Genomic DNA, 115,343 nt, shown 5'->3' on the forward strand with positions numbered 1-115,343 from the left:
GCTGTTTATGTTGCTGCATTGTTCTTTATGCTAATTTCTTTAGGAGCTCTTGCTTTCTATGCTATCCAAAATGCTGCTCAGGCTGGATGGTCTCCTGTATTGTTCAGGGTTATGGAAGGTGTTTCTAGCTACCTTATTCCTGGTGCTATCATTGTATTCCTTATTCTTGTTGCGGGTACAATGGATCTTCACAAAATCTTCATCTGGATGGATAAAGATGTTGTTGCTGAAGATCATCTAATCCAGGCAAAATCGGGTTACCTGAATAAAGTATTCTTCCTTATCAGAGCTGCTATCTTTATGGGTGGCTGGATACTTTACCGTCAATATGCAAGAAAGAACTCTCTTGCTCAGGATGATGCTACAGATAACTCTTTCTACAAGAAAAACTTTAAGGCTTCTGCCGGATTCCTAGTATTCTTTATCGTAACTGAATCTATCATGTCTTGGGACTGGATCATGTCGGTTGACCCACACTGGTACAGTACACTATTCGGATGGTATGTGTTTGCAAGTTTCTTTGTAAGCGGTATCACTGTAATTGCTATGATTACTTTATATCTTAAATCTCTTGGTCACCTTGAATACGTTAACACAAGCCATATCCACGACTTAGCTAAGTTCATGTTTGGTATCAGCGTATTCTGGACATACCTTTGGTTCTCTCAGTTCATGCTAATATGGTATGCTGATATACCTGAAGAGATCGTTTACTTCAAAATGCGTATAGAAAATTATAACCTTCCTTTCTTTGGAATGGTTGCAATGAACTTCGTATTCCCTGTTCTTATCCTAATCAACACTGACTTTAAACGTCTTTCTTGGATTGTTGTAATGGCTGGTATCGTTATCCTTTGTGGTCACTATATCGACTTCTTCAACATGATCATGCCGGCTACAGTAGGTGATCAGTGGTTTATCGGAGCAGGTGAAATAGGTGCGATATTATTCTTCCTTGGTCTATTTATATTCGTTGTATTTACTGCCCTTACTAAAGCGCCGTTATTAGCGAAACGTAATCCGCTTATCGAAGAAAGTAAGCATTTCCATTATTAATATTTAAAGAAATAAACAAATGACAAGTTTATTGATAATTATAGTTTTAGTTTTATTAGGCATTGCAATATGGCAATTAACTAAAATATTTCACCTAACACAGGTTGGAACTGCTGGTGCTAATGATGCTAACAGTGAAATTGCTAACGATAGGGATAATAATGTTAATGGTTATGTGATGTTTGCCTTCCTTGGTTTCATCTATGTCTTTACAATTTATTCTCTTTACAAATGGGGTCACCTTGTTTTAGGTACACCTGCTTCTGAGCACGGTCCTCAGTACGATAATCTTATGGCTATCTCTATGTGGCTTATCTTTATTGTACAGACTATTACTCAGTTTTTATTACATTACTTTGCATTCAAATACAGAGGTAAAGAAGGTAAAACAGCTTTCTATTACGCTGATAATGATAAATTGGAATTTATCTGGACTATTATCCCGGTAATCGTTCTTGCAGGTCTTATACTTTACGGATTGTATGCATGGACTAACATCATGTTCATTGATGAGCAGAAAAAAGATACTGTTTTTGTAGAAGTTTATGCAAAACAGTTTAGCTGGGAAGTTCGTTATGCAGGTGAGGATGGTGTACTTGGTAAAGCTAACGTAAGATATATCGAGGGTGTAAACACACTTGGTGTTGATATGTCAGATCCGAATGCTCAGGATGATATCCAGTCTACTGAACTTCACTTACCAAAAGGAAAACAAGTTGTGTTTAAATTCCGTTCTCAGGATGTATTACACTCAGCTTATTTCCCTCACTTCAGAGCGCAAATGAACGTAGTTCCTGGTATGGTTACTGAATTTGCTTTCACACCTACAATTACTACAGACGAAATGCGTCAGGATCCTAAAATCGTTAACAAAGTAGCTCATATCAATGAGATAAGATCGAAAAAGAGTGCCGAGCTTGTAGCAGAAGGAAAAACTCCTCTTGATCCTTATACTTTTGATTACTTACTTCTTTGTAATAAAATTTGTGGTGCTTCTCACTACAACATGCAAATGAAAGTTGTTGTTGAAGACGATGCAGATTTCAAAAAATGGTTAAGCGGAAAAGAAAAACTTTCTGCAGCTGTTAAGAAAGCAAAAGAAGAAGCTGCGGCTGCAGCTGCGGCACCGGAAGCAGAAGCTGCTCCTGCAAAACCAGCAGATTCAGCTACAGCGGCTAAACCGGATTCTACGGTAGTAGTAGCACAGGTTGTAAAAAAATAATTCTTTTTAAATATATTCAAATTAAAGAAATATGTCAGCAGTAGGACACGAAGAACACGGTCATCACGATGCTCACGATCACCACGATCATCATCATAAAGAGACCTTCATAACGAAGTACATCTTTAGTATCGATCACAAAATGATCGCTAAGCAGTACCTTATTACGGGTATTATTATGGGAGTAGTAGGAATTGTAATGTCTCTATTATTCCGTATGCAGATTGCATGGCCAGAAGAGTCTTTTACAATTTTTAAAGTTCTTTTAGGTGAAAAATTTGCTCCGGGAGGAGTAATGAAAAATGATATTTATCTGGCACTTGTAACAATACACGGTACTATCATGGTATTCTTCGTATTGACTGCCGGTTTGAGTGGAACTTTCAGTAACCTTCTTATTCCGTTACAGATTGGTGCACGTGATATGGCTTCCGGGTTTATGAACATGATTTCATACTGGTTGTTCTTCTTATCATCAGTTATAATGATCATCTCTCTTTTTGTTGAAGCAGGTCCTGCATCGGCTGGTTGGACAATCTATCCGCCATTGAGTGCGTTACCTCAGGCAATTGGAGGTTCTGGAGCAGGTATGACGCTTTGGTTAGTTTCTATGGCTATTTTCATCGCTTCATCACTAATGGGATCACTTAACTATGTTGTTACTGTAATCAACCTTAGAACAAAAGGTATGTCTATGACAAGACTACCTCTTACTATATGGGCGTTCTTTATTACGGCTGTTATCGGTATCGTATCATTCCCTGTGCTTTTATCTGCTGCTTTACTGCTTATATTTGACAGAAGCTTTGGTACTTCATTCTACCTTTCTGATATCTTCATCTCTGGTGAAGTTCTTCACTACCAGGGTGGTTCTCCGGTATTGTTCGAGCACCTTTTCTGGTTCCTTGGACACCCTGAGGTTTACATCGTAATCCTTCCTGCGATGGGTCTTGTGTCTGAAATTATGGCTTCAAATGCACGTAAACCAATCTTTGGTTACCGTGCGATGATCGCTTCGATACTTGCAATCGCATTCCTTTCGACTATCGTTTGGGGTCACCACATGTTCATCTCTGGTATGAACCCATTCCTTGGTTCGGTATTTACATTTACAACACTACTTATTGCGATTCCATCAGCGGTAAAAGCCTTCAACTGGATTACAACGCTTTGGAGAGGTAACCTGCAGCTTAACCCTGCGATGCTTTTCTCAATAGGTTTCGTTTCTACATTCATCACTGGTGGTCTTACAGGTATCATCCTTGGTGACAGTACACTTGATATTAACGTTCACGATACATACTTCGTTATTGCTCACTTCCACCTTGTAATGGGTATCTCTGCTCTTTACGGTATGTTTGCAGGTATCTACCACTGGTACCCTAAGATGTTCGGAACTATGTTGAACAAAAACCTTGGTTACATCCACTTCTGGGTAACTGCAGTATGTGCTTACGGAGTATTCTTCCCAATGCACTTCATCGGTATGGCTGGTCTTCCAAGACGTTACTATACTAACACTGCATTCCCATTATTTGATGACCTTGCTGACGTTAACGTTCTTATTACAATGTTTGCTATCGTTGGAGCTGCATTCCAGTTGGTGTTCCTTTGGAACTTCTTCTACAGCATCTTCAAAGGTAAGAAAGCACCTCAAAACCCATGGAGATCTACTACGCTTGAATGGACTACTCCGGTTGAGCACATTCACGGTAACTGGCCTGGTGAGATCCCTGAAGTATTCAGATGGCCTTACGACTACAGCAAACCCGGACATGATGAGGATTTCGTTCCGCAGACTGTTCCAATGAAAGAAGGAGAAGAGCAACTACACCACTAGGAGCTCTGTACTATAAAACAAAAAAGAGGATACCAATCGGTATCCTCTTTTTTGTTTTTACATTTTAATAATGATGATTTTGATTTATCTGGATTGTCAGAAATAGAACCATACACTAGTTTTTCTTTCTTTTGCTTGTTTAAATAAGTTCATTATCTCAGTAACTATCGATTTATTCTCGGTGCCAAATTTATTAATGTTTTTACTTAAGACATTGTGCACATTTTCGATATCCTTCATTTCATTTATTCTCCAATCTTCGTAATCATCAATATTTGCATTTCCAACATCATTAATAAATTCAAAAAAAGTAGAATGGTATGAAGAATTGAATTGTTCGTTATCTAATATAACTTGTATTAATTGTTCATCAGTTGCTTCATTATAGTCTAATGCTTTCTCGGCTGATGTATCTTTTGTACAACTATATATCTTTGTTTCATATTATTTTGGTTATTCCTTCGGCTTCGTCAAATAATATACAGGTATACCGGCAAGCATAATCAAAACGCCCCAACCACAGGTACTGGTTCTGTCCTTTAACAAGAAGAAACAAAATGCTGCTGCCAGTATGATATAAATAGCAGGTAGTACCGGATAACCAAAAGCTTTGTATGGCCTGTCTGCATTTGGCATTTTCTTTCTAAGGATAAAGATGCCGTAAATGGTCAGGATATAGAATATCACAACAATGATCATTACAAAATCGAGCAGGTCGCCATATTTTCCGGTAAGGCATAATGCCGATGCCCAAAAACATTGGAACCATAATCCCCAACCAGGTACGCTGGCACTGTTCAGATTGGCTGCTTTCTTAAAGAACAGCCCGTCTTTAGCCATGGTGTAATAAACCCTTGCTCCGGCCATTATCAGTCCGTTGTTGCATCCAAATGTTGATATCATGATCATCACCGCTATGATGTAAGTGCCAATATTTCCAAATATAGGATGTGATGCCGCTACAGCCACACGGTCGGAGGCTGCGAAAGCGATGCTATCGTTTGGTAATACTGCCAGGTACATAATATTGGCAGAGATGTAGATTACAGTTACAATTAGTGTACCCAAAAACAGGCTCATCCCTACATTACGTTGTGGATTTTTTATCTCACCTGAAATAAAGGTAACACCGTTCCATGCATCACTTGAGAAAAGCGAACCCACCATTGATGCAGCGATAGCCGACATGAGTACTGTTCCACCTATAGGTAGCCATGAGTTGGAGTCTTTATCAAAAGATTGTGCATTCCAGGCGTCTGTCCAGTTGGCATCCCAGATATTAGCATCAAAAGCTATAACTAATCCGAAGATCACCAGTCCGAAAAGTGAAGCAATTTTGGTAATGGTTAATATGGTCTGTATCCATTTACCATTTTTCACACCTCGGCTGTTGATATAGGTAAGTATGATTATAGTAGCAATGGATACCAATTGTGCGGCATTGAGTTTAAAGCTTCCTATCTCATATAGAATATTGTGGTCACTAACGGGAGGGTAGAGATACGCTGTAAACTTGGCAAATGCCACTCCTACAGCGGCTATGGTTCCCGTTTGGATTACTGCAAAGAAACTCCATCCGTATAAAAAGGCAATCAGTTTGTTGTATGCTTCTTTGAGATAAACATACTGTCCGCCTGCTTTTGGAAACATGGCACTTAGTTCTCCATAACTAATAGCAGCTATCATTGTCATCAGTCCGGATAATACCCAGATGAACGTTAGCCATCCGGCACTACCCACATTGCGCATCATGTCGGCGCTTACAATAAAGATTCCTGAGCCTATCATTGAACCTACGACAAGCATAGTGCCGTCAAGCAATCCAAGTTCACGCTTTAAATGTGTGTTTTCGTATTGGTTTTCCATAATTTGTGTTTGGTTTGGTTAAAGATATTTAAAATATCTTACGGTTGCCGTTTAAGCCGAATTATTGGTTAACTTGCTTCTAAGAATTGAAAGCTATGAAAAATAATAACGACAATAATTTTAAAGTCAACGAAGAAGTAAAACAATTTGAACTCCACGTACCGGGAGGAATGGCTTTTGTTGAATATTACCGCGAAGGAGAAAAGATATTCCTTACGCATACCGAAACTCCTGAAGCGTTACGTGGCAGAGGTATAGCGGCTCAACTTATTGAGCGTACCCTGCAATGTGCCAAAGACAATGGACTTACCGTGGTTCCGTTATGCTCTTATGTTGCCCATTATGTAAATGAGCACCCGGAATGGATAGATGTTTTATCTGAGGGTTACCAGATGTAATTCGTGCCAAATTCGATTATCTTTGCGATATGAATGAGAATTTAGACCCTACCAATAGTAATTACAATGCAGAAGAACTGGATCTCGAAAAAAAATTGAGACCCCTTTCATTTGACGATTTTACCGGACAGGCACAGGTGCTTGAAAATCTTCAGGTATTTGTTCAGGCGGCCAATATGCGTGGTGATGCGCTTGATCATACCTTATTTCACGGACCTCCCGGACTTGGTAAAACTACTTTGGCAAACATTCTTGCCAATGAGCTTGGTGTGGGAATAAAAATTACTTCGGGTCCGGTTTTGGATAAACCCGGTGACCTTGCAGGTCTTTTAACCAATCTGGATGACAGGGATATCCTTTTTATTGACGAGATTCACCGTCTTAGCCCGGTAGTAGAAGAATACCTTTATTCGGCTATGGAGGATTTCAAGATTGATATTATGATAGAGTCAGGGCCCAATGCCCGTTCGGTGCAGATAGGTCTTAATCCTTTCACATTGGTTGGTGCTACAACGCGTTCAGGTTTGCTTACAGCACCTATGCGTGCGCGTTTCGGAATCCAGAGCCGACTTCAATATTATACTACTGAACTGCTTACTACCATTGTTGAACGTAGTTCAGCTATCTTAAAAATGCCAATTACCATGGAAGCGGCGATTGAGATTGCAGGGCGTAGCCGTGGTACACCGCGTATTGCGAATGCACTTTTGCGTCGTGTGCGTGACTTTGCCCAAATTAAAGGCAATGGAAAGATTGATATTGAAATTGCCCGTTACTCATTGAAGGCACTTCATGTTGATGCACATGGACTTGACGAGATGGACAATAAGATACTGACCACTATTATTGATAAATTCAAAGGTGGGCCGGTAGGACTTTCAACCTTGGCAACTGCTGTATCAGAAAGTGGCGAAACGATTGAAGAAGTGTATGAACCATTCCTGATACAGGAAGGTTTTATTATCAGGACACCAAGAGGAAGGGAAGTTACTGAGAAAGCCTATAAACACCTTGGCAGGACAAATCCCGGAATTCAGGGAGGATTGTTCACATAGGTTTAGAGGTTATAATTATACGTTAAAGCTGTAAGTGTTTCACTTGCAGCTTTTTTAATTTTAATGGGAATTAAATTTAACACCGCTTAGTAGCAACCATTCGGTTTCGTTTTATATATTTGCAACCGAATGATTTCGTGTTTAAATTTAATCAAACAAAAAAACAAATAATTATGAGTAACGAAACCAAAATTGAAAAAGATAAATCCGGGAAAAAACTGATTATGACCCGCAGTTTTGATGCGCCGGTAGAAAAAGTATGGAAAGCGTGGACCGAGGCCGAACTATTGGATAAATGGTGGGCACCGAAACCCTATAGGGCCGAAACTAAATCTTTAGATTTTAAAATAGGCGGAATGTGGTTGTATGCTATGTTAAGTCCAGAAGGAGAAAAACAATGGTGCAGGGGAGATTATACTGCTATCGAAACTGGGAAAAGTTTTGCTTCAACAAGCGGTTTTTGTGATGAGAATGGTAATATGAACGAAGATTTTCCTTTAATGTACTGGAATAACAGATTTGAAGGGGATGGGAACAAAACAAATGCTTACATGGAATTAGCATTTGACAACGAGGAAGATCTTGAAAAGATTGTATCCATGGGCTTCAAAGAAGGCTTCTCTATGGCGCTTTCAAATCTCGACGAGTTGCTGGCTCAGGGATAATCCTAAATTATATGTGCCGCTCCGTTATGGAGCGGTTTTGTTTTATGACTTCTCCTTCTTTGAAGGGGTGCCCGATAGGGCGGGTTAGTTATACAGGAAGTCTTATCTTTGCATTATTCTCTCCCCCTCTCCTTTGGAGAGGGGCTGGGGGTGAGGCCCAATGATAAACAACAAAGAAAAATATACCACATTTATTAAAGCCGAGGCAAAACGCCTCGGTTTCATTTCCTGTGGCATATCGAAAGCCGGGTTTCTTGAAGAGGAAGCACCCCGATTAGAGGCTTGGTTAAAAGCCAACAGGAACGGAAAGATGCAGTATATGGAGAATCATTTTGACAAGCGTCTTGATCCTACATTGCTTGTTGATGATGCTAAAAGTGTTATTTCGTTATTACTGAATTATTATCCAGAACAAACCCAAACGGATAATACCTTTAAAATTTCCAAATATGCTTATGGGCAGGATTATCATTTTGTCATAAAAGAAAAACTGAAAGAGCTGCTACATTCTATACAGGCTGAAATAGGCGAAGTAGGAGGCAGGGCTTTTGTAGATTCGGCACCGGTACTTGATAAGGCATGGGCTGCCAAAAGCGGTCTTGGCTGGATTGGTAAAAATAGCAATCTGTTAAGCAAACAGGTGGGGTCTTTCTTTTTTATTGCTGAACTTATTGTTGATCTGGATTTGGAATATGACCATGCCGTAACGGATCATTGTGGGAAATGTACAGCCTGTATCGATGCCTGTCCTACCCAGGCAATCATTCAACCGTATGTGGTAGATGGCAGCAAATGTATTTCTTACTTTACCATTGAGCTTAAAGATAACCTGCCTATGGAAATGAAAGGTAAGTTTGATGAGTGGGCTTTTGGCTGTGACGTGTGCCAGGATGTTTGTCCGTGGAATCGTTTTTCTAAACCGCACAATGAACCATTGTTCAATCCACATCCAGATTTATTATCACTGACTAAAAAAGACTGGGAAGAGATTACCGAAGATACTTTTAGGGCGGTATTTAAAAATTCGGCAGTAAAGCGAACAAAATTTGAGGGGCTTAAAAGAAATATAGATTTCCTGAAATTATAAATAATCACGAAATGCCATTTAAACATTTATTTAGAGCAAAAGCAATCTGGACTTTAAAAAAGAAAGATGAAAATATAAAGAGCTATAGCCGTAATCATAGCATCACAATTGAAGGTAAATCTAATTTAGAGGTCTCGGCAGCTAAAGCTTTCAAGGGGGATGCGGCATTGTACAATCCTGAAGATATGCTGTTAAGTAGTCTTGTTTCCTGCCATATGATGTCATATTTATATGTGTGTGCTCAGTTTGGCATCGAGGTTTTGTCGTATTCAGATGATGCTGTGGCAACGTTGGAAGTGAATGATGATGGGTCAGGACGATTTACGGAAGTAACGCTGAACCCGAAAGTACTAATTACAAATGCCAACAGGATAGAGGAAGCCTTGCTGCTTCACAAAAAAGCAAACGAACTTTGTTTTATTGCCAACTCCTGTAATTTTCCAGTTTATCATAATCCTGTTTGTGAGGTAAAATAAAAAGTCCGGTTTCTCACCGGACTTTTTACTATATAAGAGATTATTTTTTACTCTCTATCCATTTATTGATTTTTCCTTCAAGCACTTTTAGCGGAAGGCATCCGGCATCCAACACCTGATTGTGGAATTCCTTAATGCTGAATTTAGTGCCAAGTTCTTTTTCGGCTTTAGTGCGTAGCTCACGGATCTTCAGCTGACCTATTTTGTATGATAGAGCCTGTCCCGGTATTGCCATATAACGTTCTACTTCGGCAATGATGCTTTCTTCCGGTTCGGCTTCATTCTCCATAGAGTATTTGATAGCCTGTTCCCTTGTCCAGTCTTTCGTATGAAGGCCTGTATCTATAACAAGACGGAGCGCACGGTGCATCTCAGCGCTAAGCATCCCGAAATATTGATAAGGATCGCTATAAAGACCAAGTTCCTTACCTAGTGATTCAGTGTATAAAGCCCATCCTTCGCCATAAGCGTTGAACCAAATTGTTTTTCTGAAGTCAGGCAGGGTCGTGTTTTCCTGCTGAATGGATATTTGATAGTGATGCCCCGGGATGGCTTCGTGAAGGAAAAGGTCTTCATCGGCATACACATTGTATTTTTTAACGTCAGGTATTGGGACATAGAAAATACCCGGGCGTGTACCATCAAGCGAACCCTGGTTGTATTCGGCACTTGCCGATGCTTCACGGAATGCTTCTGTTCTTCTAACCTCAAAAGGAGTTTTTGGCTTAAGATCAAAAAGTTTTTCAAGATTCGGTTTCATTCTCTCATGAATAGCATTGAAGTTGTCTATTACCTGTTGTGGTTCGGTAAAAGGCATCAGTTCTTTTTTATTACGTACATAGTTGAAGAAATCTTTTAGCGGACCTGTAAAACCAACCTGTGTTTTAACTTTTTCCATTTCTGCCGTAAGGCGGGCTACTTCTTTAAGACCAAGCTGATGGATCTCTTCAGCAGTCATATCGGTAGTTGTATAACGTTTTATCAGGTGATCGTAATATTTCTTCCCATTAGGAATGGCCGATATACCACTTGTTGAACGACTGGCTTTTAGGTAGTCATTACTCACATAATTGTATAATTTATTGAAAGAGGGTATTAGCTTCTGTTTAAGTATGGCTGTGTATTTGTCTGTAAGCTCTTTTTTCTTGGCGTCGGTAAATGATGTAGGGAAAGCTTTTACAGGCGAATAGAAAAGGTGGTTTTGTGTGTCTTCGTTTGCCAGGTCTTTCAATTGAGGGATCATTTTAACCGTAAGTGATCTTGGTAATACGTAGCCCTTGGATACGCCTTCCTTCATTCGTAGCTGCGCGGTAGCAAGCCATTTGTTAAATTTTTCGAGTCTTTCGAGCCAGTTGGTATAATCTTTATAGGTTTTAAAAGGCTGAGCACTTGAACCGCTGGCAAACTGTCCTATGGTAAGAGGTAGTGACGTAAACTGGTTCATCGGTATCAGGTATTCTTTAAAACCCAGTTGTTCGATGTTCATGTCGCATTCCCAAAGCAGTAACTCTTTACTTAGCCTGTCATTTTCTGAAAGGTCGTTATCCGCGTACTTTTTTGCCTCCATAACGTACTTCTCAAAGAAAGCTTTTACCTCATTGTTGTATTCATCCGTAAGGTTATTTGGTAACAGATTATTGTAAATACTGTCGCCTGAAGTGGTTGATTCTATGGGAAAGAGCTTCATTCGTTCTTTATAGTAATTGTCAAGAACTTTTTTAAACTCATTATTATCTTCGGCTGTGGTTTCTTTTTTTGCACACGATTGCAATATTGCCGCCACCGCAAATAGTATTAAGGATATTTTTTTCATAGTTGTGATGCTAAATTTTGTTTAAAGATACATTTTTCACATAAAAAACGATTGCAAAAAGAATCGGCTTAAAAATTTCGCAGTTTCGCCGATAGGGTTACCTTTGTGGATTCCAGAAAAAAGTATTCATAATGAACCAATACAGTAAGAGAAGAGAAGCACTATTATACCACGCTAAACCACATCCTGGTAAAATACAGGTAGTGCCAACAAAACCTTATGCTACACAAAGAGATCTGTCACTGGCCTATTCGCCAGGCGTTGCAGAACCTTGTCTTGAGATTGCTAAAGATGTAAATAACGTTTATAAATATACTGCCAAGGGTAACCTTGTAGCTGTAATTTCTAATGGTACTGCGGTACTTGGCCTTGGAGATATAGGCCCGGAAGCTTCTAAGCCGGTAATGGAAGGTAAAGGACTTCTATTTAAGATTTTTGCCGATATCGACGTGTTTGATATCGAAGTTGATGCTAAGAACATTGACGCTTTTATCGAAACCGTTAAAAATATTGCTCCAACTTTTGGAGGTATCAACCTTGAAGACATCAAAGCTCCGGAGTCTTTTGAAATTGAAAGAAGACTTGTTGAAGAGCTGGATATTCCTGTAATGCACGACGACCAGCACGGTACTGCGATCATTTCATCAGCAGCACTTATTAATGCGGCGGAACTTGCAGGTAAGAATATCAGCGATATTAAACTGGTAGTTTCGGGTGCAGGATCGGCGGCTTTGGCTTGTGCGGATTTATATATACTTCTTGGTGTAAAAGCTGAAAACATCAAAATGTTTGATGTTGACGGCATGTTGGTTACGAGTCGTGAAAACCTGCTTCCTAAGCAGATGAAATATGCTCAGCCGGGTAGCGCTCAAACATTAGCTGAGGCAATTGTAGGAGCTGATATGTTCCTTGGGCTTTCGGTAGGTAATATACTTACTCCTGAAATGCTACTTAGCATGAACAACGATCCAATTGTATTTGCTATGGCAAATCCAATTCCGGAGGTTGATTATAATGTGGCAATAGGTACACGCCCTGATATTATTATGGCAACGGGACGTAGCGACCATCCTAATCAGGTGAATAACGTTTTAGGTTTCCCTTATATATTCAGGGGAGCACTTGATGTTCGTGCTACAAAAATAAATGAAGCTATGAAAATGGCTGCCGTTCATGCACTAGCGGAGCTTGCAAAAGCACCGGTGCCGGAGCAGGTAAACATTGCTTATGGCGAGACAAAACTTAACTTTGGCCGTGATTATATTATTCCAAAACCATTTGACCCAAGGCTTATAGCTGTAGTAGCACCTGCTGTTGCTAAAGCTGCGATGGATAGTGGAGTGGCTAAAAATCCTATTCAGGATTGGGATAAATACACAGAAGAGCTTTTAGAGCGTCTGGGTAATGATAACAAAATGGTAAGATTGCTTACCAACAGGGCAAAAACAGATCCTAAACGAATAGTGTTTGCGGAGGCAGATCACCTGGATGTGCTTAAAGCAGCACAGATAGTTATGGAGGAGGGTATTGGTAAACCAATACTTTTAGGGAACCGCGAAACGATAAACGAGCTGAAGGAAGAAATTGGCTTTGATGCTGAAGTAGCGATTATAGACCCTAAAACAGATGAAGAAGACGAAAGAAGATTGCGTTATGCACAGTCTTACTGGGAAACAAGACAACGCCGTGGCGTGAATCTTCTTGATGCTCAGAAATGGATGAGGGAACGTAACTATTTTGCTGCAATGATGGTTAATGAAGGTGAGGCGGATGCAATGGTTACAGGATATTCAAGAAGTTATCCTTCTACTGTTAAGCCTGTTATGCAGCTTATTGATAGAGCTCCGGGTGTTAGCAGGATCGCAACAACCAATATGATGCTTACCAAACGCGGTCCGATGTTCCTTTCTGATACTGCAATTAACCCTGATCCAACAGCAGAAGATCTTGCAAGAATTGCTATAATGACGGCAAAAACCGTACGTATGTTTGGAATTGAGCCGGTTGTAGCTATGGTATCATTCTCAAACTTTGGTTCATCAACGCATTCAAATGCTGTTAAGGTGAGAAAAGCGGTTGAGATTTTACATAATGAACATCCTGATCTTATTGTTGATGGAGAGATTCAGGCAGATTTTGCACTAAATCCGGATATGCTTAAAGATAAATTCCCGTTCTCTAAACTTGCGGGTAAAAAAGTAAATACACTTGTATTCCCTAATCTTGATGCTGCAAATATTACTTATAAGCTTTTAAAAGAGCTTGATCATGTGGTGTCGATTGGTCCTATTATGATGGGACTTGATAAACCTGCTCACATTTTCCAGCTTGGTGCAAGTGTTGAAGAGATGGTAAATATGGCTGCAGTGGCGGTGGTTGATGCTCAGGAAAAAGAATATCGTCTTAAAATGGCAAACAAATAGTTTTTGGTGCAGGGTTAAAGAATTTTATTATTTTTGGGAACGGCTTAAAAAATATTTATGATAGCACACCTTCAGGGGAGATTAGTAGAAAAAACACCTACCGATGTGGTAATAGACTGTAATGGAGTAGGGTATCAGGTTAATATATCGCTGCATACATTTTCGTTGCTGCCTGATTCAGAAAATATAAAGCTCTATACTTATCTGCAGGTAAAAGAAGATGCCCACACGCTTTTTGGTTTTGCTGAAAAGGCAGAAAGAGAACTTTTTAAGCTGCTTATATCAGTTTCCGGTGTTGGAGCCGGCACTGCCCGTACTATGCTGTCGTCGCTGGATCCCAAACATATTATTCATTCCATAGGCTCGGGCGATGTAGGTACCATTCAGTCGATTAAGGGGATTGGTGCTAAAACAGCCCAAAGGATAATACTCGATTTAAAGGATAAAGTGTTAAAACTATACGATTTAGAGGAAGTTTCCGGTCCGGGTTACAATACAAACAAAGAAGAAGCGTTATCTGCCTTGGAGGTATTGGGCTTTAACAAGAAATTGGCAGAGAAAGTTATTGAGAAGATTGTTAAAGAGAATCCGTCGGCGAGTGTGGAGACAATTATAAAACAAGCATTAAAAAATTTATAATCCTTGAAAACAGATTACTCTAAAGATTTTTGCAGGAACTTAAAATACGCCATTTCCGTAGTATTTTTATTTTTTGGCGTTGCGGTGCAGGCACAGGTAACGGAAGAGGAGGAAGAATCACGCGATACTATAAAGGGATATAATACCGGAAAAGTTGAAATTCCGAATCCTACCAGTATAGTAGAGGCATATACCTATGACCCTGTTACAAACAAGTATATCTTTACTAAGAAGTTTGACGGATTTAATATAAATTATCCCATAATACTAACTCCCGAACAGTATCAGGAATTGGTGTTAAGGGAATCGATGCGTACCTATTTTCAGGAAAAATCCAATGCGATGGATGGAAAAGGTACTGAAGAACAGCAAAAGAATCTTTTGCCGCGTTATTATGTGAATTCAAGCTTTTTCGAAACTATATTTGGTAGTAATACTATTGATATTAAACCTCAGGGATCGGTTGAGCTAGACTTGGGAGTTCGTTATACCAAACAGGATAACCCTGCAATATCACCGCGAAACCGAAAAACCCTTACCTTCGACTTTGATCAGCGAATTTCCATGAGCCTTCAGGGAAAAGTAGGTACAAGGCTTAATGTAACCGCAAACTATGATACGGAATCTACCTTTGCTTTCCAGAACCTTATAAAGCTTGAATATACTCCTACAGAGGATGATATCATTCAGAAGATCGAGGTGGGTAACGTGAGTTTCCCACTTTCCAACTCACTGGTTAGAGGGGCGCAAAGCCTTTTTGGTGTTAAGATGGCCCTTCAGTTTGGTAAAACAACTGTAACGGGTATCTTCTCGGAACAAAAATCGCAAACCAAAACAGTTACCGCACAGGGAGGTGGAACCATTCAGGATTTCCAGATGTTTGCGCTCGACTATGATGCTGATAAACACTTTTTCCTTTCACAATACTTCAGGAACAATTACGACTATGCGTTAAGACAGTATCCGCAAATTTACAGCAGGGTGCAAATTACCCGTATTGAGGTTTGGGTAACCAACAGGCAAAACAGGATAAACGCCACAGAAAATAACTCAAGGAATATCATTGCGCTTCAGGATTTGGGTGAAAGCCGAATGAACAGACCTAATACCAATACTGAAGTTACTGCAGAAACCGTTGGGGTTTTTACGAGTACTACGGATGAATTCTTTAACGCGGTTAATGGTAGCAAGTTTGATTTGTTTCCGGATAACGAAAATAATAAGCTGGATCCCGAAAAGATTGGGACCGCTGAAGGCTGGCTTAGGTCTTCGATAAGAGAAATTGTAACAGTGGATGGTAATAGTTTTGATCCTCAGTTAGGGCCGATTTCTGAAGGAAGGGATTATTCTAAACTTGAGAATGCAAGAAAGCTTACCACAAGTGAATATAAATACCACCCACAATTAGGTTATATTTCCTTAAATCAAAAACTGAATAACGACGAGGTGCTTGCTGTTGCTTACCAGTATACGGTAGGCGATAAGGTGTATCAGGTGGGTGAATTTGGTACTGATGGTGTTGCGGCTACCGATGTAACTCCGGGCGCAACTCCGGAAGCATCACCTGTACCAAGCACGAAGAGTTTGATGCTTAAGATGCTTAAAAGTAATCTGGTAAATACTTCTGAGCCGGTATGGGATTTGATGATGAAAAACATCTATATGATCCCGGGCGCTTTCCAGCTGGCACAGGAAGATTTCAGGATGAATATCTTGTATACCGATCCATCTCCGTTAAACTATATAACACCGGCTGATGATCAGTCGCCATTACCCGAGCAAAACATATCTACTCCTGAAGATGAAGCCGTTGCTAATACCCCACTTTTACGTGTATTTAACGTAGACAGGCTGAACTATACCAATGACCCTCAGGTTGATGGTGATGGTTTCTTTGACTTTGTACCCGGTCTTACGGTTGATACCGATAACGGGCGCATTATCTTTACGACCGTTGAGCCTTTTGGTGAGCATTTATACTATAAGTTAGACCCAACGGCACCGGATTATAATATCACACCGGAAACCAGTTATGTAAATAACAACCAGAAAAAATACGTATTCCGAAAACTATATAAGAGTACTCAGGCGGATGCATTACAGGATAGTCAAAAGAATAAGTTTCAGTTGAGAGGGCGATTCAAATCGACCGGAGGAGACGGTATTCCTATTGGTGCATTTAACGTACCTCAGGGTTCGGTTGTGGTTACAGCCGGAGGAAGGGTACTTGTAGAAGGTGTTGATTATACGGTGAACTACCAGTTGGGTAGGGTACAGATATTAGATCCTTCACTTCAGGCATCAAATACGCCTATTGAGGTGTCTGTTGAGAATAACTCTGTATTTGGTCAACAAACAAGGCGTTTTGCCGGATTTAATATCGAGCATAAATTCAACGATAAGTTCTTGATTGGCGGTACTTTACTGAATATGTCAGAAAGGCCGTTTACCAATAAAACAAACTACGGTCAGGAGTCTGTAAATAATACCATCTTTGGGTTTAATGTAAATTATGCTACAGAGGTGCCATTCTTTACCCGTTTGGTAAATAAACTTCCAAATCTTGATACCGATGTACCTTCTAACTTCTCGTTCAGAGGTGAGGTGGCTTATCTTAAGCCCGGAGCCTCTAAAGCTGACCGATTTAATGGTGAAGCAACTACTTATGTTGAGGATTTTGAGGGTTCACAAACCAATATAGATATGCGTTCTGCGCTTGGATGGACGCTTTCGAGTTCTCCGGCGGCTTTTGGAGACGGGCCTGAACAGCCTATTCCGGCTAATGATCTTTCTTACGGTTATAAAAGAGCAAAGCTCGCATGGTATAGTATCGATCCTGTATTCTATGCTCAGGGAGCGGGAGGAGCAGATGTTCCGCCGGAAGATATTTCGTCAAACCGTACGCGAAGAATTTATTATCAGGAGCTTTATCCGGTTACCGATGTGGCTCCGGGGCAAAGCCTTGTAGTAAATACACTAGACCTTAGCTATTATCCGCAGGAAAGGGGGCCTTATAACTTTAATCCAACGCTTCCTGCTAATGGATTCCGATTTACTGAAACGGAAGCAACAGATAACTGGGCAGGTATTATGCGTGCCATTAACTCAACAAACTTTGAGCAGACCAATGTGGAGTACATCCAGTTTTGGGTAATGGATCCATATTCAGTTGATGGTGGAGACGGAATCGATCCGAACAATACGGGTGTTCTTGAAATAAACCTTGGTGAAATTTCGGAGGATATACTGAAAGATAACAGAAAACAATATGAAAATGGACTACCTGAGGCAGGGGGTAACCAGCCGGTATTCTCATCTGTATGGGGAGATGTCCCGGTATCGCAATCGCTTATCTATGCCTTTGATACCAATACGGCTAATCGTGATGTTCAGGATGTAGGATTTGATGGGCTTACAGATAGTGAAGAAGCAGCTAAATATCCGGAATTTGCACAACTGGAAGACCCTTCCGGTGATAATTATCGTTTTTATCTTGCCGCTTCAGGGAATGTATTAGAAAAATATAAAGATTATAACGGTACTCAGGGTAACTCTCCTGTAGATATAAGCAGTAATAACAGAGGTTCTACGACACTGCCGGATACTGAAGATATCAACAGGGATAATACCATGAATACTATTGATTCGTACTATCGTTACCGAATTCCAATTACTCCCGGACAAATGCCGGGTGAAGGCTATCTGGTGGATACAAGAAATTTTGATCGCGATACACCTGGAGGTGATAAAGCTAAAGGGCGATGGTTATTGTATAAAATACCTGTTGACGCCGGAGATCCTATTGGTGGTATTGAGAGTGTGCGTTCTATTCGTTTCATGAGGATGTTAATGACCGGCTTTAGAGACGAGGTTACCCTTCGTTTTGCGGCTCTTGACCTTGTTAGAGGTGAATGGAGGAGATATACAAGTACATTGCAGGCGGGTGATGCAGATCCTACTGATGACCGTACAGGTTTTGATGTTGTGGCGCTTAACGTTCAGGAAAATGGTTCACGTTCGCCAATACCTTATGTTTCGCCTCCGGGAGTGAGAAGAGAGCAATTGTATACCAATAATGCTGTAATCAATCAAAATGAACAGGCTCTGTCGTTAAGAGTGTATCCTGATCCTACAGGAGGTTCAGACGATGGCCTTCAGTCGGGTGATTCACGTGCTGTATTCAAAAACGTGAATATTGATATGCGTCAGTTTAAAAAGCTAAGAATGTTCCTTCATGCTGAGGCTTTGCCGGCTGATGATGGTACTTCAAGGGCATTGCAGCCATATCAGATGAAAGGTTTTATGCGTTTTGGTAATGACTTTACAGATAACTTCTACGAAGTACAAATGGAGTTGGAGGTTACACCACAAACTGCAAGAATTCCGGAAGATATTTGGCCTGAGAATAACGAAATGCTGGTTACTCTGGATGCGTTGACCAAGCTTAAGGTTCGAAAACTAAATGGGGATGTTCCTCAGCCAGACGCAAATGGCGTAGTATATGTACCAGCTCAGGAACTTGACCCTTCATTGAGTCCGCATATGTGGATTGGTATTCGGGGTAATCCTAATTTTGGTAACATTAGAACTTTAATGTTAGGGGTTCGAAACGATACATCTCAAAATTTAAGAGGAGAGGTATGGTTTAATGAGCTTCGCCTTTCGGATATGGATAACAAGGGTGGTATGGCTGCTGTGGCAAGTATGGATACCAACTTTGCAGATTTTGCAACAGTATCTGCAACAGGTCGAATGAGTACTATCGGTTTTGGTACTATTGAGCAAAGTCCTAATGAGCGTAGCAGGGAAGATACTAAGCAATATGATATCGTAACCAATGTTAACCTTGGTAAGATGCTTCCTAAGAAATGGGGAATTAACCTGCCGTTTAACTATGGAGTAGGCGAAGAGATCATTACGCCTGAATACGATCCGTTTCAGCAGGATGTTAAGCTTGAACAGATGATTGATAATACGAATGATCAGGCAGAGAAAGATAACCTGCGTGAGAGGGCTATTGATTATACCAAGCGTAAAAGCATCAACTTTATAGGAGTTAAAAAGGATAGGGCCCCTGAACAGAAACAACATGTTTATGATCCGGAAAACTTAACCTTTAATTATTCGTTTAACCAAACGAATCACCATGATTATGAGATTGAGAACTTGCTCGATCAGCAGCTGAAAACCGGGGTAGATTACAATTTTGCATTTAAGCCTAAAGCTATAGAACCGCTTAAGAACAATGCTTATATGAAGAAAAGCCAGTACTGGAAAATACTGCAGGATTTTAATTTTAATTACCTTCCTAACAATATTACCTTCAGTACTAATATCATGAGGCAGTTTAACAGGCAGGAGTTCAGGAATGTTGATGTTGACGGTATTCCGATTAGTCCATTGTACAGAAGGAATTATTTCTTTGAGTACAGATACGGCTTTAATTATAATATAACAAGATCGCTTAAGCTTAATTATACAGTAGCTACGAGTAACATTGTAAGGAATTATCTCGATCAGCGAGGGGCTCCAATGGAAGGATATAATATCTGGAGTGACTTCTGGGATATGGGTGAAACAAATCAGCACGATCAGAGTTATTTACTGAACTACGATTTACCGATTAATAAAATACCTGCATTAAGTTTTGTTAAGGCTACTTATTCGTATGGTGGATCGTATGGGTGGTTGCGTTCTAATGACGCGTTGGCAACAGCTTATGTTGGTAATTTACAGTATGATTTGGGTAATACTGTCCAGAATAAAAACATGCAAAAGCTGAATACGACACTGAATTTAGATCAGTTATATAAGTATGTTGGTCTTACCGGTAAAAAGAAACCAGTAAACGGAGCAGCTCCTAAAGTAGCACCAAAACCTGGTGAAAAAATTACTGCTGCACCTAAACCGGCAACAGATGGAAATCCATTTGTTAATGGATTGATCGGGGTACTTACCAGTGTGAAGAATATTCAGGTGAATTATACAGAAACGAATGGAACTGTGCTTCCGGGGTATCTTCCGGGTATAGGTTTCTTTGGAACAAGTAAACCTACACTTGATTTTATTTTTGGTAGTCAGGATGATGATGTGCGTATGATTGCTGCCCGAAACGGCTATCTGACAATGTATCCGGAATACAATCAGAATTTTACGCAGGTTAATACTAAAGAGCTTGATCTTACTGCAAGGGTAGATTTATTTCCTGATTTTACTATTGATCTTACTGCAAACAGGGATTATGCTAATAATTACTCGGAGCAATATGATGTTAGTATTAATAATGATGGGGTGTTAGATTATAACTCAAGGTCTCCATATACATTTGGTAATTTCCAGATGTCGACCATACTTATAGGTACAGCATTCAGTAAGAGTGATGTAAATGGTTCGGACGCCTTTAACCAGATGAGGGAGAACAGGCTTGTAATTGCTAACAGGCTTGCTACACAACATTATGGTACTACAAGCTTCCCTGTTTATACAGATAACCCAACTGATAGTGATTTCTCTAAGGCGAATGCAGGTTATCCTGTAGGTTTTGGACGAAACAGCCAGGCGGTGTTGCTTCCTGCATTTATGGCGGCTTACTCTGGTCAGGATGCTTCTAAAGTTTCAACGGGTTTCCTTAGGGATGTTCCTCTTCCTAACTGGATTGTTAAATATACCGGCCTGATGCGTTATAAGTTTTTCAAAGATAAGTTTAAGCGTTTTTCATTACAGCATGGTTACAAAGCAACATACAGTGTTAATGCTTACCGCTCGAATTTTGATTATGGTGTGGACGAAGCTACTGGAGATATTGCTCGTGATAATAACGGAGAGGGTAACTTCTACAACAAGAATATTATTTCGAATATTAACCTTATGGAGCAGTTTAATCCGCTTATCCGTGTTGATTTTGAAATGAAGAATTCAGTTAAGATCCTTGCTGAAATACGCAAAGACAGATCGCTTAACATGAGCTTTGATAACAACCTTCTTACAGAGGTGAAAGGAAATGAATATATTATAGGTTTAGGTTATCGTATTAAAGATGTTATAATTAATTCCAGTCTTGCGGATAACCCTACCAATACTATTAAGAGTGATATTAATATCAAGACCGATTTCTCTTTAAGAAAGAACGAAACTATTGTTCGTTACCTGGATTATGACAACAACCAACTGGGTGGTGGACAAAATATCTGGTCTATTAAGCTTACAGCGGATTATGCATTCAGTAAAAACCTGACTGCCATATTCTATTACGATCATTCGTTCTCTAAAGCTGTTATATCAACATCATATCCGTTAACGAATATCCGTACCGGATTTACGCTGAGATATAATTTCGGAAATTAATAGAAAAACATTTTACATTTATTTTTATAAAACATACATTTGCCAAAAACAAACTAAGATGAATATTCCAGCAAACTTAAAGTACACTAAAGACCACGAGTGGGTAAAAATTGAAGGTGATATCGCTACTGTAGGAATTACAGATTTCGCTCAGAAAGAGCTTGGTGATATTGTATATGTTGAAGTTGATACTCTTGATCAGACTCTTGATAAAGACGAGGTTTTTGGTACAGTAGAGGCTGTTAAAACAGTATCTGACCTTTTCCTTCCACTTTCTGGTGAGATTATTGAATTCAATGATTCTCTTGAAACTACTCCTGAGAAAGTAAATACTGATCCTTACGGTGACGGATGGATGGTTAAAGTGAAAATCGCTAACCCGTCTGAGGAGAGCGAACTATTGAGCAGCGAACAATACAAAGAGCTGATAGGTGCCTAATAGGTTTGTACTGGCCACTATTGTATGGGTTCTGTTTATAACCTATATGTGTCTGGTCAGTGCTTCTAAAATTCCTACTGCTGCCTGGTTTGTTATACCTCATAAAGATAAGGTTGTACATTTTGTTTTTTATTTTGTATTAACCTTGTTGCTTTACAAAGACTTTAAATTAAAGTGGGGTGTATTGAAGAAGTCGTTTGCGTTTGCTTTTATCACAGCGGTAAGTTATGGTGTTTTGATCGAGATATGCCAATGGCTGTTTACATCAGGACGTAATGCTGAGATTTTAGATGTAATTGCCAATACTTCAGGGAGTGCTTTTGGAATTTTAATATTATGGCTTCGTCAGAAGTTGAAAAAATAGATTATGATCCCTTTCCGTTTTTTGGAAAGGGATTTTTATTTTATTACAAATGGATATAAGACAATATTTAGATTCGACCTATTTAAAGACTGCTAATCAGGCAGGATTGACCGAAGTAGAAAATAATGAAGTGGTTAAAAATACCGTGCAGGAAGCTATAACCGAAAAGTACAAGTTGGTTATGATTCGACCGGAGGTGGTTGCTATAGCGCGTAAAATGATAGATGCTGCCGGAAGTAAAGTGACGGTTGGAACCGTTATTGACTTTCCTTCAGGACAAGGTTCGCTGGCAGATAAGTTGGCTGAAGCTGAAAAGGCTATTGAAGATGGTGCTGATGATCTTGATTTTGTGCTGGATTATGAAGGTTTTAAGGCGGGCAATGTTGCTGCTGTGAAAAATCAGGTGCTTGAATGTACACGTTTGGGATTAGAACATAATAAGATTGTAAAGTGGATTATTGAAATAGCTGCGTTGAATGACCATGAGATTGTCCAGTTGAGTGTCTTGGTCAAAAACGTCGTGCTTACAAATTTTGAAGAAAGCAGCTATTCGCGGGTATTTGTAAAGTCATCTACCGGATTCTATAAGACCAGAGATGGAATTCCTAATGGTGCCACGTTGTCGGGAATTAAGCTAATGCTTGAAAATGCTTATCCGCTTCCGGTTAAAGCTGCGGGAGGTGTACGTACTCTGGAAGAGGCAAGACAGATGATTGCTATGGGTGTTAAGCGTATTGGCACATCGTCGGCGAAGGCTATCATTGGTGGTGAAGCTACATCTCAAGGGTATTAAAAAAATAAACCTTCCCGTTTGGGAAGGTTTTCCTTTTTCATAGCAAATTTCGTAAGCGGATTTTATTTCTTTTTCATAGCAATGTTTCCCGACGAAATTTATCTTTTCCTGTAGCAACTTAACTTAGTGAAACCATTTATGAGATGGTTACATAGTATAGATGATAAAACCTTGAAAAGGTTGCGTTATAAATAATGTTTTTTTTAAAATTATTTATAATGTATCTTTTTTGCAGTCCTTTTGAGGGATTACTGATTTTTGGACTATCTTTGCCGGAGTTTTTGAAATACAATGAAAATCATTTTGAACGCTCAGGAAAATCAGATATCTTTTAAATCTCTATTTGCAGATTTTGTTGCAATAACGAAAGCCAGGCTGGCTATTAGTGTTGTTTTTTCATCTGTAGCCGGATACCTTTTAGGGTTTTCCGAATTCTATCCTTTCAGCTGGGCTACTCTTGTACTTCTTACTATTGGTGGCTATTGTATGGTTGGGGCTTCAAACGTTTTTAACCAGATCATAGAAAAAGATCTTGATGCTTTAATGGACAGGACTAAGAATCGTCCGGTGCCTTCAGGTAAAATGTCTGTAAAAACTGCATTTATATTAGGTGCAGTCCTTACGATTATAGGTATTGCAATTTTATATAGCATCAACCCTAAAACAGCTATGTTTGGGGCTATTTCAATCTTCTTATATACTAGTATTTATACACCGCTTAAAACTAAGACACCTCTTGCGGTTTTTGTTGGTGCATTTCCGGGGGCTATACCTTTCATGTTAGGATGGGTTGCTGCTACCGGCGAGTTTGGTGTCGAAGCCGGAACATTGTTTTTAGTTCAGTTCTTTTGGCAATTTCCGCACTTTTGGGCAATAGGCTGGTTCTTGTATGATGATTATAAGAAGGCGGGATTCTTTATGTTGCCTACTGGCAGGAAAGATAAAAAAACGGCATTACAGACGATATTATATACTGTTTGGCTTATAATTGCCTCATTGCTCCCTGTGACCGGTTTTACGGGAGAGCTTAAGCTTAGTGTAGTGTCGGCTGTAGTTGTTTTTCTTCTTGGTTTGTGGATGTTGGTTTATGCAGTTAAATTGTATAAGAAGATGGACGCGTCGGCGGCAAAAAAACTGATGTTGGTGAGTGTTTCATACATTTCATTGCTTCAGGTTATATATGTGATTGATAAATTTATTCGATAATTATGGAAATGTCTCTTAAAGAGCATAACGAAAGGAATGCCAGATCTAAAAAAATGATATTATGGTTTGCCATGATAAGCATGTTTATGATGTTTGCGGGGTTAACCAGTGCCTATGTTGTAAGTTCGTCAAGACCTGACTGGGTGAAGGATTTTGTCTTACCGTCTGCTTTTATAATAAGCACGGTTGTGATTGTGGCCAGCAGTATAACATTTCACATGGCGAAGCTTTCGATTAAGAAAAACGATACGAAGGCAACAGGGATGTGGCTTATAGCGACACTTGTGTTAGGTGTTGCTTTTGTTTTGGCTCAGTTTAATGGGTTTTCACAGGTAATTAAAGAAGGGTACTATTTTACCGGACCGGAGAGTACAGTTACTACTTCTTTTCTTTATATAGTTACAGTTGTGCATATGTTGCACCTGTTTGCAGGGCTTATTGTATTGCTTGTTGTAATTTATAATCATTTTAAACAAAAATACAATGCTTCTCAAACCCTTGGATTAGAGTTAGGTGCAATGTTTTGGCACTTTCTCGATATTTTATGGGTATATTTGTTTTTATTTTTCTATTTCTATTAATAGAAAAAATAGTGTAAATTTGGAAACTTTTTAACCAATAACTTTATATGGCAGCGACAGTTACTACAACAGCTACTACTACAGGTAAAACATGGGGCGGAGGAAATGAGCCTATGGGAGCAAGTTATGGCAAGATGATGATGTGGTTTTTCATCGTATCGGATGCGCTAACTTTCTCGGGATTCCTTGCAGCTTACGGTTTTTCTCGATTTAAATTCATTGAAACTTGGCCTATAGCCGATGAGGTGTTTAATCACTTTCCATTTATGCATGGTGTTGATGCACCGATGTATTATGTGGCATTCATGACATTTATACTAATTTTCTCTTCAGTAACAATGGTGCTTGCAGTAGATGCAGGTCATCATCTGAAAAAAACCAAAGTTGCAATCTATATGTTGCTAACTATCGTTGGTGGTTTTATTTTTCTTGGTTCTCAGGCTTGGGAATGGAAAAACTTCATCAAAGGTGAGTTTGGAGCAGTAGAAACTAAGGGTGGTTCTATTCTTCAGTTTGTGAAGATGGGAGAGAATGGTAAATACGAAAGGGTTGCTCTTGCAGATTTTGCTGCAACACTGCCTACTGATCGTGTTAACAAAGTAAGAAGTAACGGTATTTGGTTTGAAGAAACTGCTGCTTTACCAACTTATTCTGTTGAAGAAGTGAAAGAAGGGCTTAAAGCTCATCCTGAAGTTCTTGTGAGAACAGAAAAGATTGTTAAGAAACATAAAGAAGTATTAAGCAGAGAAGAGTCTCTTAAGAGAATTGAAGATGCTACTATCGTAGTTGAAGGTGCTAACCTTATAAGAAATGAGTATGGACACAAATTGTTCGCTAACTTCTTCTTCTTTATTACAGGTTTCCACGGATTCCACGTATTCTCAGGTGTAATGATTAATGTGCTTATTTTCTTTAACGTATTGCTTGGTACATACGAAAAAAGAAGAAGCTACGAGATGGTTGAGAAAGTTGGTCTTTACTGGCACTTTGTAGATTTAGTGTGGGTATTTGTGTTCACATTCTTCTACCTTGTTTAATTTTATTTAAAAGTATTTATCATGGCACATTCGCACGAATCTAATACAAAAAGAATCTGGACAGTTTTCGGATTGTTATCAATAATAACAATTGTAGAGGTGATACTTGGTATTGCTAAACCGGCATCTTTACATGATACTCATCTTGCCCAGATGAATTTGCTTAACTGGATATTCATTATTCTTACTATAGTAAAAGCTTACTACATTATGTGGGCGTTTATGCACCTTGAGGGTGAGAAGAGCAGTCTAAGGTGGTCTATTGTGGCACCGTTAGTATTCCTAATTATCTATTTAGTGTTCATCTTGCTGATAGAAGGTAATTATGTTTTTGAAGTGTTTGGAACAGCTCACAATTATAAGTGGATTTTCTAATAACACATTAATTATAAAAGGCGGTTTTTAAACCGCCTTTTTTTTAATTTTGCATACAGATGCTTTCCTTATTACCATGAAAAAGAAAATTGTTCTGATCATACTTCTTGTTTTGCCTCTTTCGTGTTATATTTATTTTGCACTGGCTAAACATAATGCTCTTAATTTACCTGTCATTACTGAAAATGTGAGTGAACTTCCTAAGGGGGCTACACTTGATAATAAACCTGTTTCCCTTCAGGGAAGCATAAGTATCGTTGGTTTTTTGGGTAATGATATTACTAAAAAAAAGGAAACGGTTTTTAATATCAATGAAAAAATAAACAATAAGTATAAAGGCTTTACTGATTTTCAGATTGTGATGCTTATGCCTAAAGGTGAAGAGCAGGAAGTTGAGAAAGTTATGGCTGAACTTAAAGTTATGGCTGATATTTCTAACTGGAGATTTTTGTTTGTAGAGCCTAATCAGATTGCTGAATTCCATAGTTCTCTTAAAGTTAAAGAACCTATGGATGCCGATAATGGTACTTATTATCTTTTCATTGTTGATAAGGACCGTAAACTTAGGGGTAGAGACGGGAAGATGAAAGATAAAAAGACCGGCAAATATGAATTTAAAGATGGATATAATTCTTTTATTGTCGCTGAGCTTCATAATGAAATGACGGATGATATTAAGATATTGCTTAGGGAATATCGTTTGGCACTGAAAAAGAATAATAATCTGAAGGGGGTTAAGAGAGAAATATAATTATGAAGAATAAATATTCATATGTTGGGATTTCATTCATAATCCTGATATTCGGTATATGGGCTGTGCCAAAAATTGTTGAAAAATTCCAAAAATCTGATTTAGTTACCATAGGTCGTGTTCCTGAATTTAAGTTAACAGACCAGAATAATAAAGTGATAACTGATAAAGATTACCTGGGTAAGGTTTATGTAGTTGAATTTTTCTTTAGCACATGTCCTTCCATTTGTCCAAAAATGAACCAGAATATGCTACTGCTTCAGCAGGAGTTTTATGGTAACCCTAAATTTGGAATTGCATCGATTACGATCAATCCGGAATATGATACTCCAAAAGTTTTAAAAGAACATGCTGAACTTTTAGGGGTTAAACATTATAACTGGCATTTTTTAACGGGTGACAGGGAATATATTTATAATCTGGCGAAGAAAGGGTTTAACCTGTATGCTGGTGCTGATAAGACTGCACCGGGTGGTTTTGAGCATTCGGGGCTTTTTGCTTTAGTTGATAAAGAGGGAAACGTTCGCAGCAGAAGGGACAAATACGGTAACCCGATTGCTTTTTATGACGGACTTGATGATAATGGTGTAAAAGATATTAAAGAGGATATTAAAAAATTATTAGAAGAATAATGGATAATACTAACGCTATTGAAAAAAAATACAATATCTGGATAATAATACTATCACTGGCAATCCCGTTGGTAGTAGCCTTACTGATGGTTGTAAAACTTAAGGATTTTGGTTTTGATGTAAAACCTTTGACTTTTCTTCCTCCCATTTATGCAGCAATAAACGGTATTACTGCGGTAGTGCTTATTGTAGCCGTACGTGCCATTAAAAACGGTAAACAGGATTTGCATGAAAAGCTTATGAAATTTGCTATTTGCCTTTCGGTTGCCTTTTTAGGAATGTATGTTGCTTATCACATGACATCGGAATCAACAGCTTTTGGTGATTTGAATCACGATGGTGTTGCCGATGCAATGGAGAAAGCTAAAGTAGGAGGTATACGTTATCTGTATTATTTTATATTACTGACGCACATTTTACTTTCAGTAATAATCATACCTTTTGTGTTGCTGACGTATGTGCGTGCGCTTTCTAAGAGTTTCCTTAGGCATAAGAAGCTTGCAAGGATTACATATCCTATGTGGTTATATGTTGCTGTTACAGGAGTGATAGTTTACCTTATGATTTCTCCATATTATAATTAATTCGAATTGTTATGTTGAGGATGAAATACCTTTTTGCATTATCGCTAATAATGCTTTTTTCAGTAACAACAAATGCGCAATGTGCGATGTGTCGTGCGGCATTAGAAAGCAGCGATGGTAATGTAAAAGCAGAGGCGGTTAATGATGGTATAGTTTACCTGATGATATTTCCTTATTTACTTGTAGGTCTTGTTGGGTATGCTGTGTACAGATTAAGGAACAAGAAAAAAGATGATCTTGCAGAATAGTAAAAAAGCCGTGCTTAGCACGGCTTTTTTACTTATGAACTGGTTGGTTACTTCATCCCGTCAATTTTCAGATCCATTTTTCCGGAACCTTTTATGAATGCAATAATGGCTTTGTCTGTAAGTTCTACCTTGTCGAATTCGAAATCATTCAATGTCCCGTTTACAAATATACCTGCCATAGGAGAGTAGTTATTGAGATAAGGAAGCAAGCTCTTTTTTCCCTGGTCCAGATTGTCCTTTATTGAGTAGCGGCAGTTTTCCTGTATTTTACGAAGTATCATGCCTTCTGCAAGCCAGTTTGCGGTTTTCATCAATACGCTCTTTGTGCTAAGTACATAATCCATTTGGTCAAAGTATATTTCTTTGGTTATGGCATTGTAGTTTGGATATCCGGTAAGATAGATAGTACCATTTATGCTGCCGGTCATGTCCAGGGCAACAACCATTTTTCCATCTTTATTCCAAAGGTCAACTTTCTGGACTGTTACTTTTCTTTTTCCCGATCCAAATTCTTGTCCCTGGAAATTTTTGGTTATAATTTTCGAAGCACTTTCGTAGGTTGAAACGGCAGCTACTACAGCACTGATATTATCAGGCATTTTAGTTACCGCTTTAAGTACAATGTCTTCTTTTTTAAAGGTGTTTTTTGGCTTTTGACCTACCATGGTAAGCATAGAGCATTTTAGGCCCATTTCCAGAGTTACTTGTTTTTTGCTAAGAATGGCATCGGTAGCATAAAGTTCAATAGGATTTAGCTTAAACCATGTTTCGTATTGTTCACTGGTCAGGAAAGGTGTGCTTATTTTTTCGAGTGCATCCAAAACCTGTGGTTTAAAATCCATTGTTTTAGCCATAGCTTCATCGAGCTTGTTTTCAATTTTTGACTTAAAAAGCTTGATCGAAGGATTGATAGCATAGGTAATCGGGACTTTTTTACCTGCTATGGTAACTGTAGGGCTTTCATTCCAGTCAATAGATTCGATTGTAGTATCGGTTTTCATTTTCCAGTTGGATAAACCTACTTTACTTTTTAAGGTTACGATACCGTCAAGGTTTACTTCGCGAGTGTCATACAGGTTCATACCAAGCGCTGAAGTACCATAGCGCACATTTGCAGTAACTTTTATGGGAACAATTACCTGTAATTTTCCGGTTTGTTCAGAAAATTTTATAGGAGCCGTTTTCCATACCTGCATAGCGATATTGTCGTCTTCAATGTTCTTGTCTTCATAAACCATTCCGGTAAGCATTTTATTTACCTGTGTTTCTATATCGGAAATGGTAATAGACACCGGGAGATTAATGAAAGAATTGGTGCTTTGGTAAACCAAAGGTGTATTATTGCTCGGCTCCGGTTTAAGAGCTTCTATTTTTTTTGTTGATGAGCATCCGCTTAGGAGGACTGAAGCGGTCAACAAACTTGAAAATAATAATGTTTTCATTTGGGATAGTAAGAATATTAGGCAAAATTAGTTTTTTATTTGTAACATTTTCAGCACAGATTCGTCGAATAAAAATATATTTGGTATAGTAACGTTAGATAATTTGGGTAAATTTGTAAACTCATCAATCAATCTATGAAAAATAAATTCTGTGTGATATTCTTTCTTGCGATGTCACTTTTTGCATTCCGGCTAAAGGCTCAGGATAAAAGGTGGACATTACAGGAATGCGTAGAATATGCTCTAAAAAACAATATTTCAGTAAGGCAGTCAGAACTCGATCTTAATCTTACTGAAGTAGACAAAAGCGATGCAATTGGTCGTTTTCTTCCTGCAATCAATATGACGGCAAATCATTCGTGGAATGTTGGTCTTAACCAGAACCCAATTACGGGTATCAACCAGGTTCTTACTACTGCCAACAGTACTTTTAATGCTTCTGCACAGACTGATGTATATAAGGGATTGCAGAACCAGTTGCGTTTTCAAAGGTCAAAAATGGCTATAGTTGCCTCTCAGTATCAATTGCAGAAGATGAAGGATGACATTAGTTTAAATGTGGCTAACGCATATCTTCAGATATTATTTAACAGAGAGAATCTTAAAGTGCAACAGCAACAGCTGGAGACAGATATAAAACAGTCTGAACGTTCTTCGGAACTTCTTGAGGGAGGTCTGATACCAAGAGGGGACCTGTTAGATATTAACGCTACTGTTGAGCTTGACAGGCAAAAAGTAATTCAGGCTGAGAACCAGTTGTTGATTTCTAAGTTAAGTCTTGCCCAATTGCTGCAGCTGGATGATTTTAAAACTTTTGATATTGCAGACGAAGATTATAAGAAAGAGAATAGTGTAGTATTGTCAGAATCTCCTCAGGCAATTTTTGAAAAGGCAAAAACAACGCGATCTGAAATAAAATTGGCACAGGCCAATTTGGATTTGGCTGAAGCTGATGTAAAAATTGCAAGAAGAGCTTATCAGCCATCATTATCGGCTTTCTATAACTTTAATACAAGGGCTTCTTCAGCTTTACCGGATCCTTTCTGGAGTCAGGTTGATGATTACAAAGGTCATACCTACGGATTCCAGCTTAGTATTCCTGTTTTCAATGGGTTTAGCACACGAAATACTGTTGAGCGTAATAAGATTGCTCTTGAAAGGTCTAAACTCACTTTTGATCAGCAAAATGTAGACCTTGAGCGTGGTGTATATACAGCCTTTACAGATGCTCAGGGTGCACTTAAAGCGTATGATGCTGCAGTCTCAGCAGAAGAAGCGAGAGCTCAGGCGCTAGAATATGCAAAAGAGCGATATGAAGTAGGTCTTATCAATGTTTTTGACCTTAATCAGGCACAAACGCTTGCAGTAAATGCTCAGTCAGAGGTGCTGAGAACCAAATATGATTTTATCTTTAAAGTAAAAATACTGGAGTTCTACTTCGGAATACCAATCTACCAAAAACAATAGTCATGTCAAAAAAAACAATTTATCTTTTATTAGGCGGGTTAGTAGCTATTATCGTTCTGCTGATAGTGCTAAAACAATCGGGTGTTGTGGGTAAGAATGAAGAGGGAAAAGAAGTAGAAACAGCAGTTGTAAAAGAAATCAATCTTATAGAAACTGTTTCTGCAACAGGTAAGGTACAGCCTGAAGTAGAAGTGAAAATATCATCTGAGGTTTCAGGGGAAATTATAGAATTACCTATTAAAGAAGGTCAGGCGATAAAAAAAGGCGATCTCTTAGTGCGTATTAACCCGGATCTATATGAGTCGGGGGTAAGCAGGACTGCAGCGTCATTGTCTACTGCGAAAGCTGGTCTAAGTCAGTCAGAAGCACAGCTTAAAGAGGCTAAAGCTAATTATGACCGAAACAAACGTCTTTTTGAGAAAGGCGTGATCTCTAAATCAGAATGGGATAAGATCGTTTCGGCTTATGAAGTTGCAATTGCTTCTAAACAGTCGGCTTATTATAATGTGGCCAGTGCTAATGCAACGGTTACTGAGGCAAAAGATAACCTGAACAGGACTACGATATATGCTCCTGTCGATGGTACCATTTCAAAACTGGATGCAGAACTTGGAGAAAGAGTAGTGGGAACACAACAAATGACAGGTACTGAAATATTAAGGGTGGCTAACCTGAATAATATGGAGGTAGAAGTTGATGTTAATGAAAATGATATCGTTAAAATAGATATTGGTGATGCTGCTAATATTGAAGTAGATGCTTACCTGAAAAAACAATTTAAAGGTGTTGTTACCAGTATTTCAAATTCGGCGAGCAGTGACCTTACAGCGGACCAGGTGACTAACTTTAAAGTGAAAGTAAGGATACTTAAAGAATCATATGAAGATATGACTAAAGGGAAACCGGCTAATTACTCTCCCTTCAGACCCGGAATGACCGCTACAGTGGATATCATTACAGAAAACAAAACAAATGTTCTTGCAGTTCCAATTAGTGCGGTAGTGGTGAAATCCGACACTACTGCTGTGAAGAAAGATGTTCTTGCAGAAATGGAAGAGAAGGAAAAGGAGCTAAAAGAAGGTACTACAACTAAAAAGCACGAATGTGTATTTGTAAAATCGGGTGATAAGGCTGTTCTTAGGCCAATCTCTACGGGTATTCAGGATGATACTAATATAGAGGTGATAAAAGGACTTAAAAAAGGAGATGAAGTAATTATAGGGCCTTATAATATCGTTTCAAAAGAATTAGCACCTAACGATAAGGTTAGGGTAAAACCAAAAGATAAAGAAGCAAAATAAGCTATGGCTTTTATATTAAATATTGAAACGGCTACTAAAAACTGTTCTGTATGTCTTGCTAAAGATGGTGTAGCAGTTGCATTAGCCGAATATGCAGGAGAGGGCTATGCCCATGCTGAAAAATTACATGTGTTTATTGAAGAAGTACTTCAAAAAGGAGGTATTTCTTTTAAAGATCTTACCGCTGTAGCTGTAAGCATGGGGCCTGGGTCATATACAGGCTTACGTATTGGTGTTTCAGCGGCAAAAGGGCTTTGTTATGCATTAAACATACCTTTGTTTGCTGTAGAAACTCTTGAATTACTTGCGAGAAAAGTTGCTATTGAAGAGGGCGTTGTAATTCCCATGATTGATGCCCGTCGTATGGAAGTTTATACGGCTGTTTTTGATGCAAAATGTAATAAGGTAAGGGATACTGAAGCTGAAATAATAACTTCAGATTCTTTTACTCAATTTGAGGGAGTAATACATCTTTTGGGTGATGGGGCTTCTAAATGTCGTGAAGTGCTTTCATCGGAACGCTTTGTATATCATGAGGAGATACTTTATCCTTCCGCTAACGAAATGGCAGCTCTTTCATTTGATAGCTATAAAAAAGGCAACACCGTAGATGTTGCCTATTTTGAACCTTTTTATCTTAAAGATTTTATCGCAGGGAAATAATTATAAATTATTGTTGATATAAGCTCCTACCTGCTCTAAATCTGCTGGTTTTTCAACATCCAGTTTGTTCTTTTTTATGAAATCAAGGATTTCTTTACTTTTTGAAGGAACAAGTTTGGCAAGATCTTTTTTACCCGAGAAAAACTGTAAATTCTGATCTTTTATTTTAATATAAAACTCATCATCAAGTTTTTTGTAAGCAGCTGCTTTATAAGTTTGGTAGCTGCTTGCAGGGAAAACTTCCGGCTGAAGGAATATTCTCTCTCGTTTGTAGATTTTTACATTTGGGTTGTCGCTCACCAGGCTTAAATATCCGGTAACTACCTCTCCTTTTTCAGTTTTATATTCCTGAACGGTATAAACATCTGCAGTTCCTGTAAAGGTAATTGTTACACCTGCTTCCTGAGGTAATACTCTTTCTGAACCTGCAATAGGGTCTTTTAACTGAAAGTTATCAGCGTAAGCATTATAGCGTACTAACACAGTGTTATCCATGTTAGATATTTTTGCAGGCATGTATTTTTCAGTAACGAACATCGAGCCTGTAGCAGGCTGGCTTTCTTCTTTCATTACTGTAATTTGTCTTCCTCCTGCAGTTACAGGTGTTTGGTTAACCTGTGCATTAGCAACAACTGATGTTATCGCAAATGTCGCAACGTAAAATAGTCTTGAATTTTTCATTTTTGGAATTATAGTTTGTGCAATTTTTTTAATAGGAAGCAAATATAGTTTTTAATATAAAAAGTTACTATGTTTTTTTTGCTTAATTGGGGTTCGTATAAAAACCGAAAAACTACTAACGTGTTATGTTTTAAATTATTGCGAATGCTTTGATGTTTTTTTGCCCTTGTTATTTTTCTTTATGAGGCAATTGCATTTCTATTCCTGAATTTTCGAAAGCAGTTTTTATATTCTCATAAAAGTCAGATACCATTGACGAATGATTGCTCCTTTCAGACCATAGCAATACTTTCATTATTATCCCATTTTCTGTTAGATTATTAACCTCTATACCCGGTTTTGGGGTTAATAATATTTTATTGTCACTATTAATTACCGACTGAATTGCCTCTTTAACTATCCTGAGATCGCTGTTATAGCTTACCGATAGTAATATTTCGGCGCGGCGTAAGGGTTCCTGAGAGAAGTTTTTAATGGTATTGTTTGATAACGTACCATTGGGCAGGTAAACTACCTGATTGTTAGAAGTTAGAAGCTGAGTGCTGAAAATTTGTATACTTTGTACAGTTCCACCCTGTCCCTGTGCTTCGATATAATCACCAACACGGAAAGGCTTAAATAATACAATAAGTAAACCACCTGCAAAATTAGATAATGAGCCTTGTAATGACAATCCTACTGCGATACCAATAGTTCCTAAGAGTGCCATCAGTGATGTTGTTTGCACTCCAAGTTGATCAATGATTGAAATTATTAGAGTAACTCTAAATATCCAGGTGCATACGTCTAATACAAATTTCAAAAAAGTTGGATCCATTTCCCTTGACATCATCAATCGGGTTATGATTTTCCTGAAAATTTTGATAAGCATAATTCCTATTACAAGAAAAGCTACAGCTCTTAATAAGTTTGGAATAAAGTTTATTACAGTTGTGGTAGCCCACTCTATAAAATAACCGGCTTTGTCGGTGTCTATAAATAACGGAATCATTATGGGTTTAATTCTTTTAAGGTTTCTTCAATAGTGTTTTTTGGAAGCCCGCAGGTTTTATTCTGGCAAATATAAAACAGCTCTTCGTTCTGAACAAAACGATTCGCAAGGAAAGGGATTGTGCTTTCGGATGTGCTTCCTGCAACAATAACGTGCGGAATATACTGATTGTTTATCTGCTTAATATTTTCGGAAGCATTAGTTCCGCAAACAGCAAGTTCTTTGTTTTTATCCGAAAGGTGAAGCCATAAATTCAGCCAGTTTGAAAAAGCTGAAGGATAATCAAGGTTTGGAATGATTATGTACAGCATTTGCAGTGCTGTTTTTTCATAATAGCTGTTGTCAAACAGAATGCTAAGCTTATACAATACATTTGCTATAACTGAATTTGAAGCTGGGATTACATTATCTTCCGTTTCAAAATGGGCAGCGATAAGCTGTTCATCCTGTCTTGAGTTATAGGCAAAAAATTGTTGCTGCTCATTGTAAAAATTCTCAAGGCAGTAATCAATAATCTGTTTTGCATAAAGCAGCCATTTTTCTTCTAATGTAGCTTCATACAGCGATACGAAAGCCTCTGCAGTGAGAGCATAATCCTCATGGAAACCATTTATTTTAGCCATTCCGTTTTTGTAGGTTCTCCACAAGAATCCGTCAGGATGCCACAGCTTGTCACATATAAACGATGCGGTTCTTCTTGCGGCTGCTAAATACTCTTCATTACCTAATGATTTATAGGCATCGGCATAGCCTTTCAGTATAAGAGCATTCCATGACGTGAGTATCTTATCGTCAAGGCGCGGTTTAGAACGTTTTTCGCGTTCGTTATAGAGTGTTTTTTCCCACGCCTGTTTTTTTGACTCTAATGTCGCTAAAGAAATACCATTTAATTCTGCTATGTTCTCAAGTGAGTCATTTTGTATTAAAACAAAATTTCCTTCTTCCCAATATCCAAATTCATTTATATTGAAAACCTTAGAGAATAGCTCAAAATCATCTTTCAGCAGATATTTTAATTCCTGCTTTTGCCATACGTAAAAGGCACCTTCTTCGAGATGGCCTTTGTCGTTCAAACTGTCTGCATCAAGGGCACTGTAAAAACCGCCACTGCTATCAAGAAGTTCACGGGTAAGGAAACCATGCGTTTTTTCAATTACTTCTTTGTAAAGCGGATTATGTGTTCGTTTATAAGCTTCGGCATAAAGGCTCATCAATTGACCGTTATCGTATAGCATTTTTTCGAAATGAGGCACGTGCCATTTCATGTCTACAGAATAGCGCGAGAAGCCTCCATCTACTGTGTCAAAAAGCCCACCCCAAGCCATGCGGGTAAGAGTAATATCTACAAATTCCAGTATGTCGGCTCTTTTTTCCTGAAAGCCATAGCGCTGCAGGAAAAGATAGTTATTTGGCATCATGAATTTTGGAGCACGTGCGTTCCCACCAAATTCCCAGTCAAAACTTTTTGCCCATTTTTCAATCAGTAGGGCTATATTGTCAGGATGTGTAATCTGTCCGGTAGTGTTCTCTGCTACTAAAACTAATGACTGTATACCACCCAGTAATTTTTCGGCGTAGTCAGTCATTTTTTTTGGTTCTGTAACAAATAATAGTTGAAGTTGCTTTAGAGAATCAATCCATTCTGCTTTGCGAAAATAAGTGCCTCCCCAAACAGGCCTGCCATCAGGTAGTAGTACTACATTCATTGGCCAGCCTCCACGTCCGGTCATTATTTGTACGGCCTTCATGTAAGTAGCGTCAACATCTGGACGCTCTTCACGGTCAACTTTTATGGATACAAAGTTCTGGTTCATTATTGCTGCTACCTCTTCATCTTCAAAGCTCTCATGTTCCATAACGTGGCACCAGTGACAGGCCGAATAACCAACACTGAGAATGATGAGTTTGTTTTCAGTTCGGGCTTTTTCCAGGGCAGCTTCGTTCCAGGCCATCCAGTGGATAGGGTTATTGGCGTGCTGAAGCAGATAAGGACTGGTTTCTAAATGCAGTTCGTTCATAATTGACATTAAAAGAGACCAAATTTACTAAAACCAAAGAGGGCTTCAAAGGGATTTTAGAAAACAAAAACAAGCTGTCTTCAGAGGTGTTAAAGGAGTATTAAAAATCTTAATTTTCAGACGCTTTTAGTTAAATTTGATTGTAACTATAATAGCCAATACACATCATGGAAAAATTAAAAAGACCGGTGTACCTTAAGCCGGGGGCTGATGATTTTTTTAAGAAGATGCATAAGGAGGTGGAGGAGACGGTTTTAAAAAACAAGTCATTACATCAATACAATATTATTAAATCCCTGGGGGTTCTCTCACTCTATTTTTTGTTTTACGCAGGGATACTGTTTTTTGGGAACAATACAGCTTTACTGTATCTTTTTTATATTTTGTGCGGAATTACCATGATAGTGCTTTTTATCAATGCATTTCATGACGCTGCTCATGGAGCTCTGTTTAAAAAGCCGAAGCACAATGATATGTTTACTTATGTGCTGGAACTTTTTGGGAGCAACCGCTGGTTATGGATCAGGCGTCATATAAGCCTGCATCACGCTTATCCTAATGTGCAGGATTGGGATGTTGATATGAAGCAAAGTGATATAGTCAGGATATTTCCTAACAGTCCCTTGTTTAATTATCATAAATATCAGCATATTTATATGTGGCTCATATATCCGTTGTATAGCTTAAACTGGCTCTACATAAGAGATTTTAAAGATTTTTTTGGCACAAAGAATAATTACGTCAAAAGAATTACAACCATTCCCAAAGTTGAAGTGTACAGGCTTTTTATAACAAAGGCTTTAAATCTCTTTTATTTGTTATTTGTACCAATGGCGGTACTCAATCAACCGTGGTATGTGGTGCTTGGAGGTTGGTTTGCTATGCATGTTTGCGCAAGTGTTGTAGGGGTTGTTGCGCTTGTATCAACGCATGTAGACGAGCATGCTCATTTTCCGCAAGCAGATGAGGAAGGAAAGCTTTCTTCTACCTGGGCTATGCATCAGATGATTGTTACTAAGGATTTTAGTGCCAATAGTGGACTTGCTAACTTTTTATACGGTGGATTTACGCATCATGTTGCCCACCATCTTTTCCCAGCGGTTGGTCATACCTATTATCCATATATTACCCCAATCATTAAGCGTTATGCTGAAGAGTATGGTTTGCCCTATACTAATTATCCTTTTTATGCGGCTGTGCGCTCACACTTCAGGATGCTCAAGAATAAAGGAGTGCAGGAGAATATTATGATGACAGGAGAAATATAGGTTAAAATGAAATGTCGAGCTGCAGGCGGGCTCTCCATCCGCTTTCCTGTTGCAATGTTTTGTCCTGATAGTCAAAATAGCTTCCTTCGGCGGTAAGTTTGCATTTATGTCCTTTAAAAAACCAGTTTAGGTCTATTGAAGTTTCACTTTGTGAATTCTCACTTATTTTTACATTGGGCTTGTAGGTGGCATGCCTTGCTGCAATTTCAAGGTTTTTAGGAAACCATTTAAAGGCGCCATTAAAAAAATAGCCGGCCTGTACATAGTAACCTCTCATTCTGGTGGTGTTATCGCTGTTGAGCTTATCGATAATCTCTTTATGATGCCATTCGCTTTGCCATGAAAAACCATGATACTTAAATGCCGTTTCAATGTTCGACTGATTAACGCGGTATTGTCCCGGTAACCCGTCTTCAAAGCCTTCCAGATAACCGCCTCCTGCTTGGGAAAACCGTGTATATGGGCTGCGATTTGTTACGGCTGCAGCGGCTATTCTTGCTACAGGTTTCTGGGTGTGTTCAAGATCGCTGCCTTCAAATTCCATTTCTCTTCCAAAGGGATTCCATTGCAGTCGCCCGAAATACATCAGATTCCCATCATCATTGGCAGTATTGCCGCGGCCTGTTCCGGTTAGCAAGGCTGTCCAGTAATTGAAATCTGCAATTCCTTTGCCTTTAAGTCGCCCGTATATGGTGGCTCCCTGCTGCCTGTCGATGGTGAAAGGCCTGTTGATTATAGAGCGTTCAACGGTTTGCTGTTCACCGCTGCTGGTAAATCGTTCCTGGGTGAATTCTACTTTCCATTGTCCTGCTTTAAAGTTGAAATACTCCCATTTTTCAATCATGAACCTAAAGTCAAGAAGGTTGCTTTGCGATAGCTCGAATTCCCAGTAATACTTTAACCATGTTTCGTAGGCGTGTCCGCCAACTTTTAATCGGGCCCTGTTTATTTTAAAGGCGGTTTTATTTTTTGTTTCATAATCGTTATAGGTGAGCGGATCCTGGTCGGTAGGTGTGGAAAGCCTGAATTGTAATCGGCTTTGTATCTGCAAAAGAAATTTGTCGTCAGCGGTTTTAAACTCAAACCCTTTCTTGCCATATTTTACGGAGACAAATTTGGTTGTGTCTTTCATAGTTTGAGCAGATTCCTGACACAAGAGCGCTGTGCTAAAAAAAAGCATTGCTAATAGAAAGGGCAAAGAAAACGCATAGTGGTAATTTTTTGTCATAATCTATTCAGGAATTTACTACTAAAATACAACACTTATGGTGATTGTAATTGTTTGTGAATAAAATATTTAACTAAGATCATTAAATAAAACAAAATAATTACGAAACTATTCGGTTGCATTTGTATATTTGCAACTAATTGTTTTCTTAAAAGTGGTTTGATAAATGAGAAGAGATGTTTTTCAGGCGATTGCCGATCCAACACGACGAGCTATAATTGCTTTAATAGCTTTACAGGCAATGACACCAAATGCCCTTGCTGAACATTTTGACATGAGCAGGCAGGCTGTGTCTAAACATTTGAAGATACTGACTGAATGTGAGCTTATTAAACAGGATCATAAGGGAAGGGAGATTTATTATCAGTTGGAAATTGAAAAAATGAAAGAGGTTGATAAATGGCTGGAACAGTTCAGGAAAATTTGGGAAGACCGCTTTAGTCAGCTGGATGATTTATTGAATAACCTAAAACAACAATAAAAATGAAAAACAACCTGCTGTTTGATTTCATTGTCGATAAGAATAAAAACACGCTTACCATAAAAAGGGAATTTGCAGCGCCAAGACAATTGGTGTGGGATGCTTATACTAAAAGCGATCTGCTAAATCAGTGGTTTGCGCCAAAACCTATGACAACTAAAACGAAATCTATGGATTTTAGCAAAGGTGGTCACTGGATATATGCAATGATTGATCCGGATGGGACGGAGTATTGGGGTCGTATGGATTATGTGAAAATCAATCCGATCGAATATTATTCAGGACTTGATGGTTTTTGTGATGAAAATGGTAATCTTAATCCTGAGTTACCCCGTGCTGTATGGGATGTTAGTTTTATAGATAAGGGTGAGCACTCTATAGTAGAGAATGTTGTAACTTACAACTCGCTTAATGATATAGAGACGGTTATAAATATGGGAATGGAAGAAGGCATGAAGTCTACCCTTGAAAGACTTGATGATTTATTGAACAAACTAAGCAATTAATTATATTATGAAAAACAAGATCGTTTTTGTAGTCAGCCTTCTTTTTGGGCTTCTGTTTATTGTGTTCGGGATGAACAAATTTCTAAATTTTATGCCGCCACCTCCTGAGATGCCTGAGCACTTGATGAAGGTTATGGGAGCTTTTATGACGATAGGCTGGCTTATGCCTTTGGTGGGTATCGCAGAAGTTGTTGGCGGGGTATTATTTATTATTCCTAAAACGCGGGCATTTGCAGCTGTTATGGTATTTCCGGTTATGGTAGGGATCATGCTTACCAATACAGTAACCGATACATCTGGTTTGCCAATAGCATTGGTTTTCTTTGTTATTAATTTATGGGTGCTGTATGAAAACAGGCATAAGTATGCTCCTATGTTCACAGAATAATCATCAATCTTAAATATTTAACAATGAGTGCAACAAAAATTACTGTTGGAGCAACTATTGCTGCGGGTAAAGATAAAGTGTGGGATTATTATACGAATCCAAAACATATTGTAAACTGGAATTTCGCTTCAGACGACTGGCATTGCCCGAGTGCTGAGAATGACATGAGGGTAGGAGGTAAGCATTCTTCGAGAATGGAAGCTAAAGATGGAAGTTTTGGTTTTGATTTTGAAGCCATCTATGATGAAGTGGTTGATAATAATCGTATCATTTACACTATTGCGGATGGACGAAAAGTGATGGTTGGTTTTCAGGAAAAAGATGGTAAAACCGATGTTGAAGTAGTATTTGAAGCAGAAAGCCAAAATCCTGTTGAAATGCAGAAAGGTGGCTGGCAGGCTATATTAGATAACTTTAAGAAGTACGCTGAAAATAATTAACAAAGCGGAATAAAAAAAGCCTTTGAAACTTCAAAGGCTTTTTTGTGGTACCTCCAGGAATCGAACCAGGGACACATGGATTTTCAGTCCATTGCTCTACCAACTGAGCTAAGGTACCGTTACAATAACTTTTAATTTTAAACCGAAAACGGATTTTCGAATAAAAAAGCCCCTGAGTTTTCAAGGGCTCTTTTTTGTGGTACCTCCAGGAATCGAACCAGGGACACATGGATTTTCAGTCCATTGCTCTACCAACTGAGCTAAGGTACCATTGCTTACATTCACTTATTTCTTGTTTTTTCAAGCTGTTCGGTGAACTTGTTTGCGGGTGCAAATATAGAACCATTTTTAAATTATCCAAAGCAAATGATAAAAAAAATCAATCACTATCTTTACGGAATAAATAAATGAGAAATGCTTTTAGCAGTTGATATAGGTAATACAAAAATTAAAGCGGCTGTCTTTGAGGATGATGTGCTTTTAGAACGCTTTGTTTTTGACAAGAATGATACAGAAGTTACGATTGAAAATATTTTTAAGAGTTACACTGAAATTACTGTGAGTGTGATTTCCTCAGTAGGGAAAGATGCTCCGGAGTTATTGTTAGAACTGGGAAAAAGAGGCAGATTGGTAATGATTGACCGCGATTTAAAATATCCTTTTACCAATAAATATGCGACGCCAGCAACTTTAGGGGTTGACAGGATGGTACTTTCGGCGGGGGCTGTGTTACTTTATCCAGGCAAAAACAGGCTTGTTATAGATGCCGGAACCTGTGTTACATATGACTTTATTGACAGTAATGACAACTACCTTGGCGGGGCAATATCTCCAGGATTACAATTAAGGTATAATGCTATGCATAATTTTACAGCAAAACTTCCGTTGTTATATCCGGAAATGCCAAAGGAATACATCGGCGATACTACCGCAGGGTCTATGCATTCGGGTGTTGTAAATGGTATGTTGTATGAGTTAGAGGGCTTTGTAGAGCAGTATAATGAACAGTATCAGGGGCTAACGATAATATTGACCGGTGGCGATGCTGATTTTTTGGCTAAAAGATTAAAAAACACCATATTTGCCAATTCAAATTTCTTGTTAGAAAGTTTGAATCTTTTATATCTATATACGATCAAAAATGATTAAAAAAATTATTGCAGGCGTGTGCCTGATTTTTTCAGCGGCTGGTTTTGCACAGGAAAATAATGCGTCTCCATATTCATACTATGGTATTGGAGATGTTAAGTTTAAAGGTACCACTGAAAACAGGTCTATGGGTGGTTTGGGTATATTGCCGGATAGTATACACTTAAACCTTCAAAATCCTGCTACATATAGTGCATTGAAATTTACAACCTATACTATCGGTGCCAGCGATAAAGCCCGAACATTAAAAGCGGATGATGGGAAAGAAACGGCTAATCGTGCCACTTTAGATTATCTGGCAGTTGCACTTCCTTTTAATAAAGTTGGTTTTGCTTTCGGACTTATGCCATTTACTTCGGTAGGATATAAAATTCAGGATAATAAGGTTGATAGCGAATCGCAAATAGAATATGTAAGACGTTTTAATGGTAGCGGAGGTATTAACAGGGTATTTTTTGGAGGGGCTTATAAGGTTACTCCTAAATTAAGTGTTGGTGCTGATTTTCAGTATAATTTCGGACAGATAGAGACAAAGTCTATTGTTACTTTGCCAAGTAATGCGGTACAGTATCCTACACGTGAGATAAATAAATCTTTCTATAATGGCGTTTCCTTTAATTTAGGTGCTACATACCAAACAAAACTAAAAAAACTTAACTGGACAAGCAGTGTTACGTATTCGCCAAAGAGTACGCTGAAAAGTACTACTGACAGGGATTTGGCGACAATTACCCTTACAGCACGTGATGCTGAAATTGTTCAGGATCAGCTGGCAACAGTTACGGTTAAAGATAACGTTGATATGCCATCGGTATTTACAATTGGTACTGGTTTCGGACAGTCAAACAAGTGGTTTGCCGGAGTTGAATATACTTCGCAAAGCAGTAATACATTAGGGGCCCGTTTTGATAACATTACTAATGTTGATTTTAAGTCGGTTTCAAGAATTGCTTTTGGAGGATATTACATTCCTAAGTATAATTCTTACAACAGCTACCTGAGCAGAATTACATACAGAGCAGGTTTACGATTTGAAAATACGGGACTTGTAATAAATAATGAAGATATTAATGATACAGCATTTACATTTGGAGCGGGCCTTCCTTTAGGGACGGGTTTTTCAAATCTGAATGTTGGATTTGAGATTGGCAAGAAGGGTACGACCAAGGCTAATCTTATTCAGGAGAATTATGTAAACATCATGTTGAGCCTTTCTATAAATGATAGATGGTTCGCTAAAAGAAGATACGATTAATCTAAAAAGTTCGGATTATGAAATTACTTAGGGTCTTTTTAATAAGTATGCTTGGTTTTTCTGCCCTGGCACAGACTGCTCCAAAATGTGAGGACAGTTTTAAGGTGTTTGAAGGGAAGTATTTAACCAAAGAGTATAATGATGCATATGATTTGCTTGCAGACTTAAGAAAAAGATGTCCTAAAGTAAGTGAGAATCTATACAATTATGCTGAGGTAATACTTAAGTATAAGATTGAGGTGGCAACTTTGCCGGAAGAGAAAAAACCTTTTGTTGCAGAGCTTGTTTCTGTCTATAATGAGCAGTCACTGAATTATCCTGCGAGCAAGGGTGCGGTTAATAAGATTCAACTGCAGTATGATTATAAATTAATTAATGACGCTGAAGCATATAAAGCGCTCGATGCTGCCTTTGCTAAAAACAGGAAATCGTTTATTGATTATAATGTTCTGCTAACATATTATAACCTGTTTTTTGAAGAGTATAAAGCGGGAAAGGGTATTACGGATGATCAGTACTTCGATAAGTATGGCGAGATAACTGCTCAGGTGCTTAGTGCTCAGGCTGAAATTGCCAGGGAAAAAGAAGCACTTTTAAAAAAGGCGGAAAATCAGTCAGTGACAGATATAGAAAGGCAATTTATTGCTGATGCTGATATCAATATTGATGGCCTTGAAAATGTGAATGAAGTTATTTTTTCACAAAGTAGAGATTATGTAAGTTGTGATAAGCTGAATGCTTATTATGCTAAGAATTATGATGCTCATAAAGCGGATTATATTTGGGTGGAGGCAATGGTAAATGCACTTTATGCTAAAAAGTGTTTTAAATCAGAAGTGTTGCAAAAAGGTGCTTTGGCGCTGGATTCAATGAAACATTCAAAGGAGTCTGTCTATAAGTTGGGTATGCTTGCCTTGAAAAAGGGAGATGTGGATGCCGGCATTAAATATCTGGACCAGTCTGCAAATCTTGAAAAAGATTTTAGTCAAAAAGCTAAAATTTATTACGAGATAGTTAATGCATCTAAAAATAAAGATAAGGCGCTTGCAAAAAAATATATTTTTAAAACGATAGAGGTAGATCCAAACAAAGTTGAGGTATATCTTGTCTTGTCGGAAATGTATGCTAACATGTCTTCGAAAAGTGAGTGTAAACTTACTGACTTTGAAAGAAAAGTGCTTAATTATCTGGCAATCGATACTGCGAAAAAGGCTGCTTCTGTAGCGAAGTATAAAGTTGCTTCTGATGAGGCTGTTAAACGATATAGTAAAAATCTGCCAACTAAAGCAGAGGCTAAAGTTTTAGGTAAGAAAAAAGGGGATGTTATTACTTTTGGCTGTTGGGTCAACGAAAGTGTAACTCTTCCAAATTTATAATTCATGAAATTGTATAAAGGTATAGCTGTTGTAACTGTGGCTTTTATTGCTTTGCTGTATTCCTGCGAAAGTAATTTTAAAGATGTTCAGCGTATAAACAGTGTTGCGTTTAGTCCTTCCGGAGAAACGGAAAATATTAATCTTAAATATACCGATTCAGGTAAGGTTAAGGCGGTGCTTGTAAGTCCGTTAATGTATGATTATTCTAATCTTGAATACGGATTTAATGAGTTTCCTAAAGGTGTGCATGTAACTCTTTTTGATGATAGCGGTAAGAAAAGCTATATTGAGTCTGATTATGCTATTACATATGAAAAAACATATATCATCGATTTGCAGGGTAACGTAAAGATTACCACTGATGATGGTAACAGGCTTGAAACCGAACAGCTTTTCTATGACAGGAAAAATGAATGGTTTTATACCGAGAAAAAGTTTAAATTTACAAATAAGGAGGGTAGTCTCCTTGAGGGTCCCGGGGTAGATTTCAGCAAAGACTTTAAAGTGGTTAATGCGCAACAAAACCGTGGGCATATAAATAATATCAGCGACAAATAATGAAGACTTATTTTAAAATTTTTCCATACGTATTCCTGATTCTTGGAGTACTTTTTCTTTATGATGCTGTAACGAGGCTGAGAAGTGGGGAGGATGCTGTTGTTAGTTTTCTTTTTGTTGGTGCGTTGATTTTTATGTTTTTCTTTCAGAGATGGAAATACAGGAAATTTACAGATTCGCATAAAAACGAATAATTATGGAGCTAACGATGATTATTATATGTTTGCTTCTTTCAGCATTCTTTTCGGGGATGGAAATAGCATATATCTCATCGAATAAGGTTTATCTTGAAGTTGAAAAGAAACAATCTACGATTATTTCAAAAGTACTTGCGCGACTTATAGAAAAACCGGCTCAGTTTATTACTTCGATGCTTGTTGGGAATACCATTGTTTTAGTGTTGTATTCTTATTTTATGGGGAGTGTGGTTTTAAGGTGGTTTTCTGCCGGGTACGTACTGCATCCTCTGTATAGCCTTTTTCTTCAGATATTTATATCTGCATTTTTACTGCTCATTGCGGCAGAATTTATTCCTAAGATTTTTTTTCAGGTTTATGCAAATCAGTTGATTAAGATTTTTGCATTACCGGCCTATGCTTTTTATTGCCTGTTTTATTGGGTGTCTCGTTTTGTTATTCAGATGACGGATTTTATCCTGGTAAAAGTTTTTAGGACTCAGGGTGATCGTAAAAGGTCTTTTTTTAGCAGGGGTGAATTAGGTAATTATATTACCGAGCAGCTTATTGGTGCTGATGAGCAGGAAGAGGTGGATTCTGAAATACAGATTTTTCAGAATGCACTTGAGTTTTCAGGATTAAAGGCACGCGATATCATGACGCCCCGTACTGAGATTGCTGCTGTTGAGTTGAACGATTCGGTTTCTGAGCTGAAAGAACTTTTTATAGAAACGGATTATTCTAAGATGGTCGTTTATCAGGATACGCTTGATAATATTGTTGGTTATATACATTCTTTTGAACTGTTCAAAAAGCCTAAAACTGTTAAGGAGGTCACTATATCAATTGAATACGTGCCGGGAACAATTTATATCAAAGAGCTTTTGAATCTGCTTACAAGAAGGCGCAAAAGTATGGCTGTCATATTGGATGAATATGGCGGAACCGCAGGAATTGTTACTGTCGAGGATATAATCGAGGAGCTTTTTGGGGAAATTGAAGACGAACACGATGATGAGGAAGAGCTTACTGAAGAGGTGATTTCGGAAGGAGTATATCTTTTGTCGGCAAGGCTTGATGTAGAGTATGTTAATGAGGAATATGGGCTTGAAATTCCTGAAAGCGACTCATATCTTACCCTTGGAGGCTTTATTGTGCATAATGTAAAGGAAATACCACGAACAGGTGAAAAACTGGAGTTTCAAAGCTTCGAAATTTCGATAGAACAGGCATCTTCTAAAAAGATAGAGCTTATAAAAATCCAGCGATTACAGGGGAAATAAAAAAAAATGCAACTTCATGCGAAAATATATCGTCACTACTTTTATTATTAAACAGATAATTGTATTTTCGCCCACTGATATAAAATTTTAACAAACAAAAAAATGGCGGTTTTATCAAAAATTAGGCAGCGTTCATTAATTCTGATACTGGTTATAGGCTTTTGCTTACTGGCTTTTATAATAGGTGATATTATAAATAGCGGTGGTTTTGGCGTTACCAGAAATGTAGGAAGTGTTAATGGTAAAGATATTCCTGTTCAGGATTTTCTGCAAAAAGTAAATGATGTTCAGGCAAGACAGCAGGGTATAAGCCCTACTCAGGCAGCAAACGCTGTTTGGAGCCAGGAAGTTGATAACATTCTTTTTGAAGAAAGATTTGAAAAAGCCGGTCTTAGAGTAGGTAAAGATCATATCTTTAATGTATATGCTCAGGATCCTCAGGTTGCTCAAAATCCGCAATTCCAAAATGCATTAGGGAAATTTGATAAGGCTAAATTCAACGAATTCCTTGTTAATATGAAAACTACAAACCCTGCTCAATGGCAAATGATTGAGAAGAATAAAGGTCTTGTAGAAAATGCAGCAAAAAAACAACTTTACCTTACTATGGTAAAAGCAGCTTTCTTTGCTACAGATGTTGATGGTAAAGCTAAATATGCAGCGGAAACTGATAAAGCTTCATTTGATTATGTGTTTGTTCCTTATAGCAGCATCAATGATGATCAGGTTAAAGTTTCTGATGAGGAGCTTGTAGCTTATATGAAGAAAAACGAAAAGAAATACAAATCAGAGGCTTCTCGTGACCTTGAGTTTGTATTGATTGAAAATAAGCCTTCTCAGGAAGATGAAGCTGAGATGAAAAAGGAGATCAACTCTTTACTTCTGCCTAAAGTAGAGTATAACGAAACTACTAAAGCTAATGATACTGTGCCTGGATTTGCAAGTGTTGCAAACAATGAAGAGTTTGTAAACAAATATTCAGACATAAAGTATGATACTACTTATGTAACTAAAAAACAACTTCCGGTTGAGTTTGCTGAGCAAATTTATAACTTAGGAAAAGGTCATGTGTTTGGTCCTTACATCGACAACGGTTACTACAAGCTGACTAAGATGATCAACAAAAAAGGAAATGCTTCTGCTAAAGCTAGCCACATTCTTGTAGCTTTCAAAGGTGGTGCTGCTCCGGATCCGTCAATAACAAGAACTAAAGAAGAAGCTAAAGCTAAAGCTGATGACCTTTTAAAACAGGTTAACGCTAACCCTGGAAACTTTGCTATGCTTGCTATGACTAATACTGATGATCCTGGTTCTAAACAAACAGGTGGTGAGTATGATAATATTATGCCAAACCAAATGGTTAAGCCATTCAATGATTTCGTATTCAATAATCCTGTTGGAACTACTGGTGTTGTTGAGACAGATTTTGGTTACCACGTAATCAAAGTAACCGGTAAAAACGAAGCAGTTCAGCTTGCTACTGTTGCTCAGAAAATTGAGCCTTCTGAAGCTACAACTGATGCTATCTTTACTAAAGCTTCAAAAATGGAAATGGAAGCTGAAGAGAAACCATTTGCTGATCTTGCAAAAAGCTTAAGCCTTACAGTAACTCCGGCTAATAAAGTTATGGCTAACGACGAGAACATTCAGGGAATCGGGAGCCAGAGAGGTATTGTTAAATGGGCTTATTCTAATGATACTAAAGTGGGTGATGTTAAGAAGTTTGATATCCCTCAGGGACACGTAATCGTTAGACTAAAAACTATCAATGAAAAAGGTGTGCTTCCTATCGAAGAAGCTAAAATATCAGTTCTTCCAATCGTTCGTAATGAGAAGAAAGCTGAATTGATCAGAAAGAAAATGGAAGGTACAAGTGTTGAAGCTGTAGCTCAAAAAACAGGTTCTACAGTTGCGAGTGCTGTTGATGTAACTCTTGCTAATCCTACAATTGCTAATGTAGGTTCAGAACCAAAAGTTGTTGGTAAAGCATTTGGTCTTTCAGCAGGTAAAACATCGGGACTTATTAATGGTCAGCTTGGAGTGTTCATGGTAAGAACAAAAACAATTGCAAAAGCTCCGGCCCTTCCTAATTATACTGCTTTCACTTCAAGGCTTAATGGTGAAGCAAGACAACAAGTTCAGGGAAGACTATCTAATGCACTTAAAGATAACGCTGATATCGAAGATAACAGATCGGAATTTAACTAGTCCATCGTTATTTGTCATATAAAAAAAACCGGCTCTAAGCCGGTTTTTTTTATATGTTATAATTTTAAGTGTTATATAATATTTTGCGAGGTTAATTTTTTGTTATTTTTCTTTTTAAGAGTTTTTTTTTAGATCAGTGGGGTTAACTTTGCTTAATATGATAATCTCATAATTTAATTATTAAAAGCACCGGACATGCTAAAACGTATTAATAAGGTAAGGAAAATTATTATGATAGGGCTTACTAAAAATGTTGGTAAATCCAGTATTAATACGAAATCAGGTGAGAAGATAAAACGAATACTTATAAGCAGGCCTAATCACAGATTAGGGAATTTGTTGCTTATAACTCCACTTTTACAGGAAATTCATAATGCCGTCCCGGGATGTAAAGTCGATCTTTTTGTGAAGGGGGGGCTTGCTCCAATTCTTTTTGAAAATTATGAAAATGTATGCAGGATAATCAAGCTGCCTAAAAAGCCTTTTAAAGAGCTTTTTAAATATATGAATGTATGGGTGAAATTGAGGAAGCATCGTTATGATATGGTGATAAACCTTGATAAGGATTCATCTTCAGGGAGATTGTCTACACAGTTTGCAAGCGCGTCTAATAAAGTGTTTGGTGAGAACATAGAAGAGCTTCAGATGCAATTCAGGGATTATGTTCATATGGGTAAAAGGCCTGTGTATTTATTTCGTTATTACATGCAGATGTTGGGTTGTGACAGAATGCAGCAACCCATTCCTAATCTTGATATAAAACTAACGGCTGAAGAACTTTTTGAGGGTAAAAAAACACTTGAAAAGATTGTATCACCCGAGAAAAAAACTATTTCAATCTTTACTTACGCAACCGGTAGTAAATGTTACGACGAGACCTGGTGGGATACATACTACAATAAGTTACTTAAAGCATTTCCTGAGTACAATATTGTCGAAGTGTTGCCGGTGGAAAATATTTCTAAAATAGGATTTAAAGCGCCTTCTTTCTACAGCAAAGATGTAAGGGAGATTGCAGCTGTAATAGCCAACACTGCTATATTTATTGGTGCTGATAGTGGTATTATGCATCTTGCAGCTTCTTCGCAGGCGCCTGTAGTAGGATTGTTTTCAGTAACCAAACCTGAAAAATATGAACCTTATGGAAACGGTAGTATAGCTATTGATACCAATAAGGTGGATTTCGATGAGAATATTGCTAAGGTTAAAAAGATACTTAGTGGTCAGCAATCTGAATCATTGCAATACGCTTAATCTTTGTTTATAATCATGTCTTTATAAGGGATTACAGTTTCAAATCCCTTTGATTTAAAATAGGTTTCCGGATTTTCATTGGCTGCGGCCAATATAAAATCACCACCCCATGCGCCAAGACTTTTTAACGTTCCATTAAAATCAGGGAACCGATCCTCTTTTACGGTTTTAAGTTCTAAAACGTTACTAAGTAACTTAGAGTGCATGTCAAGCAATTCGCAAAAGCGATTAAAATCTTCTGTTTTGTACGCTTCTTCGATAATGGTGTTCACCTCATTGATTAGTGCCGGGATTTCAACTGTCTTTTCTTTATAACGTATAACTGAAGAGCGAGTGTTTTCCTTTTTATTAAGGTACACAAAATATAATTTGTCTAAAAAAGCAGGATTGAAACTGATGGTCCTAACCATTGGATTTCCTTCTGTTATCTGATAGATGATAGGAGTGTTATGCTGTGCGCAGGCGATGTCGTAACCGCTCCCTCCAAAACTATGCTTTAAAAGTTCGAATGCATCAATCTCAAACCATTGGGCTATATTATTGATGAGTGTCGAAGAACTGCCAAGTCCCCAGTTTCTTGGAAATGTCAGACGCGATGTTGTTTTGTAGCCCGACCCTAAAGTTAAAACTGCGGGGTTTGCTTTATGGGCATGGTGCAGTATGTCAATGAGTGTGTCGGTTAAGGTACTACCGGTTCTTCTGTTTTCGTGAATGGTCTGATAGCTTAATGATACTTTAAACCATGACTTTCCATTGGCGTCGAAACTTTCCCATTTCAATATATTGGCATCATAGTCTTCAATGTCCAGATACTGTCCGTAAACTGTTGGTACGGCAAAAGCTTCAGAGCCATCAATGACAGTGTATTCCCCTATAAGGAACAGTTTTCCGTTACTGTAAAAAGTCTTCTTCAATTCGATCAGGATTTGTTGCGCGTAATTCGGTTATGTAATCGGCTACAGCAGAATGGCTTACTGTGTTTTTTTCAAAATGTTTTACAGCCTTCTTTTTTTCATGGTCATTGGCGCCAAGCTGATTCAGTATGTTCATCAGGTGCATTTTCATGTGTCCCTGCTGTATTCCGGTGGTGGTGAGTGAACGTAATGCTGCAAAGTTTTGTGCCAAACCGGCAACAGCAACGATTTGCATAAGTTCGGCTGCCGAAGGCTTGCCGAGAAGTTCGTGGCAGAATTTTACAAGCGGATGTAAAGTGGTAAGTCCACCAACGGTACCTAATGCCAATGGGATCTCAAGCCAGAACGTAAATATTCCGTTTTCAATTTTTGCATGAGAAAGGCTGCTGTATTGTCCGTTTTTAGAGGCATAGGCGTGTACTCCCGCTTCTACGGCTCTGAAGTCGTTTCCTGTCGCTACAATTACGGCATCAATGCCGTTCATAATGCCTTTATTATGGGTAACCGCACGGAAAGGTTCAATTTCTGCAATCTTAACGGCCGTAAGGAACTTTTCTGCAAATTCTTTTGAGCTAACGCTGGCGTCTTCATGCAGTTCTTCTATAGGGCATGAAACTTCAGCTCTGACAATACAATCAGGAACATAATTGGAGAGTATGCTCATAATTACCTGTATGTGTTTTTCCTCTTCGGAAAATGCTTCATAATTAAATGCTTCTTCTTTTACTATTTTAGAGAAACGTTCCAGGCATGAATTGATGAAGTTAGCTCCCATGCTGTCTTTGGTTTCAAAAGTCGCATGAAGCTGATAATAATTGGCAAGTTCACTGGTTTTATCTCTTAATTCGATATCGAGAATACCGCCGCCACGAGCCTGCATATTTTTAGTAAGGTCTTGTGAGCCTTCAAAGAATTTAGGTTTTATGTCATTGAAAAAAGCTGAAAGCTTTTCAAAACTTCCGTTGAAAAGAAAGTGTACCTGACCGATTTTTTCGGTGTTGAGTACAGTAGCTTTAAATCCGCCGCGTTTTGCCCAGAATTTAGCAGCTTTAGAAGCGGCAGCAACAACCGAACTTTCTTCAACTGCCATCGGGATTGTGTAATTTTTGCCGTTAATGACAAAATTTGGTGCAATTCCGAGAGGCAGGTAAAAATTGGTTATGGTGTTTTCAATAAACTCATCGTGTAATTTCTGGAGTGATTCGTTTGAGTTCCAGTAATTTTTTAGCAGTGAAATGGCTTCTTCCGGTTTAGAAAAATATTCTTCAGCGATCCATTCAATTTTTTTTTCTTTGGTCATTTTTGAGAAACCTGCAATTGCTTTGCTCATTTTCAGTTGCTTATAATAATAGTGTAGTGCAAAGATACACTTTACTAAACGGATTTGCTAAAATTATTCTTTTAACAAAAATGCAATAAAAATGCATTTAACAAAAAAAAGGACTCATTATTCATAAAAAATTACTAAAATTGGAAGTTTTTTACCGTACGCGAAATGAAATATATTAAAAGGTCACTTTTCTTATTTATACTGGCAGTTATGCCGGTTGCTGCACAGCAAAAATTAACTCTCGAACAAATATGGGGAGGCGCTTTCAGGGCGCAGTATATGGATGATCTTCAGGCTATGAAGAAAGCCAATCAGTATACTGTGCTGAATTTGAACAGGGCTACGCAAAGCAACGCTGTTGATCTGTATGATTTTGCTACACTGGATAAGGTTAATACCCTTATTGACTCTAAAAATTTCACTCAGTTAGAAAACGGAATTGACAGTTATACTTTTAGTGCCGATGAGAAGAAATTGCTCATTGCTACAAATTCGGAACAGATATTCAGACATTCATTTGTGGCCGACTTCTATATTTTTGATATTGTTTCGAAAACGTTATCTAAAGTAGCTGAAGGTAAAATCCAGGAGCCAACATTCTCAGCTGATAATTCTAAAGTAGCTTATGCTTTCCAGAATAATCTTTATGTTTATGATGTTGCTTCAAAAAAGGCTTCTCAGGTCACTACTGATGGAAAAAAGAACGCGATCATTAATGGTATAACCGACTGGGTATATGAAGAGGAGTTTGCTTTTGTTAGGGCTTATGACTGGAATGCGTCAGGGGATAAGATCGCTTATATCCGTTTTGATGAGACTGATGTTCCGGAATTTTCAATGGATGTTTATGGAGCAAGCCTTTATCCTACACAGGATGTTTTCAAATATCCAAAAGCAGGCGAGAAGAATGCAATAGTGTCATTACATATATATGATGTTAACGCAGGTACAACTAAAAAGATAAACCTTGGTAATTATAATGATTTCTATATTCCGCGTATAAAGTGGACAAACGATGCCCAAACTCTAAGTGTTCAGGTAATCAACAGACATCAGAATAATCTTGACCTGATTTTTGTTGATGCTAACAGCGGAACTCCTAAAGTTGTACTTAACGAAAAAGACAAAGCTTATGTAGATATTACAGATAACCTGACTTTCCTTAACGATAACAGCTTTATCTGGACAAGCGAAAAGGATGGTTACAACCATATTTATCATTATGCAAAAACAGGTAAGCTTATCACCCAAATCACCAAGGGAGCATGGGAAATGACAGCCTACTATGGTTTTGATGATAAAACAGGAAACATTTTCTACCAGTCTACTGAAAATGGATCAATTAACCGTGATGTGTACAGGATAAATCTGAACGGTAAAAATAAAGTAAGGCTTACACCTAATACAGGTACTAATTCGGCAACCTTCAGTCCGAATTTCGAATACTTCATAAATACTTTTTCAAGTTCATCAGTTCCAACAACATTTACGCTTCACAGCGCAAAAGATGGTAAAAAGGTAAAAGATATCCTTAATAATGATGCGCTTAAAAGCAAACTTGCCGATTTCAACCTTCCGGTAAAAGAATTCATGGTGCTTAAAACTGAAAAAGGGCAGGAGCTGAATGCATGGATGATAAAACCGAAAGATTTTGATCCGAACAAAAAATACCCTGTGTTTATGTATCAGTACAGCGGCCCGGGTTCTCAGCAGGTGAACAACGACTGGAACGGTTATGACGATTACTGGTTTATGATGCTGGCACAGCAAGGCTACATTGTTGCGTGTGTTGATGGCCGAGGCACAGGATTTAAAGGTGCTGAATTCAAAAAAGTAACCTATAAAGAACTTGGTAAATATGAAGTGGAAGACCAGATTGATGCTGCAAGAACTATAGGTAAATATAGTTATGTTGATGCATCACGTATCGGTATCTTTGGATGGAGCTATGGAGGTTTTATGTCTTCTAACTGTATCTTAAAAGGAAACGATGTATTTAAAATGGCTATCGCTGTAGCTCCGGTAACCAACTGGAGATTCTACGATTCGGTTTATACCGAAAGATATATGCAAACGCCACAGGAGAATGCGTCGGGTTATGACGATAATTCACCAATTAACCATGTAAGCAAGCTAAAAGGTTCTTATTTATTGATACATGGTTCGGCTGATGACAATGTCCATGTGCAAAATACCATGAGAATGGTTGAGGCACTTGTTCAGGCTAACAAGCAGTTTGACTGGGCTATTTACCCAGATAAAAACCACGGTATTTATGGTGGTAAGACGAGGCTTCAGCTGTATACTAAAATGACCAATTTTATCAAAGAAAAACTATAAAACAAGCATATTATGAGTGAAACTACTACACAAAAAGGGCATCCTAAAGGACTCTGGTTTTTATTCGGCACAGAAATGTGGGAACGTTTTGGCTATTACCTTATGTTGGGGATTTTTGCCCTGTATATGCTTGATGGCTGGAACAATGGAGGTATGGGCTTTGATGCACACACCAAATCCGATATTTACGGAACATATTTAGGACTTGTATATCTTACCCCTTTTATTGGTGGTTTGCTTGCTGACAGGGTACTGGGCTACAGAAGATCGATCATTATGGGAGGTCTTATGATGGCTGCAGGATATTTCCTTTTGTCAATTCATGATATCACGACTTTCTTTGCCGGTTTAGGCCTTATCATTTTAGGTAATGGTTTCTTTAAACCAAACATCTCTACATTGGTAGGTAACCTTTATAGCAGCGATGAACTTAAGCATAAAAAAGATTCAGGTTATAACATCTTTTATATGGGTATTAACGTAGGTGCATTCGTGTGTAACTTCGTTGCTGCTTATATGAGAATTAACTTCGGTTGGAACTTTGCTTTCATTGCAGCAGGTGTAGGTATGTTAATTGGGGTTGTTATTTTCCTTAGCGGAACAAAACATATCAAACATGTTGATGTTATTAAGCCACTTCAGGAAGGTGATATGCCTACGGGAAAAATATTAGGTTCTACGATTTTACCAATGTTTGTATTTGGTATTCTTGGGTATCTGATTCCTGATAATTTATTAGGTTCAGATACTAATGATGCTTTCATACTTGGTTGTGTACCTGTAATTGCTTTCTTCATTTACCTTTGGTTTAAATCTTCAGGATTAGAAAAAAGAGCTATTGCTGCACTTCTTGCAGTGTTCTCTTGTGTAATATTATTCTTTGCGATTTTCCATCAGAATGGTGACGCACTTACCGTTTGGGCTGAAGATTATACAGACAGGGAAATGCCTGAAAGTGTAGCTACAGTATTTAATAAAGTAGATATGGCGCAAACTGTTGAGAATAATGATATTGTTGCTCTTGATGAGCCTGCGTTTAAAGCTAAGATTGAAGAGTTAAGAGCTGCAAACAACGCTATGCCTGAAGCTACTGAAACTGAAATGGCTGCTAAAAAAGCCAGTGCTAAAGAAATTGCTAAACTGGAATCATCGAGAAAATATTTTAGCAATCTTGCGGCAGAAAAAGTGCCTGCTAAAGGAAAAGACCTGAAATTATATTCGACTGAGCTTTATCAGTCAATCAATCCTTTTTGGGTAATTGTGCTTACACCTGTACTTGTGGGTATTTGGACTGCGCTTAGAAAAAAAGGAAAAGAGCCAAGCACGCCTACAAAAATTGCATTAGGTCTTTTAATCACTGCATTATCGGCTTTGGTAATGGTAGGCGCGGTATATGCTACTAACGACCTTACTATGAAAGCGGGAAGCTGGTGGTTATTGGCTTCTTACGGTGTTATCACTTTAGGAGAACTTTGCCTTTCGCCAATGGGGCTTTCATTGGTTTCTAAACTAAGCCCGCCAAGGATTACTGCGCTTATGATGGGCGGTTTCTTCCTTGCTATATCAGTAGGTAATAAACTGGCAGGTATGCTTTCTAGCCTTTGGGAAGATATGGAACAGAAAGAAAACTTCTTCTTCCTTAACTTTGCGCTGGTGCTTGTTGCCGCATTATTATTATTCCTGATGCTGAAGTGGCTTAACAGGGTAATGAAAGAAAACAATGTATTTTAATTAAATTCTACATAACTATATTTTTAAAATGGCAGAAAACACTGTAAATAACGGACACCCAAAAGGATTATACGTTTTGTTTGTCACTGAAATGTGGGAACGCTTCAGTTATTACGGGATGAGAGCATTATTCATCCTTTTCATGACCAAAGCATTATTATTTGACAAGGCATTAGGCTCACAGATATACGGTAGCTATACAGGTCTTGTTTATCTTACTCCGCTTATTGGAGGATACGTTGCTGACAGGTATTGGGGTAACAGAAAGTCCATTATTGTTGGGGGTATCATTATGGCTATTGGTCAGTTCTTTATGTTCCTTTCGGGCAGCTTTTATGAAGAAGTTGGTTTTGCCAGCATTATGATGTATACAGGTTTAGGATTCCTTATTTTTGGTAACGGATTCTTTAAGCCGAATATTTCTACGATGGTAGGTCAGTTATATCCGGTAGGAGACAAGAGAGTGGATTCTGCTTTCACGATTTTCTATATGGGTATTAACCTTGGGGCATTCATAGCACCACTTTTATGTGGTTTCTTTGGAGATACAGGAAATCCTGCTGATTTTAAATGGGGATTCCTTTTAGCTTGTATGGGTATGATACTGAGTGTTATACTTTTCGTGCTTCTAAAAAATAAATATATTGTTACTCCTGACGGACAGCAGATTGGTGCAGCGCCAAATAAATCGAGAGAAGAGAAAACAGATGAGCCTGCAGCTCCTGTATCTATGAAAACTCTTGTAATATGGGCAGCTATTTGGGTAGTACTTTTAGGAGCATTTTATTTTGCTCTTGATAAAGACGTTATTGGAGCCTTCATTTTCTCGCTTACTATTGCCGCTCCGGGGTATATTATTTCTGATCCAGGACTAACAAAAGTTGAGAAACAAAGAATTTGGGTTATCTATATCGTGGCATTCTTTGTTATTTTCTTCTGGTCTGCATTTGAACAGGCTGGTGCATCACTTACTTATTTTGCAGAAGAGCAAACAAACAGAGAAGCTTTTGGAACTACTATTCCTGCATCATACTTCCAGTCGGTTAATGCCATCGCAATTGTAGTTTTTGCTCCAATTTTCGTTTGGTTGTGGGGTGTTCTTGGTAAAAAGAACATGGAGCCTGCTTCACCATACAAACAGGCGATTGGATTATTTCTTCTTGCTTTAGGATACCTTGTAATTGCTTTTGGAGTAAAAGGTCTTGAGCCTGGAGTCAAAGTGAGCATGATGTGGTTATTAAGCTTATATACAATCCATACACTTGGGGAACTTTGTCTTTCGCCTATTGGACTTTCAATGGTTAATAAGCTTGCTCCGGTTAAGTTTGCTTCACTTCTAATGGGAGTTTGGTTTTTAAGTACTGCGGCAGCAAATAAATTTGCAGGTACTTTAAGTGGTCTTTATCCTGAGGCAGTAGTTGCGGTTTCTGATGTTGAGACTATAGAAAAAGATAAAACACTTCAGCTTTTCCCTGAAGGATTTAACAAAGCGGGTGCTCCTGAAGTAAGCGGACAAAAAGTTATTCCGTTTGAAAGAGTTAATCTTGCATCAATTACTGATCAGACTGTAAAAGAAGATGTTATCAAACAACTTTATTCTAAACAGGTTGAGAATGTTAAGAAGTTTATGGGCTTCTCTATAGCTAACCTATACGACTTTTTCATGTTGTTTGTGGTTATGGCGGGAGTTGCTTCTGTTATCCTGTTTGTGCTAAGTAAAAAACTCATGGATATGATGCACGGTGTTCGATAATTTCGGCACTGTTTTTGAAATCTGACGTTTAAACCTTATACAATATGAAAAGAATACTTTTAGCGCTGTTTATTACGCTTGGAACTTTTGCGGTACAGGCACAGGAAATAAAATGGATGAGCATTGACGAGGCGCTTGCGGCCCAGAAGAAAAAGGCAAAGCCTATTTTTATGGACGTGTATACCGACTGGTGCGGACCTTGTAAAATGCTTGATAAGAATACTTTCCATGATCCGGAAGTAGTAAAATTTATCAGTGAGAATTATTATGCTGTAAAGTTTAATGCTGAAAGTAATACTGAGGTTAACTTTAAAGGAAAAAAATACACTAACCCACAGTATAACCCTGATCGTAAAGGCAGGAATGCCCAGCATCAATTTGCAGCTACGCTAAATCTTGAAGGCTACCCTTCCATGGTGGTTTTTGACAAGAAAGGCGAAATTAATAATACGATTGTAGGTTATCATACGCCGGCGCAGTTGCTTGAAGCACTTAAAGCGAACTAAGTTTTTTTAATACTATAAAAATCCTTTCCGTTTTCGGGAAGGATTTTTTATTTCCGTATTGTTTCTTTTGTTATTTTAGTTCCTCTATTATTACGACTTAATTATGAAAAAAATATTCCTTACCCTTCTGGTAACTTTTAGCATGATGGCTGTTCAGGCTCAGGAAGCAGAATGGCATACCGATCTTAATAAAGCAATGGCTGTTTCGCAAAAATCAAAGAAACCCCTGTTTTTGTTTTTTACAGGCAGTGACTGGTGTGGCTGGTGCATGAAGCTGCAGAAAGAAGTTTTTAAAACACCTGAGTTTACTAAATGGGCGAAAGAAAATGTGGTTCTGGTAGAACTGGACTTCCCGAAAAGAACCCCTCAGGATGATGCTATCAAACAGCAAAATGCACAGCTTGGAAGTTTCTTTCAGGTAAGGGGATATCCAACTGTATGGATTACGGATATATCGAAAACCAAAGAGGGCAAGATACAATTTGCTCCACGTGGCAGCAGCGGTTATGTGGCCGGCGGTCCATCGGCATGGATAGAAGGAGCCAATAAAATTATGGCTAACAAAACCTAAGATTATTTTAAACTATAGTATCCCTTTTCGGCAGTTGCATGAAAAGGGATTTTTTGTTTTATGCAGGTTTGTTTCCAACGTTTAATGTAGCTTTTGTAATTAGTAGCATCTGCAATAATTTCTTTTGGTTGCAAATCATTTATGGCTCTTTCCAGATTGATTTTTGGTGAGCCCGAAAGGATTATAATCTCAGGCTTCAGGTTCGGAAGATACGTGTTGAAACTATCGATAATTAGTATTTTCTTTTGGTTGAACCATACTACATTTTGCAATGGCTTTTGCTCAATTTTAGTAGTGAAGCCTGCTCGTGAATACGCTTTTATAGCAGCATTGCTCAAAGCTGTACTGTCATTGCTCAGTACTGTTAGTTGTTTACTGCTTTTAAGGGTTATGGTTGTGCTTTTACGATTGTTGAATACGATGAATTCTTCATCTTGTTTATGTTTCCATAGCGTAATACTGTAAGTGCCCTGGAATATTAAAATTGTAAACAGCAAAGCAATAGTGTTTCGGTAATTTTTTTTGTAAAGCCAGAAGCAAAAAAAAGCGATTACTATATATAAGAGTAATGTCAGCAACAGAGTAAAGGAGATTTCTTTTATGACAAAGCTTTCGAAAGAAGCAATCCAATTTATAAAGCTATTCATTGCTATTACAAGAAGTTCTAAGGCTTTTCCCGCTATAAGAGCAGCATCTGTCCATATAAAGTTCAATAGTACTACAAAAAGCCCTAAAATCAGGATTATGTTAGAGAGGGGAATGACGATTATGTTAGCAACAAGAAATAACAAAGGGAATTGGTTGAAGTAATACAGGCTGAGTGGAAATACTCCAATTTGGGCTGCTAAAGAGACCGAGATAATATCGGTAATATAACTAATGGGTTTATGTTTTGATAGACTAAACTTTCTATAATAGGGCTCGAGCCATATAATAGCAAACACTGCAAGGTAGCTTAACTGAAAACCGGCATCGAAAATAAAGTAAGGATTTGCTACCAGTAAAATGAGCATCGAAATGAATACTGAATTGTAAATGTTTGTATCCCTGTTAAGGTATTGCCCAAGGCTTATTATGGTAAACATTACAACCGAACGCATAACTGAGGCCGATAAACCTGTAATAAAGGCAAAGCCCCAGATGATTATTATAATAGATAAGAATCGCAAGATTCTACCATGTTTTTTAAACCGGTTAAAAGGTTTAAAAAATATAGTGAGCAAATAAAACAGGACTGAAAAATGCAATCCCGATATGGCAAGTATATGGAGTACACCTGCATTTTTATAGGCATTGTTGGTTGTGCTATCCATGTCCTGCCTTTGACCGAGTAATAAGGCATTCAGTGTGTTTTGTACTTGAGGGCTGTAATGATGGATTTTAAAGCTGTTGATGAGCCTTTCCCTGAAATTACCCAGGTGGTAGTTAAAGTTTTTAATGGTTCCCGTACTGATAAAGTTGTCCTTAAGTTTTAACTGATGAAAGACACCCTGCTTTTCCATGTAGGATGCATAGTTAAACTGATCTGGATTCAGAGGCTTCGAAAGGGGAGGGGGGTTATCGGCAATTATAAAACTGTCCCCGGGATGTGGGTAATTGTTTTGAGTGCTGTCTCTCACAACTGTAAGGAGTATTTTTCCGTTTACGGGATTTTGATTGACCGAGGTGATTTCAAAATAATAACGCTCCTGATAATCATTAGGTTTTAGGCGTTCAGAAACATATCCTCTTATTATCGGATTGTCTGAATGTATAAAATGCGTGTAATGTAGTTTATGATTTGGTGGAAAGTGAACAGACTGTATTGAAACGCCAAAACAAAAGGAAAAAAATAGAACAGCAACGCTGAAATGAATTGTAGGTATAAATGTTCTTTTTGAAAGCAAAAAAGACACAATCAATAACGTTAGGGCTGCAATGACAATTAAAAAAGCAATATTTTGAGCTAAGCCAAAGTAATGTCCGGCAATAATGCCTAGCGCTAAAAAAATGGTGATGATGCCAATGGGGTATTTCAATACAGCGGGCAATTTCTGCCTATTGAAACCGGAATACATTATAAATGCTATTCTTCGATATACCTTCCGGCCTTAACAAAAGTTCTTGAATGGTAATTCTCATTCATTGATGAGATGATAACTCCTGAACTTGTAGAAGAGTGGATAAACAATACTTCGCCTTCAGGCGTAACTTCTGTTACGATACCTACATGATTGATTGTTTTTCTGTTATGGTTGTTTCTGAAGAAAAGCAGGTCGCCTTTCTTAACTTCTGAAAGTTTTACTTCATTTGTAGCCTTTACCATTTCATTAGAGCTTCTTGGTAAGGTGATATCAAATATCTTAAATGTAGCATATACCATACCTGAACAATCCATACCTGCTTTAGTGGTTCCTCCGCCTCTGTAGCGAACACCTTTAAATTCTGCAATGGCATTTGTAGCTATTTGTTGGCCAAGGTAGCTGTCAACATCAGGTTCTATATAGTCAGTATCTTCGTCTGTATCGTTTATAACGATTGTTTTCTTTGAGGCAGGATTTTTTTTGATAGCCGGTGCTTCCATTTTGCCCGGATTCATAACCATATCCTTTTTTGCTACAGGCTCATAAGCAATTACATCACTGTTTTTTAGTGTCGCAACTTCTTTCACAACAGCCTGTTTGTCTATTGCAGGCTTAGAAGCTTCAGCTGCTTTTTGTTTTTCGGTATACGAATAAACGCCTTTCTTTTGAGCTTCTTTTTTTGTGGTGATTATTTGCGCTGTTGATGTAGTAGTTATCAACAGGAACAAAAACAGGGATATGGATAGGATGTTTTTCAAATCTTTTATTTTATCAAATTTCAGTCGGTTTTGACAAATATAGAAAAATAATTTTAAACCAATTTTTAGAGTTTATGTTAAAGATTTTATAATAAGCGCCGCTGTTTTATTGCTGGCTCCTTCGCCTCCTAATTTTTCTTCCAGTAAATCGTACTGTTTCAGAAGGTTTTCGCGATGTTCGGGTGTTAAAATCTTTTGTAGTTCGGTTCTGATGTTTTTAGTGTTAAAATCTCCTTGAATTAATTCCTTAACAATTTCTTTATCTAAGATCAGGTTGACAAGCGAGATGTATTTAAGGGTAATGATGCGTTTCGCAATTTGGTACGATATCCAGTTTCCTTTATAGCATACAACTTCAGGAACTTTAAATAGGGCCGTTTCCAGAGTAGCTGTTCCCGACGTTACCAAAGCTGCATGAGCTATGCTAAGTAGGTCGTATGTTCTGTTTGAAATAAATTTAATATTGCTTTTTCCTAAGAACTGCTGATAAAATGAATATTCCTGAGATGGTGCGCCAGCAATTACAAATTGGTAATCCGGGAAGTCATTTACTACCGACAGCATTCCTTCGAGCATTTTTGAAATTTCCTGCTTACGACTACCGGGTAACAGGGCGATTACAGGTCTGTCATCAAGGTCGAATTCTTTTCTAAAGGCTAAGGCATCAGTTTGTGGGCGGTTATGAATCGCATCAATAAGCGGATGGCCAACAAAATCTACAGCGAAATTGTGTTTCTTTTCGTAGAAATCCTTCTCAAAAGGCAGTATGATATACATATGGTCTACATCACGCTTAATAGCTTTGATACGGCTTTCTTTCCACGCCCATATTTGCGGAGAAATATAATAGTGGGTTTTGAAACCTTCTTTTTTAGCCCAGTCGGCAATACGCATATTAAATCCGGGATAATCAATAAATATGATAGCATCGGGACTAAAATCTTTAATGTCCTGTTTGCAGAATTTTATATTGTTAAGGATGGTTTTCAGGTTCTGAACCACTTCGGCAAATCCCATAAAAGCAAGATCGCGATAGTGTTTAACTAATGTGCCGCCAACTTTCTGCATCAGGTCACCGCCCCAAAAATGTATTTCTGCATTAGGATCCTGCTTAAAAAGTTCTTTCATCAGGTTAGATCCATGTAGGTCGCCCGATGCTTCTCCTGCTATTATGTAGTATTTCATGCCTGTTATTTGTTTGGCAACAAAGGTAAATTATTTTGATACATTTAAAGTCTCCCACTTTTCTTTAGGGATCTCGTATATGAAATTCAAGCGATCCGGTTCACCAAAATAGGCAACTTCCTGTTCTCTAATTTTCTCAGCACCTATACGGCTAATCGCTATCTGCGAACGCACATTGTTTGCACCAATATGAAAATAAACTTTTGATACAAATTGGAAGATATAATCCAGCATCAGTGCTTTTACTGCTTTGTTGATTCCGGTGCCCCAGCTTGAGGTTGCGTAAAATGTATATCCGATAAGTATGGAATCATTTTCTTTATCGTAATCATAAAAGCGGGTGCTACCTATAGTTTTGCCTGAGGCTTTGTTTGTAATTTTAAAAGCTCCTTTACTTTGCATCGCGCCTTCAAAAAATGTTTGAAACACTTCTTTTTGCCAACGGTCTTTATTAGGATGCTGTTCCCATATTTGAGGGTCGGATGCTACCGCATACAAATCTTCAAAATCATTTTCCTTCAGAGGGTATAAAATAACCTGTTCGTTTTCTAATACAGGCTGAAGTTTTATGCTCATTATTAATCGTTCAGGTTCCAGCTGTTAAGCGATTGCATTGCATGGTGAGCGGTAAGGTCAAACTGTACCGGAACTATAGAGATGTAGCCGTGTGCCAGTGCCCATTCATCGGTATCTTCGCCATGGTCAAGGTTAACAAATTTTCCGGTAAGCCAGTAATAATCTTTGCCCATTGGAGTCTGGCGTTTATCAAAACGTTCCTGCCACATGGCTTTGGCCTGGCGGCATATTTTTATGCCTTTTATCTCGTCTTCTTTTAATTTAGGAAAGTTAACATTAAGGATAACGCCTTCAGGAAGTCCGTTTTCCAGTACTTCTTCAGTGATTTTTTTAATAGATGCTTTTATGGGTTCAAAATCGGCATCCCAATTGTAATCCAGTAGAGAGAATCCAATAGCAGGAATGCCTTCGATACCTGCTTCAACCGCCGCACTCATGGTTCCGGAATAAATTACGTTTATAGAAGAGTTGGAGCCGTGATTTACACCTGATACGCACAGGTCGGGTTTGCGTTTAAGTATTTCGCTAACGGCAAATTTAACGCAGTCTACCGGAGTGCCACTGCAACTGTATTCGAGTTCTACATCCGGATCAATATCGATTTTATTAATGGACAAGGTGTTGTTAATTGTTATTGCATGTCCTGTTGCCGACTGAGGACTGTCAGGTGCGACAACTACCACATCGCCAAGCTCTTTCATTACACTGATTAATGCCCTTATTCCCGGGGCGGTAATGCCATCGTCATTGGTAACGAGTATTAGTGGTTTTTTCTTCATGGGTGTAGAAAAATCAAAATAAGTATTGTACTTTTACGTTTAGCTAAAGTACATAATTTTTTAGGAGCTGTTGTTAACTGCGCAGATTGATAAGAAAAAATTAGGTAAGATGTATTTTGGCACACTTTTTAATGTGTTTGATAATACTATGAAATTTAAATGAATGCCATTTTAAGCTATATGAAGAGAAATTATAAGATTTTAGCGTTTGTTGCTATACTTGCAGTTGCGCTATGGAGTTTTATGCCGAAGCAAAAGGCAGTAAGTGATCCTGAAAAAGACAAACTGCTTCTGGAACTTATAACTTTTGTGATTGAAAAAGGACATTATGACCCCGCAAAAATTGACGACACGTTTTCGAAAGGAGTTTATAAAAGTTACTTAGAATCGCTGGATCCTTCTAAGCGTTTCTTTATACAGTCCGATATTGACGAGTTCTCTAAATATGAAGATAAGATTGACGATATGATATTAAGTAAAGATCTTTCGTTCTTTGATCTTACTTATAACAGACTTCAACAGAGAATAAAAGAGTCTGAAGGTTTTTATAAAGATATTTTAGCTAAGCCATTTGATTTTACCACTAACGAAGAGTTTAGCGTGGATTATGAAAAAATGCCTTATCCTAAAAATGATGCTGACCTGAAAAAGCGTTGGGAAAAGCAACTTAAGTTATCGGTGCTTTCTACTATAACTGATAAACAAAAGATTCAGGAAACACCTGCTGATAAAGATGCCAAGATGGCTAACGATCCTGCTGCAAATAAAGCATTTGAAGATAAAAAGGGTGACGATACTAAGCCTAAATCTTTCGAAGAACTGGAAAAAGAGGCACGTGAATCTTCTCTTAAATCATTAAATGATTATTTTGATGTAATTGACGATCTTGAGCGTGATGAGTGGTTTAGTGTTTACCTAAATGCTATTGCTGAGCGTTTCGATCCGCATACGTTCTATTTTGCTCCGGATGATAAAGAGAAATTCGACACCAGTATGAGAGGATCTCTTGAAGGTATTGGTGCAAGACTTCAAAAGAAAGGCGATTATGTTGAAATATCGGAGCTTATTCCGGGCGGGCCTGCATGGAGAGGTAAAGAACTTGAGCAGGGTGACCTGATCATGAAAGTTGCTCAGGGTAAAGATGCTCCGGTTGATATTGCAGGTATGCGTCTTGATGATACTGTGAAGAAAATTAAAGGGCCTAAGGGAACTGAGGTTAGGCTTACAGTTAAAAAAGTAGACGGTTCTATAAAAGTTATCGCTATAGTTAGGGAAGTGGTTGAGCTTGAGGAAACCTATGCTAAGTCGAGCGTTGTTAAAAAAGATGGTAAGACGTATGGTGTGATATACCTGCCTAAATTCTATATTGACTTTGAAGATAAAAATAGTCGTGATGCCGCTAAGGACGTTGCGCTTGAAGTAAAAAGACTTAAAGAGCAAAAAGTAGATGGTATCATCATGGATCTTAGAGATAATGGTGGAGGATCACTTAAAACGGTTGTGGATATTACTGGATTATTCGTTCCGCAAGGGCCTGTTGTTCAGGTAAAATCTGCGGGTAAGCAAAAAGAGGTGCTTAACGATACTGATTCATCAGTACTTTATGATGGTCCGCTTGTAGTGCTTGTAAATAACTTCTCGGCTTCGGCTTCTGAAATATTTGCTGCAGCCATCCAAGATTACCACAGAGGTATCATTATGGGTAGCAAGCATACTTACGGAAAAGGTACGGTTCAGAATCTTATCGATCTTAACCAGTTCGTACGCAACAACTCAATGGGTGACCTTGGTGCATTAAAAACAACAACTCAGAAATTCTATAGAATTAATGGTGGTTCTACTCAAAGAGAAGGAGTTATGAGCGACATCGTTATGCCGGACAGATATTCTTACATTGACATGGGCGAGCGTGATGTTGATAATGCCATGCCGTGGGATAAAATTGACCCTGCTAATTATAAACCACTTGCAGCTAACTTCTCAGGGGTTATTGCAAGCAGCAAGCAAAGGATGGCTAACAATGCCCAGTTCAAACTTATGGACGAGAATGCTAAATGGGTATTTGAGAAAAAAGATGAAAATACTTTTAGCCTGAATATTGATAAATTCAAAGCAGATGTAGCGAAGAGTGAAGCTACAGCTAAAAAATTCAAGGTGTTAAACGATTACAAAAACAACCTTACTTTTGAAGCGCTGCCTTATGAAAAAGCTTTGTTTGCAAAAGAGCCTTTGCTGGCAGAAAAGAAACAAAGATGGTATGAAAGCCTTTCTAAAGATATTTATGTGGAAGAAGCGCTTAACGTACTTGGCGATATGCAGCCTGCTGCCAAAAGCAATGCTGTAGCCGTAAAGAAGGATAAAATGGTTAAAACGAGATAAAAGCCCTGATGGATAAAACCAATCATTCGCTTACAGGCTTAGCGCTCCAAAAATTCAAAAAGAATTTTTGGAGCGTTTTAAGTTTTGTATTTATTGTAATTCTATTATTCATTTCCATTTTTGCCTATGTGCTGGCACCCGATAAAACCGTTAATGCAAACTGGGGTGATCTGTCAATACACTCTAAATCCCCCGGGTTCACAGTAACGATGCTTACTATTCCTTCAAAGGAGGATGAGGGTAGTATTTCAGATTATTTTATCGGTAAACATACGGCTTCTGAAAAAATACCAATCCTTAAATATTCGGTCACTAAAGACAGTCTTACCTATTATGAATATACTGATGAGTCTTCTTTTGCAGTTGCCAAAACAATTCCGTTGTCTGTTTTTGGTAAAGATGTAAAGGCAGAAAAAGTAGGTGATGAATTCGTAAAAGAACAAAAATTCATACTGGGTACCGATAGTCAGGGGCGTGACCTTCTTAGTCGCTTGATTGTTGGCTCAAGGGTGTCCATTGCTATTGGTTTTGTCGCAGTATTTATTTCGTTAGTGGTCGGGATATTCTTTGGTGCTATAGCCGGTTACTATGGCGGTAAAGTTGACGCCTTTGTAATGTGGCTGGTAAATATCATTTGGAGTATTCCTACGCTGCTTTTGGTAATCGCTATAACACTTGCTTTAGGTAAAGGTTTCTGGCAGGTTTTTGTTGCTGTAGGTCTTACGATGTGGGTTGAGGTTGCAAGAGTTGTGAGAGGGCAGGTAATGAGCCTTAAACAAACACAGTTTGTAACGGCAGCGAGGGCTTTAGGTTACAAAAACAGCAGAATAATCTTTAATCATATATTGCCTAACAGTATGGCACCGGTTATCGTAATCTCAGCGGCTAATTTTGCTTCTGCGATATTAGTGGAGAGCGGTTTGAGCTTTCTTGGCCTTGGTGCGCAGCCACCTGTACCAAGCTGGGGAGGAATGATAAAAGACCACTATAACTATATCATTCTGGGTAAGCCTTATCTTGCCATGGCACCGGGTATAGCTATGCTTTTATTGGTTCTTGCTTTTATGATGGTTGGTAATGCCCTTAGGGATGCGCTGGATGTAAAGAGTGAGTAAATATACTAAAAGAGACTGTGCCTGTTAAATGGTATTAAGTCCCAGAGGGACGATATATTTATAGAAAATATAATTTAAAAGATTATAGGAACTCCGGAGGAGCGGCATTTAAAGATATGTCGCTCCTCCGGAGCTTTTAGACACTATAAATACCGCTTCTCCGAAGCTCTTTATAGGTTGAATTTAAACACTATTGGGAGTGACTGCAAACTGCCACTGCCTACTTGTAATTTACCACTCATTAACCTTATTGGCATCCATTTTTACGAAAATGAACAGCAATATGGTAAATGCCCATAAACTCGAACCACCATATGAAAAGAATGGTAGCGGCACTCCAATAGTTGGGAACAGCTTAATAAGCATTGTGATATTTACGAAGAAGTGCATGAATAATATTGATGCGACACAATAGCCGTATGTCCGGCTGAATTTAGATTTTTGACGCTCTGCGAGATATATGATGCGCAATAATAGGGTTACGAATAGTCCTATTACAACTAATGCTCCAACGAATCCCCATTCTTCACCTACGGTGGTAAAAATATAGTCTGTGTGTTGTTCCGGAACGAAACCACCTTTAGTTTGTGTGCCTTCAAGATATCCTTTTCCAAACCAGCCTCCCGAACCGATAGCAATCATCGATTGATTAAGGTTGTAGCCTTCTGCTTGCTGGTTTACATCTTTGTCAAATAATACATTTATACGGTCTTTCTGGTGATCTTCCAGTACGTTTTCGTATACAAAGTCAACAGAATAGACAAATCCGGCTATAGCTACAAATACGATTGCCGAGAGTATTGGATTTCTATGTGCTCTCCTCGTCAAGAAGAATTGCAGAATAATAATTATTAACGCAAGGGATACCACAAATAACGGTTTCACTAATAAAGCCAAAAGGAAAAGGATGATGGCAATGGCACCTGTTGCAAGATACCAGCCGGGCAGTCCTTCGCGATACAGTACAAGGGTAAGTGAAGCAAATATCATGGCGCTACCGGCATCGGGTTGCATCATGATCAGTGCTACAGGAAAGCCAATTATGGCAAAAGCGATTAGTTGATGATTAATGTTTTTAAGATTGATCTGTACGTCGCTCAGGTATTTAGAAAGCACGAGTGCGGTAGCAATCTTGGCAAACTCCGATGGCTGTAAACTGAAGCCCCCAAAAGAGTACCAGTTGGTTTGTCCTTTAATTGTTTTTCCGGCCACAAAAAGCCCTGCAAGCAATACAATACCCAGGCCGTAGAAGATAAAGGCGTACTTGTCATAAATCTTGGCATCAACTGTAAGGATAACCATGATAAGCGGGATACTAAATATGATAAAAAGTATCTGCTTTCCATATATCTGCCCAATATCAAATATAGAAGTCTCTTCATTAGGCAGGGAGGCCGAATAAATAGTCATCCATCCTGCAATAACCATAAGACAGTAAAGTAATATGGTTATCCAGTCGATATTGTTGGTTACACTTTGGTTTTTCATTCCTTTTGCCTGTTAAGGCTTATAGCTTTGATTAATCTTAAATGGTTGTCCGCTCGTTACTTTGTCGTATTCTGATCTAAGACCATGAGTAGTGATCCATTCCTCACGGGCTTTTTGAGTTACTTCGCCTTTAAGATACTTTTCTATCATAAGGCTTGTTATCGGTCCGGCCCAACGTGATCCCCAATAACCATTTTCTACAAATACCGCAATAGCAATTTTAGGATCGTGTCTTGGTGCAAAGGCTACGAAAATAGAGTGGTCGGTAAGCTGTGTTCTTACGCCGCCTATCTTGGTAAAGTTCTCGGCAGTACCTGTTTTACCGCAAATTTCAATACCCTCTACTTTTAGATGGCTTGCAGTACCATAGTTATACACGTCAAACAATCCGTCTATAACGGGTTGGAAATGCTGTTTGTCTATGGTAGTGTAATGTTTAGTTCTGAATTTTTTGTCTATGTTTTTACCACTCTTCCCAATTTTTTTAATTACGTGAGGGGTATAATACCAACCCTGATTGGCTACAGTTGCCATCATGTTGGCGAGTTGTATAGGGGTCATCGATACTTCACCCTGTCCAATTGAGTTTGAAATTATAGTGGAGCTTCTCCATCCGCCGTTTGGATACCAACGGTTGTAATATTTTGCAGTTGGGATATGTCCCTTTCGTCCCGGAGGAAGATCGTAACCAAGAAAATCGCCAAGTCCAAAGCTTTTAAGGTGATTGCTCCATGCATCTACACCATATTGAGGTTTGGGATATTTATCTATGGTAAGCTTGAATACGTTTCCAAAATAGGCATTACAAGAATTATAAATACCATTATTTAATTGATGAGGCCCAAAACCATGGCATTTCATAAACGCACCACGTCCGTAGGAGAAACCATGGTGACACATGAAAGTTGTGTTTACATCAATAACTTCTTCCTGAAGCCCGACAAGCCCGGTAAGTATCTTAAAGGGTGATCCGGGAGGATACTCGGCTAAAAGACCTCTGTCAAACAGTGGCATTTCAATAGTATCTTTGTACATTCTGGTGTAGTTCTTAGAACGTTCACGTCCAACTAGTATGGATGGGTCATAAGAAGGAGCAGTAACCAAAGCCAGAATTTCACCTGTTTTGGGTTCGATTGCAACAATACCACCACGTTTTTCAAACATCAGTCGTTCACCATATTCCTGTAATTCTTTGTCGATGCTTAATGTTATATCAGTGCCTTGTACAGCTATAGTGTCATAGATTCCTTCTTTAAAAGAGCCTATTTCTCTGTTGAAACGGTCTTTCTGAATGTATTTTACACCTTTTACACCTCGAAGGATCTCTTCATACATTTCTTCCACACCTTGTTTTCCGATGAGGTCACCACTTTTGTAATAAGGGTTTTTTTTGATGATAGGGTCATTAACCTGGGCGATATAACCAAATACGTTAGCTCCCGAAGGGGTTTGATAGTCACGAAGTGAACGCTTAACAATATCAAAGCCTTTAAAACGGCGTATCTTTTCCTGAAATGCGGCAAATTCCCGTTTGTTAAGCTGAGGTAAGAATACTGAAGGAAGCCTTGGGCTGTATACCCTGGCTTTTTCTACCCTTTGGATAAAATATTCTTTAGTTATGTTCAGTAATGAGCAAATTTCAAGTGTGTCAAGGTCTTTCGCCATTTCATTTGGCGTAACCATGATGTCATAAGATGGTTGATTTGCTACCAATAATTTACCGTTACGGTCGTATATATATCCTCTTTCAGGATAGTCATACTGTATCTTGATAGCGTTGTTGTCAGATTTCTTGATGTAAGAGTCATCAAGTATCTGCAAATAAAAAAGCCTTGCCACAATAATAACTGTTGCGGCAACTATAATTATTGGCAATAAACTCTTTCTCATTGTTTGCCCGGCTTAATTAGGTAAATTATGATTATACTAAGTATCAGCGTAAATATTGTTGTAAATAATGTTCTTGTCAAAACCAAAAGAATACCACTAAACTTAAATACCTCTAAAAGGTATAAAATTAAATGATGCGTTACAATAGAAATAAGGATAAATGAAAAACGCTCGGGCGATAATCGTTCATTTATTTTTACAGTTTGATATTCGTAACTAAGTCCAAATGAAAACTTGAAGAATGTTGGCCTCAGATACGCAAGCGTAACGCAGGCCGTGGCGTGCACACCACCAGAATCAGTAAACATATCTACCATCAATCCTAAAAGGAAAGAGGATAGCAGGAGTCCGGCTTTATTTCCGTTAACCGGATATAAAAGTATGAATAGTATGTAAGGGTAAGGGTTAAGGAATCCAAACAAATTCAGCCTGCTGAAAATAATTACCTGAAGGGCAAGCAGGAGTATAAACCTGAATATGTTCATTATGGTACTACTGCTCATTGTTCGAATTTGTGGTTTCTTCTTCCAGTTTTATAATCTCGTCGCGGTCTTTGTTTTCTATGATGTAAACATGACCCAGGCTTGTCATATCGTTAAACAGTCTTACCTCAAGTGTGTAATAGTTTGTCTTTTTGTCCATATATACCTTGTCGATAGTGCCGATAGGTATATTTTCCGGGAATATTCTCGATTCCGCCCCAGTTACTATGGTGTCGCCTTTACGTACGGTGGCAAGCCTTGGTACATCAATAAGCTGAGCAAAGCCTGTATTTTTTCCATTCCAGGTAAGGGTTCCAAAATGATTATTCTTCTTGATTTTAGCGTTAAGCTCAAACTTAGGGTTAAGTACACTGAGTACTGTAGCATATCCGTTAGATACATTTTCAACGATACCCACAACGCCCAGACTGCTTACGACTCCCATGTCGGGTTTAATGCCTTCTTTTATACCGCTGTTTATCGTGAAATAATTTTCAGGGGCACTGTAGGAGTTACGAATTACTTTAGATTGTATTACTGCAAACTGACCCATTGCCAGAGGTATTTTTACCTCCGGGGCATTAACAGTATCCTGAGTATTGAAAAGCATTTTTTTAAGGCGTGCGTTTTCACCTGCCAGCGCTTCGTTTTGCTCTTTAAGGCTAAGGTATTCTTCCACTGTGTTTACCTGCTCATATACATAGCCAGATATAGCATTAGCCGAAGTAACGGCACGGCTTCTATGGTATGAGTGCGATTGTATAGTGAGCGTTAACGAAACGCCCAAAAGCAGCAAAAACAGTAATAAAATACTGTTTTTAAATAAAAAATTAAATATTTGCTGCATCGTTTAGCCTGCTTTATTTGATAAGTATGCTTCTGAATTTTTGTATGTTTTTAAGTGCCATTCCTGTACCTCTGACAACAGCTCTAAGCGGGTCTTCGGCAATATAGACAGGAAGGTCTGTTTTTTGAGAGATACGTTTGTCAAGACCTCTTAACATCGATCCTCCTCCTGCAAGATAGATACCTGTGTTGTAGATATCGGCAGCAAGTTCCGGTGGTGTTTGCGATAATGTTTCCATTACGGCATCTTCAATACGCTGAATCGATTTGTCAAGTGCTTTAGCTATTTCCCTGTAAGAAACGTCTACCTGTTTTGGTTTACCTGTTAAAAGGTCACGTCCCTGTACCGACATATCTTCAGGAGCATTTTCAAGATCTTCTATAGCAGCTCCAATAGTGATTTTTATTTTTTCAGCAGTACTTTCCCCAACAAAAAGGTTGTGCTGCGTTCTCATGTAGTAAACAATATCGTTTGTGAATACGTCACCGGCAATTTTAACCGATTTGTCACATACGATTCCTCCAAGTGCAATAACCGCAATTTCGGTAGTACCACCACCTATATCTACAATCATGTTACCTTTAGGTTGCATGATGTCTACACCAATACCAATTGCTGCTGCCATCGGTTCATGGATAAGGTATACCTCTTTACCATTAACTCTTTCAGCTGATTCTTTTACCGCTCGCATCTCAACCTCTGTAATTCCTGAAGGGATACAGATAACAAGACGCAGGGCAGGTGTGAATAGTTTTTTCTTAAGTGCAGGAATGCTTTTGATGAACATTGTAAGCATTTTTTCCGATGCGTCAAAGTCAGCAATAACCCCGTCTTTAAGCGGTCGTATGGTTTTAATGTTTTCATGGGTTTTACCCTGCATCATATTGGCCTCTTTTCCTACGGCTATTATTTTGCCCGAGATGCGGTCACGAGCAACAATAGAAGGGCTGTCTATAACAACTTTATCGTTATGTATGATTAGGGTATTTGCGGTACCAAGGTCTATTGCGATATCCTCGGTCATGAAATCAAAAAATCCCATACTGGTTTAGTGTATTAAGGTTTTGGTATAAAAAATGTTTAAGCCTACAAAAGTAGTAAAATTAATGTTTGAAATGACGTGTACCAGTAAATACCATGGCAACATTGTTTTCGTTGCAGTAGTTAATGCTAAGTTCGTCTTTTATTGAGCCTCCGGGTTGTATAACCGCAGTGATTCCGGCATTTTTAGCAAGCTCAACACAATCCGGGAATGGGAAAAATGCATCGCTGGCCATAACAGCGCCGTTTAGGTCGAAATTGAAAGATTGTGCTTTTTCTACAGCCTGTCTTAAAGCGTCAACGCGAGAGGTTTGTCCTGTACCTGATGCGTAAAGCTGCTTGTTCTTTGCAAATACTATCGTGTTAGATTTTGTATGCTTACAAATTTTTGAGGCAAAAAGTAAATCTTCAACTTCCTGAGTAGTAGGTGATGTTACAGTAACGGTAGTTAAGTGTTCTTTATTGTCTGTAATATTATCTTTATCCTGAACTAATAATCCGTTAAGGCATGTACGAACCTGTTTAGCAGGTAGTTCTACTTCGTTTTGGATGAGAATAATTCTGTTTTTCTTTTCCTGAAGGACCGCAAGAGCGTCATCTTCATAACCCGGAGCAATTACAACTTCGCAGAAAAGATTGTTGATTTCGTCTGCAGCAGCTTTGTCAATCTTAGCATTAGAGATAAGTACACCTCCAAATGCTGAAGTAGGGTCTCCTGCAAGTGCGTCAAGGTAAGCTTCTTTTACTGTAGATCTTGTAGCAAGGCCACAAGCATTATTGTGTTTAAGAATGGCGAAAGTTGGATTGTCATTTTTAAATTCACCAATAAGGTTAACGGCAGCGTCTACGTCAAGAAGGTTGTTGTAAGATAGTTCTTTACCGTGTAGTTTAGTGAACATCTTATCGAAATCACCAAAGAAGTAACCTTTTTGGTGAGGGTTTTCACCATAACGAAGCACTTGTCCGTTGCTAACACTCTCTTTGTAGAAAGTTTCATCTTCATTGAAATAATTGAAGATGGCTGTGTCGTAATGTGAAGAAGTGTGGAAAGCTTTGGTTGCAAAGGATTTACGTTCTGCAAGTGTAGTGCCTCCGTTGTTGTTAGTGATTACCTCAAGGAATTCTGCATATTCGTTTACAGAAGCAACAATTACAGTGTCCTTAAAGTTTTTGGCAGCTGCACGGATAAGTGAAATACCACCAATGTCAATTTTTTCTATGATGTCAGCCTCAGAAGCACCTGAAGCTACAGTTTTTTCAAATGGGTATAAATCTACAATAACAAGATCTATTTGCGGGATGTCAAATTCCTGCATTTGTTGTACGTCAGACGGATTGTCCTGACGGTTAAGTATACCTCCAAAAACTTTTGGATGCAACGTTTTTACCCTTCCGCCAAGGATAGATGGATAAGAGGTTACATCTTCAACAGGAACTACAGGTATTCCCAGATCTTTAATGAAAGCTTCTGTACCGCCTGTAGAATAGAACGTTACGCCCTGCTCGTGCAGTTTTTTTACAATAGGTTCCAGACCGTCTTTGTCAAATACCGAAATTAGTGCTGATGAAATTTTTTTGATGCTCATTTTTGTAAGTATAAATAAAGTGCAAAAGTAGTTATTGTAGCGTTAACATTCAAAAGCTGTGAACACTAAATTTTAAAGAAATTGAAAATTTATTTCGTTTGGGTTCGCTTCATTTAAAAAAAATGCGGACTTTTACAGAAGTCAATCAAAACAATCATGCTGCTATACCTGCGTTTACTTAAAGAAAGTCTTTCTTTTGCCCTAAATGCCCTTAGGAACAATAAACTGCGCACCTTTCTGTCTCTTCTTGGTGTTACTGTAGGGATATTCTCAATTATTGCCATTTTGGCCGCCGTCGATTCGCTCGACAGGAAAATAAAAGAGGATATGAGCAGTATCGATAAGAATACTATGTATCTTAAACGATTCTCTTTTGGGCCAAGTGAAATACCACGCTGGAAAAGAGAACAGTTTCCGGATGTGAGTTATGATGAATATCAATACATAAAGGATAATGTAAGTTCTATACAGGAAGCCGCATTTCAGATATTTACCAAAAGTGAAACAGCTCGATATGAAGATAAGGCTGCGAGTAGTGTAAATGTGGTTCCGGTTTCCTATGAATTTTCCGAGATCCAAAGCCTGAAGATAGAACACGGGCGATTTTATAATGAATCGGAATCTAATTCAGGAACACCGGTTGCTGTAATTGGTTATGAGATAGCCAAAACTCTTTTTGGGGACGCTAATCCGCTCGAGAAAAAATTCAGGATGTATGGGCAGCGATTTACAGTTATTGGAGTGCTCGAAAAACAGGGGCAGGGTATGTTTGGCGAAAACAACGATACTGCAATTATAATTCCGGTAAACTTTTTACGAAATATGTATGGCGACCATAATGATTTTATGACGCCAATAATTATCATAAAGCCCAAAGCAGGAGAGGATGGAGAAGAGGTTAAGGCTGAAGTGGCTCAGAAGCTGCGTAACTACCGTGGGATAAAGGCAGGTGAGACTGATAATTTTATTATTGATATACTTTCCGGATTTACCGATATGATCGATCAGATAATTGGTACCATGAACATGATTGGTATTGGTATCAGCGCCTTTTCACTTTTAGTGGGCGGGTTTGGTATAGCTAATATTATGTTTGTTTCGGTTAAGGAAAGAACTAACCTTATAGGTATCCAAAAAGCGCTTGGGGCGAAAAACAGGTTTATACTTTTCCAGTTTTTATTCGAGGCGGTTATTCTTTCTCTTTTTGGAGGGCTTATAGGTATTCTTATGGTTTGGGGTATTGCCGCTTTACTCTCGAGCATGATTGAGTTCAAATTCGTACTAAGTTTTGGCATAGTATGTTTTGGTACCGCGGTTGCAATTTTTATAGGATTGGTGTCAGGGATTCTTCCTGCAATAGCGGCGTCGAAACTAGATCCTGTTGAAGCGATCAGAAGTGGTATGTAAAAAAAAACGGCACGTCTTAAGCCCCCACTTGTAACGTGCCGCATTTGTATTGCGATCCATTCACATACTGATATGTTTCATGAACAACAATGAAAATAATAATATCGATGTTATTATTTTTCGCAAGCAAATCTAACATCTTTTTTGAAAAACCGACTAAAAAAGGTATAGACAAAACACGGACATTCCTTGTTTTTAAAAGGTTTTTTAGTGATTTAGCCTTGTTGGGCGTGTATTTGATTGCTCCTATAAAGGTGTGTTCAGTAATATGTTTTCAAGGTCTGATTCGGTTTCGATACCCATCTTTTTTTTAACCCTGTATTTTTTTTTCACAATTGTTTCGGGAGTTACCTGCATCAAAGTGGCCATGTCCTTATATGGTAAATTGAGTTTTAGCAAAGCGCAAAAGAAAAGGTCATTTTTGGTTAATGCAGGAAATTGTTCTCCCAGGTTTTTTTGAAATCCTGCATATGTTTCGCTGAATCTTTTCTTGAATACAGACCAATAATTTTTTTCGCTGGTTAAAGCCTGTAATTGTTCTTTAATGTTTTCAATGCATAAATCCTGTGGCTTTTCTTTGCAAAGTACAATGAGGTTGCTGATGCTTACTTCTAAAGAGGATAGCCAAATAATACCAGAGCTAAGTTCTTCTGTTTTATACTCCAGGTTTTGCTTGTTCAGTTCATTAAACTTTTTTGCATTTTCATATTCCTGAAGCATTTTTTCTTTTTTAAGCTTTTCGGCAGAGATTTTATGAAGTCGTTTTCTGGTTTTGTAGATGTAAATAAAGGATATCGCTGTTAATAGGAGAAGAGCTGTTATAATTGGCAACAGTATTTTTTTGTTGTAATTAAGCCTTTCTTTTAAAGTGAGATTTGTGTTTTCGAGATTTTCGCCTTTTTTTGATTGGTATTTATTTTGGAATTGTTCCTGAAGTTTTAAAGTGGTAATGTCATTTCCTGTTTTTTCAAGTGTGTCCTGAAATTTAAGGCTGTTCTGTATCGATAAAAGCGCTTGGTCATCATTATCCATTTTTTCATGCGCTTTTGCTTTGGTGGCTTCAAAAAGCATACGGTCTTTAATAGTTGCCTTTTGAAGAAATTCCGGTTTCTCAACCAAGTCAATAACTTCTAGTGCTGTCTTGTATTTCTGTTGTTTCAAAAGTACCTCAATGTATTCAGATGCAATAGGGATTGTTTTAAGAGAACGATAAGTAATGGCTTTCTCTAAAGCAATTTTATAATACCCCTCGGCAGTTAACAGATTATTGAGTTTTTCCTGTATGGTTCCCATCTTTGAGTATACAATCCCAATGATTTCCTGGTCGTTGAACTTTTTGAGGCCGGGTAGTGCGTCATTTAAAGCTTTCTGAGCTTCTTCGTATCTTTCCAGGTGTGTAAGGCAATCACCGTAGTTTAAAAGTGCGATGCAATAGTTTTTTGTAGAATTTTGTTCTTTGAACCCTTTGATTACTTCTTTGTAAAGATCTGCAGCAAAGAAAAAGTTTCCTGCATTAAGATATGTATTGGCAAGGCTATGCTTAACATTTAAGCTGTGTTGGTTGTCATTGTTCTTTTCGAAAAGGGATAAAGCTTTTAAAAGGTAGTTGATTCCTTCGTCATTACGGAGTAATAAATTGTAATTTGACGCTATCTCGCCGTAAACTATGCCGAGCCCGGTTTCGTCTCCCAGCTGTCGGTATATGTCTTCTGTTTCGGCAAGGATTTTAAGCGAAACTTCATTTTCTCCTCTTTTTTTATACGTTCCGGCTTTATTTCGGAGTATACGTGCATATACTTTTGGATACTTTACCTTATTTGCATATGGTAAAGCGCGTTCATAATAATATAAGGAAGAGTCGGTATTGTTTTTTAAGTGGTAATAATAGGCATATGAAAGATATGCATTTGAATATAATGTGTCGTGAAGTTTTCCTTTATAGGCCAGTATTTCTTTGATAAGAACTTTTGCACTATCAGGTTCAGAGGTCATAATACGTCTTATCTGGCGTTCTTTTTCCAGAATATTTGTATCTTGGTTTTGGGCATAAGTAAACTGTAGCAGCAAAACCATAATGCCGAATAAAAGTTGCTTCATAGTCCAAACAAGCATTTTTTATATCCGGGGGTAGATGAAATGCGGTGCAAATTAAATCATAAAATTCCAATAAAACATTGAGTGATTTGAAATTTTAAATTCATTTTTAAGATAGGGAGATATACCTGTTTTGTTGTAAAAAAATCCCCCTTAAAAAGGGGGATGATTTTTATCTTACCGGCTGGTTTTGTATAAGATCCAGAAATAAGTTTATTTTATCTTTAAGCTCTTTACGTGGAGTGATAAAATCAAGGAAGCCGTGCTCAAGTACAAATTCTGCAGTCTGGAAACCTTCAGGAAGGTCTTTACCGGTAGTATCTTTTACAACACGAGGCCCTGCAAATCCGATAAGTGCGCCCGGTTCAGAGATGTTTACATCACCAAGCATAGCATATGATGCTGTTGTACCTCCCGTAGTAGGGTCAGTACATAGTGATATGTATGGTATTTTAGCATCTGCCAACTGAGCAAGTTTAGCCGATGTTTTGGCTAACTGCATCAGAGAATATGCTGCTTCCATCATCCTTGCACCTCCTGATTTAGATATCATCACAAAAGGAATCTTGTTTTTGATAGAGTGATCAATTGCGCGCGCAATCTTTTCACCTACTACAGCTCCCATAGAGCCTCCGATAAATGCGAAGTCCATACAGGCAACTACAAGGTCTTTTCCTTTAGATTTTCCAACAGCAGTTCTTACAGCATCTTTAAGTTTGGTTTTTTCAGTAGCTTCTTTTATACGATCCCCGTATTTTTTTGTGTCAACAAACTTTAGGGTATCTTTAGAAGTCATGTTTTTGTCAAACTCCGTAAACTCATTGTCATCAAAAAGGATGTTGAAGTATTCTTTACTTCCTATTCTTACGTGGTAACCATCTTCAGGGCTTACGTAAAAATTCTTAGCAAGCTCGTCTGCATCAACAATTTTACCGGTTGGCGACTTGTACCATAGTCCTTTTGGTACATCTTTTTTGTCTTCGGTTGGTGTTGTGATCCCTTTTTCTGTTCTTTTAAACCAAGCCATCTTTTTCTGTTAAGTTTAGTACTGCAAGCAGTTTGTTGTAATTATAGTGTATTTACGTTGTTTAGGTCTTTAAATGCCTGCTCAAGTCTTGCATTAAAAGTAAGTTCACCTTCACGTATCCATTTTCTTGGATCATAGTGTTTTTTGTTTGGTGACTCAGGTCCGTCAGGACTACCTATCTGTGTTTTTAAATAATCGATGTTTTTAACAACATAATCACGAACACCTTCTGTAAAAGCAAACTGAAGGTCAGTGTCAATGTTCATTTTGATAACACCGTAACCAATAGCTTCTCTGATTTCTTCAAGAGTTGACCCTGATCCTCCGTGGAATACGAAATCTACCGGGTTATTTCCAGTGTTGAATTTTTGCTGAACATACTCCTGAGAGTTTTTAAGGATTTTTGGAGTAAGTTTTACGTTACCCGGTTTGTATACACCGTGTACGTTACCAAAAGCAGCAGCTACGGTAAAGCGAGGAGATATTTTGCTTAGTTCTTCATAAGCATAAGCAACTTCTTCCGGCTGAGTATAAAGTTTAGAGCTGTCAACATCAGAGTTGTCAACACCATCTTCTTCACCACCTGTAATACCAAGCTCGATCTCAAGGGTCATGCCCATTTTACTCATACGCTCAAGGTATTTTTTAGAGATCTCCATGTTTTCTTCAAGAGATTCTTCTGAAAGGTCAATCATGTGCGAACTGAAAAGTGGTTTTCCTGTTTCAGCAAAATGTTTTTCACTGGCGTCAAGAAGACCGTCAATCCAAGGCAAAAGTTTTTTTGCACAGTGGTCAGTATGTAAAATTACAGTAGCACCGTAAGCCTCAGCAAGTGTATGGATATGTTTTGCACCTGCAACTGCACCAAGGATAGCTGCTTTTTCGTCAGCATTTGATAATCCTTTACCAGCGTTGAAAATTGAGCCACCGTTAGAGAACTGGATGATAACAGGAGCTTTAAGTCTTGCTGCAGTTTCCATTACACCATTAACTGTGCTTGAACCTGTAACGTTTACTGCAGGAAGTGCAAATCCTTTTTCTTTTGCATATCTGAATATTTCCTGAACCTGATCTCCGGTAGCAACACCGGGCTTAATATTGTGGGCCATTGTTTTTGTTTTTTAGAATTAGAATTGACAAAAATAATATTTTATACTTAGAACGGATAATTAATTCCGACATTTAGAACTGATTTTGAAAGATTATATTCTTTAAACCAGCGATCGCCCTCTTCACGACCCGGATTATAGGTTTTAAAACCTACGTCAAATCGTATCACGAAAAAGTTAAAATCGTACCTGAATCCAAGGCCTGAGCCAAAGGCAAGGTCTCTAAAAGATGAGAACCCGTTAAAAGTTTTTTTCGGGTCATCAACTTCATCAAAAACATTCCAGATGTTTCCGATGTCGCCAAAAATTGCTCCGTTTAGTTTGTCGAAGATATTAAAACGAAGTTCAGCACTATAAGCCATCTTAAGATTGGCTTCGTTAAAGTCGTCAACTCCACCGCTACTTCCGGGGCCTAAACTATAAGGTTGCCAGCCACGGTTGTCGTTCGAACCTCCTGCAAAATAACTTCGGGAAAAAGGAATAGAGGTAGAGTTGCCATAAGGAACTGCCAGTCCGAAGAAAGCGCGCATGGCAAGTACTTTACCGCGCCTTAGGTCCCAGTGTTTTATAAAGTCGAGTTCACCTTTTAAATATTGTGAGTATGCCACATTAAAAAGCGTTCTCTGGCTATTGGTGTTATTAGGGTCTACCAATGTGCCGCCAAGCAGGGATAAAAGCGCACCTGCCGACTCTACTTTTGTTTTGAATATAAAGAAAGTGTTGTCGTTTAGGTTTTCACGACTGGTCCTGGTATAGGTGTAATTGCTCGCGAATATAAGGTTGTTTTCTGTTAGCCTGTCCCTGCGCTGTTCTATACTGTTTACATTGTCTTTGTCTGTTGTTGAAACAGCTATGGAGCCGTTCTCAACGTCTTTAATAAAGTTGTCTGCACCTCCGTTCTCAATGTCCAGATCTCCATTTTCATTAAAGTAAGAAGATGGCACGCTTGGATAATCCTGCGCAATATTATTTAATCTATTATAGGATGATTGGTATACCTTAAAGTAGTTTTCAGGATTAAGGTTCCTTACATATTGAAGATTCAAAAGGTCAAGTCTGGAAGAATAGTGCTTTCTTATCGGAGCCCAGTTGTAACTTAATACTCCGGTAAAGTTTTCCTTGTCAAGTCCAATATTCTTTTGACTGCTTATACCCAAACTGAAAATAGTTGAAGGAATCAGGTTTTTAGGAATTATCTTTTCAGTATTGAAAGGGAAGAATATCCTTGGGAATGTAAGTTTAAGATCGGCACCATACTCCAGGATGTTAAAAAAAGCTTTGTCCTTTATGGCGTTATCGTTTGACGAACCTATGTTTCCGCGTGTGGAAAGATCAAGAATTTCCGCACCTCTGAAAACATTACGCATAGAAACCCCAAGGCTTCCTGCAATACCTATATCCTGAATGTTTGAGTGCATAAAGTCGGCACTTACATTAAATCGGAATTTTTTCTTCGGAATCAGCTTAATGCTTGCAATCAGTGACTTGCCTGAAGGGTCGTTTTTATCCTCGGTGTACTCTATTGAAGGGTTGTTGAAAACCCTAAGATTGCTTAGATAACGTGATGTAAGTGTTCTTCTGATATCGGAATAATCAGTTTCCGGAGCAACGAAAATAGCATCAGTTAGTGCTTTTGGCCTGTAATTAAGTTTTCCTGTACTGTAAATATTAAAGCCTTTATAGCTTGTACTGTCTATAGACTGATCTTCGCTGTTTGGGTTTTGGGTATAAATATTTACCTGGCTTACTTTATAGAGCTTAAATGGCCTTATAAAAGTTGAGTCCCCCTGTCTTACCGACTCATTGTCTATAATAAGGTCTACATTCGCTTTTCTTCCTCCATTGTTTACAGTGTCTATAACATAAGTAATGTAGTTCTGCTGAAAATTATAAGCACCATGATTTCTAAAATGATTGGTAATCCTTTCCCTTTCGGCTGTAAAATTAGTTTCCTCGTACTGCTGACCCTGTTTAATGAGTGATTTGTCTTTTATAGTAGTATAAAGGCTGTCAAGTGCGGGTGTTTCTATATAGCGATTAATTGTGTCCAACATATATGGAGCGCCGGTAATTACATCATAAGTAACCTTTGCTCTCTTATCAGGGAGTGTGTCTATCTTGTAACCAACACTTGCCCTGAAGAACCCTTTTTTGTAGTAATAGGTAAACAAACGATTTCTCGATTTTTTTATCCTGTTAATATCTACAAGTACAGGAGCTTCTCCTGTTTTCTTCAGGAAATTACTAATTCCCGATACAACAAATGAATTTCCAAGACGCTGTACCTGCTTTTCGGAGAGTAATTTTCTGTAGCGTTCGTGTCTTCCGGGTTTTCTGTCCAGCCAGTCCAGGTACATAGAGTCGGCATTGGGTTTCGCCATATTATACATGTGCAGCCTGAGGTGGAAGCCCAATATGTCGCTGTTTGGCTGTTGGTAGAGTTGGTCGTGAACTATTTCGTCATTCTTAACCTTGTCGTTTACAAGGATTTCATTTTTTTCGAGCAGGTGTTTACCTTCCGGAACCCTTCTTACAAGAGAACAGGAATATAAAATCCAGCCCGATAAGATAAATAGTATTATTTTTGTTGCTTTATTTCTCAAGACGGTATAGCCAAATAGTAATTCAAAAATACATTTTTTATGCTTAGTAAAAACCAAATTAAAATAATAACGGGCTTACAGCAAAAAAAATACAGGAAGCAGCATAAATTGTTTATTGCCGAAGGGATAAAGGTAGTACAGGAATTACTGAATTCCAATTTTGAATTACACCAATTATTTACCACTCAGGATATTTTTAAGGGAATAGCAAAGGATAAGATTGAGCTTATTACAGAAGCAGAGCTTAAAAGAATAAGTGTCCTTACTACGCCTAATGGTTGTCTCGGACTTTTTGTAATGCCCGATGAAAAACCAGTACCAAATAACGGACTGATTGTTGCGCTTGATGATATTCGCGATCCGGGTAATCTGGGAACAATCGTTCGTCTTTGCGACTGGTTTGGTATAGAGCATCTTATATGCTCTGAAGAGTGCGTAGACGTCTATAATCCTAAAGTTGTACAGGCAACTATGGGATCGCTCACGCGTGTTAATGTAGTATATACCAATCTCGAAAATTATCTGGCAAACACAAAACTACCTGTTTTTGGTACTTTTATGGATGGCGATAATATTTACGAAGAGGCATTGCCAGCTAACGGAATCATTGTTATGGGTAATGAGGCTAACGGTATATCTCAAGCTATAGAGGCTAGGTCAACACGAAGGATATCCATACCGCGCTTTGGTGACCTTCAGCAGACGGAAAGCCTTAATGTAGCCACGGCAGCAGCTATAATCCTAAGCGAATTCAGGAGAAATTTTAGTGGAAGGTAAAATTGATGAAGATGCCTCTGGTTTTCATCGATTCAATGTTTCCGGTATAAGGGCTGTTAGGGTCGTTGTCCCTGATAATCTCATCATTTAAACTGAATACTCCACGAATAGACGGTGAGAACTTAAAGAATTCAAAATAAAGATCGACTCCGGCTCCAATCTCATAATAGTTGGTCCATTTTTTCATTCTGAAACGTGCCCCTGTCATGTTATCGTCCTTTACATTAAAGTTACTCGAAAGGTTTAAGGAGCGTGAAACACCACCTACAAGGTAAGGCCTTACGTTTCCTGTTCTTTTTGACGAGAATTTTAGTAATAGCGGAAAATGAAGATAGGTCGATTTTACCTCTCTTTGCTTGTCAGCAGTTGTGCCCTCTACATTATGAAAGGTAAGGTCACGCTGCGTATAATATAGTCCCGGTTCAAAACGAAGATCCAGGTATTCAAAAAGGCGTAGGTTACCCACAAGGCCTACGTTAAAACCAGTAGATTTTTTAAGTTCTATGTCAACTTTTGGATCGTTGATGTAGTCAAATTTAAAATCATAGCTGTTAAAGCCAAGGAAATACCCCCAGTGAACTCTTTGTTTGTCAAAGTTTTCAAGGTTAACAATTGGGTCTTTGCTGAAAACCTGCGTACCAAACTGAGCATGAGCGCACAGGCTGGTAACAAGCAGTATATATAAAAACAGTTTCTTCATTTTATTGTTTTGAAGCAGTGTAAATTGTTGCCACTCCAAAAGTTTGCGGCATATTCTTAACCTCTATAAACCCAATTTTACGTAAAATATTGTTCAAAGCTTCACCATGTGGAAAAACTGATGCCGATTCGCTCAGGTATGCATAAGCCGAACGGTCTTTAGAGAACAGTCTGCCTATAAGAGGCAGCAGGTTTTTGCTGTAAAAATTGTAACCTTGTTTAAAAGGGAATTTTGTTGGTACAGAAGTTTCCAATATCACAAAAACACCTCCGGGTTTTAGTACGCGCAAAATTTCGGCAAGGCCTTTATCAAGCGTTTCAAAGTTACGAACGCCAAAAGCTACAGTAATAGCATCAAAGTAATTGTCTTCGAAAGGCAGGTTCTCGCTATCGCCATACACCAGTTTGATTTTTGAATCAAGACCTTTTTCAGTCACTTTCTTGCGGCCTACTTCCATCATGCCTTCAGAAATGTCGGCTCCAATAATTTCGGTGGCCGATGTCTGTGCCATAAGAATGGCAAGATCTCCGGTGCCGGTAGCGATATCAAGAATAGTTTTAGGATTCTTGTCAGCAACAAGCTTAAGTACTTTTTTGCGCCATTTAACGTCTATCCCAAACGAAATTACGCGGTTAAGGCCGTCATAATTACCGGAAATAGTGTCAAACATCTGGGCGACCTGTTCTTTTTTACCCAGGCCGGAATCTTTATAAGGGGTTACGTTTTGCGACATTGCTATTATTTACGAAGCAAAGATAGAAATAGTTTTGTTAATAGGGAGTTAGAAATGAAATTACAGGAAGGGAAGTTGTATAAATTGAGGAATGATATTCTAACTCAAATTTTTAATTTTATGTATAAGAGCTACTTCTCTGCCTGCAAAATTTGTTTCGGCTTCTAAAAAGGCAATATCAGATTTCTGTATGTCAAAAATTGTCTTAGCGACAGCGCCAAATTTGAGCCTCGCTAAGTTTTCAATAGTGTCAGCTGTTAAAGTTATAAAGCTTTCAAATGATGATAAGGTATATTTCATCTTATGAAGTAGAAATTGTTGAGTGTATTCTTCAAGCAAATATTCTAACTTTTGTTCTATTTCTTTAGTGCTGAGATTTTCTTTGCTAACTTCATTAATCCAATTTCTAAGGCGGTAAGACTTTAATTTGAAATCAGGATCACTTTTAAGTTCTGATAATTGTAAATAATTAAAATCGGTGGGAGTGGGTATTTTATTTGTCAGAATTGAATAAACGGCTGAGTTTTTTACAGTGTGCTCATCTAGGAACTGATTATGGGGTTCTTTCAAGATGGGTATATAAATGTTTTTATTGACAGTGTTTAATTTCATTGAATAACATCTTGAATTTAAATCCTGAACTTTCTCTTGTGATTCGATTAAATCAAAAAAATATTTAATACCACTTTCTTTATTGTTATATGCTACCTCATAACTTATTTCGTAAGCCTTATTTAACATTCGTTGGATTAAATCATTATTGACTTTAGGTGTTTTTTTCTCGTCTAAAATCTCTATAAATCCATACTTTTCTAAATTTTCTATTTCCTTTAATTTTGCATAATATTCTTTTTCGTAACCTAATTTTTGAATTATGGGTAGTAGTAAGTCTATCTTTAAGTTTTCTTTTATAAATAATTTATCATAAAGATACAATAAGGGGTCTAGTTTGTTTCCAAGTAAATAATCGGCAGGGCTTAAACTGTAAATTCCAATATTTTTCATGATAATTTTTTTGTTATTTTAAAGTGGGGTGTCGAAACTAAACTAAATCATTGTATAGCATCTCCATCCTGTACATATCAATTCCCTTTGCCCAGTAATCTTTAATGACTTCTTTTAGTGCAAAGCCAAATTTCTCATAGAATTTATACACCAACTGCGAGGTGCGTACAGATATATTCTCAATGCCTGCGATGGATTTGATGACATCCAGCCTGTGCTGTGTGAGCTGTCGGCCTACACCTTTGCCTTGATGCTCAGGATGGATAATATCCCATGATAAGGCTGCGTTCTTGCCTCTATTGGTAATGTTGATGCCACCACTGCCAATAATGTTACTATTATCTTCTACTGCAAAATAACGATCTATGTGGTTAGCGAAATAATCCCTTAAGTCCTGTTCTTCTTCCGGGGCAAAATACTGAGGTGTGTTCAGCCTGAGTAGTGTTATAATGCTCTCGCCATCGGCAGGAGTGTAGGGACGGATTATCATACTTATTTTTTAGTATACACCTGAAACGTCATATCATACTTATGCTTCTCATCTTTCGGATGAAAATTTTCTCCTGAAACTTCCCATTTTTCAGGGTCGATGGCAGGGAAGTAAGCATCTGCATCTTCAAAAGTAGCATGCACACGGGTCAGGTCAAGTTTATCGGCACGGTCAATGCTTTGGTTGTAAATCTCGCCACCGCCAATGATGTAAACCTCTTCATCCTGAGGGCTCACTTTTATAGCCTCGTCAAGGCTGCCTACAACAATGCATCCTTCCGGTGCTTTATAATCGCCCTGACGGGTAATAATCACAGAGGTACGATTGGGCAGGGCAGAAGGGAAGCTTTCAAAGGTTTTGCGTCCCATGATGATATAATGTCCCGACGTACGTGTTTTAAAGTGTTTAAAATCATCCGGCAGGTGCCACATCATTTTGTTGTCTTTGCCTAAGGCATTATTCTCTGCTATGGCAGCAATAAGGGTAAGTGTCATTATAGTGTTGAGGTTGTATTGTTGTCGTTTTCCAGTTTTTTTTCAAGCTGTTCAATGCGGCGTTCCTGGCGGGCAACAAGTTTGGTTATCTGGTCTTGTTCCCATTTTTTATTGATAAAGCTTTCTGTAACGAATACTTTAATGAAATGCATGATGAATAGGAAAGCCCATGCAGTTATAGCCCATAGATACCAGTCGTCCTGCGGATCTACATCGAGCCATTTGTTGATGATGTAAAAGAAGAAGCTGCAAACGAAAAACAGTATAAAGTGAAAATAAACGCGTTTTTTTTGCTTTACTCTTTTTCGGGCATATTCATAAAGCTCCTGTTGATTAGGTTCCATTTCTTAGGTTTTGGTAAGCTAAAGATAGGGAAAATGTTGAAGAGAACAATCTGCGTTAGTCTGGTTACGGTTAAATTAATTACCATAATAGTTTTTTATGGTCATACTTGTTTTTACAGGCAAATTAAAATCCTGGATTGTAGGGATTCCTCTTATTAGTGCCGGTTGTGCCGGAGGTATTTTTGTAAAAGCTCTTTTAATGTCTTCCTTAAGTTTTTTTGTTTCTTTATGGAGTTCCTGGGTTCCTCCTATAACATCTACAAGTATAAAGCTCCCATCTGTATTTACGAGGTAGAAAACATTGATTTGATCTGTGTAGCTAACTAAAGTCTCAGGCAGGGTTACATTTTTTCTGATGACTTCAAAGACCTTTTTATGGAAACAGATTTGAGACTCATGTAAGTCACCTTCGCAGTTTTTGTATGTTGCTAATCTTTCGTAGCCAATGCGTTTATTTGTCAGAAGAGGTGGTGCAAGCATGTAGCTTTCATATCCGGGTGTCGGAATGAATGTCAGGTTGTAAACGTGCACACTTTGACGTGTTAAATGTTTATCACTCTTGGGTTCAAAAGCAGGTAGCTTTGATATAAGGTATCGTGCTGATGCCTGTAGGTTTTTGTTTTCGCAGTATACTTCTATATCTTCACGGATTACTTTTCCCTGCTCGTCTGATATAAAGAGTATTGATATGTCCAGCCCGTCTTTATACGTGGAGTTTTTAATTTCCTGCGTAAGAGTAGGGGTTATTAATTTAGATATTAAGTTTTTAAATGATTCGTTGGTACAGAAATATGGGTCTTCCTGATTTAAGCATTCTTTAAATAAGGCCTGGTCGCCTTGTTTTATACCAGAGTTTTGCGCTAAACTGAAAAAGCACACTGCAAGTGCAAGTGTCAACAATACTGATTTCATGATTGGTTTTAGTGGTTATTAAGTGACCATGTTGTGAATATAGTCGTTTAATTATTCGGATAGCTTCCCGAATGTTATCTGTAAGTGTTGATATTAATTTTCACTGGCAGATTATAAGATGCTCTGACCTTGACACCTTCATAATTTCCGGGGATAAATTTAGGAAGACCATTAAAGGCTCTTCGGTACTGGTTTATCAGTGCTCCGCAATCGCTAAGGTTGCATACAATATCAGTAATAGTTATCGAACCATCTTTTTCAATGATAAAAGATGCGAGCATATTAATTTGTCCGATAAAATTCTTGTCAATGCTGTTTGTTTTAATGCGCTTCGAAATGTGTTCGTATAACTTTTCAATGGTACATTTCTTGGCTTTTTCGGCGTCTTCACAGGCACATTTAGGTAAAACGGGCTCGTTCCCCAAGCTAATGTAGTTAGGTTTAATGCCTTTTTCTTTAAGGGTTTCCTCTGAAGCGGCCTCGTATGTTTTACTTTCGGAATTGTATATAAAAGTATATCTCTCTAAATGAGCGCTTCTTCTGTCTTCTTCATTTTCTCCTTTAGGGCTAAAAGGAGAGAGGTGTAGTATATATTCTTTTACAGCACTTTCTAAACCTTTATTATCACATGCAATCTTGATGGTTTCAGGGATTACGTTACCATTTTGGTCGGACAAGAATGCTAATCCAACTGAAAAATAATTCTTCCCCATTTTCCATCGGATGTCGGTAGTTATTTCAGGTGTGATTAATGCTGATATATCGCTCCAAAGCTTTTCAGATGTACATTTTGTGGGAGATTCTGCGTTTAGGCACTCCTTGAATACGGCATGTTCAAGACGTTGCTCCTGCGCATTTACAATGAATGATAAAAAGACAAGAACAATTGCTATAGTAGTTTTAGTCATTGGATGGTATGAAGATAGTTAAACTGCCACTACACCTTTAATATGAGGGTGCGGATCATAGTTCTCTAAAGTGAAGTCTTCAAATTTAAAATCAAAGATGTTGGTCACTTCAGGATTTATTTTCATGGTTGGAAGTGGTCTTGGCTCTCTGCTAAGCTGTAATTCCAATTGCTCAATGTGGTTGTTGTATATATGGGCATCTCCAAAAGTATGGATGAAATCTCCCGGCTGTAATCCTGCTACCTGAGCAATCATCATTGTTAATAATGCGTACGAAGCAATGTTAAACGGAACTCCAAGGAAAATATCGGCGCTGCGTTGGTATAGCTGACATGATAGTTTGCCTTCAGCTACATAAAACTGAAAAAAGGCGTGACACGGCGGTAATGCAACTTTGCCATTGGCAACATTTTCAGCAAATGATTTTGAAGTGTCCGGCAATACGCTTGGATTCCATGCAGAGATAAGCATCCTTCGGCTGTTAGGGTTGGTTTTCAGGGTTTCGATAAGTTCTGTGATCTGGTCGATTTCTTTATCATCCCAATTACGCCACTGGTGGCCGTAAACCGGGCCAAGATTACCGTCTTCATCAGCCCATTCGTCCCAAATGCGTACGCCATTATCATTAAGGTAGCCTATGTTGGTATTGCCTTGTAAGAACCAAAGCAGTTCGTATATAATCGACTTAAGGTGCAGTTTTTTGGTTGTAACCATTGGGAATCCCTCGCTAAGGTCAAAACGCATCTGATAGCCAAAAACGCTTTTTGTTCCTGTACCTGTACGGTCACCCTTCTGTACTCCGTTTTCTAAAACATGCTTTACTAAATCGTGATACTGCTTCATTTTGATGTTTATTTGTGGGTTTGGTTATTTGGTTATTCGTACAGCTGTGTCGAATAACCGAATCAAACAAATAACGTGTTAACTCTCTCTCTTCGAAATTTCGTCGCGGATCTTAGCCGCTTTTTCATAATCTTCATTTTGCACGGCGCTTTCCAGCATTTCGTGCAGTTCCTGTAAATTGTAAGCAGAATAACCTTCGCCTGATACGGTTTCGGTGCCAAAGGTCTGCGGCTCTGAAAGGATGTCTTCCGGTTCATTAATGTTACCCTCAGCATCCGGTTCCGGATTTATCTTCAAGTAAATTCCGGCTTTGTCCAAGATATTCTTATAGGTAAATATAGGTGCATTAAAACGCAATGCAAGCGCAATTGCGTCAGATGTTCTTGCATCAATTATCTCTTCAATGCGGTCTCTTTCGCAAATAATACTTGAAAAGAAAACGCCGTCGACAAGTTTATGGATGATAACCTGCTTGACGATAATATCAAACCTGTCAGCAAAATTTTTGAATAAATCATGAGTCAGCGGCCTTGGAGGCTTGATCTCTTTTTCTAAGGCAATTGCGATAGACTGGGCTTCAAAAGCACCAATGACTATTGGCAATTTCCTTTCTCCATCCACTTCATTAAGGATAAGCGCATACGCACCATTTTGGGTTTGGCTGTATGAGATTCCTTTTATAGTAAGTTTTACTAAGCTCATAATTGGTTTTACCTAAATAGAAAAAGGGCTATCGGGCAAAGATAAAAACTATCGTTAGCCTGATAGCCCTTTTAAGGGCACAATTTATAATAAAATTATGAGTTTTGCGCTTTGAACGCTTTAATTTTTTCAGTCAACTTAGGAACAATCTCGAAAGCATCACCAACCACACCGTAGTCTGCTACTTTAAAGAAAGGAGCATCAGCGTCAGAGTTGATAACTACTTTTACTTTAGATGAGTTGATACCTGCAATGTGTTGTATAGCTCCTGAAATACCTATAGCGATGTAAAGGTTAGAAGCAACCGGCTTACCTGTTTGTCCTACGTGCTCGCTGTGAGGTCTCCACCCAAGGTCAGATACCGGCTTGGAACAAGCAGTGGCAGCACCTAGAACAGCTGCAAGTTCTTCAAGCATACCCCAGTTTTCAGGGCCTTTAAGTCCGCGACCTCCAGATACTACGATCTCGGCATCAGCGATAGTTACTTTTCCTGAAACTTTTTCTGATGATTCTACTTTTACAGCAAAGTCAGCATCGTTAAGCGAAGGAGAGAATTCTTCTTCAGTAGCTGATGCGGCATTTTCGAATACGCCATACGAGTTTTTACCGATAGCAAGAACTTTTACGTCTGTATTGATTTCTGTTATATTGAATGCTTTGTTAGAGAAAGCATTTCTTTTTACCTGGAAAGGAGAAAGGCTTACCGGTTGAGCAACAACGTTTGAAGCATAACCAGCCTCAAGAGCTACAGCTACAAGCGGAGCGATATAAAGGCTGTCTGTAGTAGAGTTGAAAAGAACGATTTTAGCACTTTCTTTTTCAGCAGCCTGTTTGATAGCGTCAGCATAAGCTTTAGCGCTGAATGCAGTAAGTTTGTCTGATTTTACATTAAGTACTTTATCTACACCATATTTACCAAGATCGGCAGTGTTAGATGCATTTATAGTTAAGGCAGTAACAGTTGTTCCTGTTTCTCCTGCAATTTTTTTAGCGTATGAAGCAAGCTCGAAAGCTGTTTTTTTGAATTTACCCTCAGCAAATTCAGCATATATTAATATTGACATCGTTATTAATTTTTTAATTGATTAATGTAGCAATGTAACAATTGATAGTGTTGTAATTGGTACATTGAATAATTAATTCATTGTTACATTAGATTACTTTCGCCTCGTTGTGTAAAAGGTTTACAAGCTCGTCTAGGTTGTCAGGGCTTATTAGCTTAACAGCCGATTTTGGAGCAGGTTTTTCAAACTTCACAGCTTTAGTAGTATTGTTTGCTCCTACAGGCTCAAGGATAGTAAGCGTTTTTTGTCTTGCCATCATAATACCACGCATGTTAGGGATTCTTAGGTCTTTTTCTTCTACCAGACCTTTTTGTCCGCCAATTACAAGAGGTAATGTAGCGCTAAGTGTTTCTTTACCGCCGTCAATTTCTCTTACTGCTTTAGCGTCAGTTCCTGTTACGTCAAGGTTGATGCAAGAATTAACAAAGTTGTAACCAAGTAGTCCTGCAAGCATTCCCGGAACCATTCCTCCATTATAATCAAGTGATTCTTTACCTGCAATTACAAGATCGTATCCTCCGTTCTTAACAACTTCTGCAAGCTGTTTTGCAACAAAGAAACCGTCAGTTGGATTTGCGTTAACACGTATTGCTTCGTCAGCACCAATAGCAAGGGCTTTTCTAAGCGTAGCCTCAGCATCAGCACCACCTACGTTTACAACTGTAACGTTTGCGCCGGCTTGCTCTTTAAACCATATTGCTCTTGTTAAACCAAATTCGTCGTTAGGATTAATTACAAACTGAACACCGTTAGTGTCAAACTCGCTGTCGCCGTTTGTAAAGTTAATTTTTGCTGTGGTATCAGGCACGTGGCTGATGCAGACTAATATTTTCATTTTTATAAAGTTATAAAGTTGAGGTTTTTCCGTTACGAAAATAATAAATTTATCTAAATAAAAAACTATGCACGCATAACAAATGTAATTTTTGTAAAAAAATCCGAAAATAAATTTATTAATCATAAAAATTAATCGTTAAAATACTGATTATTGCCAATAGTTGATGTTTTGCCAACAACTTACTAACAATGTATTTATTTGGAGATATAAGGGTATTAAATAATTTTAAATCTTTATTTTTGCCATTCATTTAATACGAATAAGAAGTTACATGAGAACGATACAGTTTAGAGAAGCTATTTGCGAAGCGATGAGCGAAGAAATGCGTCGCGACGAGTCTATATATTTAATGGGTGAGGAAGTTGCCGAATATAATGGTGCTTACAAAGCCTCAAAAGGAATGCTTGATGAGTTCGGTCCAAAAAGGGTAATTGATACTCCTATTGCCGAACTTGGTTTTGCAGGTATTGCTGTTGGCAGTGCTATGAATGGTAACAGACCAATTGTTGAGTTTATGACTTTCAACTTTGCGCTTGTAGGTATCGATCAGATCATCAATAACGCAGCTAAGATGCGTCAGATGTCGGGTGGACAATTTACAATGCCAATGGTATTCCGTGGGCCGTCTGCTTCAGCAGGTCAGCTTGCTGCTACGCACTCTCAGGCTTTCGAGAACTGGTATGCAAATACTCCGGGTCTTAAAGTTGTAGTTCCTTCAAACCCTTATGATGCGAAAGGACTTTTAAAATCAGCTATCCGTGATAACGATCCTGTTATCTTCATGGAGTCTGAGCAGATGTATGGAGATAAAGGCGAAGTGCCTGAAGGAGAATATACAATTCCTCTTGGTGTTGCCGATGTGAAACGTGAAGGTAAAGATGTTACTATTGTTTCATGGGGTAAAATCCTTAAAGAGGCATTTATTGCTGCTGATGAACTTGCTAAAGAGGGTATCAGTTGTGAAATTATCGACTTAAGAACTATACGTCCGATGGATCACGATGCAATTCTTAATTCAGTTAAAAAAACTAACCGTTTAGTGGTTCTTGAAGAGGCTTGGCCATTCGCAAGTGTTTCGTCTGAAATAACTTACATTGTTCAGGAAAGGGCTTTTGATTATCTTGATGCTCCTATCCAAAGAATTACTACTGCCGATGTACCGGCGCCTTTTTCACCAGTATTGCTTAAAGAATGGCTTCCAAATGCGGCAGACGTTATAAAAGCGGTGAAAAAAGTTATGTATAAATAAGAAAATAAACACCTATATTTGAAACTTCATCATACTATTTGATGAAGTTTTTTGTTTTATAGAATACATGAAAAAAAAGTTACTGTTTTTGTTCGGGTTTGTATTGCTTCTTTCAGGCTCTCTTTTGGCACAAACCAAAGTGGGTGGAATTGTTTTAGATGATACTAATGGCCCGATACCTTATGCTAATATTTACTTTAAAGGGACAAGTGAAGGAGTTATCTCTGATGAAAACGGTAAATTTTATCTTGAATCTCCTAATAATTATACTACAATTGTTGTTTCATTCGTTGGGTTTGCACCTAAAGAAATAACACTGACTAAAGCAGTTTCTTACGGGCTTACTGTAAAACTTAGTGAAGGGCAGGAGTTGAAAGAGCTGGTATTGTATTCCGGAAAAACTTCTAAAAAAAATAATCCTGCCATAGATATACTTCGAAAAATATGGGAGCGCCGAAGAAAGAACGGGCTTAAGATGTTTGATCAATATGAATTCGATAAATACGAAAAGGTAGAATTTGACATGAACAGCATTGATAGTGCTTTTATGAAGAGGAAAGTGTTTAAGGGTATGGAATTCATATTCAATCATATTGACACTTCTAATGTTACAGGAAAAACATATCTGCCTATATTTATTAATGAAGCGCTTAGTAATGTATATGGAGATAATGTAGCTAAAAGAAAAAAAGAAATTACGAAAGCGAATAAAAATTCAGGATTTAGTAATAATCAGCAGGTAATTGCTTTTATAAAGGATTTGTATGTTGATTATGATATCTATGATAATTACCTTAAGTTTTTTGATAAAGATTTTGTGAGTCCTTTATCAAGAACTGGTATTAATGTTTATAACTATGTGTTGGCAGACAGTACGTTTATCGAGAAAAAATGGTGTTATAATATAGTTTTTTATCCAAGGCGCAAAGGTGAACTTACTTTTAAAGGAAATTTTTGGGTAAACGACACGACTTTTGCCATCAAAAAGATAGCAATGTCTGCCAGTAAGGAAGCTAATATCAACTGGGTAAAAGATATTTATATCGAACAGGAATTTGACGTGCTGAATGATTCGGTCTTCCTTCTTAAGCGCGACCACATGATGTCTGATTTCGCAATTAGTAAAAAAGAAGAATCGAAAGGCGTGTATGGTAAAAGAACCACGCTTTTTAGGGACTATGTTTTTAATAAGAAAAAGCCCGACAATTTTTATACAGCCGACGTAAACAAATTTGATGAGGCTATACTTACTAAGAGTGACGAATTTTGGGAAGAAAACCGTTTCGAATCTCTTAATAAAGACGAGAAAGGTGTTTACAAAATGTTAGATACCCTGCAAACAGTCAGCAAATTTAAGAGGATGTATAATTTGGTGGCAACTTTAGGTAGTGGGTATTATCAAATGGGACATTTTGATTATGGTCCGATCTTCTCTAGTTTTGGCTATAACGATGTTGAAGGGATTCGATTAAGAACAGGGGGGCGTACCTATTTCGGGCAAAATGATCCATGGCGAGTGGAAGGTTATGTTGCTTACGGATTTAAGGATAATAAATTCAAATACGGAAGTTCAGGGAAATGGATGGTAAATAAAGATAAGCGTATTATCCTTGCAGGAGGGAACAGGCGTGATGTAGAGCAGATTGGAGTCAGCCTAACGGCGACGAGCGATGTGCTGGGTAGAAGTTTTGCTTCTTCATCCCTTTTTGCAAGTGGCGATAATAGTAAGCTTACGAATGTTAACTTTACTACTTTTTCGGCAGAAATAGAGCCGTTTAAAAATCTTGTTTTAAAAGGCAGCTTTAATTATCGTACATTAGAATCGGCATCGCCTTCAACTTTTAAAATGGATTATTATTTAGATCCTAACGATCATTCTAAAGGGACTAAAGGATCTTTAAAACAATATGAATTTGGTTTTCTTCTGGATTTTACACCAAAAAGAAGAACTGTTGGTTATGGTGTAGAGCGTACCGATGTAGATTATAATTACACGCGTGTTTATCTGAATTTTTCTCAGGGGATTAAAGGTATAATGGATAGTGATTTTGATTATAAAAAATTACAATTCTATTATCGTCAGCCGGTTTTGGTTGGAGGTTTCGGAAGGTTGTTTGCAACGCTTGAAGCCGGAAAAATATTTGGAGAGGTTCCGTTGGGTTTAATGGGAATTGTGCCGGGTAACCAGTCGTATTTTATTATAGAGAATACTTATAATTTGCTGGATTACTATGAATTTGTGGCTGATGAATATGTGTCGTTGCATTTTGAACATAATTTCAACGGAAGGCTGTTTTCAAGGATTCCCGGGCTTCGCAGTCTTAATTTGAGGGAGATTGTAGGTATAAAAGGTATCTATGGAACCGTGTCGCAGGATAATATCAACATGAATGCTTCAAGTATTGTTTATAAAGCTCCGGATGATTTATATTGGGAATATCATGCCGGTATCGGTAATATCTTTAAGGTATTCAGAATTGATTTTGCCTGGAGAGGAGGCTACAGAGATGTTCCGGGGGCTAATATGTTTACTGTAAAAGGTGTTTTTGGATTCCATTTTTAATCAGGATATTATAAAAAAATGTAATTTAGTAATATAAACTCTGTCACTTATTTAACATGAAAAATTACCTTGTAGGGTTGTTGTTTTTTTTCTTTGCGGTATCATGTAATACAAAAAAGGAAGAAGAAATATCTTTGCCGGCCACGGCAGTGAAACATTTGGATATATCGTCAAAGGTTATAGGTGAAAATAATAAAGGAGAATATGTTGTATCAACCGATGACTCTATAACTAAGTATTTGGAAAGCAGGTTAAGGGAGTGTTTTGGATTGTCTGATAGTATAAGTTTTTCTAAATTCAAAATTATAAAGACCACCACTCAAGGCGAATCAGCAAAAGACAGTTTTCTTTTTTTAACGAATACTTCTGATGAATTGGCTTCAATTGCACTGTTTGTAGATTTAAAAGGCGATAAGTTTTACTTTAGAATCAATGAAGGAACTAAGACAGTTTCCAGTGAAGTAATTATGTGTAAGAAAGAAAATGTAGGAGTGGACTGTAAACCTCTTGTTTTAATTCATGGCGGAAAAGAGCGTATGATATGTGATTCGTCAGGTAATTGTGAAAAAACGGGAGGGAAAGTCTGGTGGTGATTTTTTAACATTAGCTTTTGGAATATTTCTATTATTTGTTTTATTTTAGAGAAAATAAATCCAACTAAAAAAACAATCAATTATTATGAAGAAAATTATGTTAAAGGGACTGATTTGTGCTCTTATGTTAAGTGTTTTCTGGAGTTGTAGTACCGAGAATGATGTGCAGATGCAAAGCACTACTCAGGTTCAGCAAAAAACAGGAGATGTTTTGTCTGGTGTTATAGGACAAAATTTAGGTAATGGAATATATAAGATTGTTGTCGACGAAAGGGAACTTATGAGTGCTTTGGAAGATGTAGCACTTCAGGAAAACGGAGTTCAGATTAAAATTGACAATATAAGTATTGTAAATAAATTTGCTACAAATTCTCCGTCAATACCTTTTCCTGTTCTTACGGGAGGTGGTCTAAGTACTGATGGTTCTTCTATGTCATTTGCGTATGTGCTGGCTGAGGTGAATAATAATTTTATGATTGGTTCTTCAGGACATGAGCGTCCGCCTTTAGTTATGTGCAGGGGGTGTGCAAGAGGTTGTTTCCTTGAATTTTATGAATTAGATGCAACGCACCTTCTTGGGTATTGTGATTCTGCCGGATGTGGCGATTATTGCTTCAGAATTAAGTTAGAATAGTAACTTTTGAATAATATAAAACAAAACCTGCTCAGTTTTTTAGAGCAGGTTTTTTTATGAACAAAGGGTATGGTTGGTTCGATAATATTTCAAATTATATAGATTACTGTGAAATTTTAGATTGCTTATAATGCCCTGTTTTGCTGAAATAATATTGTTATACTAAATAGATAGGGTTGTTGGTATTAAATTACGGTAAACTCAAGCTGAATGCCGCGTTTTTAATAGGGTAAAGCTTTGCAAAACAGTATTTTTGTACTACTTTTGCACCCGCTTAAATACCAATATAAAGATTTAGTAAAGATGACAGCAGCAAGATTAAAGACGTTTGACGTGCTTATTGAAATCCCTAAAGGGAGCAGAAACAAATATGAATATGACTTTCAGTTAAAGAAAATACGTTATGACAGAATGCTGTTCTCGTCTATGATGTATCCTGCTGATTATGGTTTTATTCCTGAAACATTAGCACTTGATGGTGATCCGCTTGATATTCTTGTGCTTGTAACTGAGCCTACTTTCCCTGGTTGTGTTATGGAAGTTAAGCCTATCGGTGTTTTCCATATGGCAGATGAAAAAGGTCCGGATGAAAAAATTATCTGTGTACCTGTATCAGACCCAATCTGGAACAAACTTAGCGACCTTAACGAAGTAAATCCTCACCTAATTAAAGAGATTGAGCACTTCTTCCAGGTGTATAAAGATCTTGAAAACAAGAAAGTTGACGTAGGTGGATGGGGTGATGCTGCCGAAGCACGCGAAATCATTGACCAATGTGTAGATCGTTTTGAAGCTCTTGAGAACAGACCTGAAGAATTATTCAGTATCAGATAAGAAGTTTTCATAAGATATTATCAAAAAAAGCAATATTCTGTTAAAGAGTGTTGCTTTTTTTATTTTGGTTTTTGTTACATTTACAATATTAACAACAAACCAAAACTTTATTTATGGATTCAATAATGATTTACGTGCCCGTGATTATGGCCGTTTTGGGACTGCTTTTTATGGTAGCCAAAAGATCATGGGTTTTGAAACAGGATGCCGGAGATGGCAAGATGAAGGAAATTTCAGATTACATCTATGAAGGTGCCCTGGCCTTCCTTAAAGCAGAATACAGGTTACTTACAATTTTTGTTATTATAGCGAGTGTGGCACTCGCAGGGATAACATTTTTACCGGGAGCTAAAACACATCTCCTTATTGTTATCGCCTTTATCTTTGGGGCTATATTTTCGGCACTGGCAGGAAATATGGGGATGAAGATAGCCACTAAAACAAACGTGCGTACTACGCAAGCTGCGCGAAGCAGCCTTCCTCAGGCTTTAAAAGTATCTTTTGGCGGAGGAACTGTAATGGGACTTGGTGTTGCCGGTTTGGCCGTTTTAGGGCTTACCGGTTTTTTTATATTCTTTTTTCACTATTTCATGGGCGGTACATGGACTACTGCTGCTGATATGACCGTAGTGCTCGAAACGCTTGCAGGATTTTCACTTGGTGCTGAATCTATTGCATTGTTTGCCCGTGTAGGTGGTGGTATTTACACTAAAGCTGCCGACGTAGGTGCCGACCTGGTAGGTAAGGTTGAGGCTGGGATTCCTGAAGATGATCCGCGTAATCCGGCAACTATTGCCGATAACGTAGGTGATAATGTGGGAGATGTTGCCGGTATGGGAGCCGACCTTTTTGGATCGTATGTAGCAACGGTGTTGGCGGCAATGGTATTGGGTAATTATGTGTTGAGGGATATACTTGTTGCTAACCCAACATTCACGGATGCATTTGGAGGTATCGGGCCTATATTATTGCCAATGGCAATTGCCGGTTTTGGTATATTGTTTTCTATTGTGGGTACCATGCTGGTTAAGATAAAAGATAATAACGCCAAAGAGGCACAGGTACAGGGCGCTCTTAATGTGGGTAACTGGGTATCGATCGTTCTGGTGGCTATTTCATGTTATTTCCTTGTGCAATACATGCTTCCTCAAATTATGACTATGCAGTTTTATGGAGAAGGCAGTAAAGAAATATCATCTTTGAGGGTTTTTGGAGCCTGTATAGTGGGACTTTTTGTGGGAGGTGTTATTTCTTCAGTTACGGAATATTACACTGGACTTGGTAAAAAACCTATTCTTGCCATTGTACAAAAATCAAGTACCGGAGCAGGAACCAATATTATTGCCGGACTTGCTACGGGAATGGTATCTACGTTTCCAACGGTATTATTATTTGCCGGTGCTATCTGGGGTTCTTATGCCCTGGCAGGATTCTACGGTGTGGCACTTGCAGCATCTGCTATGATGGCTACTACCGCAATGCAGCTGGCTATTGATGCTTTCGGGCCAATATCAGATAATGCTGGAGGTATCGCTGAGATGAGTGAACTGCCTAAAGAAGTGCGTACACGTACTGATATTTTAGACTCTGTGGGTAATACAACGGCTGCAACAGGCAAGGGGTTTGCAATTGCCTCAGCGGCACTTACGTCACTGGCGCTGTTTGCTGCTTATGTAACCTTTACAGGTATAGATGGTATCAATATATTTAAAGCGCCTGTATTGGCTATGCTTTTTGTTGGAGGTATGGTTCCTGTAGTGTTTTCTGCTTTGGCCATGAACTCTGTGGGTAAAGCAGCAATGGATATGGTATATGAAGTTAGAAGGCAGTTTAGGGAAATTCCGGGTATTATGGAAGGTACTGGCAAGCCTGAATATGGTAAATGTGTTGAGATATCTACTAAGGCTGCCCTTAGGGAGATGATGTTGCCGGGAATACTGACAATTGGTTTTCCAATAGCAATTGCATTATTGGGAATGCTTATTTATCCGGATAATAACCAGCTTGTAGCTGAAATGCTAGGCGGGTATATGGCAGGTGTAACTGTATCAGGTGTGCTTTGGGCGGTGTTCCAGAACAATGCCGGAGGTGCGTGGGATAATGCTAAAAAATCATTTGAGGCTGGTGTAATGATCAATGGGGAGATGACTTATAAAGGTTCTGATGCGCATAAAGCAGCGGTAACCGGTGATACAGTTGGCGATCCTTTTAAAGATACATCAGGGCCATCGATGAATATCCTAATCAAGCTGTCGTGTCTTATTGGACTTGTTATAGCGCCTATATTAGGTAGCCATACCGAAGGAACTGAAATTATGAATGTTCAGGCGGCAACAGTTATTGAGCAACCGGTAGTTACAGGACAGGAATCGACCACTGAGATTTCCATTGACCGTCAGAAAAATGCTGATGGTAAAGTTACTGCAACAGTAACGATTTCAACCAAAACAAGTAGTGAAGAGGTTAAAACTGAACAAAAGGTTTTTGAAGGTACGGAGGATGAAGTAAATGCACAGATAGAAGCTGTTAAAAAGAAATAAGTTAAACCTAATATATTTAAATGAAAATGCCCCTTAGTAAAATGAGGGGCATTTTTTATATGTGCTGTTAAAATAATCCGTTGAGTTCGGCATTGATTCGGTTGATGATCTCACCAAGATCTTCCGGGTTGTCTACAAAATTATTTTTGTCAACATCAATGATCAGCAATTTACCTTTGTCATAATTCTGGATCCAGGCTTCATAGCGTTCATTCAGACGGCTTAAATATTCGATTGATATGGTGTTTTCGTAATCACGGCCACGTTTATGGATTTGTTTTACCAGGTTAGGGATCGAACTACGAAGGTAAATCAGCAAATCAGGTGGGCCAACAAAACTTTCCATCATGTCAAACAGTGTTTTATAGTTGTTATAATCACGATTTGTCATTAGTCCCATAGCATGCAGGTTAGGGGCAAAAATATGAGAGTCTTCATAAATAGTCCTGTCCTGTATGGTGTTTTTTCCGCTTTGGCGAATTTGCATTACCTGGCTAAAACGGGTGTTAAGGAAATATACCTGAAGGTTGAATGACCAACGTTCCATTTGGTGGTAAAAATCGTCGAGGTAAGGATTGTCTACCACGTCTTCATAATGTGGTTCCCACTTAAAATGTTTAGATAACAGCCCGGTAAGTGTTGTTTTTCCGGCACCAATGTTTCCTGCTACAGCTATATGCATTATTTAGGTAATGTTATTTTATATGTGTTGATTTCGGAGTCTGTAAAAATAGTTAAAATTTGGGCTGCATAATGAAAATTGCGCAAGCTTTTTTCAACTGTTAGTATTGGGGTTTTGCTTTGTTTTTCAAGGTTGTAGAAATATAATTTATTGTCATTTTCATATATCAGCTCATTGCCGGATAATATTTGCACCCTGTTAAAATCCGGGACAGCTCCCATGGAGGCTACATTGCCAAAAATATTTACCCTGTAACTATTGTTATGGCTGTCTATCCAGTAAAAATAATTGTAATCATTCTGGTAATATTTTATGCTGTCGTTAAACGGTGGAGTTATGGTTTTAAAATTACCGGATGCAAGATCATACAAACCTAATTGTTGCGACGTCATATCATACAGCCATAGTTTATTTTGCGAAGCGAGTCCTGCGGCTTCGGCAATGAGGGGTTGTTGCAGGTCTGAGAAATTAATACGTGATGTTTCATTCAGTTGGTTGTCGAGCAGGACAACAGTATTGAATTTTCGATAAAACAATACGATTTGTAAAGGGTTTTGTATATCAGCCCTATAAATTTCGCCTAATGAAACACTCCTGTATTTAAGAGTCTGTTTGTCTTTTGTTTTCCTGAATTCGTTATCTGCAATGGTGTATTCCCATCCAAAGGCATCCATGCCAAGGTAGCGCTGCGTTACTGCTTTTGAATTTGACAGCAGTTTTACAGGGATTTCCAATTCTTGTGCAGTTATGGAATTCCAGCAAATAAGGACGATAATCAGGAGTAGTTTTTTCATTAGTCGAAAAATACAAAAAATAGACAGAATAGCAACCGAAGACTGCGTTAACATTCGTTAACACTAAATAAAACTGGATAACCGTAAATAAAATTGTGCAGGATTAATTTAGCCGTATAAACAAAAAGTAAAATCATGAAAAAACTAGCATTATTTACCGTGTTAAGCCTGGGTGCTATAAACTGCACCTTAGCTCAGGAATTCAGGGGTCAGGCTACATACGAATCGCAGGTGACACTTCCGGAAGGCGTAAGCACAGAAACCCCTCAGATGGATGATGAAACCAATAAGCTTATTGAAGAAGCGCTGGCAAATGCCTTGAATAGAACATATATCCTGAATTTTGATAAGAATGCATCGTTATATCAGGAAGAAAAAAAATTAACCCCTAACAATCCTTCTATTGCTATAGCAATAAGTACAGGTGCAGAGGGAGTTGAGTATAAGAATGTGAAAGAGAAAAAAATGGTAACTGAAACCACACTCTTTGATAAAGAATTCCTTATTGTTGACAGTCTTCAGAAATTTGACTGGAAGTTAGAAAAGGAAACGAAAAAAATAGGAAACTATACCTGTTATAAAGCCGTTGCCGTTTTAAAATCTGCTGAAGAATCTGAGGAGGAAAAGGCCGATAAAACGGTATTCTTAGGAGAGCCTAAAGACACCAAAATTATTGCATGGTACGCTCCTGAAATTCCGGTAAGTCATGGGCCGGGTGCCTATTGGGGTTTACCGGGGCTTATTCTTGAAGTAAATGACGGTATAACCACGCTTTTGTGCTCAAAAATCGTTTTAAATTCTAAAGATAAGACCGAGATTAAAGCACCTAAAAAAGGTAAAAAAGTTTCGGCTGCAGAGTACAGGAAAATAGAAGAAGAAAAAGCCAAAGAGTTTGAGCAACAGCATGAGCAGGATGGTAACAGCATAATAATTAATATGGGGGGATAATTTTTTAAGAAAAAAACGGTTATCCCCGGTAACAAAAAGGGTTTGAGATAGTCTTATCAGTAAAAGACATAATCCATATCATGAAAAAAATATTCTTTACCCTTTTTGTTGCCATTTTTTCTATGCTTAGCATAAATGCCCAAAATTTTCAGGGAATGGCTATCTATGAATCTAAAACAAGTATTGGAGATAAAATGCCAAAATTTGACGACAAGCAAATCCCGCCCGATATGCAAAAAATGATTGAGGAACGCATGAAGGCAATGTTCGAAAAAACCTTTGTTCTGAATTTTGATAAAACGGCTTCTATTTATGCTGAAGAGGAAAAGCTTGATGCTGGGGATGAAATGAGCAGAGGGTTTAAAATGATGGGCTCTATGATGGGCGGGGGAGGAAAGCAGTATAAGAACATAAAGGATAAGACGATACTGCAGGAAAAAGAGATTTTTGGTAAAGAGTTTCTGGTTTCGGATACGTTACCACAAATTAAGTGGACTATGGGTACTGAAACTAAAAAAATAGGAGAGTATACCTGTTATAAAGCTACTGCTGTGGTGCCTACTGATAAATCGAACATGATGAACTACCGTCCAAAAAAAGGACAGGAAGAAAAACTTAAGAACTTAAAGCAGGAAGACGCCCAGAAAACCAACTTTATGGATATGGTAGAAATGCCTAAAGATAAAACAATAACAGCATGGTATACACCAGAGGTGCCTGTAAGCCAGGGACCTGAAAATTACTATGGTCTTCCGGGGCTTATCCTTGAGGTGACCGATGGTGTAACTACAATACTTTGCTCAAAAGTGGTGCTGAATCCTAAAGAAAAAGCCGAAATAAAACCACTAAAAAAAGGGGAGAAAGTTACTCAGGCTGAATTTGCCGATATCATGATGAAAAAGATGAAGGAACTCCAGGAAATGGGAGGTCCGGGAGGCAGACCTGGTGGCATGAGAATCGGCGGATAATCAATTTCCGGATGATTGATTTTTATGACAACTTTAGTTGTTTGGGCGTAGCTATGTCCAAAAAGCACAAACCAAAAAACATCACACAATGAAAAAGTATCTTACTGCATTGCTTTTACTTATTACGGTTTCAGCATTTGCACAAAATATCCGCATGCAGGGAACAATCAAAGATTCTACCGGCGTAGCGCTTGAAATGGCCAATGTTATGGCTGTAAATAAGGCAACCAATAGCATGGACTCTTACGGTATTACTGACGAGGCAGGCAGGTATCAGTTATCTTTGGCGGCTAACAGCACTTACACCATAAAAGCAAGTTATATTGGCTATGTTCCGTTTGAAATTACGGTTACTACAGGAGCAGAAAATATCATTAAGAATATCGTTCTTAAACAGGGTATAGAACTTAGTGGAATAGAAATAGTACACGAAATGCCTGTAACCATAAAAGGCGATACCATCGTGTATAATTCAGATTCATTTACGAATGGCAGTGAACGGAAACTTGGCGATGTTTTGAAAAAACTTCCGGGAGTTGTGGTTGACAAGGATGGTGGTGTTACTGTAGAAGGGAAAGAGGTGTCTAAGCTAATGGTTGAAGGTAAAGACTTTTTTGATGGTGATACTAAACTTGGTGTGCAGAATATTCCGGCTGACGCGATAAGTAAGGTTGAGGTACTGCGTAATTATAATGAAATAAGCCAGCTTAAAGGGGTAGAGAATAACCAGGATAATGTAGCAATGAACATTAAGTTAAAAGAAGGTAAAAAGAACTTTTGGTTTGGAGATGTGAGTGCAGGAGCAAGTATTGGAGATGGCGATCGTTATCTGGTAAACCCTAAACTGTTTTATTACAATCCTAAGTTTAGCTTCAATTTTATTGGAAACCTCAATAATAATGGAGAACTGCCGCTTACTATGCAGGATTATTTTAAGTTTTCAGGAGGATTTAGGAACCTTATGAAAAAAGGAGGAACAACCTTCAACATTGGTTCTAACGATTTGGGTCTTTCGCTTATGCGTAATAATCGGGCTAAGGAGATCGAAACCAAATTTGGAGCGGCAAACTTTAGTTACAACCCTACCAAAGCATGGTCGCTGAGTGGTTTTGCCATAATTAACTCCAACAAAACGGAGATGGATACCAAAACCAGAAATACATTGCTTGATCCTCTGACAGGAGAACCGCAAACCATTCAGGATACGGAAGAGGTTACAGAACAAAAGACAGATTATGCTATGGCCAAACTGAGTTCGAGCTTTAAGCCAAATAAAAATTTTCAGTTTGATTATGATGCTTTCATGAAAACCTCAGAACAAACTGAGGGTAGCGGACTTATATCATCAGTAATGCCTGAAACCAGTCAATCACAGTCGATTTATACCAATAAAAAACAAAAACCTTTCTCGTTCAATCAAAACGCAAATATATATTATACGCTGACTGATAAAAATGTTTTTGCTTTCGAAGCGCAGCATTTGTACCAGGAGGAAGATCCTTTATATAATGCTAACCTGGATAATAATCCTTTTCCGGGAGGCAGCGGTAGTTTATCAGGGTTAGTTTTGGAGCCTGCCAATCGTTATGATATTACTCAAAACCGTTTTATAAAAACGAATAAGGCAGATGCAAAACTGGATTACTATTATTCACTCACACCGAAAAGTATCATCAATGTTACCTTAGGTGAGGCCTATTTATATCAGAGTTTTAATTCTTCTCTTTTCCAGCTTCTGGATGATAACACTCAGAATGACCTTGGCCCAACTACAGCTAATAATGTTCGCTATGGCTTAAATGATGCATTTGTAGGACTTCATTACCGATTTATTACCGGTAAGTTTGAGTTTAATCCCGGAGTGACAGCGCATAGCTATAACATGTACAATGACCAGTTAGGAACAAGGGTAGAGAATAATTTCTTTAGGGTATTGCCGGATGTTTTTGCCCAGTTTCAGATTAAAAAATCGGAGAGGCTTACCTATAACTACTCAATGACTACTGACTTTACCGATGTGTCTGACTTTGCAAGAGGATTGGTACTTAATAGTTATAAATCATTGTTTCAGGGTAACAGGAACCTTAAAAACGGATTGTACCAAAACCACTCGCTGAACTATTTTAAATACAATATGTTCAACTTTACCCAGATTTATGGTAATGTTACTTATAATCATAGAATGGACGCTATAAAAAGCCTTTCTTCTTTTGATGGTATAAACCAGATAAGCACGGTAGAGAATTCTCCGTTTGCCGATGAGTCGCTTAGTGCTGCTGCAGGATACAACAGGAGCTTTGCCCGATTTTATAAAGCTTCACTGAATGTAAATGTTTCATGGAATAAATTTAATAACTTCAGGTACGATCCGCTAACCGGTGCAGAAGTTACTATCGCAAACTCCATAAGACAGACGAGTGAGCAGTTTTCGCAGACGTATGTTGGAAGTATAGGAACCAATTACAAACAATGGCCAAATCTTGAAGTGGGATATTCGCTTACGGTAAATGATTATGCCGATAATAAATTTTATAACCATAGTCCGTTCGTGAATTTTGACTATTACTTTTGGGATGCCTTTACTGTAACAGCAAACTATGAGTATACCCATTATTACAATGATATCAAGACATCGGATAATGAATATGATTTTCTTAGTGCAGATATTATGTATCGCAAAAAAGATAGTCACTGGGAGTTTAAGGTAGGAGGAACGAACCTGTTAAACACTACATCGCTAAATGATGATAGCTTTAGCCAGGTATCTACCAGAACATCACGTTACAGGGTTCAGCCAAGATATCTCTTACTTACTATAAAATATAATCTCTAATAATTCTTACAAAAGCTGTCATTTGACAGCTTTTTTTGCATTTTATCTATATAAAATACATTGCGATTTGATTGTAAGCCTTAATTTTTATTTTTGAACTGATTTTTTAGCAAATGCCCAATCACAATCTAAAAATTAAAAGCAATTGATGACTGCTATAATGGATAAGTTTATTAAAAGCATACCACTCATAGTTGCTTTTAGTCTGTCAGTTATAATTTGGCAGGAAGGTGATTCTGACTTCAGTAATGTCACCTCGGCTATAGTGTGTGCTTCAGTTGTGGTAATGCTCGCAGCAATTATTTATATTATTTTAGATTATTTTGAACAGAGCGTTATGCCTGCAGGGAAATATATATTGCTAATGTTTAGTGCCGGAGTCATAACATTTGCAGTGCTGTATGCATGCCTCCAGTATTTTTATACCTAAAAAAGAAGTGTTATTTTTGTTTAGTTCTGAATAAAAAAAGTCCCATCTGCAAAAGCGAATGGGACTTTTATATTACAAGTTGCAGGAGTTATATTCCGAAAGCAGCTTTTACTTTTTCTACATAGTCAAGTTTTTCCCATGTAAACAGTTCTACTGTTACTTCTTTTACATCACCGCTTGGCGATTTAAAGGTTTTGGTAACCGTTTCCGGCTTGCGGCCCATGTGTCCGTAAGCAGCTGTTTCGCTGTATATAGGATTTCTAAGCTTAAGGCGTTGCTCGATAAAGTAAGGACGCATATCAAACAGTTCTTCTACTTTTTTAGCGATCTCACCATCGGTAAGGCTTAATTTAGAAGTGCCATATGTGTTTATGTAAATACCCATTGGTTTAGCAACACCAATAGCATAAGAAACCTGTACAAGGATTTCATCTGCAACACCCGCTGCTACAAGGTTTTTAGCAATATGGCGCGTTGCATAAGCAGCACTACGGTCTACTTTACTTGGGTCCTTTCCTGAGAAAGCACCACCACCGTGAGCACCTTTACCACCGTAAGTATCTACAATGATTTTTCTTCCTGTAAGTCCTGTATCACCGTGAGGTCCACCAATTACGAATTTACCTGTAGGGTTGATGTGGTACTCAATCTTATCATTGAAAAGATGCGCATACTGAGGGTTGTTTTTAATTACCCTTGGTATAAGAATCTCAATAATGTCTTTTTTTATTTTTGCAAGCATTGCAGGCTCATCAGCAAAATCGTCATGCTGTGTAGAGATAACAATAGCATCAATACGCACAGGCTTGTTGTTATTGTCATACTCAAGTGTTACCTGAGATTTTGCATCAGGGCGAAGATATGCGATTTCGCTGTTCTCACGACGAAGTGCAGCAAGTTCCTGAAGCAGTTTGTGCGACAGGTTAAGTGCTAAAGGCATATAGTCTTCAGTTTCGTTTGTAGCATAACCAAACATCATACCCTGGTCTCCTGCGCCCTGATCTTCTTTGCTGGCACGGTCTACACCCTGATTAATGTCCTGAGACTGCTCATGGATTGCACTAAGTACACCACAAGAGTTAGCTTCAAACATATACTCACTCTTAGTGTACCCAATTTTACGGATAACATCACGTGCTATCTGCTGTACATCAAGATATATTTTAGATTTTACTTCACCTGCAAGAATAACCTGTCCTGTAGTAACAAGGGTTTCGCATGCAACTTTAGACTCAGGGTCGAAAGCAAGGAAGTTGTCAATCAGTGCATCTGAAATTTGGTCAGCAATTTTATCAGGATGCCCTTCGCTCACTGATTCTGACGTAAATAAATAAGCCATAGTATTCTCTATAATTTTAGTAGAGTAAAGAGATTGCGATACGGCTAAAAAGTAGGGAGGTCCTGCTTTAGCATTTTTTCATGAGGTCGCAATCAGTCAAATCTTTCCTCTAATTTTATGCCACAAAGGTAAAAACCTAATCTGAATAAAAAAAACTGATTTAGTATTTTAATTTTAGATAGTTACGCAAAACGAAACAGGATCGGGTTTTGATAAAATGTTAAAATCACCATTGGGCTGAAAAAGTTTAAATATATAATATTTAATACCTTGTTTTCGAAAACGATATATGTTAAAATTTAAAATTTTGTTTGGTCAGGTAAAAAATACTTTCGAAGTTTGTGATATCAAAATCTGAGAAAAAAAATGAAATCAATTATTTGTCATACTTACTTCTTTATGTGGAAAGATTCTGCAGGGGTAACTGTTGACTAATTTTAGATTTAAAATTATATAACACTTAAAGCCCCTGCAACAGCAGGGGCTTTTTTATTACAATATTTTTGAACAATACGATGAAAACATTTTCTAACATATTCAACCATTTTTATTGCACATTCTGTACATGTACATGGTGTATTATGATTTTACGATGTTGCCAAAAGTATTCGACATAGATCTTAGTTTTCAAATTCAAGTGTCAGGTCCTTTTGGTTTTCCCAGCCAAAAGGACCTTTTTTTTGAATCCATCTTTTCACAAATTATAAATTTTACAGCTATGAACTCAAATTCCATCAACGTTTTAGGTTACTCAGGTAACAACAGCCAGTTTGTCGTAAAGACATTAAACGCTAACCTTCGCATTAGCGAAAATTCAAAATATCCCGAGTTGGAAGGGCCAAACCCTTACGAATATATCCTTGCAGGTTTTGCAGGCTGTATTAACGCGCTTGGGCAACAGGTGGCTACTGAGCAGGGTATTACGTTGAGGTCTTTGCAGATTGAAATAACCGGAAACCTGAAAGAGCCTAAAAAGGGCAAGAGCAGGCCGGGGTTCAATAACATAGAAATTACACTTAAGCCTGCTGCGGCTACCAGTCTTGAAACACTGCAGGAATGGCTTAAGGAGGTACAGCGCCGAAGCCCGGTTTATGATAACCTGGTAAATAACACCCCTGTGGACGTGACGCTGTTTAAGGAGTATTCCTATAACTAAGAATATAAGTTTTGTTATAAGTTGTTTTTTGTTTGTTTGTTAAGAAAACGGCCTCTGGATGGGCTAGAGGCCGTTTCTTTTTTTTTAAAATTAATCTCATGAACCATAAGATAAACATAGTGCTTTTTGGAATCGGTAAGGCCGGGAGTGCTCTCATAAATAAAGCGGTAAAAAGCCGTAAAGAACTTGCTATAGAGGAACAGATAGATATCAGGTTTCCTGTAATTACTAACTCAACACTAGCCTTTTTTGAGAAAGAAGGTGCTAAATATTCATGGGAAGCGAACTTTATTCAGTTCAGCATTCCATTTAAGCTGGAAAACGTGGTGGATTACGTATATGCCAATAACCTTGAGAACGTTGTTGCGGTAGATGCCACAGGTAGTTCTGAATTTGTAAAAGAATACGCCGGACTGGTAAAAAGTGGATTTAACCTGCTTTCTATAAACGAAAACCTAAAAGATCAGCATCCTGATTTTGAAAGCGAAGTATTACGTACCGCACTAAACCGCGGTCTCGATTATAATTTTATCGATTTGCCCAAAGGCAATGATAAGGCAGCGGCCCATGAGCTTTTTGAAGCAATACTGGCGATTGCCCAGAAAACAAAGGCTGTAGCATAAGGCAGCCCGTAATTAGATTGGTTTGGTTTTTAAAAAGACAGGAAGTAGTGTGCCTGTCTTTTTTATTTTGATATGGAGTAGATTACGTTATGCGGAAAGCCTTCATCAATTTCGCCCTCATTCCATGTAAAGCCATTCTTTTTTAAAAGTGCTAATGATCTATTGTTTTCACGATGAGTGTATGCTGTAATGGTTTTTAGGTTGAGTTTGGAGAAACCATAGTCCAATACACATTGCAATGCCTCGTTCATATAGCCTTTACCATGATATGCAGGAGATAACTCATAACCCGTTTCGGCAATAGTGCAGTCTTCAGAGAAATTCCAAAGGCAGATGAGTCCGATAAAAGTTCCGCTATCTTTAAGGGTAATCGCCCAGTTGATGCTTAGTCCTAAATCTACATTATTATTTATCCTGGCGATCCATGCCTGTGCTTCGGTAATATCGGCTACAGGGGTTCGCGCAATATATTTGTTTACAATCGGGCTGGAACGTTGCAGGTAAATAGCCTGATCATCATCCGGTGAAATTTTCCTGAGGATGAGTCTTTCAGTGGTGAGGATTGGGAACGGGTTGAAGGGGTTCATAATAATGATTTTTTGATGCCTAGTACCAATGCATTTTAAATGCTCCTAAGGGATGTAATTCAAATTTTTGATTGTCAACTTTTATAAGAACCAGAAGTCTTTCATTAAATAAAATGTGTCTCTGAGCACTACTTACAAAACAATCTATAAGTGTGTGGACAGTTTTTATATTTATCATATCCAGATTTTTGAAAACTACTACCGTGCCACTTTCTGAAATTTCAAGTTCATTCAGGCATTCATATAAAGCATCCCAGTTTTTTCCATAATAAGGAGGGAAGTGTAAATTAAGTGAAAGGTCATCGTGCATAACTTCTATATGATTGTTCCAGTCAAGGCAATCAAAATTCACTATTGAATAGTTTTCTTTTCTGAGCCATTCTAAGTCTGTCTCCAAAAGCATTTCATCATTGTAAGGCTTGATGAACCCGCGACTCATTATGTGGTAATCTAATCGTTGCCAGGTTTCAGCGTTGTTCTGGAATTTGAACATATAACATAGTTTGTTTACACGAAAATAAAACAAATTTGCAAACCACAAATTTATGTTGTTTCTTTGCAGCGTTCTTTAACACACTGATATGTTATCACGAAAGGCAGAGGGAATAGACCCGATGAAGCCTTAGCAACCCTTTATCTGTAAAGAAGGTGCTAAATTCTACCAAGCTACCGCGCGGATAGATAACACACGTAATATTGCTCTTCGCAATATTCCAACTCCCAATTTTGATGACATAATTTAAGTACAACGGTAATGAACGCAGGATTCATAACCCTGAGGTCGTTTGCTGTTTTGTTATGGGATTTTTTCAAGGTGCTCAGAAGTAACTCTGAACGCCAAACCATAAACCCGAAACTGTAAAAATGTCAAAAATACAAGACGCCATAAATGAAAGGATACTCGTGCTCGACGGAGCTATGGGTACTATGCTGCAGCGCTATAATTTTTCGGAAGAAGATTTTCGCGGAGAGCGTTTCAAAGATTTTCCACACCCACTTAAAGGTAATAATGACCTGTTGTCGCTTACGCAGCCACAGGCTATTCGCGATGTGCATGCCCAATATTTTGCGGCAGGTGCCGATATTGTAGAGACCAATACGTTTTCGGGAACTACTATCGGTATGGCGGATTACCATATGGAAGATCTGGTGTATGAACTGAATTATGAGTCGGCACGCATAGCCCGCGACGTAGCTGATGAGTTTACGGCAAAGGAGCCTCATAAGCCCCGTTTTGTTGCCGGTTCGATAGGCCCAACTAACCGTACAGCCAGTATGAGCCCCGATGTAAACGATCCGGGTTTCCGTGCTGTGACCTTTGATGATTTGCTGATTGCTTACAAAGAACAGGTAAAAGCACTTATTGATGGCGGCTGTGACCTGCTTTTGGTTGAAACCATTTTTGATACGCTGAATGCCAAAGCAGCTCTTTTTGCTATAGAAGAAGTAAAGGATGAATTAGGTCTTGATATTCCTATTATGGTTAGCGGTACGATTACCGATGCCTCAGGCCGCACGCTTTCAGGGCAAACGGTTGAGGCTTTCCTTATATCCATATCGCATTTACCATTGTTGAGTGTTGGTTTTAACTGCGCCCTTGGTGCTGACCAATTGAAACCTTACCTGAAAAGACTGGCGCATAATACTTCGTTCAGTATTTCGGCACACCCTAATGCGGGACTGCCAAATGCCTTTGGTCAGTATGACCAAACCGCTGAAGAAATGCAGGTACTCATTAAAGAATATCTTGACGATAACCTTATCAATATCATTGGCGGATGCTGTGGCACTACGCCGGAACATATCCGTCTTATATCCGAAGCGGCCAAAGATTATAAACCACGCCCCTAACCCCCGAAGGGGGAACTGAGCTTCACTCAGTTGTTTAAATTACTATATACATGATTGATAATAATATAACCGAAAACGAGAATTTTAACGAGATTTCAATAGCTCCCCCTTCGGGGGCGGGGGGGGCTAGGTATTTAAAGTTATCTGGTCTGGAGCCTTTAATCGTAACTCCGGAAAGCAACTTTGTAAATATAGGCGAACGTACTAATGTTACGGGTTCGCGCAAATTCCTCCGTCTTATTAAAGAAGAAAAGTATGAGGAAGCGCTGGATATAGCCCGTGCCCAGGTAGATGGAGGTGCGCAGATT

The 115,343-nt window shown here is 38.2% G+C and carries 102 protein-coding genes, 2 tRNA genes and 1 riboswitch (2 of these 105 running past the window's edge); of the genes, 61 read left to right on the forward strand and 43 right to left on the reverse strand.

The genetic code is table 11. From position 1 onward, the window contains the following. The 3 genes in view from DEU42_RS00550 to DEU42_RS00560 are tightly spaced (at most 31 nt apart) and all read left to right on the forward strand, a layout consistent with a single transcriptional unit that may run on beyond the window. Nucleotides 1-1,056: the 3' portion of a quinol:cytochrome C oxidoreductase gene (locus DEU42_RS00550; protein WP_114756329.1), read on the forward strand. 468 nt of this gene lie to the left of the window's left edge; only the last 1,056 of its 1,524 coding nucleotides appear in the window; the start codon falls outside the window, past its left edge; it ends in the stop codon at nucleotides 1,054-1,056. A 19-nt stretch (nucleotides 1,057-1,075) separates the two neighbouring features. Then, complete coding sequence (locus tag DEU42_RS00555) at nucleotides 1,076-2,278, forward strand: cytochrome c oxidase subunit II (RefSeq protein WP_114756330.1); 1,203 nt, start codon at nucleotides 1,076-1,078, stop codon at nucleotides 2,276-2,278. Nucleotides 2,279-2,309: 31 nt separating this feature from the next. Then, a complete protein-coding gene (locus DEU42_RS00560) occupies nucleotides 2,310-4,118 on the forward strand; it encodes a cbb3-type cytochrome c oxidase subunit I (RefSeq protein WP_114756331.1) in 1,809 nt (602 codons plus the stop codon). 453 nt (nucleotides 4,119-4,571) lie between these two features. Here DEU42_RS00560 and DEU42_RS00565 read toward each other — a convergent pair whose 3' ends face one another. Further along, on the reverse strand, nucleotides 4,572-5,987 hold the full coding sequence (locus tag DEU42_RS00565) for an APC family permease (protein ID WP_410501015.1): 1,416 nt from the start codon (nucleotides 5,985-5,987) through the stop codon (nucleotides 4,572-4,574). Between the two features lie 92 nt (nucleotides 5,988-6,079). Here DEU42_RS00565 and DEU42_RS00570 point away from each other — a divergent pair, with 92 nt between their 5' ends. The 5 genes from DEU42_RS00570 (at nucleotide 6,080) to DEU42_RS00590 (ending at nucleotide 9,665) form a co-directional block, all read left to right on the forward strand. Next, nucleotides 6,080-6,382 (forward strand): GNAT family N-acetyltransferase, encoded by a 303-nt coding sequence (locus DEU42_RS00570; RefSeq protein WP_114756333.1) that lies wholly within the window; start codon nucleotides 6,080-6,082, stop codon nucleotides 6,380-6,382. 29 nt (nucleotides 6,383-6,411) lie between these two features. Continuing rightward, on the forward strand, nucleotides 6,412-7,437 hold the full coding sequence (gene ruvB / locus DEU42_RS00575) for a Holliday junction branch migration DNA helicase RuvB (RefSeq protein WP_114756334.1): 1,026 nt from the start codon (nucleotides 6,412-6,414) through the stop codon (nucleotides 7,435-7,437). 173 nt (nucleotides 7,438-7,610) lie between these two features. Further along, the gene (locus DEU42_RS00580; RefSeq protein ID WP_114756599.1) at nucleotides 7,611-8,102 is read left to right on the forward strand and encodes an SRPBCC domain-containing protein; all 492 of its coding nucleotides are present in this window, start codon (nucleotides 7,611-7,613) and stop codon (nucleotides 8,100-8,102) included. Nucleotides 8,103-8,262: 160 nt separating this feature from the next. After that, a complete protein-coding gene (queG, locus tag DEU42_RS00585) occupies nucleotides 8,263-9,189 on the forward strand; it encodes a tRNA epoxyqueuosine(34) reductase QueG (protein ID WP_114756335.1) in 927 nt (308 codons plus the stop codon). Between the two features lie 11 nt (nucleotides 9,190-9,200). Next, a complete protein-coding gene (locus DEU42_RS00590) occupies nucleotides 9,201-9,665 on the forward strand; it encodes an OsmC family protein (protein ID WP_114756336.1) in 465 nt (154 codons plus the stop codon). Nucleotides 9,666-9,705: 40 nt separating this feature from the next. Here the strand turns inward: DEU42_RS00590 and DEU42_RS00595 are convergent, their stop codons facing one another. Next, the gene (locus DEU42_RS00595) at nucleotides 9,706-11,478 is read right to left on the reverse strand and encodes a DUF885 domain-containing protein (protein WP_114756337.1); all 1,773 of its coding nucleotides are present in this window, start codon (nucleotides 11,476-11,478) and stop codon (nucleotides 9,706-9,708) included. A 131-nt stretch (nucleotides 11,479-11,609) separates the two neighbouring features. Between DEU42_RS00595 and DEU42_RS00600 the strand changes: the two genes are divergently transcribed. From DEU42_RS00600 to DEU42_RS00665, 14 genes are all read left to right on the forward strand, one after another. Next, entirely contained in the window at nucleotides 11,610-13,901 is a 2,292-nt protein-coding gene (locus tag DEU42_RS00600; protein ID WP_114756338.1) for an NADP-dependent malic enzyme, read from the forward strand. A 57-nt stretch (nucleotides 13,902-13,958) separates the two neighbouring features. Beyond that, nucleotides 13,959-14,540, forward strand: a complete 582-nt coding sequence (gene ruvA / locus DEU42_RS00605) for a Holliday junction branch migration protein RuvA (RefSeq protein ID WP_114756339.1) — start codon at nucleotides 13,959-13,961, stop codon at nucleotides 14,538-14,540. 3 nt (nucleotides 14,541-14,543) lie between these two features. Further along, on the forward strand, nucleotides 14,544-21,884 hold the full coding sequence (sprA, locus tag DEU42_RS00610) for a cell surface protein SprA (RefSeq protein ID WP_114756340.1): 7,341 nt from the start codon (nucleotides 14,544-14,546) through the stop codon (nucleotides 21,882-21,884). A 58-nt stretch (nucleotides 21,885-21,942) separates the two neighbouring features. Further along, a complete protein-coding gene (gene gcvH, locus DEU42_RS00615) occupies nucleotides 21,943-22,323 on the forward strand; it encodes a glycine cleavage system protein GcvH (protein WP_114756341.1) in 381 nt (126 codons plus the stop codon). Then, on the forward strand, nucleotides 22,316-22,687 hold the full coding sequence (locus DEU42_RS00620) for a VanZ family protein (protein WP_147278029.1): 372 nt from the start codon (nucleotides 22,316-22,318) through the stop codon (nucleotides 22,685-22,687). The genes gcvH and DEU42_RS00620 overlap by 8 nt, the downstream gene beginning before the upstream one ends. A 49-nt stretch (nucleotides 22,688-22,736) precedes the next feature. Continuing rightward, complete coding sequence (deoC, locus tag DEU42_RS00625) at nucleotides 22,737-23,480, forward strand: deoxyribose-phosphate aldolase (RefSeq protein WP_114756343.1); 744 nt, start codon at nucleotides 22,737-22,739, stop codon at nucleotides 23,478-23,480. 303 nt (nucleotides 23,481-23,783) lie between these two features. Then, the gene (gene cyoE, locus DEU42_RS00630) at nucleotides 23,784-24,686 is read left to right on the forward strand and encodes a heme o synthase (RefSeq protein ID WP_199509031.1); all 903 of its coding nucleotides are present in this window, start codon (nucleotides 23,784-23,786) and stop codon (nucleotides 24,684-24,686) included. 2 nt (nucleotides 24,687-24,688) lie between these two features. Further along, the gene (locus DEU42_RS00635) at nucleotides 24,689-25,267 is read left to right on the forward strand and encodes a heme-copper oxidase subunit III (protein ID WP_114756345.1); all 579 of its coding nucleotides are present in this window, start codon (nucleotides 24,689-24,691) and stop codon (nucleotides 25,265-25,267) included. 47 nt (nucleotides 25,268-25,314) lie between these two features. Next, nucleotides 25,315-26,304 (forward strand): cytochrome c oxidase subunit 3, encoded by a 990-nt coding sequence (locus DEU42_RS00640; RefSeq protein ID WP_114756346.1) that lies wholly within the window; start codon nucleotides 25,315-25,317, stop codon nucleotides 26,302-26,304. Between the two features lie 21 nt (nucleotides 26,305-26,325). Next, a complete protein-coding gene (locus DEU42_RS00645; RefSeq protein ID WP_114756347.1) occupies nucleotides 26,326-26,679 on the forward strand; it encodes a cytochrome C oxidase subunit IV family protein in 354 nt (117 codons plus the stop codon). A gap of 76 nt (nucleotides 26,680-26,755) precedes the next feature. After that, on the forward strand, nucleotides 26,756-27,430 hold the full coding sequence (locus DEU42_RS00650) for a hypothetical protein (protein ID WP_114756348.1): 675 nt from the start codon (nucleotides 26,756-26,758) through the stop codon (nucleotides 27,428-27,430). A gap of 2 nt (nucleotides 27,431-27,432) precedes the next feature. Further along, entirely contained in the window at nucleotides 27,433-28,062 is a 630-nt protein-coding gene (locus DEU42_RS00655) for an SCO family protein (RefSeq protein WP_114756349.1), read from the forward strand. Then, entirely contained in the window at nucleotides 28,062-28,646 is a 585-nt protein-coding gene (locus DEU42_RS00660; protein WP_114756350.1) for a DUF420 domain-containing protein, read from the forward strand. Before DEU42_RS00655 ends, DEU42_RS00660 begins: the two co-directional genes overlap by 1 nt. Nucleotides 28,647-28,657: 11 nt before the next feature. Further along, nucleotides 28,658-28,894 carry a hypothetical protein gene (locus tag DEU42_RS00665; RefSeq protein ID WP_379820354.1) on the forward strand — a complete coding sequence of 79 codons (237 nt, stop codon included), beginning with the start codon at nucleotides 28,658-28,660 and terminating at the stop codon, nucleotides 28,892-28,894. A gap of 47 nt (nucleotides 28,895-28,941) precedes the next feature. Here DEU42_RS00665 and DEU42_RS00670 read toward each other — a convergent pair whose 3' ends face one another. After that, the gene (locus DEU42_RS00670; RefSeq protein WP_114756352.1) at nucleotides 28,942-30,336 is read right to left on the reverse strand and encodes a DUF4403 family protein; all 1,395 of its coding nucleotides are present in this window, start codon (nucleotides 30,334-30,336) and stop codon (nucleotides 28,942-28,944) included. Nucleotides 30,337-30,471: 135 nt separating this feature from the next. On the opposite strand from DEU42_RS00670, the gene DEU42_RS00675 reads away from it, so the two are divergent. Genes DEU42_RS00675 through tsaB form a run of 3 tightly spaced genes read left to right on the forward strand, consistent with a single transcriptional unit; the run spans nucleotide 30,472 to nucleotide 33,767 of the window. Continuing rightward, nucleotides 30,472-31,803, forward strand: a complete 1,332-nt coding sequence (locus DEU42_RS00675) for a TolC family protein (RefSeq protein WP_114756353.1) — start codon at nucleotides 30,472-30,474, stop codon at nucleotides 31,801-31,803. A gap of 2 nt (nucleotides 31,804-31,805) precedes the next feature. After that, nucleotides 31,806-33,104, forward strand: a complete 1,299-nt coding sequence (locus tag DEU42_RS00680; RefSeq protein WP_114756354.1) for an efflux RND transporter periplasmic adaptor subunit — start codon at nucleotides 31,806-31,808, stop codon at nucleotides 33,102-33,104. Nucleotides 33,105-33,107: 3 nt separating this feature from the next. Further along, complete coding sequence (gene tsaB / locus DEU42_RS00685; protein ID WP_114756355.1) at nucleotides 33,108-33,767, forward strand: tRNA (adenosine(37)-N6)-threonylcarbamoyltransferase complex dimerization subunit type 1 TsaB; 660 nt, start codon at nucleotides 33,108-33,110, stop codon at nucleotides 33,765-33,767. Here the strand turns inward: tsaB and DEU42_RS00690 are convergent, their stop codons facing one another. The 3 genes from DEU42_RS00690 to DEU42_RS00700 all read right to left on the reverse strand — a co-directional run bounded on the left by DEU42_RS00690 (nucleotide 33,768) and on the right by DEU42_RS00700 (nucleotide 37,457). After that, nucleotides 33,768-34,448, reverse strand: coding sequence for a hypothetical protein (locus DEU42_RS00690; RefSeq protein WP_147278030.1), 681 nt, complete (start codon nucleotides 34,446-34,448; stop codon nucleotides 33,768-33,770). It lies immediately after the preceding gene. 169 nt (nucleotides 34,449-34,617) lie between these two features. After that, on the reverse strand, nucleotides 34,618-35,439 hold the full coding sequence (locus DEU42_RS00695; protein ID WP_114756357.1) for a mechanosensitive ion channel family protein: 822 nt from the start codon (nucleotides 35,437-35,439) through the stop codon (nucleotides 34,618-34,620). After that, the gene (locus DEU42_RS00700) at nucleotides 35,439-37,457 is read right to left on the reverse strand and encodes a thioredoxin domain-containing protein (RefSeq protein WP_114756358.1); all 2,019 of its coding nucleotides are present in this window, start codon (nucleotides 37,455-37,457) and stop codon (nucleotides 35,439-35,441) included. The genes DEU42_RS00695 and DEU42_RS00700 overlap by 1 nt, the downstream gene beginning before the upstream one ends. A 167-nt stretch (nucleotides 37,458-37,624) precedes the next feature. Between DEU42_RS00700 and DEU42_RS00705 the strand changes: the two genes are divergently transcribed. Next, a complete protein-coding gene (locus tag DEU42_RS00705; protein WP_114756359.1) occupies nucleotides 37,625-38,725 on the forward strand; it encodes a fatty acid desaturase family protein in 1,101 nt (366 codons plus the stop codon). A gap of 1 nt (nucleotide 38,726) precedes the next feature. On the opposite strand, the gene DEU42_RS00710 is transcribed toward DEU42_RS00705, so the two are convergent. Continuing rightward, nucleotides 38,727-39,857, reverse strand: a complete 1,131-nt coding sequence (locus tag DEU42_RS00710) for an OprO/OprP family phosphate-selective porin (RefSeq protein WP_233506592.1) — start codon at nucleotides 39,855-39,857, stop codon at nucleotides 38,727-38,729. Between the two features lie 262 nt (nucleotides 39,858-40,119). Between DEU42_RS00710 and DEU42_RS00715 the strand changes: the two genes are divergently transcribed. From DEU42_RS00715 to DEU42_RS00730, 4 genes are read left to right on the forward strand one after another with little or no spacing between them, the layout of a single operon-like run. Continuing rightward, complete coding sequence (locus tag DEU42_RS00715) at nucleotides 40,120-40,434, forward strand: ArsR/SmtB family transcription factor (RefSeq protein ID WP_114756361.1); 315 nt, start codon at nucleotides 40,120-40,122, stop codon at nucleotides 40,432-40,434. A 2-nt stretch (nucleotides 40,435-40,436) separates the two neighbouring features. Then, entirely contained in the window at nucleotides 40,437-40,940 is a 504-nt protein-coding gene (locus DEU42_RS00720; RefSeq protein ID WP_114756362.1) for an SRPBCC domain-containing protein, read from the forward strand. A 7-nt stretch (nucleotides 40,941-40,947) separates the two neighbouring features. Continuing rightward, the gene (locus DEU42_RS00725; protein ID WP_114756363.1) at nucleotides 40,948-41,328 is read left to right on the forward strand and encodes a DoxX family membrane protein; all 381 of its coding nucleotides are present in this window, start codon (nucleotides 40,948-40,950) and stop codon (nucleotides 41,326-41,328) included. A 23-nt stretch (nucleotides 41,329-41,351) separates the two neighbouring features. Continuing rightward, a complete protein-coding gene (locus DEU42_RS00730; protein ID WP_114756364.1) occupies nucleotides 41,352-41,768 on the forward strand; it encodes an SRPBCC family protein in 417 nt (138 codons plus the stop codon). A 45-nt stretch (nucleotides 41,769-41,813) separates the two neighbouring features. On the opposite strand, the gene DEU42_RS00735 is transcribed toward DEU42_RS00730, so the two are convergent. Beyond that, nucleotides 41,814-41,886, reverse strand: a tRNA-Phe gene (locus tag DEU42_RS00735). Nucleotides 41,887-41,965: 79 nt separating this feature from the next. Beyond that, nucleotides 41,966-42,038: transfer RNA gene (locus DEU42_RS00740), tRNA-Phe, on the reverse strand. A gap of 144 nt (nucleotides 42,039-42,182) precedes the next feature. Here DEU42_RS00740 and DEU42_RS00745 point away from each other — a divergent pair. The 8 genes from DEU42_RS00745 to DEU42_RS00780 all read left to right on the forward strand — a co-directional run bounded on the left by DEU42_RS00745 (nucleotide 42,183) and on the right by DEU42_RS00780 (nucleotide 51,027). Beyond that, nucleotides 42,183-42,917 carry a type III pantothenate kinase gene (locus tag DEU42_RS00745; protein WP_114756365.1) on the forward strand — a complete coding sequence of 245 codons (735 nt, stop codon included), beginning with the start codon at nucleotides 42,183-42,185 and terminating at the stop codon, nucleotides 42,915-42,917. After that, the gene (locus tag DEU42_RS00750; protein WP_114756366.1) at nucleotides 42,910-44,172 is read left to right on the forward strand and encodes a hypothetical protein; all 1,263 of its coding nucleotides are present in this window, start codon (nucleotides 42,910-42,912) and stop codon (nucleotides 44,170-44,172) included. The genes DEU42_RS00745 and DEU42_RS00750 overlap by 8 nt, the downstream gene beginning before the upstream one ends. Before the next feature lie 17 nt (nucleotides 44,173-44,189). Further along, the gene (locus DEU42_RS00755) at nucleotides 44,190-45,548 is read left to right on the forward strand and encodes a tetratricopeptide repeat protein (protein ID WP_147278031.1); all 1,359 of its coding nucleotides are present in this window, start codon (nucleotides 44,190-44,192) and stop codon (nucleotides 45,546-45,548) included. 3 nt (nucleotides 45,549-45,551) lie between these two features. Then, the gene (lptC, locus tag DEU42_RS00760; protein ID WP_114756368.1) at nucleotides 45,552-46,106 is read left to right on the forward strand and encodes an LPS export ABC transporter periplasmic protein LptC; all 555 of its coding nucleotides are present in this window, start codon (nucleotides 45,552-45,554) and stop codon (nucleotides 46,104-46,106) included. After that, entirely contained in the window at nucleotides 46,106-46,300 is a 195-nt protein-coding gene (locus tag DEU42_RS00765; RefSeq protein ID WP_114756369.1) for a hypothetical protein, read from the forward strand. The genes lptC and DEU42_RS00765 overlap by 1 nt, the downstream gene beginning before the upstream one ends. Before the next feature lie 2 nt (nucleotides 46,301-46,302). After that, nucleotides 46,303-47,565, forward strand: coding sequence for a hemolysin family protein (locus tag DEU42_RS00770; protein ID WP_114756370.1), 1,263 nt, complete (start codon nucleotides 46,303-46,305; stop codon nucleotides 47,563-47,565). Nucleotides 47,566-47,667: 102 nt separating this feature from the next. Then, nucleotides 47,668-49,773: a peptidylprolyl isomerase gene (locus DEU42_RS00775; RefSeq protein WP_114756371.1), complete on the forward strand. Its 2,106-nt coding sequence runs from the start codon at nucleotides 47,668-47,670 to the stop codon at nucleotides 49,771-49,773. 195 nt (nucleotides 49,774-49,968) lie between these two features. Beyond that, nucleotides 49,969-51,027, forward strand: coding sequence for a glycosyltransferase family 9 protein (locus DEU42_RS00780; RefSeq protein WP_114756372.1), 1,059 nt, complete (start codon nucleotides 49,969-49,971; stop codon nucleotides 51,025-51,027). On the opposite strand, the gene DEU42_RS00785 is transcribed toward DEU42_RS00780, so the two are convergent. Together DEU42_RS00785 and DEU42_RS00790 are read right to left on the reverse strand one after the other, a co-directional pair. Then, nucleotides 51,024-51,941 (reverse strand): GYDIA family GHMP kinase, encoded by a 918-nt coding sequence (locus DEU42_RS00785; RefSeq protein WP_114756373.1) that lies wholly within the window; start codon nucleotides 51,939-51,941, stop codon nucleotides 51,024-51,026. The two genes, DEU42_RS00780 and DEU42_RS00785, sit on opposite strands and share 4 nt — an antisense overlap. Further along, the gene (locus DEU42_RS00790; protein ID WP_114756374.1) at nucleotides 51,919-53,271 is read right to left on the reverse strand and encodes a hydroxymethylglutaryl-CoA reductase, degradative; all 1,353 of its coding nucleotides are present in this window, start codon (nucleotides 53,269-53,271) and stop codon (nucleotides 51,919-51,921) included. The genes DEU42_RS00785 and DEU42_RS00790 overlap by 23 nt, the downstream gene beginning before the upstream one ends. Nucleotides 53,272-53,436: 165 nt before the next feature. Between DEU42_RS00790 and DEU42_RS00795 the strand changes: the two genes are divergently transcribed. From DEU42_RS00795 to DEU42_RS00815, 5 genes are all read left to right on the forward strand, one after another. Next, nucleotides 53,437-55,611: a S9 family peptidase gene (locus tag DEU42_RS00795; protein WP_114756375.1), complete on the forward strand. Its 2,175-nt coding sequence runs from the start codon at nucleotides 53,437-53,439 to the stop codon at nucleotides 55,609-55,611. Between the two features lie 12 nt (nucleotides 55,612-55,623). Beyond that, on the forward strand, nucleotides 55,624-57,342 hold the full coding sequence (locus DEU42_RS00800) for a peptide MFS transporter (protein ID WP_114756376.1): 1,719 nt from the start codon (nucleotides 55,624-55,626) through the stop codon (nucleotides 57,340-57,342). 28 nt (nucleotides 57,343-57,370) lie between these two features. Next, entirely contained in the window at nucleotides 57,371-59,095 is a 1,725-nt protein-coding gene (locus DEU42_RS00805) for a peptide MFS transporter (protein ID WP_114756377.1), read from the forward strand. 44 nt (nucleotides 59,096-59,139) lie between these two features. Continuing rightward, nucleotides 59,140-59,601 (forward strand): thioredoxin family protein, encoded by a 462-nt coding sequence (locus tag DEU42_RS00810; RefSeq protein ID WP_114756378.1) that lies wholly within the window; start codon nucleotides 59,140-59,142, stop codon nucleotides 59,599-59,601. A 103-nt stretch (nucleotides 59,602-59,704) separates the two neighbouring features. Then, the gene (locus tag DEU42_RS00815; protein ID WP_114756379.1) at nucleotides 59,705-60,172 is read left to right on the forward strand and encodes a thioredoxin family protein; all 468 of its coding nucleotides are present in this window, start codon (nucleotides 59,705-59,707) and stop codon (nucleotides 60,170-60,172) included. Nucleotides 60,173-60,174: 2 nt separating this feature from the next. Here the strand turns inward: DEU42_RS00815 and DEU42_RS00820 are convergent, their stop codons facing one another. The 5 genes from DEU42_RS00820 to surE all read right to left on the reverse strand — a co-directional run bounded on the left by DEU42_RS00820 (nucleotide 60,175) and on the right by surE (nucleotide 65,533). Next, entirely contained in the window at nucleotides 60,175-62,190 is a 2,016-nt protein-coding gene (locus DEU42_RS00820) for a ComEC/Rec2 family competence protein (RefSeq protein ID WP_158537836.1), read from the reverse strand. 47 nt (nucleotides 62,191-62,237) lie between these two features. Continuing rightward, nucleotides 62,238-62,993, reverse strand: a complete 756-nt coding sequence (locus tag DEU42_RS00825) for a C40 family peptidase (protein WP_147278032.1) — start codon at nucleotides 62,991-62,993, stop codon at nucleotides 62,238-62,240. Between the two features lie 72 nt (nucleotides 62,994-63,065). Beyond that, nucleotides 63,066-64,178, reverse strand: coding sequence for a lipid-A-disaccharide synthase (gene lpxB, locus DEU42_RS00830; RefSeq protein WP_114756382.1), 1,113 nt, complete (start codon nucleotides 64,176-64,178; stop codon nucleotides 63,066-63,068). A gap of 30 nt (nucleotides 64,179-64,208) precedes the next feature. Next, nucleotides 64,209-64,754 carry a GNAT family N-acetyltransferase gene (locus DEU42_RS00835; RefSeq protein ID WP_114756383.1) on the reverse strand — a complete coding sequence of 182 codons (546 nt, stop codon included), beginning with the start codon at nucleotides 64,752-64,754 and terminating at the stop codon, nucleotides 64,209-64,211. Nucleotides 64,755-64,756: 2 nt separating this feature from the next. Beyond that, complete coding sequence (surE, locus tag DEU42_RS00840; RefSeq protein WP_114756384.1) at nucleotides 64,757-65,533, reverse strand: 5'/3'-nucleotidase SurE; 777 nt, start codon at nucleotides 65,531-65,533, stop codon at nucleotides 64,757-64,759. A 159-nt stretch (nucleotides 65,534-65,692) separates the two neighbouring features. Here surE and DEU42_RS00845 point away from each other — a divergent pair, with 159 nt between their 5' ends. After that, nucleotides 65,693-67,912 (forward strand): carboxy terminal-processing peptidase, encoded by a 2,220-nt coding sequence (locus tag DEU42_RS00845; protein WP_114756385.1) that lies wholly within the window; start codon nucleotides 65,693-65,695, stop codon nucleotides 67,910-67,912. A gap of 8 nt (nucleotides 67,913-67,920) precedes the next feature. Then, entirely contained in the window at nucleotides 67,921-69,027 is a 1,107-nt protein-coding gene (locus DEU42_RS00850) for an ABC transporter permease (RefSeq protein ID WP_114756386.1), read from the forward strand. Between the two features lie 231 nt (nucleotides 69,028-69,258). On the opposite strand, the gene rodA is transcribed toward DEU42_RS00850, so the two are convergent. From rodA to purH, 6 genes are all read right to left on the reverse strand, one after another. Continuing rightward, nucleotides 69,259-70,515 (reverse strand): rod shape-determining protein RodA, encoded by a 1,257-nt coding sequence (rodA, locus tag DEU42_RS00855; protein WP_114756387.1) that lies wholly within the window; start codon nucleotides 70,513-70,515, stop codon nucleotides 69,259-69,261. A gap of 12 nt (nucleotides 70,516-70,527) precedes the next feature. Next, nucleotides 70,528-72,405 (reverse strand): penicillin-binding protein 2, encoded by a 1,878-nt coding sequence (mrdA, locus tag DEU42_RS00860; protein ID WP_114756388.1) that lies wholly within the window; start codon nucleotides 72,403-72,405, stop codon nucleotides 70,528-70,530. Next, nucleotides 72,402-72,908 (reverse strand): rod shape-determining protein MreD, encoded by a 507-nt coding sequence (locus DEU42_RS00865; RefSeq protein WP_114756389.1) that lies wholly within the window; start codon nucleotides 72,906-72,908, stop codon nucleotides 72,402-72,404. Before DEU42_RS00865 ends, mrdA begins: the two co-directional genes overlap by 4 nt. After that, nucleotides 72,898-73,734: a rod shape-determining protein MreC gene (gene mreC / locus DEU42_RS00870; protein WP_114756390.1), complete on the reverse strand. Its 837-nt coding sequence runs from the start codon at nucleotides 73,732-73,734 to the stop codon at nucleotides 72,898-72,900. The genes DEU42_RS00865 and mreC overlap by 11 nt, the downstream gene beginning before the upstream one ends. Nucleotides 73,735-73,747: 13 nt before the next feature. Further along, entirely contained in the window at nucleotides 73,748-74,776 is a 1,029-nt protein-coding gene (locus DEU42_RS00875) for a rod shape-determining protein (RefSeq protein WP_114756391.1), read from the reverse strand. Nucleotides 74,777-74,837: 61 nt separating this feature from the next. Continuing rightward, a complete protein-coding gene (purH, locus tag DEU42_RS00880) occupies nucleotides 74,838-76,361 on the reverse strand; it encodes a bifunctional phosphoribosylaminoimidazolecarboxamide formyltransferase/IMP cyclohydrolase (RefSeq protein WP_114756392.1) in 1,524 nt (507 codons plus the stop codon). Between the two features lie 156 nt (nucleotides 76,362-76,517). On the opposite strand from purH, the gene DEU42_RS00885 reads away from it, so the two are divergent. Continuing rightward, nucleotides 76,518-77,768 (forward strand): ABC transporter permease, encoded by a 1,251-nt coding sequence (locus DEU42_RS00885; protein ID WP_114756393.1) that lies wholly within the window; start codon nucleotides 76,518-76,520, stop codon nucleotides 77,766-77,768. 246 nt (nucleotides 77,769-78,014) lie between these two features. On the opposite strand, the gene DEU42_RS00890 is transcribed toward DEU42_RS00885, so the two are convergent. From DEU42_RS00890 to DEU42_RS00905, 4 genes are all read right to left on the reverse strand, one after another. Continuing rightward, nucleotides 78,015-79,865 carry a tetratricopeptide repeat protein gene (locus tag DEU42_RS00890; RefSeq protein WP_147278033.1) on the reverse strand — a complete coding sequence of 617 codons (1,851 nt, stop codon included), beginning with the start codon at nucleotides 79,863-79,865 and terminating at the stop codon, nucleotides 78,015-78,017. Nucleotides 79,866-80,034: 169 nt separating this feature from the next. Then, entirely contained in the window at nucleotides 80,035-80,889 is an 855-nt protein-coding gene (accD, locus tag DEU42_RS00895) for an acetyl-CoA carboxylase, carboxyltransferase subunit beta (RefSeq protein ID WP_114756395.1), read from the reverse strand. Between the two features lie 41 nt (nucleotides 80,890-80,930). Beyond that, complete coding sequence (fbaA, locus tag DEU42_RS00900; protein ID WP_114756396.1) at nucleotides 80,931-81,998, reverse strand: class II fructose-bisphosphate aldolase; 1,068 nt, start codon at nucleotides 81,996-81,998, stop codon at nucleotides 80,931-80,933. A gap of 47 nt (nucleotides 81,999-82,045) precedes the next feature. Next, a complete protein-coding gene (locus DEU42_RS00905; RefSeq protein WP_114756600.1) occupies nucleotides 82,046-84,601 on the reverse strand; it encodes a BamA/TamA family outer membrane protein in 2,556 nt (851 codons plus the stop codon). Between the two features lie 39 nt (nucleotides 84,602-84,640). Between DEU42_RS00905 and DEU42_RS00910 the strand changes: the two genes are divergently transcribed. Further along, nucleotides 84,641-85,378: a TrmH family RNA methyltransferase gene (locus DEU42_RS00910; RefSeq protein ID WP_114756397.1), complete on the forward strand. Its 738-nt coding sequence runs from the start codon at nucleotides 84,641-84,643 to the stop codon at nucleotides 85,376-85,378. Here DEU42_RS00910 and DEU42_RS00915 read toward each other — a convergent pair. The 12 genes from DEU42_RS00915 to DEU42_RS00970 all read right to left on the reverse strand — a co-directional run bounded on the left by DEU42_RS00915 (nucleotide 85,365) and on the right by DEU42_RS00970 (nucleotide 94,408). Continuing rightward, nucleotides 85,365-86,078, reverse strand: coding sequence for a porin family protein (locus DEU42_RS00915; protein WP_114756398.1), 714 nt, complete (start codon nucleotides 86,076-86,078; stop codon nucleotides 85,365-85,367). The genes DEU42_RS00910 and DEU42_RS00915 overlap by 14 nt on opposite strands. A gap of 1 nt (nucleotide 86,079) precedes the next feature. Continuing rightward, complete coding sequence (gene ubiE, locus DEU42_RS00920) at nucleotides 86,080-86,811, reverse strand: bifunctional demethylmenaquinone methyltransferase/2-methoxy-6-polyprenyl-1,4-benzoquinol methylase UbiE (protein WP_114756399.1); 732 nt, start codon at nucleotides 86,809-86,811, stop codon at nucleotides 86,080-86,082. 99 nt (nucleotides 86,812-86,910) lie between these two features. Continuing rightward, the gene (locus DEU42_RS00925) at nucleotides 86,911-87,816 is read right to left on the reverse strand and encodes a hypothetical protein (RefSeq protein ID WP_114756400.1); all 906 of its coding nucleotides are present in this window, start codon (nucleotides 87,814-87,816) and stop codon (nucleotides 86,911-86,913) included. 37 nt (nucleotides 87,817-87,853) lie between these two features. Next, complete coding sequence (locus DEU42_RS00930; protein ID WP_114756401.1) at nucleotides 87,854-88,306, reverse strand: GNAT family N-acetyltransferase; 453 nt, start codon at nucleotides 88,304-88,306, stop codon at nucleotides 87,854-87,856. 2 nt (nucleotides 88,307-88,308) lie between these two features. After that, nucleotides 88,309-88,800, reverse strand: coding sequence for a dihydrofolate reductase (locus tag DEU42_RS00935; RefSeq protein WP_114756402.1), 492 nt, complete (start codon nucleotides 88,798-88,800; stop codon nucleotides 88,309-88,311). Continuing rightward, nucleotides 88,800-89,144, reverse strand: a complete 345-nt coding sequence (locus DEU42_RS00940) for a 2TM domain-containing protein (protein ID WP_114756403.1) — start codon at nucleotides 89,142-89,144, stop codon at nucleotides 88,800-88,802. The genes DEU42_RS00935 and DEU42_RS00940 overlap by 1 nt, the downstream gene beginning before the upstream one ends. Nucleotides 89,145-89,219: 75 nt before the next feature. Further along, on the reverse strand, nucleotides 89,220-90,056 hold the full coding sequence (locus DEU42_RS00945; RefSeq protein WP_114756404.1) for a hypothetical protein: 837 nt from the start codon (nucleotides 90,054-90,056) through the stop codon (nucleotides 89,220-89,222). 74 nt (nucleotides 90,057-90,130) lie between these two features. Continuing rightward, entirely contained in the window at nucleotides 90,131-90,964 is an 834-nt protein-coding gene (locus DEU42_RS00950) for a hypothetical protein (protein WP_114756405.1), read from the reverse strand. Between the two features lie 18 nt (nucleotides 90,965-90,982). Continuing rightward, the gene (locus DEU42_RS00955) at nucleotides 90,983-91,807 is read right to left on the reverse strand and encodes a thymidylate synthase (protein ID WP_114756406.1); all 825 of its coding nucleotides are present in this window, start codon (nucleotides 91,805-91,807) and stop codon (nucleotides 90,983-90,985) included. Nucleotides 91,808-91,885: 78 nt separating this feature from the next. Then, on the reverse strand, nucleotides 91,886-92,509 hold the full coding sequence (locus DEU42_RS00960; RefSeq protein WP_114756407.1) for a bifunctional nuclease family protein: 624 nt from the start codon (nucleotides 92,507-92,509) through the stop codon (nucleotides 91,886-91,888). A gap of 95 nt (nucleotides 92,510-92,604) precedes the next feature. Then, nucleotides 92,605-93,573, reverse strand: a complete 969-nt coding sequence (locus tag DEU42_RS00965) for an electron transfer flavoprotein subunit alpha/FixB family protein (protein ID WP_114756408.1) — start codon at nucleotides 93,571-93,573, stop codon at nucleotides 92,605-92,607. Between the two features lie 88 nt (nucleotides 93,574-93,661). Then, nucleotides 93,662-94,408 (reverse strand): electron transfer flavoprotein subunit beta/FixA family protein, encoded by a 747-nt coding sequence (locus DEU42_RS00970; RefSeq protein WP_114756601.1) that lies wholly within the window; start codon nucleotides 94,406-94,408, stop codon nucleotides 93,662-93,664. 274 nt (nucleotides 94,409-94,682) lie between these two features. On the opposite strand from DEU42_RS00970, the gene DEU42_RS00975 reads away from it, so the two are divergent. From DEU42_RS00975 to DEU42_RS01000, 6 genes are all read left to right on the forward strand, one after another. Then, complete coding sequence (locus DEU42_RS00975; protein ID WP_114756409.1) at nucleotides 94,683-95,660, forward strand: pyruvate dehydrogenase complex E1 component subunit beta; 978 nt, start codon at nucleotides 94,683-94,685, stop codon at nucleotides 95,658-95,660. 67 nt (nucleotides 95,661-95,727) lie between these two features. Then, on the forward strand, nucleotides 95,728-98,223 hold the full coding sequence (locus DEU42_RS00980) for a DUF5686 and carboxypeptidase-like regulatory domain-containing protein (RefSeq protein ID WP_114756410.1): 2,496 nt from the start codon (nucleotides 95,728-95,730) through the stop codon (nucleotides 98,221-98,223). A gap of 56 nt (nucleotides 98,224-98,279) precedes the next feature. Beyond that, nucleotides 98,280-98,816, forward strand: coding sequence for a hypothetical protein (locus tag DEU42_RS00985; protein WP_114756411.1), 537 nt, complete (start codon nucleotides 98,280-98,282; stop codon nucleotides 98,814-98,816). An 85-nt stretch (nucleotides 98,817-98,901) separates the two neighbouring features. Beyond that, nucleotides 98,902-99,450 carry a hypothetical protein gene (locus DEU42_RS00990; RefSeq protein ID WP_147278034.1) on the forward strand — a complete coding sequence of 183 codons (549 nt, stop codon included), beginning with the start codon at nucleotides 98,902-98,904 and terminating at the stop codon, nucleotides 99,448-99,450. Nucleotides 99,451-99,753: 303 nt separating this feature from the next. Further along, nucleotides 99,754-100,284, forward strand: coding sequence for an inorganic diphosphatase (locus tag DEU42_RS00995; protein WP_114756413.1), 531 nt, complete (start codon nucleotides 99,754-99,756; stop codon nucleotides 100,282-100,284). 113 nt (nucleotides 100,285-100,397) lie between these two features. Then, entirely contained in the window at nucleotides 100,398-102,824 is a 2,427-nt protein-coding gene (locus DEU42_RS01000; protein ID WP_114756414.1) for a sodium-translocating pyrophosphatase, read from the forward strand. 67 nt (nucleotides 102,825-102,891) lie between these two features. Here the strand turns inward: DEU42_RS01000 and DEU42_RS01005 are convergent, their stop codons facing one another. Then, a complete protein-coding gene (locus DEU42_RS01005) occupies nucleotides 102,892-103,506 on the reverse strand; it encodes a deoxynucleoside kinase (protein ID WP_114756415.1) in 615 nt (204 codons plus the stop codon). Next, nucleotides 103,506-104,300: a hypothetical protein gene (locus tag DEU42_RS01010; RefSeq protein WP_114756416.1), complete on the reverse strand. Its 795-nt coding sequence runs from the start codon at nucleotides 104,298-104,300 to the stop codon at nucleotides 103,506-103,508. The genes DEU42_RS01005 and DEU42_RS01010 overlap by 1 nt, the downstream gene beginning before the upstream one ends. Nucleotides 104,301-104,435: 135 nt before the next feature. Here DEU42_RS01010 and DEU42_RS01015 point away from each other — a divergent pair, with 135 nt between their 5' ends. The 4 genes from DEU42_RS01015 to DEU42_RS01030 all read left to right on the forward strand — a co-directional run bounded on the left by DEU42_RS01015 (nucleotide 104,436) and on the right by DEU42_RS01030 (nucleotide 109,479). Further along, entirely contained in the window at nucleotides 104,436-105,248 is an 813-nt protein-coding gene (locus tag DEU42_RS01015; protein WP_114756417.1) for a GLPGLI family protein, read from the forward strand. A gap of 80 nt (nucleotides 105,249-105,328) precedes the next feature. Then, on the forward strand, nucleotides 105,329-106,216 hold the full coding sequence (locus tag DEU42_RS01020; RefSeq protein ID WP_114756418.1) for a GLPGLI family protein: 888 nt from the start codon (nucleotides 105,329-105,331) through the stop codon (nucleotides 106,214-106,216). Nucleotides 106,217-106,304: 88 nt separating this feature from the next. Beyond that, nucleotides 106,305-109,049 carry a TonB-dependent receptor gene (locus tag DEU42_RS01025; protein WP_114756602.1) on the forward strand — a complete coding sequence of 915 codons (2,745 nt, stop codon included), beginning with the start codon at nucleotides 106,305-106,307 and terminating at the stop codon, nucleotides 109,047-109,049. Nucleotides 109,050-109,194: 145 nt separating this feature from the next. Next, a complete protein-coding gene (locus DEU42_RS01030) occupies nucleotides 109,195-109,479 on the forward strand; it encodes a hypothetical protein (protein WP_233506593.1) in 285 nt (94 codons plus the stop codon). An 88-nt stretch (nucleotides 109,480-109,567) separates the two neighbouring features. On the opposite strand, the gene metK is transcribed toward DEU42_RS01030, so the two are convergent. Further along, the gene (gene metK, locus DEU42_RS01035) at nucleotides 109,568-110,818 is read right to left on the reverse strand and encodes a methionine adenosyltransferase (protein ID WP_114756420.1); all 1,251 of its coding nucleotides are present in this window, start codon (nucleotides 110,816-110,818) and stop codon (nucleotides 109,568-109,570) included. A 718-nt stretch (nucleotides 110,819-111,536) separates the two neighbouring features. Between metK and DEU42_RS01040 the strand changes: the two genes are divergently transcribed. Both DEU42_RS01040 and DEU42_RS01045 read left to right on the forward strand, forming a co-directional pair. After that, the gene (locus DEU42_RS01040) at nucleotides 111,537-111,974 is read left to right on the forward strand and encodes an OsmC family protein (RefSeq protein ID WP_158537837.1); all 438 of its coding nucleotides are present in this window, start codon (nucleotides 111,537-111,539) and stop codon (nucleotides 111,972-111,974) included. Between the two features lie 98 nt (nucleotides 111,975-112,072). Further along, nucleotides 112,073-112,597 carry a hypothetical protein gene (locus tag DEU42_RS01045; protein WP_147278036.1) on the forward strand — a complete coding sequence of 175 codons (525 nt, stop codon included), beginning with the start codon at nucleotides 112,073-112,075 and terminating at the stop codon, nucleotides 112,595-112,597. A gap of 62 nt (nucleotides 112,598-112,659) precedes the next feature. On the opposite strand, the gene DEU42_RS01050 is transcribed toward DEU42_RS01045, so the two are convergent. Both DEU42_RS01050 and DEU42_RS01055 read right to left on the reverse strand, forming a co-directional pair. Beyond that, nucleotides 112,660-113,184 (reverse strand): GNAT family N-acetyltransferase, encoded by a 525-nt coding sequence (locus tag DEU42_RS01050; RefSeq protein WP_114756423.1) that lies wholly within the window; start codon nucleotides 113,182-113,184, stop codon nucleotides 112,660-112,662. Between the two features lie 19 nt (nucleotides 113,185-113,203). Continuing rightward, a complete protein-coding gene (locus tag DEU42_RS01055; protein ID WP_114756424.1) occupies nucleotides 113,204-113,677 on the reverse strand; it encodes a barstar family protein in 474 nt (157 codons plus the stop codon). An 88-nt stretch (nucleotides 113,678-113,765) separates the two neighbouring features. Further along, a riboswitch (SAM riboswitch) is annotated at nucleotides 113,766-113,872 on the forward strand. A gap of 176 nt (nucleotides 113,873-114,048) precedes the next feature. On the opposite strand from DEU42_RS01055, the gene DEU42_RS01060 reads away from it, so the two are divergent. After that, complete coding sequence (locus DEU42_RS01060; protein ID WP_114756425.1) at nucleotides 114,049-115,035, forward strand: homocysteine S-methyltransferase family protein; 987 nt, start codon at nucleotides 114,049-114,051, stop codon at nucleotides 115,033-115,035. Nucleotides 115,036-115,085: 50 nt separating this feature from the next. Continuing rightward, a protein-coding gene (locus DEU42_RS01065; protein ID WP_114756426.1) for a vitamin B12 dependent-methionine synthase activation domain-containing protein crosses the window boundary here: on the forward strand, nucleotides 115,086-115,343 show its 5' portion. The gene runs 2,982 nt beyond the window's last position; 258 of the gene's 3,240 nt are visible here — the first part of the coding sequence; the start codon lies at nucleotides 115,086-115,088; the stop codon falls past the right edge of the window.

It is taken from the genome of Flavobacterium sp. AG291, from assembly GCF_003350375.1.
Taxonomy (GTDB): Bacteria; Bacteroidota; Bacteroidia; order Flavobacteriales; family Flavobacteriaceae; genus Flavobacterium; species Flavobacterium suzhouense.

Excerpts from the sequence above, each read along its gene's own strand:
- DEU42_RS00730 (WP_114756364.1), top strand. The coding sequence starts at position 41,352 with ATGAGTGCAACAAAAATTACTGTTGGAGCAACTATTGCTGCGGGTAAA.
- DEU42_RS00780 (WP_114756372.1), top strand. The coding sequence starts at position 49,969 with ATGCTAAAACGTATTAATAAGGTAAGGAAAATTATTATGATAGGGCTT.
- DEU42_RS01020 (WP_114756418.1), top strand. The coding sequence starts at position 105,329 with ATGAAAAAAATATTCTTTACCCTTTTTGTTGCCATTTTTTCTATGCTT.
- accD (WP_114756395.1), bottom strand. The coding sequence starts at position 80,889 with ATGGCTTGGTTTAAAAGAACAGAAAAAGGGATCACAACACCAACCGAA.
- mreC (WP_114756390.1), bottom strand. The coding sequence starts at position 73,734 with ATGCAGCAAATATTTAATTTTTTATTTAAAAACAGTATTTTATTACTG.
- DEU42_RS00795 (WP_114756375.1), top strand. The coding sequence starts at position 53,437 with ATGAAATATATTAAAAGGTCACTTTTCTTATTTATACTGGCAGTTATG.
- fbaA (WP_114756396.1), bottom strand. The coding sequence starts at position 81,998 with ATGGCCCACAATATTAAGCCCGGTGTTGCTACCGGAGATCAGGTTCAG.
- DEU42_RS00655 (WP_114756349.1), top strand. The coding sequence starts at position 27,433 with ATGAAGAATAAATATTCATATGTTGGGATTTCATTCATAATCCTGATA.
- DEU42_RS00720 (WP_114756362.1), top strand. The coding sequence starts at position 40,437 with ATGAAAAACAACCTGCTGTTTGATTTCATTGTCGATAAGAATAAAAAC.
- DEU42_RS00555 (WP_114756330.1), top strand. The coding sequence starts at position 1,076 with ATGACAAGTTTATTGATAATTATAGTTTTAGTTTTATTAGGCATTGCA.
- ruvB (WP_114756334.1), top strand. The coding sequence starts at position 6,412 with ATGAATGAGAATTTAGACCCTACCAATAGTAATTACAATGCAGAAGAA.
- DEU42_RS00645 (WP_114756347.1), top strand. The coding sequence starts at position 26,326 with ATGGCACATTCGCACGAATCTAATACAAAAAGAATCTGGACAGTTTTC.
- DEU42_RS00990 (WP_147278034.1), top strand. The coding sequence starts at position 98,902 with ATGAAGAAAATTATGTTAAAGGGACTGATTTGTGCTCTTATGTTAAGT.
- purH (WP_114756392.1), bottom strand. The coding sequence starts at position 76,361 with ATGAGCATCAAAAAAATTTCATCAGCACTAATTTCGGTATTTGACAAA.
- DEU42_RS00650 (WP_114756348.1), top strand. The coding sequence starts at position 26,756 with ATGAAAAAGAAAATTGTTCTGATCATACTTCTTGTTTTGCCTCTTTCG.
- DEU42_RS01050 (WP_114756423.1), bottom strand. The coding sequence starts at position 113,184 with ATGAACCCCTTCAACCCGTTCCCAATCCTCACCACTGAAAGACTCATC.
- DEU42_RS00925 (WP_114756400.1), bottom strand. The coding sequence starts at position 87,816 with ATGAAAAATATTGGAATTTACAGTTTAAGCCCTGCCGATTATTTACTT.
- DEU42_RS00845 (WP_114756385.1), top strand. The coding sequence starts at position 65,693 with ATGAATGCCATTTTAAGCTATATGAAGAGAAATTATAAGATTTTAGCG.
- DEU42_RS00815 (WP_114756379.1), top strand. The coding sequence starts at position 59,705 with ATGAAAAAAATATTCCTTACCCTTCTGGTAACTTTTAGCATGATGGCT.
- DEU42_RS00670 (WP_114756352.1), bottom strand. The coding sequence starts at position 30,336 with ATGAAAACATTATTATTTTCAAGTTTGTTGACCGCTTCAGTCCTCCTA.
- DEU42_RS00940 (WP_114756403.1), bottom strand. The coding sequence starts at position 89,144 with ATGGAACCTAATCAACAGGAGCTTTATGAATATGCCCGAAAAAGAGTA.
- DEU42_RS00570 (WP_114756333.1), top strand. The coding sequence starts at position 6,080 with ATGAAAAATAATAACGACAATAATTTTAAAGTCAACGAAGAAGTAAAA.
- DEU42_RS00680 (WP_114756354.1), top strand. The coding sequence starts at position 31,806 with ATGTCAAAAAAAACAATTTATCTTTTATTAGGCGGGTTAGTAGCTATT.
- metK (WP_114756420.1), bottom strand. The coding sequence starts at position 110,818 with ATGGCTTATTTATTTACGTCAGAATCAGTGAGCGAAGGGCATCCTGAT.
- surE (WP_114756384.1), bottom strand. The coding sequence starts at position 65,533 with ATGAAGAAAAAACCACTAATACTCGTTACCAATGACGATGGCATTACC.
- DEU42_RS01040 (WP_158537837.1), top strand. The coding sequence starts at position 111,537 with ATGAACTCAAATTCCATCAACGTTTTAGGTTACTCAGGTAACAACAGC.
- DEU42_RS00935 (WP_114756402.1), bottom strand. The coding sequence starts at position 88,800 with ATGACACTTACCCTTATTGCTGCCATAGCAGAGAATAATGCCTTAGGC.
- mrdA (WP_114756388.1), bottom strand. The coding sequence starts at position 72,405 with ATGAGAAAGAGTTTATTGCCAATAATTATAGTTGCCGCAACAGTTATT.
- DEU42_RS01000 (WP_114756414.1), top strand. The coding sequence starts at position 100,398 with ATGGATTCAATAATGATTTACGTGCCCGTGATTATGGCCGTTTTGGGA.
- DEU42_RS00810 (WP_114756378.1), top strand. The coding sequence starts at position 59,140 with ATGAAAAGAATACTTTTAGCGCTGTTTATTACGCTTGGAACTTTTGCG.
- DEU42_RS01025 (WP_114756602.1), top strand. The coding sequence starts at position 106,305 with ATGAAAAAGTATCTTACTGCATTGCTTTTACTTATTACGGTTTCAGCA.
- DEU42_RS00965 (WP_114756408.1), bottom strand. The coding sequence starts at position 93,573 with ATGTCAATATTAATATATGCTGAATTTGCTGAGGGTAAATTCAAAAAA.
- DEU42_RS00970 (WP_114756601.1), bottom strand. The coding sequence starts at position 94,408 with ATGAAAATATTAGTCTGCATCAGCCACGTGCCTGATACCACAGCAAAA.
- DEU42_RS00890 (WP_147278033.1), bottom strand. The coding sequence starts at position 79,865 with ATGAAGCAACTTTTATTCGGCATTATGGTTTTGCTGCTACAGTTTACT.
- ruvA (WP_114756339.1), top strand. The coding sequence starts at position 13,959 with ATGATAGCACACCTTCAGGGGAGATTAGTAGAAAAAACACCTACCGAT.
- DEU42_RS00875 (WP_114756391.1), bottom strand. The coding sequence starts at position 74,776 with ATGGGATTTTTTGATTTCATGACCGAGGATATCGCAATAGACCTTGGT.
- DEU42_RS00705 (WP_114756359.1), top strand. The coding sequence starts at position 37,625 with ATGGAAAAATTAAAAAGACCGGTGTACCTTAAGCCGGGGGCTGATGAT.
- DEU42_RS00960 (WP_114756407.1), bottom strand. The coding sequence starts at position 92,509 with ATGAGCTTAGTAAAACTTACTATAAAAGGAATCTCATACAGCCAAACC.
- DEU42_RS00915 (WP_114756398.1), bottom strand. The coding sequence starts at position 86,078 with ATGAAGAAACTGTTTTTATATATACTGCTTGTTACCAGCCTGTGCGCT.
- DEU42_RS01060 (WP_114756425.1), top strand. The coding sequence starts at position 114,049 with ATGTCAAAAATACAAGACGCCATAAATGAAAGGATACTCGTGCTCGAC.
- DEU42_RS01015 (WP_114756417.1), top strand. The coding sequence starts at position 104,436 with ATGAAAAAACTAGCATTATTTACCGTGTTAAGCCTGGGTGCTATAAAC.
- DEU42_RS00660 (WP_114756350.1), top strand. The coding sequence starts at position 28,062 with ATGGATAATACTAACGCTATTGAAAAAAAATACAATATCTGGATAATA.
- DEU42_RS00640 (WP_114756346.1), top strand. The coding sequence starts at position 25,315 with ATGGCAGCGACAGTTACTACAACAGCTACTACTACAGGTAAAACATGG.
- DEU42_RS00725 (WP_114756363.1), top strand. The coding sequence starts at position 40,948 with ATGAAAAACAAGATCGTTTTTGTAGTCAGCCTTCTTTTTGGGCTTCTG.
- DEU42_RS00675 (WP_114756353.1), top strand. The coding sequence starts at position 30,472 with ATGAAAAATAAATTCTGTGTGATATTCTTTCTTGCGATGTCACTTTTT.
- ubiE (WP_114756399.1), bottom strand. The coding sequence starts at position 86,811 with ATGTCGCAAAACGTAACCCCTTATAAAGATTCCGGCCTGGGTAAAAAA.
- DEU42_RS00885 (WP_114756393.1), top strand. The coding sequence starts at position 76,518 with ATGCTGCTATACCTGCGTTTACTTAAAGAAAGTCTTTCTTTTGCCCTA.
- deoC (WP_114756343.1), top strand. The coding sequence starts at position 22,737 with ATGGATATAAGACAATATTTAGATTCGACCTATTTAAAGACTGCTAAT.
- DEU42_RS01005 (WP_114756415.1), bottom strand. The coding sequence starts at position 103,506 with ATGCATATAGCTGTAGCAGGAAACATTGGTGCCGGAAAAACAACACTT.
- DEU42_RS00770 (WP_114756370.1), top strand. The coding sequence starts at position 46,303 with ATGGAGCTAACGATGATTATTATATGTTTGCTTCTTTCAGCATTCTTT.
- rodA (WP_114756387.1), bottom strand. The coding sequence starts at position 70,515 with ATGAAAAACCAAAGTGTAACCAACAATATCGACTGGATAACCATATTA.
- DEU42_RS00710 (WP_233506592.1), bottom strand. The coding sequence starts at position 39,857 with ATGAAAGACACAACCAAATTTGTCTCCGTAAAATATGGCAAGAAAGGG.
- DEU42_RS00590 (WP_114756336.1), top strand. The coding sequence starts at position 9,201 with ATGCCATTTAAACATTTATTTAGAGCAAAAGCAATCTGGACTTTAAAA.
- DEU42_RS00665 (WP_379820354.1), top strand. The coding sequence starts at position 28,658 with ATGTTGAGGATGAAATACCTTTTTGCATTATCGCTAATAATGCTTTTT.
- DEU42_RS00765 (WP_114756369.1), top strand. The coding sequence starts at position 46,106 with ATGAAGACTTATTTTAAAATTTTTCCATACGTATTCCTGATTCTTGGA.
- DEU42_RS00950 (WP_114756405.1), bottom strand. The coding sequence starts at position 90,964 with ATGACTAAAACTACTATAGCAATTGTTCTTGTCTTTTTATCATTCATT.
- DEU42_RS00800 (WP_114756376.1), top strand. The coding sequence starts at position 55,624 with ATGAGTGAAACTACTACACAAAAAGGGCATCCTAAAGGACTCTGGTTT.
- DEU42_RS00580 (WP_114756599.1), top strand. The coding sequence starts at position 7,611 with ATGAGTAACGAAACCAAAATTGAAAAAGATAAATCCGGGAAAAAACTG.
- DEU42_RS00775 (WP_114756371.1), top strand. The coding sequence starts at position 47,668 with ATGGCGGTTTTATCAAAAATTAGGCAGCGTTCATTAATTCTGATACTG.
- DEU42_RS00865 (WP_114756389.1), bottom strand. The coding sequence starts at position 72,908 with ATGAGCAGTAGTACCATAATGAACATATTCAGGTTTATACTCCTGCTT.
- DEU42_RS00835 (WP_114756383.1), bottom strand. The coding sequence starts at position 64,754 with ATGAGCATAAAACTTCAGCCTGTATTAGAAAACGAACAGGTTATTTTA.
- lptC (WP_114756368.1), top strand. The coding sequence starts at position 45,552 with ATGAAATTGTATAAAGGTATAGCTGTTGTAACTGTGGCTTTTATTGCT.
- DEU42_RS00980 (WP_114756410.1), top strand. The coding sequence starts at position 95,728 with ATGAAAAAAAAGTTACTGTTTTTGTTCGGGTTTGTATTGCTTCTTTCA.
- DEU42_RS00595 (WP_114756337.1), bottom strand. The coding sequence starts at position 11,478 with ATGAAAAAAATATCCTTAATACTATTTGCGGTGGCGGCAATATTGCAA.
- DEU42_RS00945 (WP_114756404.1), bottom strand. The coding sequence starts at position 90,056 with ATGAAATCAGTATTGTTGACACTTGCACTTGCAGTGTGCTTTTTCAGT.
- gcvH (WP_114756341.1), top strand. The coding sequence starts at position 21,943 with ATGAATATTCCAGCAAACTTAAAGTACACTAAAGACCACGAGTGGGTA.
- DEU42_RS01045 (WP_147278036.1), top strand. The coding sequence starts at position 112,073 with ATGAACCATAAGATAAACATAGTGCTTTTTGGAATCGGTAAGGCCGGG.
- DEU42_RS00715 (WP_114756361.1), top strand. The coding sequence starts at position 40,120 with ATGAGAAGAGATGTTTTTCAGGCGATTGCCGATCCAACACGACGAGCT.
- DEU42_RS00995 (WP_114756413.1), top strand. The coding sequence starts at position 99,754 with ATGACAGCAGCAAGATTAAAGACGTTTGACGTGCTTATTGAAATCCCT.
- DEU42_RS00750 (WP_114756366.1), top strand. The coding sequence starts at position 42,910 with ATGATTAAAAAAATTATTGCAGGCGTGTGCCTGATTTTTTCAGCGGCT.
- DEU42_RS00930 (WP_114756401.1), bottom strand. The coding sequence starts at position 88,306 with ATGATAATCCGTCCCTACACTCCTGCCGATGGCGAGAGCATTATAACA.
- DEU42_RS00955 (WP_114756406.1), bottom strand. The coding sequence starts at position 91,807 with ATGAAGCAGTATCACGATTTAGTAAAGCATGTTTTAGAAAACGGAGTA.
- DEU42_RS00600 (WP_114756338.1), top strand. The coding sequence starts at position 11,610 with ATGAACCAATACAGTAAGAGAAGAGAAGCACTATTATACCACGCTAAA.
- DEU42_RS00635 (WP_114756345.1), top strand. The coding sequence starts at position 24,689 with ATGGAAATGTCTCTTAAAGAGCATAACGAAAGGAATGCCAGATCTAAA.
- DEU42_RS00790 (WP_114756374.1), bottom strand. The coding sequence starts at position 53,271 with ATGAGCAAAGCAATTGCAGGTTTCTCAAAAATGACCAAAGAAAAAAAA.
- DEU42_RS00745 (WP_114756365.1), top strand. The coding sequence starts at position 42,183 with ATGCTTTTAGCAGTTGATATAGGTAATACAAAAATTAAAGCGGCTGTC.
- lpxB (WP_114756382.1), bottom strand. The coding sequence starts at position 64,178 with ATGAAATACTACATAATAGCAGGAGAAGCATCGGGCGACCTACATGGA.
- queG (WP_114756335.1), top strand. The coding sequence starts at position 8,263 with ATGATAAACAACAAAGAAAAATATACCACATTTATTAAAGCCGAGGCA.
- DEU42_RS00850 (WP_114756386.1), top strand. The coding sequence starts at position 67,921 with ATGGATAAAACCAATCATTCGCTTACAGGCTTAGCGCTCCAAAAATTC.
- DEU42_RS00690 (WP_147278030.1), bottom strand. The coding sequence starts at position 34,448 with ATGAAAAATTCAAGACTATTTTACGTTGCGACATTTGCGATAACATCA.
- DEU42_RS00560 (WP_114756331.1), top strand. The coding sequence starts at position 2,310 with ATGTCAGCAGTAGGACACGAAGAACACGGTCATCACGATGCTCACGAT.
- DEU42_RS01010 (WP_114756416.1), bottom strand. The coding sequence starts at position 104,300 with ATGAAAAAACTACTCCTGATTATCGTCCTTATTTGCTGGAATTCCATA.
- DEU42_RS00975 (WP_114756409.1), top strand. The coding sequence starts at position 94,683 with ATGAGAACGATACAGTTTAGAGAAGCTATTTGCGAAGCGATGAGCGAA.
- DEU42_RS00700 (WP_114756358.1), bottom strand. The coding sequence starts at position 37,457 with ATGAACGAACTGCATTTAGAAACCAGTCCTTATCTGCTTCAGCACGCC.
- DEU42_RS00805 (WP_114756377.1), top strand. The coding sequence starts at position 57,371 with ATGGCAGAAAACACTGTAAATAACGGACACCCAAAAGGATTATACGTT.
- DEU42_RS00985 (WP_114756411.1), top strand. The coding sequence starts at position 98,280 with ATGAAAAATTACCTTGTAGGGTTGTTGTTTTTTTTCTTTGCGGTATCA.
- DEU42_RS01055 (WP_114756424.1), bottom strand. The coding sequence starts at position 113,677 with ATGTTCAAATTCCAGAACAACGCTGAAACCTGGCAACGATTAGATTAC.
- DEU42_RS00910 (WP_114756397.1), top strand. The coding sequence starts at position 84,641 with ATGCTTAGTAAAAACCAAATTAAAATAATAACGGGCTTACAGCAAAAA.
- DEU42_RS00695 (WP_114756357.1), bottom strand. The coding sequence starts at position 35,439 with ATGATTCCGTTATTTATAGACACCGACAAAGCCGGTTATTTTATAGAG.
- tsaB (WP_114756355.1), top strand. The coding sequence starts at position 33,108 with ATGGCTTTTATATTAAATATTGAAACGGCTACTAAAAACTGTTCTGTA.
- DEU42_RS00755 (WP_147278031.1), top strand. The coding sequence starts at position 44,190 with ATGAAATTACTTAGGGTCTTTTTAATAAGTATGCTTGGTTTTTCTGCC.